General features: G+C 72.4%; 70 protein-coding genes and 3 pseudogenes (1 of these 73 only partly in view). 44 read left to right on the plus strand and 29 right to left on the minus strand.

The window, feature by feature from the left end; all coding sequences use genetic code 11:
• From ugpC to AB0G35_RS15735, 11 genes and pseudogenes are all read left to right on the plus strand, one after another.
• Nucleotides 1-798 carry the 3' portion of a sn-glycerol-3-phosphate ABC transporter ATP-binding protein UgpC gene (gene ugpC, locus AB0G35_RS15685; protein ID WP_360948807.1) on the plus strand. 339 nt of this gene lie to the left of the window's left edge, so 798 of the gene's 1,137 nt are visible here — the last part of the coding sequence; its start codon lies off the left edge, out of view; its stop codon occupies nt 796-798.
• Between the two features lie 37 nt (nt 799-835).
• Nucleotides 836-2,140 (plus strand): ABC transporter substrate-binding protein, encoded by a 1,305-nt coding sequence (locus tag AB0G35_RS15690; RefSeq protein WP_360948809.1) that lies wholly within the window; start codon nt 836-838, stop codon nt 2,138-2,140.
• A 10-nt stretch (nt 2,141-2,150) separates the two neighbouring features.
• Entirely contained in the window at nt 2,151-3,161 is a 1,011-nt protein-coding gene (locus AB0G35_RS15695) for a sugar ABC transporter permease (protein WP_360948811.1), read from the plus strand.
• Nucleotides 3,158-3,994 (plus strand): carbohydrate ABC transporter permease, encoded by an 837-nt coding sequence (locus AB0G35_RS15700; RefSeq protein ID WP_360948813.1) that lies wholly within the window; start codon nt 3,158-3,160, stop codon nt 3,992-3,994. Before AB0G35_RS15695 ends, AB0G35_RS15700 begins: the two co-directional genes overlap by 4 nt.
• Nucleotides 3,995-4,046: 52 nt before the next feature.
• Nucleotides 4,047-5,690: a glycoside hydrolase family 13 protein gene (locus AB0G35_RS15705; protein WP_360948815.1), complete on the plus strand. Its 1,644-nt coding sequence runs from the start codon at nt 4,047-4,049 to the stop codon at nt 5,688-5,690.
• A 190-nt stretch (nt 5,691-5,880) separates the two neighbouring features.
• The gene (locus AB0G35_RS15710) at nt 5,881-7,731 is read left to right on the plus strand and encodes a beta-galactosidase (protein WP_360948817.1); all 1,851 of its coding nucleotides are present in this window, start codon (nt 5,881-5,883) and stop codon (nt 7,729-7,731) included.
• Nucleotides 7,732-7,838: 107 nt separating this feature from the next.
• Nucleotides 7,839-9,173 (plus strand): erythromycin esterase family protein, encoded by a 1,335-nt coding sequence (locus AB0G35_RS15715; protein WP_360948819.1) that lies wholly within the window; start codon nt 7,839-7,841, stop codon nt 9,171-9,173.
• Between the two features lie 425 nt (nt 9,174-9,598).
• On the plus strand, nt 9,599-11,209 hold the full coding sequence (locus AB0G35_RS15720) for a PKD domain-containing protein (RefSeq protein ID WP_360948951.1): 1,611 nt from the start codon (nt 9,599-9,601) through the stop codon (nt 11,207-11,209).
• 97 nt (nt 11,210-11,306) lie between these two features.
• Nucleotides 11,307-11,546: pseudogene (locus tag AB0G35_RS15725) on the plus strand (hypothetical protein); the annotation flags it as partial.
• A 190-nt stretch (nt 11,547-11,736) separates the two neighbouring features.
• Entirely contained in the window at nt 11,737-13,266 is a 1,530-nt protein-coding gene (locus AB0G35_RS15730; RefSeq protein ID WP_360948821.1) for an alpha/beta hydrolase, read from the plus strand.
• Nucleotides 13,267-13,489: 223 nt separating this feature from the next.
• Nucleotides 13,490-13,990, plus strand: coding sequence for a hypothetical protein (locus AB0G35_RS15735; protein WP_360948823.1), 501 nt, complete (start codon nt 13,490-13,492; stop codon nt 13,988-13,990).
• A 146-nt stretch (nt 13,991-14,136) separates the two neighbouring features.
• Here the strand turns inward: AB0G35_RS15735 and AB0G35_RS15740 are convergent, their stop codons facing one another.
• A complete protein-coding gene (locus tag AB0G35_RS15740) occupies nt 14,137-14,580 on the minus strand; it encodes a hypothetical protein (RefSeq protein WP_360948825.1) in 444 nt (147 codons plus the stop codon).
• A gap of 310 nt (nt 14,581-14,890) precedes the next feature.
• Between AB0G35_RS15740 and AB0G35_RS15745 the strand changes: the two genes are divergently transcribed.
• Nucleotides 14,891-15,337 (plus strand): hypothetical protein, encoded by a 447-nt coding sequence (locus AB0G35_RS15745; protein ID WP_360948827.1) that lies wholly within the window; start codon nt 14,891-14,893, stop codon nt 15,335-15,337.
• Here the strand turns inward: AB0G35_RS15745 and AB0G35_RS15750 are convergent.
• The 4 genes from AB0G35_RS15750 to AB0G35_RS15765 all read right to left on the minus strand — a co-directional run bounded on the left by AB0G35_RS15750 (nt 15,309) and on the right by AB0G35_RS15765 (nt 19,679).
• Nucleotides 15,309-16,847, minus strand: coding sequence for a HAMP domain-containing sensor histidine kinase (locus AB0G35_RS15750; RefSeq protein ID WP_360948829.1), 1,539 nt, complete (start codon nt 16,845-16,847; stop codon nt 15,309-15,311). The two genes, AB0G35_RS15745 and AB0G35_RS15750, sit on opposite strands and share 29 nt — an antisense overlap.
• Entirely contained in the window at nt 16,844-17,554 is a 711-nt protein-coding gene (locus AB0G35_RS15755; RefSeq protein WP_360948831.1) for a response regulator transcription factor, read from the minus strand. Before AB0G35_RS15755 ends, AB0G35_RS15750 begins: the two co-directional genes overlap by 4 nt.
• Nucleotides 17,555-17,800: 246 nt before the next feature.
• On the minus strand, nt 17,801-18,607 hold the full coding sequence (locus tag AB0G35_RS15760) for a methyltransferase domain-containing protein (protein WP_360948833.1): 807 nt from the start codon (nt 18,605-18,607) through the stop codon (nt 17,801-17,803).
• A 73-nt stretch (nt 18,608-18,680) separates the two neighbouring features.
• Nucleotides 18,681-19,679 (minus strand): ornithine cyclodeaminase family protein, encoded by a 999-nt coding sequence (locus AB0G35_RS15765; protein ID WP_360948835.1) that lies wholly within the window; start codon nt 19,677-19,679, stop codon nt 18,681-18,683.
• A gap of 289 nt (nt 19,680-19,968) precedes the next feature.
• On the opposite strand from AB0G35_RS15765, the gene polX reads away from it, so the two are divergent.
• Nucleotides 19,969-21,702 carry a DNA polymerase/3'-5' exonuclease PolX gene (gene polX / locus AB0G35_RS15770; protein ID WP_360948837.1) on the plus strand — a complete coding sequence of 578 codons (1,734 nt, stop codon included), beginning with the start codon at nt 19,969-19,971 and terminating at the stop codon, nt 21,700-21,702.
• Here the strand turns inward: polX and leuA are convergent.
• The 3 genes from leuA to AB0G35_RS15785 form a co-directional block, all read right to left on the minus strand.
• Complete coding sequence (gene leuA, locus AB0G35_RS15775) at nt 21,641-23,380, minus strand: 2-isopropylmalate synthase (RefSeq protein ID WP_360948839.1); 1,740 nt, start codon at nt 23,378-23,380, stop codon at nt 21,641-21,643. The genes polX and leuA overlap by 62 nt on opposite strands.
• Before the next feature lie 61 nt (nt 23,381-23,441).
• Complete coding sequence (locus AB0G35_RS15780; RefSeq protein ID WP_360948841.1) at nt 23,442-25,379, minus strand: radical SAM protein; 1,938 nt, start codon at nt 25,377-25,379, stop codon at nt 23,442-23,444.
• Nucleotides 25,380-25,657: 278 nt separating this feature from the next.
• Nucleotides 25,658-26,854, minus strand: a complete 1,197-nt coding sequence (locus AB0G35_RS15785; RefSeq protein WP_360948843.1) for an aminotransferase class I/II-fold pyridoxal phosphate-dependent enzyme — start codon at nt 26,852-26,854, stop codon at nt 25,658-25,660.
• 355 nt (nt 26,855-27,209) lie between these two features.
• On the opposite strand from AB0G35_RS15785, the gene AB0G35_RS15790 reads away from it, so the two are divergent.
• Nucleotides 27,210-29,684 carry an amino acid adenylation domain-containing protein gene (locus tag AB0G35_RS15790; protein ID WP_360948845.1) on the plus strand — a complete coding sequence of 825 codons (2,475 nt, stop codon included), beginning with the start codon at nt 27,210-27,212 and terminating at the stop codon, nt 29,682-29,684.
• 17 nt (nt 29,685-29,701) lie between these two features.
• Here AB0G35_RS15790 and AB0G35_RS15795 read toward each other — a convergent pair whose 3' ends face one another.
• The 3 genes from AB0G35_RS15795 to AB0G35_RS15805 form a co-directional block, all read right to left on the minus strand.
• On the minus strand, nt 29,702-30,916 hold the full coding sequence (locus tag AB0G35_RS15795; protein WP_360948847.1) for a cytochrome P450: 1,215 nt from the start codon (nt 30,914-30,916) through the stop codon (nt 29,702-29,704).
• A gap of 64 nt (nt 30,917-30,980) precedes the next feature.
• A complete protein-coding gene (locus AB0G35_RS15800) occupies nt 30,981-38,105 on the minus strand; it encodes an amino acid adenylation domain-containing protein (protein WP_360948849.1) in 7,125 nt (2,374 codons plus the stop codon).
• Nucleotides 38,106-38,135: 30 nt separating this feature from the next.
• A complete protein-coding gene (locus AB0G35_RS15805) occupies nt 38,136-41,297 on the minus strand; it encodes an amino acid adenylation domain-containing protein (protein ID WP_360948851.1) in 3,162 nt (1,053 codons plus the stop codon).
• 374 nt (nt 41,298-41,671) lie between these two features.
• Here AB0G35_RS15805 and AB0G35_RS15810 point away from each other — a divergent pair, with 374 nt between their 5' ends.
• The 9 genes from AB0G35_RS15810 (at nt 41,672) to AB0G35_RS15850 (ending at nt 55,966) form a co-directional block, all read left to right on the plus strand.
• The gene (locus tag AB0G35_RS15810) at nt 41,672-41,884 is read left to right on the plus strand and encodes a phosphopantetheine-binding protein (protein WP_360948853.1); all 213 of its coding nucleotides are present in this window, start codon (nt 41,672-41,674) and stop codon (nt 41,882-41,884) included.
• 1 nt (nt 41,885) lies between these two features.
• Complete coding sequence (locus AB0G35_RS15815) at nt 41,886-44,978, plus strand: amino acid adenylation domain-containing protein (RefSeq protein WP_360948855.1); 3,093 nt, start codon at nt 41,886-41,888, stop codon at nt 44,976-44,978.
• Between the two features lie 70 nt (nt 44,979-45,048).
• Nucleotides 45,049-48,042 (plus strand): beta-ketoacyl synthase N-terminal-like domain-containing protein, encoded by a 2,994-nt coding sequence (locus tag AB0G35_RS15820; RefSeq protein WP_360948857.1) that lies wholly within the window; start codon nt 45,049-45,051, stop codon nt 48,040-48,042.
• A complete protein-coding gene (locus AB0G35_RS15825; RefSeq protein ID WP_360948859.1) occupies nt 48,039-49,169 on the plus strand; it encodes a MupA/Atu3671 family FMN-dependent luciferase-like monooxygenase in 1,131 nt (376 codons plus the stop codon). Before AB0G35_RS15820 ends, AB0G35_RS15825 begins: the two co-directional genes overlap by 4 nt.
• Nucleotides 49,166-50,941 carry a condensation domain-containing protein gene (locus AB0G35_RS15830; RefSeq protein WP_360948861.1) on the plus strand — a complete coding sequence of 592 codons (1,776 nt, stop codon included), beginning with the start codon at nt 49,166-49,168 and terminating at the stop codon, nt 50,939-50,941. Before AB0G35_RS15825 ends, AB0G35_RS15830 begins: the two co-directional genes overlap by 4 nt.
• On the plus strand, nt 50,938-52,242 hold the full coding sequence (locus AB0G35_RS15835; protein WP_360948863.1) for an MFS transporter: 1,305 nt from the start codon (nt 50,938-50,940) through the stop codon (nt 52,240-52,242). The genes AB0G35_RS15830 and AB0G35_RS15835 overlap by 4 nt, the downstream gene beginning before the upstream one ends.
• The gene (locus AB0G35_RS15840; protein ID WP_360948865.1) at nt 52,235-53,530 is read left to right on the plus strand and encodes a condensation domain-containing protein; all 1,296 of its coding nucleotides are present in this window, start codon (nt 52,235-52,237) and stop codon (nt 53,528-53,530) included. Before AB0G35_RS15835 ends, AB0G35_RS15840 begins: the two co-directional genes overlap by 8 nt.
• Nucleotides 53,527-54,213: an alpha/beta fold hydrolase gene (locus AB0G35_RS15845; RefSeq protein ID WP_360948867.1), complete on the plus strand. Its 687-nt coding sequence runs from the start codon at nt 53,527-53,529 to the stop codon at nt 54,211-54,213. Before AB0G35_RS15840 ends, AB0G35_RS15845 begins: the two co-directional genes overlap by 4 nt.
• 67 nt (nt 54,214-54,280) lie before the next feature.
• Nucleotides 54,281-55,966, plus strand: coding sequence for an amino acid adenylation domain-containing protein (locus AB0G35_RS15850; protein WP_360948869.1), 1,686 nt, complete (start codon nt 54,281-54,283; stop codon nt 55,964-55,966).
• On the opposite strand, the gene AB0G35_RS15855 is transcribed toward AB0G35_RS15850, so the two are convergent.
• The 3 genes from AB0G35_RS15855 to AB0G35_RS15865 are packed head-to-tail and all read right to left on the minus strand — an operon-like array spanning nt 55,917 to nt 57,254.
• A complete protein-coding gene (locus AB0G35_RS15855; protein ID WP_360948871.1) occupies nt 55,917-56,453 on the minus strand; it encodes a hypothetical protein in 537 nt (178 codons plus the stop codon). The two genes, AB0G35_RS15850 and AB0G35_RS15855, sit on opposite strands and share 50 nt — an antisense overlap.
• Nucleotides 56,450-56,578 (minus strand): hypothetical protein, encoded by a 129-nt coding sequence (locus AB0G35_RS15860; RefSeq protein WP_360948873.1) that lies wholly within the window; start codon nt 56,576-56,578, stop codon nt 56,450-56,452. The genes AB0G35_RS15855 and AB0G35_RS15860 overlap by 4 nt, the downstream gene beginning before the upstream one ends.
• Before the next feature lie 49 nt (nt 56,579-56,627).
• Nucleotides 56,628-57,254 carry a PadR family transcriptional regulator gene (locus tag AB0G35_RS15865; protein ID WP_360948875.1) on the minus strand — a complete coding sequence of 209 codons (627 nt, stop codon included), beginning with the start codon at nt 57,252-57,254 and terminating at the stop codon, nt 56,628-56,630.
• A gap of 106 nt (nt 57,255-57,360) precedes the next feature.
• On the opposite strand from AB0G35_RS15865, the gene AB0G35_RS15870 reads away from it, so the two are divergent.
• Nucleotides 57,361-58,572 (plus strand): FAD-dependent monooxygenase, encoded by a 1,212-nt coding sequence (locus AB0G35_RS15870; protein WP_360948877.1) that lies wholly within the window; start codon nt 57,361-57,363, stop codon nt 58,570-58,572.
• An 18-nt stretch (nt 58,573-58,590) separates the two neighbouring features.
• Here AB0G35_RS15870 and AB0G35_RS15875 read toward each other — a convergent pair whose 3' ends face one another.
• Entirely contained in the window at nt 58,591-59,130 is a 540-nt protein-coding gene (locus AB0G35_RS15875) for a hypothetical protein (RefSeq protein WP_360948879.1), read from the minus strand.
• A 155-nt stretch (nt 59,131-59,285) separates the two neighbouring features.
• Between AB0G35_RS15875 and AB0G35_RS15880 the strand changes: the two genes are divergently transcribed.
• Both AB0G35_RS15880 and AB0G35_RS15885 read left to right on the plus strand, forming a co-directional pair.
• Nucleotides 59,286-59,459 carry a CsbD family protein gene (locus AB0G35_RS15880; protein ID WP_360948881.1) on the plus strand — a complete coding sequence of 58 codons (174 nt, stop codon included), beginning with the start codon at nt 59,286-59,288 and terminating at the stop codon, nt 59,457-59,459.
• Nucleotides 59,460-59,631: 172 nt separating this feature from the next.
• Entirely contained in the window at nt 59,632-60,597 is a 966-nt protein-coding gene (locus AB0G35_RS15885) for an alpha/beta hydrolase (RefSeq protein WP_360948883.1), read from the plus strand.
• Here the strand turns inward: AB0G35_RS15885 and AB0G35_RS15890 are convergent.
• Nucleotides 60,594-61,382: a class I SAM-dependent methyltransferase gene (locus tag AB0G35_RS15890; RefSeq protein ID WP_360948953.1), complete on the minus strand. Its 789-nt coding sequence runs from the start codon at nt 61,380-61,382 to the stop codon at nt 60,594-60,596. The two genes, AB0G35_RS15885 and AB0G35_RS15890, sit on opposite strands and share 4 nt — an antisense overlap.
• Before the next feature lie 487 nt (nt 61,383-61,869).
• Here AB0G35_RS15890 and AB0G35_RS15895 point away from each other — a divergent pair, with 487 nt between their 5' ends.
• The 3 genes from AB0G35_RS15895 (at nt 61,870) to AB0G35_RS15905 (ending at nt 63,027) form a co-directional block, all read left to right on the plus strand.
• On the plus strand, nt 61,870-62,052 hold the full coding sequence (locus AB0G35_RS15895) for a hypothetical protein (RefSeq protein WP_360948885.1): 183 nt from the start codon (nt 61,870-61,872) through the stop codon (nt 62,050-62,052).
• Entirely contained in the window at nt 62,049-62,315 is a 267-nt protein-coding gene (locus tag AB0G35_RS15900; RefSeq protein ID WP_360948887.1) for a DUF4190 domain-containing protein, read from the plus strand. Before AB0G35_RS15895 ends, AB0G35_RS15900 begins: the two co-directional genes overlap by 4 nt.
• A gap of 166 nt (nt 62,316-62,481) precedes the next feature.
• On the plus strand, nt 62,482-63,027 hold the full coding sequence (locus AB0G35_RS15905; protein ID WP_360948889.1) for a ferritin-like domain-containing protein: 546 nt from the start codon (nt 62,482-62,484) through the stop codon (nt 63,025-63,027).
• A 194-nt stretch (nt 63,028-63,221) separates the two neighbouring features.
• On the opposite strand, the gene AB0G35_RS15910 is transcribed toward AB0G35_RS15905, so the two are convergent.
• Nucleotides 63,222-63,596 carry an ATP-binding protein gene (locus AB0G35_RS15910; RefSeq protein WP_360948891.1) on the minus strand — a complete coding sequence of 125 codons (375 nt, stop codon included), beginning with the start codon at nt 63,594-63,596 and terminating at the stop codon, nt 63,222-63,224.
• Between the two features lie 229 nt (nt 63,597-63,825).
• Here AB0G35_RS15910 and AB0G35_RS15915 point away from each other — a divergent pair, with 229 nt between their 5' ends.
• The 3 genes from AB0G35_RS15915 (at nt 63,826) to AB0G35_RS15925 (ending at nt 66,341) form a co-directional block, all read left to right on the plus strand.
• Nucleotides 63,826-64,128, plus strand: coding sequence for a hypothetical protein (locus tag AB0G35_RS15915; RefSeq protein ID WP_360948893.1), 303 nt, complete (start codon nt 63,826-63,828; stop codon nt 64,126-64,128).
• A gap of 175 nt (nt 64,129-64,303) precedes the next feature.
• Nucleotides 64,304-64,582 (plus strand): hypothetical protein, encoded by a 279-nt coding sequence (locus AB0G35_RS15920; protein ID WP_360948895.1) that lies wholly within the window; start codon nt 64,304-64,306, stop codon nt 64,580-64,582.
• 382 nt (nt 64,583-64,964) lie between these two features.
• Nucleotides 64,965-66,341, plus strand: coding sequence for a sugar transferase (locus AB0G35_RS15925; RefSeq protein ID WP_360948897.1), 1,377 nt, complete (start codon nt 64,965-64,967; stop codon nt 66,339-66,341).
• 82 nt (nt 66,342-66,423) lie between these two features.
• Here AB0G35_RS15925 and AB0G35_RS15930 read toward each other — a convergent pair whose 3' ends face one another.
• Nucleotides 66,424-67,368: a GDP-L-fucose synthase gene (locus AB0G35_RS15930; RefSeq protein WP_360948899.1), complete on the minus strand. Its 945-nt coding sequence runs from the start codon at nt 67,366-67,368 to the stop codon at nt 66,424-66,426.
• Between the two features lie 81 nt (nt 67,369-67,449).
• On the opposite strand from AB0G35_RS15930, the gene gmd reads away from it, so the two are divergent.
• The 3 genes from gmd to AB0G35_RS15945 are packed head-to-tail and all read left to right on the plus strand — an operon-like array spanning nt 67,450 to nt 70,114.
• Nucleotides 67,450-68,463, plus strand: a complete 1,014-nt coding sequence (gene gmd / locus AB0G35_RS15935; protein ID WP_360948901.1) for a GDP-mannose 4,6-dehydratase — start codon at nt 67,450-67,452, stop codon at nt 68,461-68,463.
• Complete coding sequence (locus tag AB0G35_RS15940) at nt 68,460-68,996, plus strand: DapH/DapD/GlmU-related protein (RefSeq protein WP_360948903.1); 537 nt, start codon at nt 68,460-68,462, stop codon at nt 68,994-68,996. Before gmd ends, AB0G35_RS15940 begins: the two co-directional genes overlap by 4 nt.
• A 14-nt stretch (nt 68,997-69,010) precedes the next feature.
• Complete coding sequence (locus AB0G35_RS15945; protein ID WP_360948905.1) at nt 69,011-70,114, plus strand: glycosyltransferase; 1,104 nt, start codon at nt 69,011-69,013, stop codon at nt 70,112-70,114.
• A gap of 53 nt (nt 70,115-70,167) precedes the next feature.
• Here the strand turns inward: AB0G35_RS15945 and AB0G35_RS15950 are convergent, their stop codons facing one another.
• Nucleotides 70,168-71,409 carry a glycosyltransferase gene (locus AB0G35_RS15950; RefSeq protein WP_360948907.1) on the minus strand — a complete coding sequence of 414 codons (1,242 nt, stop codon included), beginning with the start codon at nt 71,407-71,409 and terminating at the stop codon, nt 70,168-70,170.
• A 152-nt stretch (nt 71,410-71,561) separates the two neighbouring features.
• Between AB0G35_RS15950 and AB0G35_RS15955 the strand changes: the two genes are divergently transcribed.
• The 5 genes from AB0G35_RS15955 to AB0G35_RS15975 all read left to right on the plus strand — a co-directional run bounded on the left by AB0G35_RS15955 (nt 71,562) and on the right by AB0G35_RS15975 (nt 78,375).
• Nucleotides 71,562-73,052 (plus strand): hypothetical protein, encoded by a 1,491-nt coding sequence (locus AB0G35_RS15955; protein ID WP_360948909.1) that lies wholly within the window; start codon nt 71,562-71,564, stop codon nt 73,050-73,052.
• Nucleotides 73,049-74,725 (plus strand): lipopolysaccharide biosynthesis protein, encoded by a 1,677-nt coding sequence (locus AB0G35_RS15960; RefSeq protein ID WP_360948911.1) that lies wholly within the window; start codon nt 73,049-73,051, stop codon nt 74,723-74,725. The genes AB0G35_RS15955 and AB0G35_RS15960 overlap by 4 nt, the downstream gene beginning before the upstream one ends.
• 77 nt (nt 74,726-74,802) lie before the next feature.
• On the plus strand, nt 74,803-76,293 hold the full coding sequence (locus tag AB0G35_RS15965) for an oligosaccharide flippase family protein (RefSeq protein ID WP_360948913.1): 1,491 nt from the start codon (nt 74,803-74,805) through the stop codon (nt 76,291-76,293).
• A 92-nt stretch (nt 76,294-76,385) separates the two neighbouring features.
• Nucleotides 76,386-77,924, plus strand: coding sequence for a fibronectin type III domain-containing protein (locus AB0G35_RS15970; protein ID WP_360948915.1), 1,539 nt, complete (start codon nt 76,386-76,388; stop codon nt 77,922-77,924).
• 22 nt (nt 77,925-77,946) lie between these two features.
• Nucleotides 77,947-78,375: an adenylyltransferase/cytidyltransferase family protein gene (locus AB0G35_RS15975; RefSeq protein WP_360948917.1), complete on the plus strand. Its 429-nt coding sequence runs from the start codon at nt 77,947-77,949 to the stop codon at nt 78,373-78,375.
• A 75-nt stretch (nt 78,376-78,450) separates the two neighbouring features.
• On the opposite strand, the gene AB0G35_RS15980 is transcribed toward AB0G35_RS15975, so the two are convergent.
• Nucleotides 78,451-79,179: a CDP-alcohol phosphatidyltransferase family protein gene (locus AB0G35_RS15980; RefSeq protein ID WP_360948919.1), complete on the minus strand. Its 729-nt coding sequence runs from the start codon at nt 79,177-79,179 to the stop codon at nt 78,451-78,453.
• 42 nt (nt 79,180-79,221) lie between these two features.
• Between AB0G35_RS15980 and AB0G35_RS15985 the strand changes: the two genes are divergently transcribed.
• The 3 genes from AB0G35_RS15985 to AB0G35_RS15995 all read left to right on the plus strand — a co-directional run bounded on the left by AB0G35_RS15985 (nt 79,222) and on the right by AB0G35_RS15995 (nt 81,917).
• Nucleotides 79,222-80,514, plus strand: coding sequence for a glycosyl hydrolase family 28-related protein (locus tag AB0G35_RS15985; protein ID WP_360948921.1), 1,293 nt, complete (start codon nt 79,222-79,224; stop codon nt 80,512-80,514).
• A gap of 59 nt (nt 80,515-80,573) precedes the next feature.
• A complete protein-coding gene (locus AB0G35_RS15990) occupies nt 80,574-81,158 on the plus strand; it encodes a GNAT family N-acetyltransferase (protein ID WP_360948923.1) in 585 nt (194 codons plus the stop codon).
• Nucleotides 81,159-81,467: 309 nt separating this feature from the next.
• Entirely contained in the window at nt 81,468-81,917 is a 450-nt protein-coding gene (locus AB0G35_RS15995; RefSeq protein WP_360948925.1) for an ATP-binding protein, read from the plus strand.
• Between the two features lie 47 nt (nt 81,918-81,964).
• Here the strand turns inward: AB0G35_RS15995 and AB0G35_RS16000 are convergent, their stop codons facing one another.
• From AB0G35_RS16000 to AB0G35_RS16035, 8 genes and pseudogenes are all read right to left on the minus strand, one after another.
• On the minus strand, nt 81,965-83,218 hold the full coding sequence (locus AB0G35_RS16000) for a SpoIIE family protein phosphatase (RefSeq protein ID WP_360948927.1): 1,254 nt from the start codon (nt 83,216-83,218) through the stop codon (nt 81,965-81,967).
• Complete coding sequence (locus AB0G35_RS16005) at nt 83,215-84,222, minus strand: SpoIIE family protein phosphatase (protein ID WP_360948929.1); 1,008 nt, start codon at nt 84,220-84,222, stop codon at nt 83,215-83,217. The genes AB0G35_RS16000 and AB0G35_RS16005 overlap by 4 nt, the downstream gene beginning before the upstream one ends.
• Nucleotides 84,219-84,650, minus strand: a complete 432-nt coding sequence (locus AB0G35_RS16010) for an ATP-binding protein (protein ID WP_360948955.1) — start codon at nt 84,648-84,650, stop codon at nt 84,219-84,221. Before AB0G35_RS16010 ends, AB0G35_RS16005 begins: the two co-directional genes overlap by 4 nt.
• Nucleotides 84,651-84,681: 31 nt before the next feature.
• Nucleotides 84,682-85,092, minus strand: a complete 411-nt coding sequence (locus tag AB0G35_RS16015) for an STAS domain-containing protein (protein ID WP_360948931.1) — start codon at nt 85,090-85,092, stop codon at nt 84,682-84,684.
• Nucleotides 85,089-85,967: an STAS domain-containing protein gene (locus tag AB0G35_RS16020; RefSeq protein ID WP_360948933.1), complete on the minus strand. Its 879-nt coding sequence runs from the start codon at nt 85,965-85,967 to the stop codon at nt 85,089-85,091. The genes AB0G35_RS16015 and AB0G35_RS16020 overlap by 4 nt, the downstream gene beginning before the upstream one ends.
• Before the next feature lie 149 nt (nt 85,968-86,116).
• Nucleotides 86,117-86,344: a hypothetical protein gene (locus tag AB0G35_RS16025; protein ID WP_360948957.1), complete on the minus strand. Its 228-nt coding sequence runs from the start codon at nt 86,342-86,344 to the stop codon at nt 86,117-86,119.
• The gene (locus AB0G35_RS16030) at nt 86,341-87,192 is read right to left on the minus strand and encodes a PLP-dependent aminotransferase family protein (RefSeq protein ID WP_360948935.1); all 852 of its coding nucleotides are present in this window, start codon (nt 87,190-87,192) and stop codon (nt 86,341-86,343) included. The genes AB0G35_RS16025 and AB0G35_RS16030 overlap by 4 nt, the downstream gene beginning before the upstream one ends.
• Nucleotides 87,193-87,307: 115 nt before the next feature.
• Nucleotides 87,308-87,556, minus strand: a pseudogene (locus tag AB0G35_RS16035) (GntR family transcriptional regulator); the annotation flags it as partial.
• A 46-nt stretch (nt 87,557-87,602) separates the two neighbouring features.
• Between AB0G35_RS16035 and AB0G35_RS16040 the strand changes: the two are divergent.
• Entirely contained in the window at nt 87,603-88,253 is a 651-nt protein-coding gene (locus AB0G35_RS16040) for an MFS transporter (protein ID WP_360948937.1), read from the plus strand.
• 56 nt (nt 88,254-88,309) lie between these two features.
• Here AB0G35_RS16040 and AB0G35_RS16045 read toward each other — a convergent pair.
• Nucleotides 88,310-88,685, minus strand: a pseudogene (locus AB0G35_RS16045) (hypothetical protein); the annotation flags it as partial.

The following is an 88,685-nucleotide window of genomic DNA, read 5'->3' on the forward strand; positions in this document are numbered from 1 at the left end:
CGCCGGGTCCAGGAAGCGGCCAGGATCCTCGACCTGGAGGCGTACCTGCAGCGCAGGCCCAAGGCGCTGTCCGGCGGGCAGCGGCAGCGGGTCGCCATGGGGCGCGCGATCGTCCGGGAACCCCAGGTGTTCCTGATGGACGAGCCGCTGTCCAACCTGGACGCCAAGCTGCGCACCCAGACCCGTACCCAGATCGCCGCGCTCCAGCGCCGGCTGGGCGTCACCACCGTCTACGTCACGCACGACCAGATCGAGGCGATGACGATGGGCGACCGCGTCGCCGTGCTGAAGGACGGAGTGCTCCAGCAGTGCGCCGCCCCGCGCGTCCTCTACGACGAGCCGGCCAATGTGTTCGTGGCCTCCTTCATCGGGTCGCCGGCCATGAACCTGCGGGAGGCGCGGATAGCCGGCGACGGCGTCCTCCTCGGCGGCGGCCGGGTGCCGTTGCCCCGCAGCGTGCTCGCCGCGGTCGCCGCCGAGGGGGGCGACCGCGTCGTCGTGGGCTTCCGGCCCGAGGCGCTGGAAGCCTCCGCGCCGGGCGAGCCGGGCCTCGGCATGGCGGTGTCGATGGTGGAGGAGCTCGGCTCCGAGGCGTACGCCTACGGAACCCTCCAGGGGGACGGCGACGGCGGCAGGGGCAGCGGGAGCGTCACCGCCGGTACCGGAACCGGAGCCGTCGTCGCCCGGGCCGACCCGCGGACCCCGCCCCGGAAGGGCGAACGGATCACCCTGCGGCTCCGGGCCGACGGCACGTACTTCTTCTCGGCCACGACCGGCGAGCGGCTTCCCAGCGAGTGACCGGCCACCGCCCCGGTTCGCACCTCCAGGAGAGACAGTGAAGATCAGAACGACCAGAGCGCTGCAGGGCGCGGGCGCGGCCTTCGTGGGGCTCGCGGCCCTCGCCGCCTGCGGCGCGAACGGGACCGCCAAGGCAGGCGAGCGGCCCACGTTCGAGGGGCGCGGCCCCATCACCTACGTCGGCGGCAAGGACGCCTCCGGGTCCGTCCAGGCGGTGATCGACCGCTGGAACAAGCGGCACCCGCAGGAGAAGGTCACCTTCATCCAGCTGCCCACGGACCCCGACGCCCAGCGCCAGCAGATGATCCAGAACGCCCAGACGAAGTCCGATGCCTATACGGTACTGGCGCTCGACGCCGTGTGGACCTCGGAGTTCGCCGCGCACCGCTGGGTCGACCGGCTGCCCGAGGAGCGGTTTCCGCTGCGGCAGATGCTCAAGCCGATCGTCGAGACCGGAAAGTACCGCGGCGGTCTGTACGCGCTGCCGATGAGCTCGGACGGCGGCATGCTCTACTACCGCACCGACCTGCTCAAGAAGGCCGGGATCGCCCGACCGCCGGCCACCTGGGCGGAGATGAAGGCGGACTGCGCCAAGGTGAAGCGACTGCCCGAGGCGCGGGGGATGTCCTGTTACGCGGGCCAGTTCCAGAAGTACGAGGGCCTGACGGTCAACTTCGCCGAGGCCGTGAACTCCGCCGGCGGTGTCGTCACCGACGCCAAGGGCACCCCGCACGTGGACACCCCGCAGGCGAAGCGGGGCCTGGACTTCCTGGTCGACTCCTTCAAGGACGGCACGATCCCGAAGGACGCCGCCACCTACCAGGAGGAGGACGGCCGCCGCGACTTCCAGTCCGGGAAGCTGGTCTTCCTGCGCAACTGGCCCTACGCCTATCCCCTGATGGCGCAGAAGGACGGCTCCAGCAAGGTCGCCGGCCACTTCCGTGCCGCACCACTGCCCGGCCTCAACGGCCCCGGCGCCTCCAGTCTGGGCGGCCACAACCTGGCCCTGTCGGCCTCGGCGGAGAACAAGGCGACGGCGATCGACTTCATGAAGTTCTTCGCCAGCCAGGACGTCCAGCGGTTCACCCTGTCCCGCGCACCGGGCGCGCCGACCTACGACGCGCTGTACAAGGACCCGAAGCTGGTCAAGCAGTATCCGTACCTCCCCGTCCTCAAGCAGTCGATCCTGCACGCCGTACCGCGGCCCCGGGTCTTCCGGTACGGCGACGTCACGGCGGCGATCCAGCAGCAGGCGTACGCGGCCCTGACCGGCAGCACGAGCAGCGCACAGGCGCTGAAGGACCTTCAGCAGACCCTTCGGCAGCAGTCTGCGGGGGAGTGAGGAGCACACCATGGTGACAACGCAGAACCCGGCAGCGCCACCGGCGCTGTCCCTGCCGGCCAGAACCACGCGTCGCCGGCCCCGTGCCACCTCCGGTTCCGGCCGGCTCGCGGCCCTGCTGGTCTCCCCCACGCTGCTGGTGCTGGCGGTCGTGGTGCTCTACCCGACGATCGTGGCGCTCAAGGACTCGCTGTACGGCACTCCCGGCCTCAACCCGAAAACCGGCTTCGTCAACGAGACCGACCCGTTCGTCGGGCTGCAGAACTACGGCGCGATCTTCGGCGCGGCCGGCGCACGCTTCTGGAACGCCTTCTGGAACACCACGTTCCTGACCGTCACCACGGTCGCGCTGGAGACGGTCATCGGCATCGCCATGGCGCTGATCATGCACCGTGCGTTCCAGGGACGGGCCCTGGTGCGGGCCAGCATCCTGGTGCCGTGGGCCATCCCCACCGCGGTGAGCGGTCTGCTCTGGCGCTGGATCTTCAACAGCAACGGGGTGGCCAACGCCCTCACCGGGCAGCACATCCTGTGGACCACCGAGGGGTTCCACGCCAAGCTCGCGGTCATCATCGCCGACGTGTGGAAGACCGCGCCGTTCATCGGCCTGCTCGTCCTGGCGGGACTGCAGGTGATCGACAAAGAGGTCTACGAGGCCGCCAGGATCGACGGGGCGGGCGCGCTGCGCCAGTTCTGGAACATCACGCTGCCGCTGGTGAAGCCCGCGCTGCTGGTGGCCGTCCTGTTCCGGACGCTGGACGCGCTGCGGATGTTCGACCTGCCGTACATCCTCATCGGCGCGCAGAAGACGTCGGTGGAGACGCTGTCCATGCTCGCCCAGGACCAGGCGGCGAACGTGAGCTTCGGTCCCGCCGCGGCCTATGCCGTGATCCTCTTCGTCTATGTCTTCCTGATCGCGCTGGCCTTCGTCCGGCTGCTGGGCGCCGATGTCGTCGGTGACGACGGCCCGAGCCCCCTGCGTCGCCGGCGCCTGCGCCGACGCACGGAGGTGGCGGCATGAACACCCTCTCCCCCAAACTGCGCAAGGGACTGCTGTACGCGGGGGTCGCCGCGGTCGTCGCCTACTGCCTGGCGCCGTTCTACTGGATGCTGGTCTCCAGCCTGCGGCGGACCTCCGACATCTTCGCCAACTCGCCCTTCCCGAGCCGTCTTTCGTTCGAGAACTACCTCGCGGTCCTCGACCCGTCCGAGTCCTTCACCCGGGCGCTGCTCAACAGCGTCGTGGTGGCCGGCATCACCACCGCCGTGGCGCTGGTCCTGGCCACCTTCACCGCCTACGCGATGGCGCGGCTGGAGTTCCGGCTCAAGCGGCTGGTGCTGACCCTGATCATCGCCACCTCCATGTTCCCGGTGGTGTCGATCGTGGTCCCGCTGCTGAAGATGTTCGTCGACTTCGGCTGGATCAACAGCTACCAGGCGATGATCGTGCCCAGCATGTCCTTCACCCTGCCGCTCGCGGTGTGGAACCTGACCGCCTTCTTCCGGCAGATGCCGCAGGAGCTGGAGCACGCCGCCATGGTCGACGGCTGCACCCGCGGCCAGGCGTTCCGCAAGGTCATCATTCCGCTCGCCGCGCCGGGCATGTTCACCACCGCGATCATCACCTTCATCGCCGCCTGGAACGAATTCCTGATCGCGCTGTCGATGACGAACAAGCCGGAGATGCAGACGGCACCCGTGGCCATCTCCAAATTCTCCGGAGCGAGCCAGTTCGAGACCCCGTTCGGCAGCCAGATGGCCGCGGGCGTCCTGGTCACCATCCCGCTCGTGATCATGGTGCTGGTCTTCCAGCGCCGGATCGTCGCCGGCCTCACCGCCGGTGCGGCGAAGTAGTCCCACCCACCGCACACCGATGCCCCCAGCACCCCGAGGAGCACGCAGCAGCATGCCCAGCAACCCCGCACCGTGGTGGCGCAGCGCCGTCATCTACCAGGTCTACGTCCGCAGCTTCGCCGACGGCAACGGTGACGGAGTCGGTGACCTCGCCGGCATCCGCTCGCGGTTGCCGTACCTGAAGTCGCTCGGGATCGATGCCATCTGGATCAACCCCTGGTACAAGTCGCCGATGGCCGACCACGGTTACGACGTGGCCGACTACCGCGCGATCGATCCGCTCTTCGGCACCCTGGCCGACGCCGAGGCGCTGATCGAGGAAGCCCACCGGCACGGCATCCGCGTCATCCCCGACATCGTGCCCAACCACACCTCCGACCAGCACGTCTGGTTCCAGGCAGCGCTGGCCGCCGGGCCCGGCAGCCCGGAGCGGGAGCGCTACCACTTCCGCGACGGCCGCGGCCCGGACGGGGCCGAGCCGCCCAACAACTGGCGGTCCGTCTTCGGCGGCCCGGCCTGGACCCGGCTTCCCGACGGCCAGTGGTACCTGCACCTGTTCGCTCCCGAGCAGCCGGACCTCAACTGGCAACACCCCGACGTGCGCGCCGAGTTCGAGGACATCCTGCGGTTCTGGTTCCGCCGCGGCGTCGACGGCTTCCGCATCGACGTGGCACACGGCCTGGTCAAGGACCCGGAACTCCCCGACCTGCCGGCCCGGGATGCCGCGGACGCGCCGGCGCCCGGGGAGGAGACGGACCACCCGTACTGGAACCGCGACCAGGTCCACGCGATCTACCAGGCATGGCGCCGGGTCGCCGACGAGTTCCCCGGCGACCGGTCGTTCGTCGCCGAGGCCTGGGCCGACACACCCGAGCGGCTCGCCGCGTACGTGCGGCCGGACGCGCTGCACACCGCCTTCAACTTCGACTTCCTGATGACCAGTTGGGACGCCACCGCGCTGCGCGAGGTCATCGACCGCTCGCTGGGCACGCTCGGCGCCGTGGGCGCCCCCGCCACCTGGGTGCTCTCCAACCACGACGTGGTCCGCCACCCCAGCCGCTTCGGCCGCACGGTGGCGAAGAAGTGGGTCGCCAACGCCCCCTACCGGCCCGAAGGCCCGCTCGATCTGGAACTCGGCGTCCGGCGCGCCCGCGCGGCCGCGCTGCTGATGCTGTCCCTCCCGGGCGGCGCCTACGTCTACCAGGGTGAGGAGCTGGGCCTCGCGGAGGTCGAAGACCTGCCCGAGGACGTACTGCAGGACCCCATCTGGGAACGCTCCGGCCACACCGACCCCGGCCGCGACGGCTGCCGCGTCCCGATCCCGTGGTCCGGGCAGAGCGCCCCGTACGGCTTCAGCCCCGAGGGCACCACCGCCCGGCCGTGGCTGCCGCAGCCGGCGCACTGGAAGGACCTCAGCGTCGCGGCCCAGACCGACGACCCGGCGTCCATGCTGGAGCTGTACCGGCGCGCCCTGCACCTGCGGCGCGACCACCCCGCGCTCGGCGAGGGCGACCTGACCTGGCTCGACGCCCCGGCCGGGGTGCTCGCCTACCGCCGCGAGCCGGGCTTCTGCTGCCTCGTCAACCTCTCGTCGGAGCCGTACGAGCTGCCGGCGCACGAGGCGGTGCTGCTGGCCAGCGGTCTGGTCGAGGACGGCCGGCTCGCCCCGGACCAGGCGGTGTGGCTGGCGGTGTAGCGGCCTGACGCCGGCCCTCCGGCGGCACCCGCCCCTGCGGCGGGTGCCGCCTTCCTCGTCGTGCGCAGCGCCCAGCCTCGAACCCTTGTGCTTGTTTCTGTTCTATACAACACTCTCGACACACAGAACCGCGCACTACTGAACATGTTCGAGCCCTGGTCGACGATCGGTCGAGTCGAGGAGAACAGACATGACGCAGTTCAGCCGACGGAGTTTTCTGAGCACGGCCATGGCGGGCACCGCGGCCATGGGGATCGCCCTGAGCGGTAGCCGTACCACCCTCGCGCAGGCCGAGAGCCCGCGGGGACTGACCATCCGCGGGAAGGAGTTCCTGCTCGACGGCAAGCCGTTCCGGATCCTCTCGGGCGCCTTCCACTACTTCAGGACGCACCCCAAGGACTGGCGCGACCGGTTGCTCCGGATGCGGGCCATGGGCCTGAACACGGTGGAGACCTACGTCGCCTGGAACTTCCACCAACCGTACGAGCGGAAGGCCGACTTCACCGGATGGCGCGATGTCGCCGCCTTCGTGCGCACCGCGGACGACGTGGGGCTGAAGGTGATCGTGCGACCGGGTCCCTACATCTGCGCGGAATGGGACTTCGGCGGCCTGCCCGCCTGGCTCCTCAAGAAGAAGGACGCGCCCTTGCGCCGTTCCGACCCCGCCTACGAGCGAGCGGTGGACACCTGGTTCGCGGAACTGCTGCCCCGGTTCGTCGGCCTGCAGGCCACGCGCGGCGGTCCCGTCATCGCCATGCAGGTCGAGAACGAGTACGGCAGCTACGGCGACGACCACGCGCACCTGGCACATCTGCGGGACACCATGCGGGCGCAGGGCATCGACAGCCTGCTGTTCTGTTCCAACGGCGCCACCCAGGACGCGCTGAAGGCCGGCAGCCTTCCCGATCTCCTCTCCACCGTCAACTTCGCCGGGGACCCCACCGGCCCCTTCGCGGAACTGCGCGCGTTCCAGCCCGACAAGCCCCTTTTCTGCACGGAGTTCTGGGACGGCTGGTTCGACCACTGGGGAGAGCGGCACCACACCTCCGACCCCGCCCGGACCGCCGCCGACGTGGAGAAGATCCTGGAAGCCGGAGCGTCGATCAATTTCTACATGGCGGTGGGCGGGTCCAACTTCGGCTGGTACGCGGGTGCCAATCTGAGCGGCAGCGCCTACAAACCCACGGTCACCAGCTACGACTACGACGCACCGATCAGCGAATCCGGCGAACTCACCGAGAAGTTCCACAAGGTGCGCGATGTGCTCGCCAAATACACCACGCTGCCGAACACACCCCTACCGGCCACACCACGCCGGATGCCGGCCCAGACGGTCGCCGTCCGTGAGTCGGTGCCGCTGCTGGACGTCCTCGACGCGCTGAGCACTCGGGTGCGGCGCGCCACCCCCGTCCATATGGAGGCCCTCGGACAGCCGCACGGACTGATCCACTACCGCACTCGACTGCACGGGCCGCAGGGCACCAAAAGCCTGCGGATCACGGGGCTGGGCGACCGTGCGCTGGTGTTCTGCGACGGCAAGCGGATCGGCACCCTCGACCGCAACCAGCCGCTCCACACCGTCGACGTCACGGTGACCGGCGCATCCTCCACCCTCGACCTGCTGGTGGACCCCACCGGGCGGGTCAACTTCGGCCAGGGCCTCAACGACCCCAAGGGAATCAGCGGCGAGGTACTCCTCGGCGGGCAAGAACTGCGCGACTGGGAGATCCGCCGACTGCCCCTGGACAGCCTCTCGGCCCTGAAATTCGGCAGCGAAGACGCCCCGACCGGCCCCGCGTTCCACCGGGCCCGGATCCCTGTCGACTCCCCCGCGGACGGCTTCCTGGCTTTTCCGGGCTGGGACAAGGGCATGGTCTGGCTCAACGGGTTCCCGCTCGGCCGGTACTGGTCCCTCGGACCGCAGGTCACCCTGTACGCGCCCGGTCACCTGTGGCGGAAGGGTCGCAACGAGCTCGTCGTGCTGGAGATGGAGCGGAGGGGAGACCGGATCGACCTGCGGTCCGAGCCCGACATCGGTTAGGCATCGGTAGCGCGGATCTCGTGGTACGGGTCGGCCCGGGGAGCCGGCCGCGCACCGGCACGGCAGCAACGAGGCAGCCTGCACAGCCGGTTGTTAGGGTCGCGCGCATGAGCCTGTCGCCACCACTCCCCCTCGCCGAGTGGACCGTCCGCAACGCCGCCCGCCTCGCCGCCGACCCCAACGCCCCGCTCGATGACGTGGAGCCGCTGGGTCGCCTCGTCGGCGAGGCCCGGGTGGTCGCACTGGGCGAAAACTCCCACCAGGTACGCGAGTTCGGGACGCTGCGCGACCGGATGGTGCGCTTCCTCGTCGGGGAATGCGGCTTCACCGTGTACGCCGCGGAGTTCGGGGCCGCCTCCGGCCGTGCCGTCGACGCCTGGATACGGGGCGGCGAAGGCGACCTCGACGCGCTGCTGACGCCCCGCGCCGACGGGTATCCGGGGCAGTCCGCCGAGGGCCGCGACACTCTCCGGTGGCTGCGCGCCCGCAACGCCACCGCGCCGCATCCGGTCCGCTTCGCCGGGCTCGACGTCCCCGCGGCCGGCGGCTCCCTGGCCCCCGCGCTGGAGCCGGTCGCCGGATATCTGGCCGATGTCGACCCCGGCGCGGTGCGCTACGTCCGTACCGCCCTGGAGCTGGCGGAACCGCTTGCCGGCGGCTCGGGCCTGGTCCCTGCGCACGCCCGCCTCAGCCTCGACCCCGCGGTCCAGGACCGGCTCTCCGCCGCACTCGGCCGACTCCTCAACCGCGTCACGGTCATGCGCGAGATCTACACCGAGCACCGCGGCCGCCAGGCGTACGAGGACGCCCTCGCGGACGTCTGGGCGGCCTGGCGCCTCGACCAGATGCAACGCGCGATGTCCGAACTGCTCGGCGGCGCACCGGACGCTGCCGACCTCGCCGCCCGCGACCGCTACCTGGCCGACAGCCTGCTGGGACTCCTCGACCGGTCCGCACCGGGCACCCGCATCGTGATCGCCGCGCACAACGCCCACATCCAGCGCACCGCCAACCCCGCAGGCAGCCCGCTCGCCCGCACGCCCATGGGCCACGCCCTGGCCCGGGAACTCGGGGCCGACTACGTGTCCATGGCGCTCACCAGCGGCGGCGGCCGGACCGTGGCGAACGTACCCGACCCGGCGCACCCGGCCGGGATGCGCCAGTCCGCAACCGACGCGCCCCCGGCGACGCCCGACAGCGTGGAGGCGCTGTTCGCCGGCGTGCCGGAAGCGCCGGCTCTGGTGGACACCCGCGCGCTGCGCGCCCACGCCCGGCAGCATGACCTGCCCGAGCCGTCGTCCATCCGGATGGACGACGGCTTCCTCCCCGTGCCGGCCCTGGACGCCTACGACGCGGTGCTCAGCGTGCCGCGCACCACGCTCACCGCAGACCTCGCCGCGCCGGACGTCGCACCGGATCCGGCCGAGGGGCACCTGCCGTAACGGCGTCACTCCATCACCGCCGCGACGGCCGTAACTGCAGGTAAGTGATCAGTCTCACTCGGTACAGGGCGTCGCACGCGGTCCAGGCCGATCCCGCAACTGCCATGATCCCTACCGATGCGGATGTCAGTTGACTCCGCATGCGCCCAAATGACGGCACGGACAGGGGTGTTGACGTGAGATTGGCGTGGTCATGGTCGCCGTCGCGGTGGGCTGCGGGGAGGCGATCGGGGACAGGCAGCACCGGCGCAGGCTCCGTGCCGAGCGGACCAGGAGCGGCCCGTCGCTCGTCGGCGGCGAGGCGTTGGGCGGCCTTCGGCTCGGCCGCCGTACTCCTGAGCCAGCTCGTCGGCGGGTTTCCCGCTGCCGCACAGACCAGAGCCGCCTTGCCGGGATCGGCGTTCCCTCTCGTCCTCGACGTGGACATGACGCCGAATCCGGTGTGCCACGGCCCCGTCCGCGGCCGGGTGCAGATCTACGACCCCGCCGCGGCGAAGGCCAAAACCACCGTGGAGTGGCGGGTACGCGCCGGTGAGCGGCGACTGGCCGGCGGGCGCCTCGACATGTCCGCCGGCAACGTCGGCACCGCCACGTTCACCCTCCCGTTCGACCGGGTGCCCTCGACCGAGACCCCGGTGCAGGTCGACGCCCGCATCGCCGCCTCGTCCGACGGCGAGGCGCCCGGCCGCTTCGGCAAGGTCTGGCGGGACACGCTGCGCCGCGGGTGCCATCCGGTGCGGGTGGCGTCCGTCGGTGACTCGGTGGTGTGGGGCCAGGGACTGGACCACGACCAGAAGTTCTCCTACCTGACGGGCCGGGCGCTCGGTCGTGAGACCGGCCGAGGCTTCCAGCTCAAGGACTATGCGATCTCCGGTGCGGTGCTCGACGCCGCCGATCTGCCCGCGGGCAACAACGACGCGGCCTGCCTGCGCACGACGGAGAAGCAGGATCCGGACGGCGACGGGGAGATGGAGTTCGGTGAGGTCACCCAGCAAATGCCGGATGTGTTCTGCCAGTTGGAGAAGGCGGGCGCGCAGGCACGGTCGGGCGGCTACGGCCTCGATCTGGTCGTGATCAACGGGTGCATCAACGACCTCGATCCCTTCTTCGGCATCGGCGTCGGCATCACTCCCGGCTCGGAGAACGTGCCCGAGGCGGTGAAGCGCGAATGCTCCGGCGTCGGTGCGGCAGCGGAGAACCCGGCCAAGGACGTGCCCTACTTCAGCGGCGCGAAGGTCGGCTACGGCGGACGCGGGATGCAGGCGGCCATCGAGAAGGCCCACTCCCTGCCGGGCCGGCCCAAGGTGCTGGTGGCCGACTTCTACTACGCGCTCAGCCGCAGCAGCTCTCCGGTCCCGGTGAGGACCTGTTCTGCCCCCGGAGTGGCCGGTGCGCGGCTGACCTCCTGCAAGGCGGCCCTCGGCAGGGTTGCCGAGCGCTACGAGCAGTACACACAACTCGCCAATGCCGCCTACCACCAGGCAGCGGCCGCCGCCAACAAGACGTCCACGGACGGTCCGTACGCGGTCGCAGCCGACGGACTGTTCACCGTGGACAACGCCCTCCTCACGCCGGACTCCAAGGTCTGGAACACTCCGGTGACCGACCCGGCGTTCCCGCTGCGCACACGGGCCTGCCCCGAGCTGAGCGCGACTCCCCTGCAATGCCTGAGCGCGGCCGTCGGCCACCCCGACATCGAGGGCGCCCGCCAGTACGCCGATGCCTTCCTCCTCAACCCGCGCCTCCGCCAGTGGTTCCGCCTCCCCCAGCAGGGCCCCCAGGCACGACTGAACGTCCCGCAGCACGCGCATGTCGGCAGCGAGGTGCGCATGTCGGTGGCACTGCCCGGAAAGCCACCCGCCGCCGGCTACCGCTACCACTGGTACTTCGGCGACGGCACCCAGCAGGAAACCAACGAGCCGGCCGTCACCCACGCCTACGACCACACGGGCCCCTGGCTGCCGCGACTCGTGATGACGGGTCCGGGCGGAGGGAAGGTCCTGGTCGAGGCCACCCGAGGGGTCACGGCGTACTGAGCCGTCATGGAGACCGGGAGGTGCCGGCCGCGATCGCGTTCGTGGCCACGTCGGGCCGACGGGGGTCGCTGGTCGCGCAGGACGTCCCCATCGGACGCTGGACCTGTCCCGGGCGGTCATCGAGCATCCGGTCGTCGACATCGAGCTGCAACTCGGCACCGGCGGGGCCAGGATCACGGTACCTCGCGACGCGATGGTTGACGTCGAGGGTCTGCGCACCGGGTGGAAGGACCTGTGCCACAAGCCCCCGCGGCGTTCCCGCCCTGGCGGGCCGAGGATCCGCATCTCTGGGGACGTGGCACTCGGACGGTTGAAGATCCGCCACGCGCGGCGTTGAAGCTCGGCCCGGCACGTTAGGCCCTGGTGCGGGTGGTGCTGGTACCACCCCCAGGACGGATGCTGGGGGGATCGAGCGGTTGGGGTGCCCGGCGGAAGGATTGCTCCCGCAGAGGTAAGGACACGTCCGGGAGGGTTCGATGGCGGGGTTGTGGGTTTCGGGGAGGGCGTCGCGGAGGCGGCGGTGGGGCGTGTGCGCAGTGGCGGGGGTGGGCGCGGCGGTCGTTGCCGCGACGGTGCTCCCGGCGGCAGGGGCGCAGGCCGGCCCGGCGGGGACGCGGGTGCCCGCACGGTACGCGCAGCAGCGGTTGGACTGGCAGCCCTGCGAGCGCGGTTCGTCGCTGGAGTGCGCGAACATGACGGTGCCACGTGACTGGCACCGCCCGGATGCCGGTGCGGACCTCACCGTGGCGGTCTCCCGGCACCGTGCGAGCAGCCCCGCCGGGCGGCGCGGGGTGCTGATGATGGCCGCGGGCGGACCGGGTGCCTCGGGGCTGAACCGGCCGGCGGGCTTCGTCCAGGACGAACCCGCGGTGGGCGCCGCGTATGACGTGGTCAGCTTCGACCAGCGTGGCGTCGGCCGCAGCACGCGCCCGGTGTGCCAGACGGACGAGGAGTTCCGGGAGTTCTTCGCACACGACTTCCGGGACCGCTCCCCCGCCGCCGTTCAGGGTGTGCTGGCGCGGTCGCGCAAGCTGGTGCGGGACTGCCAGGCGCGCAGCGGCGGGCTGCTGCCGTATCTGACCACCGAACAGACCGTTCGTGACATGGACCTGTTCCGGTCGCTGCTCGGCGCGCGGAAGATCTCCTACTACGGGCCCTCCTACGCCACGATGCTCGGCGCCTACTACGCGACGTTGTTTCCGCGGCGCGTCGAACGGGCCGTGCTGGACAGCAATGTGGGCTGGGCGGGCTCGTGGGAGGAGTTCGAGACGGGACAGCCGAAGAGCTTCCAGCGCCGCTTCGAGCAGGACTTCCTGCCCTGGCTGGCGAAGAACGACGCCGTCTACCACTACGGCCGGACGGCCCGGCAGGCCGAGGCCAGGTGGGAGGCGCGCCGGCGGGCACTGGCGGAGCACCCGGTGACCGTCGGCCCGGTCGTCATCGGCCCGAACCAGCTGGACAACGGCACGATCCAGGCGGTCTACAACGCCAAGGAAGGCTTCCCGGCGCTGGCGGCGGCGCTCGTCGCGCTCGACCGCGGGGACGGCGCGGGGGCACCGGAGCGGCAGCTCATGGGAAAGGTCTTCGGCTCGTATCTCAGCCCGGCCTTCCTGGCCGAGTACTTCTCGGTCACCTGCAACGACACCGCCTGGAACCGCGATGTCGGCTACTGGATCAAGCGGAGCGCGAAGGATGCAGCGGCCCAACCGCTCGTCGGTGCCCGCGAGTTGGCCTTCTCGTCGGTGTGCGCGTACTGGCCCACCACGACCGCGCCGAAGGTGAAGGTCACCGGGGCCGGGCTGCCGACGACACTGATGCTCAACTCGGTGCACGACCCCGCGACCTACTACGAGGCCGCCCTCCGGGACCACCGGGCCCTGCGCGGCTCCCGCCTGGTCACCGTCACCGGCGGCGGTGACCACGGGCAGTACCGCAACGGCAACGCGTGCGTGGACGGCATCGTCACCAGGTACCTGCTGACCGGCGAGGCACCGAAGCACGATACGGCCTGTGCGGCCGGGCCGCTGCCCGTGCCCGCCGGGGCGAGCGCGAAGTAGCCCGGGGCCCCGTCCGGCCCCGCAGCCACGGAGCTCCCGGCCGGATTCCGCCCGCGAGGCCGCCGCGACGTTCCCGGCGCGGTCTGCGTTTACCATGTTCCGGTCAAAAGATCAGAGCGGGGGAACGGGGGAGTGCAGATGGCTTGCTTCGCCTTGTCGGCGGCCGATGCACCGTCACAGCCGTTCGGTGCTCGTCTCGAAGCCACCACTGCAAAAGGACGTCATGCGTTTCCATCGAATGCTTGCCACGGTCGGCACCGTCGTCGCCCTGGCATCGGTTTCCGCTTGTAGCAGCCTGCCCTCGGGAGGGTCGCCCCAGGGGACCGCGGAACTCCTCAGGACAACGCTGCACTGCGAGAAGGTCGACATCGCCACCCCTCCGGAGGTGGCGCGGGTCGAGGCCATGGGCATGAAGGGCATCAACGGCGGCGGCGAGTGCGACGACCCGGCGGTCGGCGGCGGTGACGCCGACTTCCTCACCATCGAGGACATGGAGGCGTTCCAGACCGCCGTCAAGGGGGACAAGGACGAACAGGACGACCTGATGATCGGGGACGACTTCGCCGTCGACCCCGGCAGCGACGACCAACGGCGGAAGCTGCTCGAAGCCGGGCTGCTGTTCCTCAACTGCACCCCCGGCTTCCAGGCGCCCGAGGGCAAGAACTCCGACGACGGTGAGGTGGACGGCTGCACCACCACCGACTACTCGGACGACCTCGACTGACCCGGCCGATCGGCGGCCGATCAGCGACTGATCGGCGACTGATCGGCGACTGATCAGCTGACGGATCCACGCGGCTCCCGACCGCGTGGATCCGTTGCCTTACTGCGGGTCCTCGACCGCGTCGGTGCCGGCCTCGGAACGTCGCCTTACGAGGCGGTGCCCGCCTTGTCACCGTCCTTCTTCGCGCACCAGGCCGCGACGGCCTTGAGGTCGGTGCGCTCGCGGGTGAGGGTGGGCTTGAGATCCTTGCGGTGGGTCAGCCGGTCCTGGAGGAAGGTGGCGACCTCGTCGTGGTGCTTGGCGCGGGCGTTCTTCACCCGCTGCTCCAGGCGCGCGATCGAACCGCGGGTGTGCGCATCGCCGTTGAGTCGGTCGAGCGCCTTGTCGAGGTGCCGCTCCATCTTGGGCACTCGGTGGCAGATGCCCTTGCCGTGGTGCGGGGCGGTTGCCGAGGGCTCGGAGGACGACGGGCTGTCGGAGTCCGCCGCGTTCGCCGACACTGCCCCGCTCAGCAGATAACCGGTGAGCGCGAGTGCGGACAGGCCTCCTGCCAGGGCGGTCCTGCGACGGGCGAACTTGGGACGCTGCATGGTGATGCTCCCTCCAGGAACAAACGGGTTTCTTGGATGCCGTCGCTGAACGTAGGGGCGTTTTTTGTGGGGACCTTGTGATCCGCTGCCTGCTGCCTGGTGCCTGCTGCCCGCTGCCTCGTGCCTGGTGCCTGGTGCGTTCTCCGTGCCCCCACAGGGACGGGGACGCCGCGGGCACAGGGAATCCACAAGGATCGTCCTTACGCTGCGGGCCAGTTGAGCATCAGCGACGGTGGACCTGGGCGTCACGGACGGTCATGTGCACCCCGCCTCGAACCCGGGAGAGACAGTGGACTGCAATGGTTTCCGCATGCCGGACGAGCCCTCCCCCACGGGCTCGACCGCCCTCCTCACCGCCCTCGGCCCCCGTGACGTGCGGCTGCCCCTGAGCGGCTGGCTGTTCCGCGTCGCCCGGGGTTCAGAGGGGCGTCCGGCGTTGGAGGTGCACAGTGGGGCCGGACTGATCGATGTGTCCGTCGTCAGCACGCTCTCCGTCTCCCCGCTCCGGGGCGGCCGGTACGGCGGCCGGGCGGGGACCAACTGGACGCTGGCATGGGGGCAGTTGCCACCCGGCGCCGATGTCGTCGAGGCCTGGTTCCGGGGCTGGCGGCGCGGTCGGTGCGTCCAGGCGCTTACGGTGGCCGATGCCTTCTGGGTTGCCGAGGTGGGGGGCCGGTTCCGGTCGGTGGGGTGCTCCGCGGGGACGTTCCGGGCGACCGGCCGGGTGGTCAAGGAGTCCCGGCCACGTGCGGGGTGAGCGGATCAGTCCCGGCCGGTACTTCGCTCAACCAGGCGCGCCCCATGGGAAGTGGGAGGGTGGGGAGGTCGGTCGCCGGGTCGCCGGTGCGGGGCAGGCAGACCTCGAAGCGGACGCCGGTCGCCGTGGGGTCGCCGGTCCCCGTCGGTCGGTCCAGGACGCGTACGGTGCCGCGGTGCAGGGCGATCTGTTGGGCCACGAGGGTCAGCCCGAGCCCGGAACCGGGGCTGTCGGCGCGCCGGTGGAAGCGCTGGAAGACCTGGTGACGCTCCTCGGGCGCGATACCCGGTCCGGCGTCGTCCACGGTGAGCACGGCCACCGGGTCCGCCGTCCGGCCTCCCGGCCGTAGCTCCACCTCGATGCCCGCCGGCCGGCCTGCCCGGCTTCCGTGCACCACCGCGTTGCGGAGCAGGTTGTCGACCGCCATCCGCAGGCCCGGCTCCCAGGCGCTCAGGACCAGTCCGGGCGTGAGCCGGAGGGTCAGCCGGACGCCGGGGTGGTGCCGTTCCACCTCGGCCACCGCCGCGGCAACCAGCTCGGAGAGGTCCACCACCCCGAAGGCATCGGCCTCCACCAAATCACCCTGCGCCAGCGCCCGCAGTGCGAACAGGGTGTCCATCAGCCGCTGCTGTCCGGAGCGCAGATCGTCCAGGACTTCGGCGCGGTCGGCCGGATCGAGGTCGGGGTGGTCGGTGAGCACGTCCAGGTTGGTCTGCATGCCCGTCAACGGCGTCCGCAGTTCATGGGACGCGGTCGCGGCGAAGGCCCGCGCGGTCGCCAGTGCCTCCTGGGTCCGCGCCGCCTGCTCGTCGTACCGGGACAGCACGGTCTGCAGGGTGCGCGCCAGGTCGTCCACCTCGGTGATCCGCGACGGGGTGTGGTCCAGGCGGGCCGCGCTGGTGCCGGGGTCCAGGCCGCCGGCCCGGCGCTGCAGCCGGTGCAGCGGGCGGGTGGCGCGCTCGGCGATGGCCCAGGAGAGCAGTCCGGCCAGCGGGGCGGCGATCAGCGCCACCACCAGGACGCGGCGCTGTACGGCGGCGACCTCGGCGGTCCCGGACGCTCCGCGGGAGAACACCCAGAGCGTTCCGTGCGGGCCCTTCCGGGGGTTCGGGCCGCCCACCTCCACCGACAGCGCCCGCCAGGCGTGGCCGCGGGCCCGGACGGTCACCGGATCGGGTGCGGCGGCCGGCAATGACACGGTGACGGCCGGCCGGGGCCCGGCCTCCGCCGACGACCCGCCTCCGGGCGTGACGAGACGTACCCCGACATCGAGGGCCGCATCGAGCAACTGCCGCTCCCTGTTTGCCGCCTTCCGCGGCTGTCCGCTGTCCTCGGTCCGCAGCAGCCCCCTGGCCATCGGCAGCAGCACCGCGGCCCGCTCCCGCAGATGGGCGTCCTGCTCGGCGTGCACATCGCGGGCGACCAGGCGCAGCAGCAGCGCCCCCGAGCCCAGCACCAACAGGGGCATGGCGAGGCCCATGACCAGGGCGATCCGGGTGGTGAGCCTCATCGTGCGGTGTCCGTTCCGGATGCCCGCAGGACGAAGCCGACTCCGCGGACCGTGTGGACGAGGCGTGGTCGGCCCCCGGCCTCCGTCTTGCGCCGGAGGTAGCTGACGAACGTGTCGACGGCGTCGGTGCGCACGTCGAAGTCGTAGCCCCAGACCCGGTCCAGGAGCTGGTCGCGGGTGAGGACGACGCCCGCGTTGCGGGCGAGGACCTCCAGCAGCTCGAACTCCCGCCGGGTGAGCCCGACCGCCACTCCCCCGTACGTCACCTCGCGCGCGGCCGTGTCGAGGACCAGGTCACCGACGCGTACGACGTCCCTGCCCGCGGACGGGCGGCGGCGGAGCAGGGCCTGCAGCCGCAGGACCAGTTCCTTCAGTGCGAAGGGTTTGACCAGGTAGTCATCGGCCCCGGCCTGGAGTCCCGCGACCCGGTCCGCCAACTCGTCCAGTGCGGACAGCATCAGCACCGGCACCTCGTCCCCGTTGGCCCGCAGCGTCCTGCACACCTCGATGCCGCTGATGCCCGGCAGGGACACATCGAGGACGACCACGTCCGGCGGTGTCTCCGCCAGCTCCGCGAGAGCGGTCGGACCGTCCTCGGCGAGCGCGACGGCGAAGCCGTTCAGCCGGAGGCCGCGCGCCAGGGACCTCAGGATCATCGCGTCGTCGTCGACGACCAGGACTCGGTCGAGGCGCTTGGCCGCGCACATGCAAGGCTCCACTCTCGTCTCGTCGGGCGGCTCGGCTCATCCGCTCGCCCCGCAATTGCCGCAGCACCATCGGCCGTCCGGCCCCTGGACCACCGCGCCACCGCATCGTGTGCAGTTCACTGTCCACGCCGTTCCGGTTCCCCGCCCCACCCGTCGGCGGCATCCGTGCACGGTAGCCGCACTGCGAAGGGAGAAGGTAAGCGGAAAATTTGTGGGTTTCCTGTGGACCGGCCGCCCGGGGCGGATTCAGGCGCCGTCCTGGAAGGGCCGGCGACCCCAGGCCGAGATCATCGGGGAGGTGGCGAGATCGAGCCGGCCCGCGGCGATGTTGGCGAGGTGCCGCTCGATCTCCTCGTCCGTGGCGAGGCCCGCGGCGGTGAGCTTGTCGCGCACCTGGTGGACGGTGGCCGCCTCAAGGACGTCGCACGCGGGCGAGGTGAGGGGGAAGTAGGCGTCGGCCTCGACATCGATCAGGCCGGCCTCGCGGAGCAGTCGCGGCAGCTTGCGTCCGTAGGCGAGGTCGGCACCGCGCTGCTGCAGGAGTTGTCGGAAGCCGCGGCGCAGCCGGTTGGCGAGCTCCTGTGCGGGGCCGTACTCGTCAGGGCAGATCAGGGGCTGCAGCGCGGGATCGGCGTCCTCGATCAGCAGCCACCCGCCGGGGCGCAGTGCCTGGATCATGGAGCGCAGCGCGGCAGCACGGTCGGGGACGTGGACGAGCACGAGACGAGCGTGGATCAGGTCGAAGGGTCCGGCCGGGGGTTCGTCGCGGGCGACGTCGTGGCGGAGCACCTCGACGCGTTCGGCGGCGGTTCCGGTCCAGGAGACGTCGATGTCGGTGGCCAGTACGCGGCCGCGGGGCCCGACGCGCTCGGCGAGCCACGCGGAGACGGTCGGCCCACCGGCGCCGACCTCCCAGCACCGCCAGCCCTCGTCGATCCCGACCGTCTCGAAGTGCCGGAACGTCGAGGCGTCGAAAAGGGCCGACAGCGCGTCGAAGCGTGCGCCCGCCTCGACCTGGCGGTTGTCGAGAAGGTAGCCCTTGTCCTGGTCCATGCGCCGAGCATGGCACAAACGAACTGTTGCGCGGTTGTGGGGCGGGGCAGCGCGCGTGCATCTCGGGCCGCGGCTACTGCCCCCGGTCCAGGTCGATATGCGTGCCGACGGACCGTTCCCGGGCGGCCGCGACGACCAGGGCCGCCGCCGCGGCGTCCTGGACGGCCACGCCGACGGACTTGTAGAGCGTGATCTGGTCGGGCGCGGTGCGGCCGGGCCGGCTTCCGCCGAGGAGTTCGCCGAGTTCGGCGTGCACGTGGTCTGCGGTGATGACGCCGTCGCGGATCGGGTGGAGCAGGTCGTTGCTGCCGGCGGGGAACGGTGCCAGGGCCGCCTGCCGGGATTCGACGCAGATCAGGGCCTCGGCGATGGTGGCGTCATCGACCTCGCGGCCGGCGGGGTTGAAGCCCACCGAGGTCACATGCACGCCCGGGGTCAGCCAGGGGCGGCGGACGACGGGGTCGACGGCGTGGGTGGTGGCCGCGGCGATGTCCGCACCGTGGAGGGCCTGGGCGTAGGTGGCCACCGCCTCGGCGGGGATGCCGAGTTCGGCGGACAGTTCGGCGGCGAGGGCGGTGGCGTTGACCGGGTTGCGGCCGGCCACCCGGATGCGGCGGATCGGGCGGACCCGGCACATCGCCCGGGCGTGGGAGCGGGCCTGGGCGCCGGTGCCCAATACGGCGAGCACCGATGCGTCCTCGCGAGCGAGCAGCCGCGCCGACAGCGCCGAGCAGGCGGCGGTCCGCGCGGCGGTGATCGCCGTGCCGTCCAGCAGGGCCGTGGGCTCACCGGTGCCGGGGTCGAAGACGACGACGAGTGCCTGGTGGGTCGGCAACGGCGTACCGGCGTTCTGCGGGAAGACGGAGACGAGTTTGCTGGTCAGCGCCCCGGCGGAGGGCACGTAGCCGGGCATGGCGGCGACGAAGCCCGCCCGCTCGGGCACCCTCGCCGCCACCCGGTCCGGCGCGGCGGCCCGCCCGGCACTGAGGTCGACCATCGCCGAGGCCAGCGCATCGATCAGCGCCTCCATGTCGAGCAGCCTCTCCACCTCCGAGCGCCCCACCACCAGCATCCGGTTCGACCTCCGCTCACGACGTATGACCGTGTATCACCAGGTACGGCCGGCACGGGACCGGGCCGAGGAGTCCGACCGTAGCGCCGGCCGTGGGAAGGGTGCCGCACGCCCGGCGCTTTCGGGTGCCGACTCGCGCGTCGCGGTGCGGGCCGGCCAGGGGTGCCCGCCCGGCATGCCGGCGTGCGACGGTCGCTGTGCGGCGACGCGGGGGACGGTCGGTGACGGCCGTGCGCGGACGGTGACGGCCGGGCGTGCCGAGGCGCGGAGACGGGCGCACCCTGGAGGTATGGTCCGCGCCAATGAGGAGGTCGAGGCGCTGCTGCAGGAGTACGCCGACCTCATCGCGATCAGTGGTGGCGACGCCTTCAAGGCCCGTGCCTACGAGAAGGCCGCCCGCGCCGTCGGCGGTTACCCCGTCGACGTCACCCGGCTCGATGCACCGGGACTGCGGGAGATCCCGCACGTCGGTGCCTCGATCGCCGAGAAGATCGTCGAGTATCTGCGGTCCGGGCGGGTGGCCACCATCGAGGAGACCCGGGCGTCGGTCCCCGCCGGTGTCCGGGAGCTGATCAGCATCCCCACCCTGGGCCCGCGGAAGGCGATGGTCCTCTACGAGGTGCTGGGCATCACCTCCGTGGACCAGCTGCTCGACGCCGTCCATGAGGAGCGGCTGCGGGAGCTGAAGGGGTTCGGGGAGAAGACCGAGGAGAACATCCTGCACGGCATCTCGCTGATGCAGAAGGCCGGGGAGGGCCGGATCCTGCTGGGTGCCGCCATGGAGCTGGCGGAGCAGATCGTCGCCGAGCTGTCGGGGATCCGTGGATGCAAACGGTGCACGTACGCGGGGTCGTTGCGGCGGATGAGGGAGACGATCGGGGACATCGACATCCTGGTGGCGGCGGAGCGGTCCGCGCCGTTCATGGCGGCGCTCGCCGAGCTCCCGTACACCGCCGAGGTCATCGCGCACGGGGAGAAGAAGACGTCCATCCGCACCACCAAGGGGCTGCAGGTGGACCTGCGGGTGCTGCCGCCGGTCTCCTGGGGCGCGGGGCTGCAGTACTTCACCGGGTCGAAGGCGCACAACATCCGCACCCGGGCGATCGCGGTGCGCCACAAGCTCAAGCTGTCCGAGTACGGGCTGTTCCACGCCAAGAGCGGCGAGATGATCACCTCGGAGACGGAGGAGGGGATCTACGAACGACTGGGGCTGCCGTGGATTCCGCCGACGCTGCGGGAGGACCGCGGCGAGGTCGCGGCCGGGCTGCGGGGAGAACTGCCCGACCTCGTCACCGAGCACGACATCCGGGGCGATCTGCACACCCATACCGACCTCACCGACGGGCTCTCCTCCCTGGACGACATGGTCGCCGCGGCCGCCGAGCGCGGTTACGCCTATTACGCCGTCACCGACCACGCCCCGAACCTCTACATGCAGCGCATGACCGACGAGAAGATGCTCGCGCAGCGGGAGGAGGTGCGCGCGCTGGACCGCCGGTACCGCGGCATGCGGCTGCTGCACGGCACCGAGCTCAACATCGGCCCGGAGGGCGAGGTCGACTGGCCGGACGCATTCCTGGCGGGCTTCGACCTCTGTGTGGCCTCCATCCACTCGCACTTCAACCAGAGCCGGCAGGCCCTCACCCGGCGCCTGATCCGCGCCTGTGAGAATCCGTACGTGGCTGTCATCGGTCACCCCACGACGCGCCGGATCGGTAAACGCCCGGGAATCGACGCCGATTTCGACGCGGTTTTCGCGGCCTGCGCCAGGACGGGCACCGCACTGGAGATCAATGCCCATCCCGAGCGCCTCGACCTCTGCGACGAGGACATCCTGCGCGCCAAGCGCCACGGTGTGAAATTCGCGGTGAATTCGGATGCGCACTCCACCACGCATCTGCCCTATCTGCGGTACGGCGTGGGCACGGCGCAGCGCGGCTGGCTCACCAAGGACGACGTCATCAACACCTGGCCGTTGACGAAGCTCCGGCGCTTTCTGCGGAAAGGCGGTTCACCGCGCTGAGGACGGCTTGCAGGACGGCGGTGGTGGTATCGGGGGCGATCGCGGCGCCCCAGGCGGAGCGCTGGTGGTGGTCGAGGCGGGCGTAGGCGGCGCACCGCGGGGCTTGGTCGCCGTCCGGGGGAAGGGGGTGCCGGGTGAGCTCTCCGAGAGAGAGCGCGGTGGGGTCGAGGGCTTCGGAGGGCGGGAGGGTGGTGAGGCCGTGCAGGAGTGCGTCGGCGAGTTCCGTACCGGAGCCGTGCAGCGTCAGTGGGTCGTCGGTGCCGGTCAGCAGGGTGCAGGTGAGCGACCGGGTGGCGCCGTCGTCGGAGCTCCGCGCGGTGTGGTCGAGGAGCCTGAGTGGTCGGGTGGCGTCCAGGTAGGTGCGGCGGAATGCCGACCAGACTTCGTCGGCGGACAGCTCCCCCTCGGTTCCGTCGGTGTGCTCCTGGATGATCCGGGCGAATTCCGCCTGCAGCGGGCGCGGCAGGTCCAGGTGGAATGCGGTTTTCAGCAGGTACGCCGAACCCGCCTTTCCGGACTGGGAATTGACCCGGATCACCGCTTCGTAGTCCCGGCCGATGTCCTTGGGGTCGATCGGGAGGTACGGCACGGCCCAGGGCAGTCGGGCGAGGGGGGTGCCGGTGGTGCGGGCCCGGTGTTCCAGGGCCTCGAAACCCTTTTTGATGGCGTCCTGGTGGGAGCCCGAGAAAGCGGTGTGGACGAGTTCGCCGCCGTACGGGTGGCGGGGGTGGACCGGCAGCCGGTTGCAGTATTCGACGGTGGCGGCGACCTCGGCGAGGTCCGAGTAGTCGATCATCGGGTCGACGCCCTGGGTGAAGAGGTTGAGCCCGAGGGTGACCAGATCGACGTTGCCGGTGCGCTCGCCGTTGCCGAAGAGGCAGCCCTCGATGCGTTCCGCTCCGGCCATACAGGCGAGTTCGGCGGCGGCGACGGCGGTGCCGCGGTCGTTGTGCGGGTGGATGGAGAGGACGAGGGAGTCCCGCCGGTCGAGGTGCCGGTGCATCCATTCGATCTGGTCGGCGTAGACGTTCGGGGTCGACATCTCGACGGTGGCGGGGAGGTTGAGGATCATGGTGTGATCCGGGCTCGGGTCCCATACGTCGGTGACCGCGTTGCTGATCTCCAGTGCGAAGTCCAGTTCGGTGCCGGTGAAGGACTCCGGTGTGTATTCGTAACGGATGCCCGGGATTCCGAGGTCCTCGGTGAGCTTCTTGCACAGCCGGGTGCTGCGCACCGCCAGGTCCTTGATCTGGGCGCGGTCCATCCCGAAGACCACCTCCCGCTGCAAACAGGAGGTGGAGTTGTACAGGTGGGCTATCGCGTGGCGGGCGCCGGCCAGGGAGGCGAAGGTGCGGTGGATGAGTTCCTCGCGGGCCGGCATGATGACCTGGATCGCGACGTCGTCGGGTATCAGGTCCTCTTCGATGAGCAGCCGGATGAAGTCGAAGTCGGTCTTGCTGGCCGCCGGGAAGCCGACCTCGATCTCCTTGAATCCCATCCGGACCTGGAGTTCGAAGAGTTTCCGCTTGCGGGCGAGGTCCATGGGGACGGCGAGCGCCTGGTTTCCGTCCCGCAGGTCCACCGCGCACCATTGCGGGGCCCGGGTGAGGGACGCGGCCGGCCAGGTCCGGTCCGGGAGGTCGACCCGGGGGTAGGCGGTGTATCTCTCGGTGCGCATGCCGGAGGGCTGTTGCCGGGGCTGACCGGGGGCAGGGAGGGAAGCGGGCATCAGGTTCTCCTCATTCCGAGCCGGCCTCGACGGGGACCGGTGCCGCGTCGTTGCGGGCCCCGCCCCAGCGGTGCCGGGTCTCGTGGTGGATGTGCCAGATGTCGTCCTCGGTCAGCAGGACGGAGACGACGTCGGGGAAGGCTTCCTCGAAATAGATGTAGGGCTTTCGGTTGTCGATGCGCGGGGAGTGGTAGTCGAGCCGGTCCTGCATGCCGTGGGCCCGGGTGACGGGTGTCGCGGGGTGGTAGGTGAGGATGTTCGGGCTGGCGAGGTCGATCAGCTTGTCGTCGATGAGCCGGCCGACCTCGTGGATGGTCTCGTCGATGCTCGACCGGGTTTCCCCGTCCAGGCCGAAGAGGACGGAGGTGCCCAGTTGCAGACCGTGCGCCTTGACCAGTGCGGCGGCCTCTCTGACCTTTTCCCGCCAGGGTTTGCGCTCGTCCCGGCGGAGGTTCTTGTGGATATGGGTCATGACCTGCGTCGACATGCTTTCGATGCCGATGTAGACGTAAGTGCAGCCGGCTTCCTTCATCTTCCGCAGGATGGCGTCGGATTCCTCTGCGGAATGGAGGGCGACGAGGGTGTCGACGGTCAGCTGTGCGCCCCATTGGAGTCCGTGCAGCCGCTCGATGTCGTCCTCGTGGGTGAGGAATCGTCGATACCGTGCGTCGAGTTCCATGGGCGGGGTGTGACGTATCCGGCTGAGTTCCTCGCAGAAATCGCCGATGTCGCGGTAGCGGCCGCTCCAGAAGACCGAGTCGTCGAAGAAGAGCGATTCGGCGCCGTAGCCGACGTATTCGCAGACCCGCTGGGCCGCCGTGCCGACCGCATCCTCCTTGAAGCGTTTCAGGCCGTTGCTCAACTGTGCTGATTCGGAGCAGAAATTGCACCGGTAGGGACAGGCGTTGGAGACCATGAAGTGGGCGGTGCGCAGCACTTCGCCGCTTTCCGGACGGGTGAAGATGGGGAAGCGGGAGCGGATGGCGAAGGCCTCGTACGGCGACGGGAGGGTGGCGAGGTCGAGCGGCCCGCCGCGCAGGGGCACCGCGTCGAGGGCATCCGCCGCGGCAAGGACGACGAGGGAGCTGCCGGCCCCGGGCCCCTCCTCGGCGAGCAGCCCCTGCAGACACGGCAGCACCTGCTCGCGGTCGGCCCAGCGCCGGTCGAGGTCGGTGGCCAGCGCGACGGCCCGCATCAGCAGGTCCACGGCGTGGTAGGCCTCGCCGCTGATCACCGCGTCGACCACCCGGGGCACCTTCCCCTCCTGCATGACGGCCAGCGGGCTGCTGGGTTTGAGCAGCAGCGCCTGGCCGTCGGGGGTGGCCGTGGTGGTCTCGTCGACGTGCCGGCCACCGAGGATCACGAAGGTCTCCGGGACCTCGCGCTTGGCCAGTTCCGCGATCTGCAGCGCGTAGCGGTGGGCGGGTGACACGGCGCTGATGAGGACGACCCGGGGACGGACCTCGCGCAGCAGCCGCACCCAGAGGGCGCGGGCCGTGTCGTCCCACACCCTGGGGTCGAACACGGTCCGGTCGGTGTTCGGGGCCGTCCCGTAGGCCCGGAATCCGTCGTCGCCGGCGGAGAGCCGGTACTTCTTGGACGGGAAGCGGGTCCACTCCGGTGCGAGATCGGTGTAGTGCCCGGCGTCCGCCAGCGGGCCGGCGTCGGCCACCGCCCGGTGCACCGCGAGGCTCAGCGCCGTGTAGAGGCACATCGGGTCGCCCGGGTAGGTGATTTCGCCCTCGGACTGGGTCATGACCGGTGCCAGTACGGACAGCACCGGGAAATAGCGGGTTTCCGCCCGGCCTTCGGCCATATCCTCGGCCAGGCGTTTCCTGCGGGTTCGCCGTCGTTCCCGGAAGGTGTCGGGGTCGGTCATCTCCCCCGCCCGGTGCAGTCGTACGGTGCCGTTCCCGGAATACACCTTTTCCATGGCGTGCGTGGCCATCAGCCCTCCGGATTTCCGAATTCTTCCGGGGTCTCGGCCCGGAGCGCGGACATCGGTGACGCAAGGGATCCGGTGGGACGCCACAAAACGATCGGGTGGCATTCTTGTGATGGTGGCCGGGACGTTCTCCGCATGCGCGCTTGAACTCCCGGGAAAGTCCCCCGACTTTGTCCCCCGTGATCTTTCCGAACTCTACTAGCCCTGGCCCGGCGCGCGTCAACGACAAAGAAAAACTGTCCACATTGTCGTTTTCGGCCTGGGCGCCCCGGCCCGGTGTTTCATTCCCTCCGGTGCCGGCGCAGCGCGGCGTCCATGCGTTCCAGGGTCTCTTCGAGGATCTGTGGTGAGGTGCCGAAATTCAGTCGGACGAAGCCCTCACCGTCGGTTCCGAAGGCCGGCCCGGAGAAGAGCAGGACCTTGGCCCGGTCGCGGAAGAACGGCATCGGGTCGGCGCCGAGCCCGAGTTGCCGGCAGTCGAGCCAGGCCAGGAAGGTGGCCTCCGGGGTGCGGCAGCGGATCCCATGGGGCAGTCGTTCGGCCAGCCGCCGGCGGTTGCGGTCCAGGACGGCCATGACGTCGTCCAGCCAGTCGTCGCCCGCCGTCCAGGCTGCCTTCAGCGCCTCGACCGCGAGCACCCCCACCTGGCCGAAGAGCAGCCCGCGCCGGGCGTCGACGGCTTCGCGGACGGCCCGCGGCCCGATGTGGGCCAGGGCGCAGCGGATCCCGGCGAGGTTGAACGCCTTGCTGCCCGAGGTCAGGGTGACGGTGCGGGCGGCGATCTCCGGGCCGAGCGAGGCGAAGGGGATGTGCCGGTGCGGGGCGTGGGTCAGGTCCGCGTGCACCTCGTCGGAGATCACCAGCAGATCGCGCCGGAGCACGAGCTCGGCCAGCGCCTCCAGTTCGTCCCGGCGGAAGACCCGGCCGGTGGGGTTGTGCGGGTTCACCAGGAAGAGCACCCGGCAGCGCCCCGATTCCCCGTCCGCGGCGGCATGTTCCATGCGTGCCTGGTCGAACTCCCAGCCGTTCGGGCCCTCTTCGACGGGCACGGTCAGCGGCCGGCGGCCGATCTTCTCGATGACGTCGACGAACGGCGGACAGGCCGGGGTGTGCAGCAGAACGGCGTCGCCCGGGTCGGTGGCGACCTGCAGCGTTGCCAGCATCGCCTGGTTGATGTCGGTGAACATCCGGGCGTGGGCGGGTTCGGGCCGGTGGCCGTACCTGCGGTGCATCCGCGCGGCGAACACCTCCCCGAGCGGGCCGCCGTGGCTCTCGTCGAACCACGTCGGGTAGCCCAGATCGCCGTCCGCGCGGCGGATCAGTGCCTCCCGGACGGCGGGTGCTACAGGGAAGTCCATGTCGGCGACCCAGGAGGACAGCATGCCCTCGCCGGCGGTGGCCCATTTCTCGCCGTCCCGTTGCGCGAGGTGGCGCAGCTCGACGGCGTCGAGCGCGGCCGGCGAAATCTCGGTGCTCATACGGCTCTTCCCCCTGCGGTCGGATGACACGGCGCCGTGCGGCCGGTCGGTTGCCGCGCGGCAGGGAGACGGCGACGGATTTCCCCGAGTACGTATCGTCGAGGCCCCCTTGGGGAGTACATGATTATGCAGCAGGCGCGGGGCGGGGAGTGTGACGCCCGCCACATTGTGGCGGTCAGCATGGCCGGTTAATGTCGCCAACAGCCGGGCGCGCAGCCCGGATTGGCCACTGAGCGGGACATTTCCCGGACTCGGAGGTTCCCGACCCGGCATCGGTGCGCAGCTGCGCCCCACCGATTGCCCGCCGCCGAAATTCCCCTGCGAAGTCGAGAAACTCCGAGACAGGAGACGGTCATTGTCCTCCCATGCCGCCCAACTCCCCGCGGACCGGCCCCGTGGCGTCATTGCACCGGCGTGTACGGCAGTGGTGCGCCAGGAGATTCCCGGGCTGTACGACGACGCGGTCGGCGCGCTGGCCGCCTCGTGTGCCACCACTCCGGAGAACGTGCTCCTCGCCGGATTCGCCGCCTTGGTGTACCGCTATTCCGGGCAGAACCAGGTCGAGTTCCGGGTCGGCCGGGAGGGCGGCAAGGAGGCGTTGCTGCGCTTCTCCGTCACCGGCGCGAGCACGCTGCGCGGGCTGGCGGGTGAGGCCGGTGCGGTGGCGCACCCCGGAACGGACCCGGCCGGCATCGGCGTACGCATCGGCCCGGCCCCGGCCGAGGGCGATCCCCGGCCGTACGAGGCCGAACTCGCCCTGCCGGCCGCGGATGCCGGGTCACGGTGGGCCGCCCTGCACTTCGACGACCGGCTCTTCGCCCCGGCGACGGCGCAGCGGATGCTCAGCCACTACGGGCGTCTGCTGAGCGACGGCGTGCGGCACCCGGACCGGCCGCTGGAACGGCTCACCCTGCTCACCGAGGCCGAGCAGCGCCGCGTCCTGCTGGAGTGGAACGACACCGCCGTGGCGCTGCCCCACGCGGGCGCCTGTCTGCACGAGGTGTTCGAGGAGCGGACCCGGCAGGCGCCCGAGGCCGTCGCCGTGGTCCAGGGGACGACCCGGCGGACGTTCCGGGAGATCAATGCCGCGGCCAACCGGCTGGCCCGCCACCTGCGGGACCTGGGCGTCGGCCCGGACGACCGCGTCGGGCTCTATCTCGACCACTCCCCCGATCTGCTCGTGGCCATGCTCGGGGTGCTCAAGGCCGGCGGGGCCTATGTGCCGCTGGACCCCGGGTACCCCCGGGCCAGGGTGACCACCATGGTCTCCGGCGCGTCGTGCGTGGCCCTGGTCAGCCGGACCGCGCTCGCCGACGCCCTGGGCGACGGCGAACGCCCCGTGGTGCGGGGTCACCTGGTCCTGCTGGACCGGGACGGGGCGGCGCTGGCCGACCTGCCGGCGGACGACCTTGCGCCCGCGGCCGGCCCGGACAACCTCTGCTACGTGATCCACACCTCGGGCTCCACGGGACGGCCCAAGCCGATCGCGCTGCGCCACCGGGGCGTGCTCAACAACATCGCGGACCTCAACACCCGCTTCGGCGTGGGACCGGGTGACAGTGTGCTGGGGCTGTCCTCGCCGAGCTTCGACATGTCGGTCTACGAGTTCCTCGGCATGACCGCGGCCGGCGGCACCCTCGTGCTCCCGGACCCGGGCCGCGGCCGGGAGCCCGCGCACTGGGCCGAACTCGCCGCGGACCACGGCGTCACGGTCTGGAACACCGCCCCGGCCCTGCTGGAGCTGGTCCTCGACCACCTCGACGCGACCGCCGCCGACGGCCCCCCGCCGCTGGGCTCACTGCGGCTGATCATGCTCGCCGGGGACTGGATCCCCGTGAAGATGCCGGACCGCGCACGAAAGTCCGCGCCGGACACCCGGTTCGTCTCCCTCGGCGGGGCCACCGAGGCCTCGATCTATTCGACGCTCTACGAGGTCGAGGCCACCGACCCCGGCTGGACCAGCATTCCGTACGGCCGGCCGATGGCGAATCAGCGGACCTACGTCCTGGACGAGGCGCTGCAGCCCGTTCCGCCGGGCGTGACCGGTGAGTTGTACCTGGCGGGCGACGGCCTGGCAGTGGGCTATCTGGACCTGCCCGATCTCACCGCGGAGCGGTTCCTGGACTGGTCGTACGGCCCGGTGTCCGGCGAGCGGCTGTACCGCACCGGTGACCTGGCGCGGTGCGACGCCGACGGGCTGATCGAGCTGCTCGGCCGGACCGACCTCCAGGTCAAGATCCACGGGCTGCGGGTGGAGCTGACCGAGATCGAGTCCGTGCTGCGGGACCATCCCCGGGTCAAGGAAGCGGCGGTGGCGGCGCAGCCCGACGCCACCGGCGCCCCGGTCCTGGTCGGCTACGTCGTCCCGCGTGAGGGCGAGGTCCTCGCCCCGGACGAGGTCCGCGACCGGCTGGCGGCCCGGCTGCCGGCCCATATGGTGCCCGGAACGGTCCTGGTGCTGCCCGCCATGCCGCTGAGCCCGAACGGCAAGCTGGACCGCAAGGCACTGCCGGCGGCCCCGTCACCGCACGACGGGCGCCCGGGCGGCACCGTGCCGGAAGGCGCCGCCCCGCGCGGCCCGTGGGAGGAGCGGATCGCCGCGGCCTGGTGCGAGGTACTGGGGATCGAGGCGGTCGGGCGGGACGACGACTTCTTCGGGCTGGGCGGCGACTCGATGAAGGCCCTGCGCAGCATGACGCAGGTCCCCGAACTCACCCTGGTGGACCTCTACCGGCATCCGACGCTGCGGCTCCTGGCCGCGCACCTTGAGGCCACGGCCGGTGCGCCCGGGGCCGCTGAGCGGTCACCCGGGCCGGACGCCGCGGAGTAGCGAGGAGCCCCTCGGGGTCAGCCGGCGGCGGTGCAGCGCACCGGCAGCCGGCTGACCCCGGTCAGGAAGCTGGACCGGACCCGTTCGACCGGGCCGGACAGCTCCAGTTCGCCCACCTGGTTGCGCAACTCCTCCAGCATGACCCGGAGTTCGACCCTGGCCAGCGGGCCGCCGAGGCAGAAGTGCGGGCCGTGGCCGAGGGTGAGGTGCCGGTTGGGGGTGCGGGCGAGGTCGAAGCGGTAGGGGTCGGGGAAGACGTCCTCGTCGCGGTTGGCGGAGGTGTTCCAGAGGGTGACGATGTCGCCCGCCCTGATGTCGCAGCCGCGCAGCGTGAGGTCCGTAATGGCGGTCCGTCCGAGGTGCGTGACCGGTGTGGTCCAGCGCAGTACCTCCTCGACGGCGGAGTCGAGCAGGCCCTCGTCCCGGCGCAGGCGCTGCCACTGTTCGGGGTGCTCGGCCAGGGCCAGGACGGCGCCGGCGGAGGACAGCCGGGTGGTCTCGTCGCCGCCGATGATGATGTTGTAGCAGTTCAGCAGTACTTCGGCGTCGCTCAGCGGTGTGCCGCCGGCCTCGCCGTTCGCCAGCAGGCTGACCACGTCCTCCCCCGGGAACTCCCGCCGGCCGGGCAGCAGTCCGGCGTAGTACAGGAGGATGTCCTCCTGCGCGTCGGCCGCGGCCTCGGCGGCCTCCGGGGTGCCGTCGTCGCCCATCGCCGCCATCGTCAGGTCGAGCATCAGGGTGCGGTCGGCGGGCGGTACGTCGAGCAGTTCGCAGATGGCCATCAGCGGGATCTGCGCGGCGACATCGGCCACGAAATCGCCGCCGCCGGCATCGACGACGGCCGCCACCAGGCCCTTCGTGGCCGCCTGGACGCCGTCGGCGATCTGCGCCATGGCCCGGGCGGAGAACGCGCCCTGCAGCACCTTGCGCACCGCGGAGTGCCGCGGCGGGTCGGTGACCACCAGCATCCGGCCGCCGGCCGAGTCGCCGCCGGTGAGCAGGGTGCCGAGCATATTGCCCTGTTCGGAGCTGAGCCGGGCGGTGTCGCGGTAGACCGCGGCGATGTCCTGGTAGCGGGTGATCACCCAGAAGCCGGGGCGGTCGCCGTCGGCCTCGCACCAGGCGACCGGGTGGGCGTCGCGCAGGGTGCGCCAGACGTCGCAGGCGTCGGGGTCCGGGTGGACCGCCGGGTCGATGAGGTCGAACGGGATGGTGTGGCGCGGTGCGGTCATGCGGGTTCCCCGTCCGGGTCGCTGGTCACATGGGCTCCTGTTGGGCTGGTGGGCGGCTCGGCCGTCACTCGGGGCGGGGCAGTGTCCGCAGGCGTGCGGCGAGGACGGCACCGATCTCGGCCAGCGGCCCGGGTGCGAGCATGTCGCCGTGCCGGCAGGCGACCTGGTGGTTCTCGATCCGCCCGCTGACGTACGGCGCCCAGTTGGCCGGCCGTTCGGGGTCCGGGCCCTTGTCCTCGGTCGCCTCGAAGAACAGCAGGTCCGCGTCGAGCGGCCGGGAGTGGTGGCGGCGCTGGGCGTTGACGTTGTGGGTGAAGACGGTGGCGACCGCGGACAGCTGACGGGGTCCGAGGGTCGCCAGTGCGCTGCCGTGTTCCTTGAGGAGCCGCAGCGCCGACTCCGGGCTGAGGGACGCCCCTTCGGGCTGCGGCAGGCCGAGCGAGTGCAGGACCTCGGCCAGCGCCTGCGGTTCGTCGTAGTCGACCGGGCGGGCGTCCGGGAGCCGGGGGTAGGCGTCGAGCAGGGCCAGCAGTGCGACCCGTTCGCCGTCCGCCCGCAGCAGCCGGGCCATCTCGTGGGCGACGATCCCGCCCATGGACCAGCCCAGGAGGTGGTAGGGGCCGTGCGGCTGGACGGTGCGCAGCCGGGCCACGTAGTCGCGGGCCATGCCGGCCAGGTCGGCGGCGGGTGGCCGGGTGCCGTCGATCCCGCGGGACTGCAGGGCGTACACCGGGCGGTCGGGGTCCAGGTGCCGCAGCAGCCCGGAGTAGACCCAGCCGATGCCGACGCCGGGGTGGACGCAGAACAGCGGCTCACGGGTGCCCTGCGGGCGCAGCGGTACGAGCGCGTCCAGCGCGTCGTTCGGGTCGGTGGGCCGGTCCGGGTCAGCGAGCAGGGCGGCGACGCCGGCGACGGTGGGCGTGCGGAAGAGCGTGGCGATGCCGAGGTCGGCGCCGAGGGTGGCGCGCACCCGGGCGGCCAGGCGGAAGGCGAGCAGGGAGTGCCCGCCGCGTTCGAAGAAGCTGTCGTCGATGCCCAGCCCGCCGGCGTCGGGGCCGCGCGGGTCGAGACCGAGGACCTCGGCGAACAGGGCGAGCAGTTGGGCTTCCAGGGGCGTGCGCGGTGCCCGGCTGGTGCGGCCGGGGGCGGCGGCCTCGGGTTCCGGGGCGGGCAGGGCCCGCCGGTCGAGTTTGCCGTTGGGGGTGAGCGGGAGGGCGTCCAGCACGACCACGAGCGGCACCATGTGGCGGGGCAGCCGGCGTTCGACGTGGCGGCGCAGGTCGAGGGCGTCGGCGGTGGCGCCGGGGGTGCGGACGGCGTAGCCGACCAGCCGCTGGTCGCCGGGGCGGTCCTCGCGTACGACGACGGCGGCCCGGTCGACCTGCGGGTGGTCGCGGAGCGCGGCCTCCACCTCGCCCGGCTCGATCCGGAAGCCGCGGAGTTTGACCTGGTCGTCGAGGCGGCCGAGGAACTCCAGGTCGCCGTCGGGGCGCCGGCGCACCAGGTCTCCGGTGCGGTACATCCGCGCGCCGGGCTCGCCGTACGGGTCGGCGACGAAGCGTGCGGCGGTCAGGGCCGGGCGGCCGAGGTAGCCGGTGGCCAGGCCGGGGCCGCCGAGGTAGAGCTCGCCGGGAACGCCGGGCGGCACCGGGCGCAGGGCGTGGTCGAGGACGTAGGCGCGGGTGTTCCACGAGGGCCGGCCGATCGGCGGGGCGGTGTCGAAGGGGCCGGTGCCGAGCCAGGCGGTGGCGTACACCGGGGCCTCGCTGGGGCCGTAGATGTTGGCGATCCGGGCGCCGGGGAAGGCCGCCGCGATCGCGTGGGCCACCGGGGCGCTGAGCGCTTCGCCGGCGAGTACGACGGTGCCGGCGGTCAGCTGCGGGTCGAGCCGCGGCAGGAGCCCGGCGAAGACCGAGGGAACCCCGCTGACCAGGGCGGGTGCGGTGATCGGGCCGGCTTCCAGGGCCTCCGGTTCGCCCAGTGCCAGCAGATCGCGGTGGAGGCGTACGGTGCCGCCGGCGGCGAGCGGCCCGAAGAGTTCGAAGACCGAGACGTCGAAGCTGACCGAGGTGGTGGCCTGCACCTGCGTCAGCCCGTCCGGGCCGAGGAATCCGGCGATCCAGGCCATCAGGTCGGCCAGGTTGGCGTGCGAGACGATCACGCCCTTGGGCCGGCCGGTGGAGCCCGAGGTGTAGATGAGGTAGGCCGGGTCCTCGGGGTACAGCGGGCGGGTGCGGTCGTCGTCGGTGAGGTCGGCGGCGGACCGGCCGGCGAGCCGCCGCACGGTCGCCGGGTCGTCGAGGACCAGTCGTGGGGTGTCCCCGGCGGGCAGGACGCCGGCCGTGTCACGGGTGGTCACCAGCAGGGCGGGCGCGGCGTCGCCGAGCAGCAGCGCGATCCGCTCCGCGGGGTAGTTCGGGTCGATGGGCAGATAGGCGGCACCGGCCTTGAGGACGGCGACCATGGCCACCAGCAGATCGGCGGAGCGGGGCGCGGAGAGGGCGACGATCCGGCCGGTCTGCACGCCGTGTGCGAGGAGCTCCCGGGCCAGGCGGTTGGCCCGGGCGTTGAGTTCGGCGTAGTCGAGGACGGTGCGGCCGCTGATGACGGCGGGGGCGTCCGGTCGTGCCGCGGCCCCTTCCTCCAGCTGGAGCGGGAAGGGCCGGTCGGTGCTGCGCGGACGGGACTCGCCGTGCCAGCGGTCGAGTTGGCGCAGTTCCTCGGCGGAGAGCAGGACGGTCCGGTCGTGGCGCTGGTGCGGGGTGGTGGCCAGGGCGGTGAGTGCGCGGCGGTAGTAGCCGCCGATCAGCCGCACCTGCTCGTCGGTGAACTGGGCGGCGTCGTACCGCAGATGGAGGTTGACCTCGGACGAGGTGAGGTCCTGGGCGAACTCGGCGCCGAACGGGATGCTGGTGTTGGTGATCCGCCGCTCGTCGAGCACTTCCAGCTCGTCGGAGCGTTCCAGCACGGACTGGTAGACGCGGAAGCGGGTGAAGTTGAAGAAGGTCTCGAACAGTTCCCGGCCGCCGAGGAGGCGACGGATCTCGGGCATCGGGTAGCGGCGGTGGCGCTGGACGTCGATGTCGGTGCGGCCCACCGCCGCGACCAGGTCGTCCCAGCTCCCGCCGGTCAGCCGGGCCCGGACCGGCAGGGTGTTGAGGAACATGCCCAGGACCCGGTCGCCGTCCCGGTCCTCGGTACGGCCGTTGTACACGACGCCGGTGACGACGTCGGCGGTGCCGGTCAGCATGCCGACGACGTGGACGTGGGCGGCGAGCAGCACGGTGCGCACCGGAACGCCGACCCGGCGGGCGCAGCCGGCCACGCCCTCGGCGACCTCCGCCGGCAGCGGTACGGGGGTGATGCGCATGTCGGGCCGCTCGGCGGCCGGGACCAGGCGGGGCAGGGTGCCGAGGTCGCTGCCGGCCAGTTCGCCGGTCCAGAAGTCTCGGTGATCCGCGGCGGCGATGGCCGCCTGTTCCTCGGCGATGAAGGCGCCGAAGTGGGCGCGGGGCGGTTCCCGGAACGGGGTGCCGGTGCCGCCGAGCAGGCTGAGGTAGCGCTCGAACAGCTCGGTGATCAGGGAGCGTTCGCTCCAGCCGTCCAGGATGACGTGGTGTTCGGTGACCCACAGCTCGAAGGTCTCGTCGGTGAGCCGTTGGAGGTGGAAACGGATCAGCGGGGCGCGGTCCCAGGCGAACTCGCGGGCCTTCTCGTCCTCGAACCGCCGGTCCATGGCGGTCTGCCGGTCGGCGGCGGACAGCTGCCGCAGATCCTCGAAGGTGATCGGTGCGGCGACCCGGCGGTGCACCAGCTGGAGTGGTTCGCCGTAGGTCTCCAGGTCGAAGGAGGTGCGCAGGACCGGGTGGTCGGCGATCAGCGACTCCAGCGCCAACCGCCAGGCGGCCTCGGACCAGCCCGCCCGGAGGTGGTAGCCGGCGACGTTGTGGTAGATCCGCTCGGCCGCGTTGAGGCCGCTGTGGTACAGCATCCCGGCCTGGAGGCGGGAGAGCGGATAGGCGTCCTCGACGTCGGCCGGCAGCAGGGCCCGGTCCGCGTCGCCGAGCAGGGACAGCGGCCGGTAGTGCGGTCGGGCGGCCCCCGGGGTGACGGGTGTGGTGTGCGGGGCCAGTTCCTGGATGGTCTGGTGCCGCAGCAGGTCCTGGAGCTGGAATTCCAGGCCGAGTTCGCGGGCACGGCCGAGGATGGCGAGGGTACGGATCGAGTCGCCGCCGAGCAGGAAGTAGTTCTCGTCGGTGCCCACCCGGTCGTGGCCGAGCACCTCGCTCCAGACCTGGACGAGGATCTCCTCGGCGCGGTTGGCGGAGGCGGTGGCCGGGGCCTCGGACCGGCGTTCCGGGGCGGGCAGCCGCCGCCGGTCGACCTTGCCGTTGACGGTGAGCGGGAAGCGCTCCAGCACCACGAAGGCGGCCGGGATCATATGGGCGGGCAGCAGTCCGGCCAGGTGGGCGCGGAGTTCGGCGGCGCCCAGATCGGTGCGGCCGGAGACCGCGTAGCCCACCAGGCGCCGCTCCCCCGTCCGGTCGGGTTCGGCGGTCACCAGGGCCTCGGCGACGTCCGGGTGCCCGGCCAGCGCGGCCTCGATCTCGCCGGGCTCGATCCGGAAGCCGCGGATCTTCACCTGGTCGTCGATCCGGCCGCGGTACTCCAACTCGCCGCCCGGCAGCCGGCGGGCCAGGTCGCCGGTGCGGTAGGCGCGTCCGCCGGGGAGGGTGACGAAACGGGCCGCGTCGAGTTCCGGCCGCCCCAGGTAGCCGCGGGCGAGCCCGGCGCCCCGTACGTACAGTTCGCCGGTGACGCCCTGCGGGACCGGCCGGCCCCGGCGGTCGAGCAGGTCCAGGCTCAGGTCCGGGATCGGCACGCCGATCACGCTGCCGTCGCCGTCGGTGTCCTCCTTGCGGATCGGCCGGTAGGTGACGTGCACGGTGGTCTCGGTGATGCCGTACATGTTCACCAGCTGCGGCCCGTCGGGGTATCGCGCGAACCAGGGGCGGAGCGAGCGCGGGTCCAGCGCCTCGCCGCCGAAGATCACCTGGCGCAGTGCGAGCCCCGCACCGGCACCGGGCGGTTCGTCCGCGGTCCGCAGGGCCTCCCGCTGGAGGAGCGCGAAGGCGGACGGGGTCTGGTTGAGGACGGTGACGCCTTCAGTGCGGAGCAGTGTCAGGAAGTCCTCGGGGGCCCGGCTGACCTCGTGCGGAACGATGACGAGGCGCCCGCCGTGGGCCAGGGCACCCCACAGCTCCCATACGGAGAAGTCGAAGGCGTACGAGTGGAACAGCGTCCAGACGTCGTCCGCGCCGAAGCCGAACCAGGGCTCGGTGGCGGTGAAAAGCCGGGCGACGTTGCGGTGCGGGACGAGAGTGCCCTTGGGTTCGCCGGTGGAGCCCGAGGTGTAGATGACGTAGGCGAGGTCGTCGGGGGCGACGCGGGAGGCGAGCGGGCCGTCCGGGTGGGCGGCGATCGCCCCGGCGTCGTCGTCGAGCGAGACCAGGGCGCCGGTGAAGCCGTCCAGCCAGCCACCGGGCCGGCCCTGGACGACGACGTGGGCCAGCGCGGCGTCCCGCAGGATGTAGGCGAGCCGCGCATCGGGGTACGCCGGGTCCAGCGGTACGTAGGCGCCGCCGGCCTTCTGGATGGCGAGGAGGGCGACGACGAGGTCCGGTGAGCGTTCGGCGGCGAGACCGACCAGGGTCTCCGGGCCGACGCCCTGGGCCTGGAGATGGCGGGCGAGCCGGTTGGCGCGGCGGTCGAGTTCGCCGTAGGTGAGGTGCTCGCCGCGGTGGCTGACGGCGACGGCGTCGGGCCGCTGCGCGGCGTGGCGGGCGAAGCGCTCCAGGACGGTGGTGGCCTCGGGCGGGGCGCTCGGGGTGTCGAGCGGTGTGGTGCGGCCGTCCGGGTCCGCGGCGAGGTCCGGTGCCAGCTCGTGCACCGGGCGGTCCGGGTGGCGGACGATCTCGGTGAGCAACTGCCCGAAGTGGGCGGTGAATTGCTCGGTCAGCCAGTCGGGCCAGGCGGCTTCGGTGCGGACGGTGCCGTCGGTGGTCACGACCAGGTGCAGGGCGTGGCCGGGTGCCTCGGGGGCCGGGTGCCGGTCGACGGTGGTGCTGCCGGGGAGGTCCCAGTGGGTGGGGTGCGGGGCGCGCAGGGTGAGGCGCACGGGGAGCGGGGGCTGTTCCTGCGCCGTCCAGTCGGTCAGCGGGTCCTGCCCGGGCAGCCGCCGCATCTGCCCGGCCAGCGCGCGGAATCCGGGGTTGGCGGAGAGATCGGCGTGGACGGTCGTCCGGACGGTGAACGGGCCGACGGTACGGGCGTCTTCGGGCCCGCGCGGGTCGGGGCCGTCGGCGGCGATCAGGACGTCGTCGGCGTCGGTGTAGCGGTGCAGCAGGACGGCGAGCGCCGCGAGCAGCCCGTCGGCGAGGGTGGCGCCGGCGGCGGTGCAGAGGGACTGCAGGGTGGAGAGGGTGCCGTCGGGCAGCGCCGTCCGGTGGGTCCGGCCGGTGGTGCGGCCGGTGGTCAGGGGCAGTTCCCCGGTGGAGAGCTCCCGGTCCGGGGACGGGTCCTGGGCCTGGTCCTGGGCCTGGTCCTTGGCCGGGGACGGCTCGGTGGCCGGGTCCGGCAGTACGGTCAGGTCGGCGAACTGCCGGACAGGCGGCGTGAGGTGCGGGGCGTCCGGGGCCAGCCGGGCGCGGTAGGCGGCGATGAGGTCGTCCACCAGGACGGTGGCGGACCGGTCGTCGGCGATGATGCGGTGGAGGGTGAGGCGCAGCCGGAGTCCGGTGTCGTCGGTGCGCCGGGCCCGGGCCCGCAGCAGCGGGCCTGCCTCCAGGTCGAACGGCCGCTCCGGCCCGGGGGCTTCGGCATCCGCACCCAGCGTCTCCCACTGCGGCGGAAGGTGATCGGCGACCGACTGCATCAGGGTCGTGCCCTCGAAGACGAAGCGGGTGCGCAGTGCTTCGTGGTGGCGGACCACGTCCTCCAGTGCGGCGCGGAGTGCCGCGGTGTCGGGCACGCCGTCGAAGCCGAGGTCGATCACCAAGTGGTGCCGGGCGTGGTCCTCGGTCAGGGCATAGGCGAGGTAGAGCCGTTGCTGTGGTGGCGTCGCCGCGACCGTACGGGCCGGACGCGCGTGTTCCGGTGCGGCCGCCCGGTCCGCCTGATGAGTGCTCACTGATCGTCGGCCCTTCTGTGACCGGTATGGCTATCGGGATCGTTCGGTGCGCCGGCGCCAGCCGTTCAGGGCCTGCGTCCGGGCGGCAGCGCGTACCGCGGGCCGGGACCGTTCCGGGGCTCCCCCGCCGTTGTCGCCGGCCGCGTCGACATGGCGGGCGATGGCACGGACGGTGGTGTAGCGGAAGAGGTCGGCCGTGGTCAGGTTCGGGTACGGGCGCTGCAGGAGGGCGAGCACGCGCACGATCTGTCCGGAGGTGCCGCCGAGGTCGAAGAAGTGGGTGTCCAGCCCGCGGACGGGGGTGCCGAGTACGTGCTCCCAGGCGCGCCGGACCACCTCGGTGGCCTGCCCGGAAACGGGACCCGCCGACGGCTCGGCCACCTCGGGTGCGGGCGCCGTCGTGGGCGCTGCGGCGGCCCAGTCGGCCACCGCGGCGCGGTCCAGTTTGCCGTTGGGCAGCTGGGGCAGCCCCTCGACGAGCAGCCAGGCGGCCGGGACCATCGCGGGTACCAGCGAGACGGCTGCGTGCCGGCGGAGCTCGTCGGCGAGTCCGGCGGGCGCGGGACGCGGGCGTCCGTCGCCGGACGGATTCGCCGGGCCGGTGGGGACAAGGCAGGCGGTGACCGCGGTGCCGTCGCCGCTGACGGTGGCGACGGCCTCCTGGACGGCGGGGTGGGCGCGCAACACGGCCTCGATCTCGGCGAGTTCGATCCGCTGCCCGAGGACCTTGACCTGGGTGTCGGCCCGGCCGAGGAAGCGCAGCCCGTGCTCGGGGTCGAGGACGGCCAGGTCGCCGGTGTCGTAGCCGCGGTGCCCGTCGTGCTCGGCGAAGCGCTCGGCGGTCAGCTCCGTTCGCTGCCAGTAGCCCGATCCCACACCCGCCCCGAGGATCAGCAGCCGTCCCGGGACTCCGGGCGGCAGCGGGCGGCCGTGGGCGTCGACGACCCGGCACTCCTCCCCCGCCAGCGGACGGCCGATGTGCACGGGTACCCGTGGCTCGACCCGCCACACCGTCGACCAGACGGTGGTCTCGGTCGGGCCGTAGCAGTTGAACACCGGGCCCGGCACCAGGTCGGTCAGCCGGTCGGCCAGGTCGCGGGCGAGCGGTTCGCCGCCGACGAGCAGGACCGCGAGGCCGCCGAGCAGCCGCCGGCCGGCCGGGTCGTCGGCGAGGATCCGGGCCATGGTGGGTGTGCACTGGTAGAGCGCGCCGGGCGGCACCTCGGCGTCGGCCACCTGCTGGTGGCTGGTCAGCAGCACCGTGCGGCCGGTGGCGAGCGGCCAGAACAGCTCCAGCACGCTGATGTCGAAGGAGACGCTCGCGCCGGCGACGGACACCCGGGGCGGGTCGGGAAGGACCTGCGCGAAGGCCGAGAACAGTGCGGCCAGGTTGTCGTGGCGGACGATCACACCCTTGGGCCGTCCGGTCGAACCGGAGGTGTGGATGACGTAGGCGGGGTCCTGCGGCGCGAGGAAGGGCCACTGCTCGGGCGGGCGGGCGGCCACCGCGTCGGGGCCGATCAGCCGGACGCCGGTGGACGCCAGGGCCTGCGCGGCCGCTGCGTCGCCGACGACCACGGCCGGCCGGGCGTCCTCGACCATCATCCGGAGCCGGCCCGCCGGGTACGTGGGGTCGAGCGGCAGGTAGGCGGCGCCCGCCCGCCATGCGGCGACCAGGGCGACGAGCAGGTCCGCCGTCCTCGGCAGGCACACCCCGACCCGGTCGCCGGGCCGTACCCCGGCCTCGATCAGCGCGGCCGCCAATTCCCGTATGCGGCGGTCGAGTTCGGCGTAGCAGACACGCTCGGAGCCGGCGATCACGGCGGTGGCCTCGGGCGTGCGCCGGGCGTGCCCGGTGATCAGCTCGGGCACCGCCGGGCCGGCCGGGGTGGCCGGGTCGGCGGGTGGCGTCGGCGGGTCGGGGGTGAACAGGCGGAGCGCGCTGAGCGGGGCCGCCGGTGCGGTGCCGAACGCGGTGAGCGCGCCGGCCAGGTGCTCGGCGAAGAGGCGCGCCGACGCGGCGGGCAGTGCGGCGCGGTCGTAACCGACCGTCAGGCTGAGGCCGCCCGCGGGGTCTTGGTGGAGGGTGACGGCCAGGCCGTACTCGCTCTGCACGTCCTCGGCCGGGACGAGCTGCCACCGCAGGTCGCCGGTGGTCAGCGGGGCCGGCGCGGTGGCCTGGGTGCAGATGATCTGCGTCAGCGGGGTCCGGCCGGGACGGCGGGTGGCCCGCAACACGGTGAGGATGTCCTCGATCGGCAGGTCGCAGTGGTCGAGGGCGTCGAACAGCGCGTCGGTGGTCCGGTCGAGCACGGAGGCGGTGTCGGCGCCGTGCAGCGGCAGGCGCACCGGCAGAGTGTTCTGCAGACAGCCGATCACCTCGGCGTCCGCCGCGGTGCGGGTGGTGGCGACGGTGGCGAGCACGACGTCCTCGGCGTCGCCGTACCAGCCGACGACCACCGCGACGGCGGCCAGGACCTGCACGAAGGGCGTGGCCCCGCTCTCGCGGGTCCGTCTCCGCAGTGCGGCGGCGAGTTCGGCGTCCAGCGGCAGGGACACCACGCCGTGCCCGGTCCCGGCCCCCGCGGCGGACGCGAGATGCGGCAGGGCGGTGTCCGCGGGCGCGCCGGCGAGGTGGTCGGTCCAGAAGGCGTGGAGGGCCGCGAGGCGTGCGGGCTGCGGCGGGGGCCGGTGGGGGTCGGCGGCGGTGAGCACCTCGGGGCCGTCGGTGTACGCGCGGGCGAGCTGCCGCAGCAGGACGGCCGCGGAGTCCTCGTCGAACACCGCGTGGTGGACGCCCACGAGGCAGTGCGTGCGCCCGGGCGTGCCGACGATGCGGATACGGCACAACGGGCCCGCGCCGTGCGGGAACGGTGCACCGGCCTCGGCGAACCATCCGTCGAGGGCGCTGTCGTCGTCCGCCCGTCCGCTCCTGATGTCGACCTCGGAGACGGGGTGGGTGCGCTGGACGAGTCCCTCCGCCGTGGGGTGCAGGGACGTCCGCAACGCGGGCTGGGTCCGGCAGACCGCCCGCGCGGCCGCAGTCATCCGCTCCGGGTCGACCGGGCCGTCGACCCGGATGTGCGTCAGGAGGGTCGTCGCCCTGCCGCCCTGCTGGTCGAGCAGGAAGAACCGGGTCTGCGCCGCGTCGGCCGGCCTGACCGCATTCCCGGCATCGTCATCGCTGGTCACCGAACAGCCCCCCGACTGAAATCCGCACCGGAATTAGTCGGGCCAGGTTAAGGAGGGGGTTTGACCTTGTCAAGAAGAATTCCCGGAGCCACCGCACACACCGCCCGGGAATTCAACAAGAATGCCCGAGAAGGCGTTGTGAGCTACCTCACATTGATCAACTTCGCGATGGAGCTGTAGCGTCAACCAAACCGTTGAGGCGGGTAATTGAGCCCTACGGCCGTGGAAACTGGTGGGAGCCGACCACCCCCAGTGGCACGCCTCGTGACGCAACGTGGCGCAGAAGCGGGGAATTCGGACTCATAGAATTCGGGGGCTGTCCGATGGAATTCAATGCTGACCCCTCCCTGCCATCCGCCGAGAATTCGGCTGATGTGGCGGAGAATCTTTGGAAAGAAATCCTCGGGGACGGCGCGGATCTCGGTAAAGGATTCCTGGAGAACGGCGGGGACTCCTTCCGCGCGGTCCTGCTGACCAGTCGCCTCTACGAGCTGACCGGCCGGGAGGTCGAGTACCTCGACGTCCTGGAGGCCGACGGCGCCGGTGCGATCGCCCGCCTGCTCGCGACCGACGGCGCCGGGAGCTGACATGCGCTGGGAACTGGCCCCGAATCAGGTCGACCTCTACACCGCCGACCAGGCCGCCGACGACCCCTCGACGTATCTCGTCAACTGCGTGTACCGGATCACCGGGCCGGCCGACGGGCCGCTGTTCGCCGAGCGCTTCGCGCGCCTGGCCGAGGCCTACCCGGTGCTCGCCTCCCGTGTGGTGGAGGACGAGGGAGCGTGGTTCCTGGAGACCGTGCCGAACCCGCCGCGGCTGCAATCCGTGCACGTCGCGGACGGGCCGGACGGCGCCGCGGCCCGCCTGCGGGTGCGCGAGGAGCTGACCCGGCCCCTGGACCTCCTCAAGGGGCCGCTGTGTCGCGCCGTGCTGCTCCGGTACGCGCCGGACACCGCCGACCTCGTCATCGTCGCCCACCACCTCGTGGTCGACGGCCGCTCCATGGAACTGCTCGCCCGCGGCCTCCTGACGGACCGGTCCGCCGAGCCCGCCACCACCACCTATGCCGACTGGGCCGCCGCGGCCCGCGCCCGGCTGCCCCGGCGTGCCGGCCGCGCGGCGGAGATCCGGGCCGAGCTGGCCGCGGCCGATGTCGTCCCGTCCCTGGAGTGGGCGGGAGCCGCCGGCGACCCGCCCGGCTCCGGCGACGCGCACCCCACCGGCGGCGGCGTCGCCGAAGCCCTCCTCCCCGCCGAGCTGCACCGGAGCCTGCGCGACCTCGGCACCGAACTGGGGGTCACCCCCTACTCGGCCGTCCTCGCCGCGGCCGCCCTGGTCCTCGGCCGCAACTCCGGGGCCGCCCGCCCGGTCATCGGCACCACCGTCTCTCGGCGTTCACCGGCACACGCCGACACCGTCGGGTACTTCAACAACACCGCTCCCGTCCCGGTCCGCCTCGACGGACAGGCGACGGTGGCGGACTTCCTGCGGGAGGTGCACCAGCGCGGGGTGCAGGCGTACCGCGACGCCGACCTGCCGCTGTCCTCCGTACTCCCGGGGGCCGGCCTCACCGCGCCCCAGCTGGTGGTGTCGGCCATCGACACCCTGCCCGAACTGCACGAGGGCGACCGGCGCGCCGTCCCGCACGAGGACCAGGGCCTGGGCACCGCCCACTTCCCGCTGACCGTCGGCCTGTACCAGGAGCACGGCCGCACGGACGGGATCCGGATGCTGCTGCGCCACCAGCGGGCGCTGGTCACGGATGCGGCCGCGGCGCTCTTCTTCCGCCAACTGACCGCCGTACTCACCCACTTCACCGAACGTCCCGGCGGGCGCCTGGACGACGTCGACACCCTTCCCACCGAGGAACTCACCGCCCTGCTCGGCACCGGACAAGGCACACGCCTCGCGGAACCACCGGCGGCACTGACCGAACTCTTCGCCCGCCAGGTGCGCGAGGCCGCCGGGCGCACCGCCGTGGTCTGCCGCGGGGAACGCGCCAGTTACCGCGAACTCGACGACCGCTCACGGCGGTTGGCAAGCGCGCTGGTGGAGTCGGGGGTCCGCCCCGGTGACCGGGTCGGGGTCTGCCTGGACCGGGGCATCGGGCAGGTCGCCGCCGTACTCGCGGTACTCCGCGCGGGCGCCGCCTACGTCCCCCTCGACCCCGACTACCCGCCGCAGCGGCTCGCCTTCGTCATCGAGGACACCGGGCTGCGGACCGTCGTCACCGAGGGCGAACTGCTCGCGGATACCCCCGGCCTGCACCGGATCGCACCGGACGCCGCACCCGCGCACCCCGCAACGGCCCTGCCGGTCGTGGACCCCGACGCCACCGCGTACGTCATCCACACCTCCGGCTCGACCGGCCGCCCCAAGGGGGTGCTGGTCAGCCACCGCAACGTGGCCGCCCTGCTCGCCGCGACCCGCGAGGAGTACGCACCCGGCCCCGACGACGTCTGGTCGTACTTCCACTCGCTCGCCTTCGACTTCTCCGTCTGGGAGATCTGGGGGTGTCTGCTCACCGGCGGACGGCTGGTCGTCGTCCCCTACGACGTCTCCCGCGACGCGGAGGCGTTCCACGCGCTGCTGCGGGCCGAGGGAGTCACGGTCCTCAACCAAACCCCGTCGGCGTTCGCCCAGTTGGTGAACGCCGAGGCGTTCCGCGCCGGCGGTCTCGCGGTGCGCCTGGTCATCTTCGGCGGCGAGGCGCTCGACCGGGCCGTCCTGCTGCCCTGGTTCGCGCGCTACCCCGAGGACGTCTGCCGGCCCGTCAACATGTACGGGATCACCGAGACCACGGTCTTCTGCACCTGGCACCCCGTCGACCACGCCGAGGCGCTGCGCGGCAGCCGCTCGATCGGGCGGCCGATACCCGGCTGGGACCTGTACGTCCTCGACGACCGGGGGCGCCCGGCTCCTCCCGGTGTGCCCGGCGAGATCTGGGTGGGCGGCGCCGGGGTCACCCAGGGCTACCTCGACCGTCCGGAACTGAACGCCGAGCGCTTCACCGAGGACCGTCTGACCGGAACGCCCGGCGCCCGCCTCTACCGCAGCGGCGACCTCGGCCGGTTCCTGCCCGACGGGCAGATCGAGTACCTCGGCCGGCGCGACGACCAGGTCAAGATCCGCGGGCACCGCATCGAGCTCGGCGAGATCCGGCACGCCCTCCTGGAGGACGACCGGGTCCGGGCGGCCGCCTCCCTGGTCCGGGCGCCCGACGGCCCGGCGACCGCGCGGATCGACGCCTACGTCGTCACCGACACCGACGCACCCGAGGACCTGGCCGACATCCGGCAGCGGCTCGCCGAGCGGCTGCCCGGCCACCTGCTGCCCGCCACCCTGACCGCGGTGCCCGAACTGCCCCTCACCGCCAACGGAAAGCTCGACACCGCACGGCTGCCCGACCCGCGGCCCGCGCAGCGCCCCGCGGCACCCGAGCCCGCCGAGCCCTCGGGAGCCGAGGCCGCCATGGCCGCCCTCTGGCAGCGGGTCCTGGAGGTGCCGGTCACCCCCGACGACAACTTCTTCGACCTCGGCGGCACGTCCGTACAAGCGGTGCTGCTGGCCACCGCCCTGCGCGAGGAGAACTACCCCGCGATCCGGTTGCGGGACATCTTCCGCAACTCCACCCCCCGCCGGCTGGCGGCCGCGCTCGCCCCGCGGACGGACGCATGAGGCCGCCGCTGCCGGCCCGGCCCGGCGGACCGCAACCGAGCAGCTCGTACGCAATGGAAGGAGAACCGGCATGACGGAGCTGGACAACGCCGTGGCCGTGGTGGGCCTGTCCCTGCGGGCCCCCGGCGCATCGGACCCGGAGACCTTCCTCTCCCGACTCGCACAGGGCGAGGTCGCGCTGCCGGCGGCCAGGGGGGAACGGGCCGGCAACGGCAGACTGCTCAGCGGGCAGATCGACCGGTTCGCCGAGTTCGACGCCGAGCTGTTCGGCATGGCCCCCGCCCACGCGGCGCTGACGGACCCCCAGCACCGGGTGATCGCCGAACTGGTCTGGGAGGCCATGGAGGACGCCTGCCTGGACACCCAGCGCGCCGGCAACCGGGTCGGCGTCTTCCTCGGCGGCGGCCCCGACATCTACCTGCACCGCAACGTCCTGCCGGACGAGCGGACCGTCCGGGCCCACGGCACCGAGCAGATCATGCTTGGCAACTCCCGCGACTTCCTCGCCACCGCGCTTTCCTACCGGCTCGGCTTCACCGGCCCGAGCATGACCGTGCAGACGGCCTGCTCCACCTCCCTGGTCGCCGTCCACCAGGCGGTGCGCAGCCTGCTCACCTACGAATGCGATACGGCGGTCGCCGGCGGGATCACCGTCTTCCCGGTCGAGCGGCCCGAGCACGACGGGCCCGAGGGCGGCATCTACGCGCCCGACGGCCGCTGCCGCAGCTTCACCGTGGGCAGCCGGGGCACGGTCCCGTCGAGCGGCGCGGGGATCGTGGTGCTGCGCCGGTCGGCCGACCTCGCCGACGGCCCCGGCCGGGCCCGTGCGCACATCATCGGCAGCGCGGTCAACAACGACGGCGCCGACCGGATGGGCATGACCGCGCCCAGTCCGCGCGGCCAGGCCGAGGTGCTCCGCGAGGCCCTGGAGGTCTCCGGGCTCTCCCCCGCTGACATCGGCTACATCGAGGCGCACGGCACCGGGACCGTCCTCGGCGACCAGGTCGAACTGGCGGCGCTGGCCGAGGTCTACGGCACCGGCACCGCCGCCCCGCGCTGCGCCATCGGCACGGTGAAGCCGAACATCGGCCACACCGACAGCGCGGCCGGGGTACTCGGCCTGATCAAGACGGTGCTGGCGCTCCAGCACGACATGCTCCTGCCGGTCGCCTCCCAGCCGGGCGACGGCCCGGACGCCGACCTCGGCGCGGCCCGGTTCTTCCTGCCGCGAACGGCCGCGACCTGGAGCGCCGAGGTCCCGCGCCGGGCCGCGGTCAGCTCCTTCGGCTTCGGCGGCACCAACGCGCATGTGATCGTCGCCCCGGCCGACCCGGTACCGGAACCCGCCGCCGCCCAGGACGTCCGGCCGCCGGTCGCCGTGCTCTCGGCCGCGACCCCGCAGGCCCTGCGCGACAAGGCCGCGGACCTGGCCGACTGGCTCGACGGCCCCGGCGCGCGGGCCGCCCTCCCCGGCGTGCTCGGCACCCTGTGGCACGGCCGGCGCCAACTCGCCCACCGGGCGGCCGTCGCCCTGCCCACCGACCCGGCCGCCGCCCGCGAACGGCTGCGGCAGTGGCTGCTGGAGACCGCGAAGCGGGCCGACACGCCACCGGCCGTGGCGGACGCCCCGGTGGCCGTGATGCTCCCCGGGCAGGGCACCCGCCTGACGGGTACCGGTGCGTCGGCCGCCGACGACCCCCGCTTCGGCGAGGACCTCGACCGGCTGTACGCCGCGGTGCTGCGGGCCGGCGGCCCCGAGCTGCGCGGCTTCGAGACGTGGGCGGGCGACGACCCGCGGCTGCTGGACACCGCGGTGGTGCAGCCGCTGCTCTTCGTGGTCGGTCTGGCGCACCTGTGGCGGCTGGAACGCCGCGGCGTCCGGCCGGGCACGCTGCTCGGCCACAGCGTCGGCGAGCTGACGGCGGCCGCCTACGCCGGGGTGTTCGGCGTCGAGGACGCGGCGGCGGCGGTCGTCCGGCGCGGGGAGCTGATGGGCCGGGCCCCGGCCGGGGCGATGCTCGCCGTTCCGCTGGACGAGGAGGCCGCCCGCGAACTCGCCGCCGGGCTGCCCGCCGACGTCTGCGGCGTCAACGGCCCCGAGACGACGGTGCTCGGCGGCGACCCGGACACGGTCACCGAACTGGAGCGGCGCTGCGCCGGGCGCGGGCTCACCGCGCGACGGCTGGAGACCGCACACGCCTTCCACTCCCGCGCGATGGAGGAGGCCGCCGCCCGGTTCGGGGAGTTCCTGCAAAACGTGCCGCTGTCGGCGCCCCGGCTGACCGTCCTCTCCAACCGCACCGGCGCGGAGCTGACCGCCGAGCAGGCCACCGACCCCGCCTACTGGGCGGGGCAGTTGCGGGGGACCGTGCGGCTGGCCGACGGTGTCCGGACGCTGCTGGCGGGCCGCCCCGCCGCGGTCGTCGGCATCCACGGCGGCCGGGCACTGACCAACCCCGTACGGCAGACCGCCCGCCTGCTGGGCATGGTGCACCCGCCGCACATCATCGAGCTGCTCGGGCACTCCGGTGCGGACGAGGCGCAGGCCCACGAGGACGCGCTGGCGCGGCTGTGGGCGGCCGGCTGCCCGGTGGACTTCGGCCTGCCCCACGTCACCTCCCCCGTTCCGCTGCCGCGTTACCCGTTCGCGGACACCCGGCACTGGATCGAGGCGACACCGGGGGCCCTGCCGCACGAACGGCCCGCCGCCGCTGCCGCGGTCCGCAGCGAGCCGGCACCGCCACCGGAACCTTCGGCTCCGGTGGACGACACCGAAGGGACCGGCAGCGACCTCGCCTCCACGATCACCGCCATCTGGCAGGAGGCGTTCGGCGGCGAACCGCTCGGCCCGTCGGACAACTTCTTCACCCTCGGCGGCACATCGCTCCAGGCCGCGCAGCTGCTCACGGTGGTCAACGACACGCTGCTGCTCGGCGTCGCGCTCGGCGACCTCTACGAGCACTCCGATCTCGGCTCCTTCATCCGCCGGGCCGAGGAGCTCGCCGCCGGGCGGGACGACGCCGAACTCCTGCGGCTGCTCGACGAGATCGAGGGTGTCCAGTGAGCGACCTCTCCCAGCGGCTGGCGGCCCTGACGCCGGAACAGCGCCGCGCCCTCGGCCAGGAGATGCGGCGCCGGGCCGCCCGCACCGGCACCCCGCCCGCGGACGTGGCGGACGGCGGCGCGCCCGCCCGGCAGAGCCTGTATTTCTTCGCCACCGCGGACACGGTCTCCGCCCGCGAGTACTACCGCTTCGTCCTCGCCGCGGCCGAGCAGGCGGACGCGGCCGGGCTGCACGCCGTCTGGCTGCCGGAGCGGCACTTCGTGGACTTCGGCGGGCACTCGCCGAACCCGTCGGTGCTGGCCGCCGCGGTCGCCGTGCGCACCGAGCGGCTGCGGATCCGGGCCGGCAGCGTGGCCGCGCCGCTGCACCACCCGGCCCGGATCGCCGAGGACTGGGCGGTGGTCGACAACCTGTCGGACGGCCGGGCCGGTATCTCGTTCGCCAGCGGCTGGCATCCGGACGACTTCGTGCTGGCCCGCACGGACTACGCCGAGCGGCGCGCGGACACCCTGCGGATCATCGAGCAGGTGCGGGCGCACTGGCGGGGGGAGGCGCTGAGCCACCCGACCACGGCAGGGGGCACCGCCGAGGTCCGCACCGGCCCGCGCCCGGTGCAGCCGGAGCTTCCGGTCTGGCTCACCTCGGCCGGCCACGGCGAGACCTTCGAAGCGGCCGGGCGGGCCGGCTGCGGCGTGATGACCGCGCTGCTCGGCCAGACGCTGCCGGTGCTGCGGGAGAACATCGCCCGCTACCGCGCGGCCTGGCGGCAGGCCGGGCACCCCGGGGACGGTGATGTGGTGGTCATGGTGCACGCCTATGTCAGCGACCGGCCCGATCTGGAGGACCATCTGCGTCCCGCGATGCACGGCTATCTGCGCGCCTACCGCAGTCAGACGACCGCGCCGGACGAGGACGAGACGGTGCTGCTGGAGAGCGCCTACCTCAACTTCCTGCAGGGTCCTTCGCTGCTGGGCCCGCCCGGCAAGGCCGCGGAGGTGCTCGGTCTGCTGCGTACGGCGGGCGTGGACGAGGTCGGGTTCCTGGTGGACTTCGGGCTGCCCACGGACGACGTACTGGCCGCGCTGCCGGCACTGTTCGGCTGCCTCCCCGCGGAGCGTGCCCGATGAGCGGGACCGAGTCGGCGCTCGCGGCCCGGCTCGCCGCACTGGACCCCGAGAAGCGGGCCGCCCTCCTGGCCAAGCTGTCGCAGCAGCGCTCCGGCAAGCGTCCGCTCCGGCCCCGGCCCGGGCCGCGGGACACCTTCCCCGTGGGCATGGACCAGGAACGGCTGTGGATCCTCGACCAGCTCTATCCCGGCACCACGACCTACACCCTGGGGTTCGGGCTGCGCTTCCTCGGGGAGTTCGACCGGGAGGCCTTCACCGAGGCGGTGGCCGTCGTGGTGGGCCGGCACGAGCTGCTGCGCTCGGCCATCGAGACGGACGGCAGCCGGCCGGTGCTGCGGCTGCACCCGGACCGGGGCGGCGATCTGACCTTCACCGACCTGTCGGCCGGCCCGGACGGCGAACGGGAGCGGCGCCGCGCGGAGTTCATCCGGCAGCAGGTCCGGCGCCCGTTCGACCTGTCCCGTGACCCGGTGCTGCGGATCGGGGTGGCCGACCTCGGCGGCGGTGACCACCAGATCGTGCAGACCATGCCGCACTCCTTCACCGACCAGTGGTCCTACGTGCGGCTCAACAGCGAGCTGCTGGAGGTCTACCGGGCGGTCCGGGAGGGGCGCGAGCCCCGACTGCCCGCCCTTCCGGTGCAGTTCGGTGACTATGCGCAGTGGCAGCGGGAGTACTTCGACAGCGAGCACGGCGAGCGCCACCGGGCGTTCTGGCGCAGCTACCTGGCGGACCTGCCGGACCGGCCGCTGCTGCCGTACGACCACTCCGACGACACCGAGGACCGCACCGGGCGCCAGTACAACTTCGTCCTGGACGAGGGGACCGCAGCCGCCTTCATCGCCCGCGCCAAACAGGCCCGCAGCACGGTCGCCAACGCGATGGCCGCGGTCTACGCGGCGCTGCTGTACGAGGAGAGCGGTGAGCGGGACATCCTCCTGGGGGTGCCCAGCGTGACCCGCAGCGACCCGGCGGTCCAGGACCTGGTCGGCTTTCTGCTCACCAACGTGCCGCTGCGGATCCGACTGCCCGAGCAGCCCACCCCGTACGACTTCATGGCCGCCACCCAGGCCGCCGGGGCCGCCGTCGCCGAGCACCACGAGACGCCGTTCGGCGAGATCGTCCGGGCCGTCGCCCCCGAGCGGACCGTGCACAGTTATCCGCTGCTGCGGACCATGCTGGTCCATCTCGACCTCGCCGAGACGGTGTCGTACTCGGTGCCCGGCGCCACCGTCTACGCCAACGCGGTGCCCGAGGGCATCTCGTCGATGGACGCGACGGTCGCCTGGTGGCATCTGGGCGACCTGGTCTACGGGCGGTTCGAGTACCGGACCGCGCTCTTCGAGCCGGAGACCATCGACCGGCTGGCCCGGCGGCTGCTGCAGCTGGTCGAGGTCTTCGCCACCGCCCCCGACACCCCGCTGGGCAGCCCGGCCGGCCGCGCCGCCGAGCTGGTGACCGCGGCGTGGTGCGAGGCGCTGGACGTGCCCTCCGCAAAGCCGCAGGACGCGTTCGCCGGCCGGGGCGGCACGCCTCTGCTGGCCGTGCGGCTCGCCCGGCTGCTGACGGCGCGGGGCTTCACCGCCGGGCCCCGGGACATCACCGAGCACACCACCCTCTCCGCCCTCACCGAACTGCTGCTGCACCGCGGCAATCCACTGGCGCCGCCCCCCCTCGCGGACTCCGAGGTCCCGGGGCGGGCCGGGGTGTCGGAGGAGTACCTGGAGCAGCTCTTCGCCAGCACCCGCCGCGCGGAACAGGAGAACGTATGACCTCGCCCCCTGGGCCCGGCGCCGCGGCGCCGGCACGTCGGCCACTGGTGGTCCTGCTGCTGGCCCATTACCTGTCGTCGTTCGGCAACGCGGTGACGGTGGTGACCATCCCGCTGTACGTGCTCGGGGTCACCGGCAGTTCCGTCTCGACCGGTCTGGCGGGTTTCGCCAACACGCTGCCGTTGATCTTCGCGGGCGCGGTCGGCGGGGTCTGGATCGACCGCATCGGCGGCAAGCGGATGAGCGTGCTCTGCGATCTGCTCGCGGGTACCGTCATCGGGCTGATCCCGCTGCTCAACGACACGGTGGGGCTCGCCCTGCCGGTGCTGATGGGTCTGCTGTTCGTGCGCAGCCTGGGCTCGACCCCGACCGGTGCCGCCCGGCAGAGCCTGCTCAAGGGGCTTTCCGACCGGGCCGGAGTGCGGCTGGAGAGCGCCAACTCCTGGATGCAGGGCGCCCCGCGGCTCGGTCTGCTGGTCGGGGCACCGCTCGGCGGTCTGCTCGCGGCCGTGTCCGGTCCCGTGATCGGCATGTACGTGGACTCCGCGACCTTCCTGTTCTCCGCGCTGCTGGTCGGGGTGGCCGTGCCGGGCGGGCCGGTGGCGCCGGCCGCCGAGCGGCAGGGCTTCGTCCGGCAGCTCACCGAGGGCCTCCGGCTGGTCCGGCAGCTGCCGGTGATCGGCGCGATGACCTCGTTCGTCTTCGTCACCAACTTCCTCGACGACGCCTTCACACCGGTGATCCTGCCGGTCTACTCGGACCAGGTGCTGGGCGGCGGCCAGTACCTCGGCTGGCTGGTGGCCGCCTCCGGCTGCGGCGCGGTGGCCGGCACGTTCCTCTACGGCCCCGCCAGCAAGCGGCTGCTGACCAGCCGCCGTTGGACGCTGCTGGGCGCTTTCCTGGTCATCGGGGCGCTGCGGCTGGCCCTGGGCGGGCAGCCGGGCGCGGTGCTGTCCATCGCGATCTCGTTCCTGCTGGGGCTGGCCGCCGGACCGCTCAACCCGGTGCTGTCGACCGTGATGCTCAACAAGGTGCCGCAGGCCCTGTTCGGGCGGGTGTTCGCGCTCACCTCCGCCGTCGCGATGAGCGCCGCGCCGGTCGGCATCCTGGTGGCCGGCTGGGCGATCCACGGCATCGGGCTGCGCTGGACCCTGCTGGCCTTCGGGGCGACCTACGTCGTGCTGGTCCTGGTGTCGCTGCGGAACCGTGCGCTGCGGGAGATGGACAACCTGACGGAGCCGGCCGGGGACACCGACGGTGACGGCGCGGCAGGCTCGGACAAGGAGCTGGCCCGTGACTGAGCGCACGGCCCGGCGGGTGCAGCCCGCCTCCGCACCGGAGCGGCAGTTCTGGCTCGGTGAGCAGATCGCCCCGGCGAGCCCCGCCAACTGGGTGCTGGCGGAGGTCCGCGCCGACGGCCCGGTGGATCCGGCCGCGCTCGCCGCGGCGCTGGCCGCGGTGGCCCGCCGTCATGAGGCGCTGCGCACCGCCTTCGTCATCGAGCGGGGCCAGCTGGTGCGCACGGTCCTCGCCGAGCCGGTCGCCGAACCGCCGCTGCGGCTGGCCGCCGGCACCGGGTTCGCGGACGCGGCCGCCGCGCTGCTCGGTGCGGACACCTTCGACATCGCCGCGGGCCGGGTGCACCGCGCCGCGATCGCCCCGGACGACGCGGGCGCCACGGTCTTCCTCGCCGTGCACCACATCGCCTTCGACGGCCTCTCCCAGGAGGTGTTCGCCACCGATCTGGCCCGGGCGTACGGCCGGGCCGTCGAGGGCGGGGCGCCGGACCTGTCGGTGCGGGAGCGGCCGGCGCCCGTGGAGCCCGCTCCCGCCCAGCGTGCCGAACTCGCCGCGCACTGGCGGACCGTGCTGGCGGGCGCGGCCGACCTGCCCGTGCCCGACGACGGACCGGCACCGGGCCAGCGCGCCCTGGCCCGGGCCGGCCTCGCCGAGCGGCGGACCGCCTGCCCGCCCGCCGTCTGGCAGGCGGTGTGCGCCGAGGCCCGGCGCTGCGCCTGCTCCCCGTTCGTGGTGCTGCTGGCCGCGTTCGGGCGGGCGCTGGCCGGGATCACCGGGGGTGCGGACTTCTGCGTGGGCACTCCGGTGGTCGCCCGTTCCGGTGGGCAGGAGGACGAACTCGGCTGTCTGATCAACACCGTGCCGGTCCGGATGCCGGAGCTGTCCGCGCCTGGCGTGGTCGAACGGGTCTGGGCCTCGGTCCGCGAGACCATCCTGGGGTCCGCGCTCCCCTGTGACGAGATCGTGCGGGCCGCCCGGACCGTCGCGGGCCGCCGGATGCCGGTGTTCCAGGCGGTGTTCGCCTTCGAGAGCTGGCGCCGGGTCGAGCACCCGGCGGGCCCGGTGCGGATGCACACCGTCCCCGTCCCGCCGGTCGGCGCGGTCGCCGAGGTCCAGCTGCAGGTGTGCGAGCTGCCCGACGGGACCCTGAAGTGCGTGGTCCAGGCGCCGACGACCGGCGCCTGGGCGCCCCGCCTCGCCGATCTGACGGACGCCTTCCGCACCCAACTCGGCCTGCTGGCCCCCGAATCCGCCGCACCGCACCCCCTCGTTCCGGAAGGTCCCCGATGACGACCACGCTGATGTGCCTGCCCTACGCCGGAGCGGGAGCCGGTGTCTACCGTCCCTGGCGGCGCCGGGAGTCCGACGTGCTGCGCGCGGTACCCGTGCAGGTGCCGGGCCGCGAGGAGGAGTTCAACAAGCCGTTCTACCGGACGATGGCCGAGGCCGCGGCGGGCACCGCCGAGCGCTTCCGGGCGGCGGCCGGCAAGGAGCCGTTCGTCGTCTTCGGGCACAGCTTCGGCGCGATCCTGGCCTACGAGGCCGTCCAGCACCTGGTGTTGACCGGGGGTCCGCTCCCCTCCCACCTCGTGGTGAGCGGTTCGACCAGCCCGCGGCATCGCCAGGCCGAGCGGCTCGACCCCGACGACGAGGTGGCGGCCGCCCAGGCCGCCGCCATCGCGGGCCGCGAGATCGAGATCTTCGCCGATCCCCTGGCCCGGTCGCTGCTGCTCCCGGCGATGCGCGCCGACGTGGACCTGCTGGCCGACTACTCCCCCGCGACGCTCGCCCCGCTGCCGTTGCCGCTCACCGCCCTCCGCGGTGACGCCGACCATCTGGCGCCGGTCGACGAGTGGCGGGACTGGTCGGCGTTCACCTCGGCCGCCTTCCGCACCAAGGAGTTCCCCGGCGGCCACATGTATCTGACGGACCACTGGTCGGAGGTGTGGCGGACCATCGAGGAGCTGGTATGACGACCGCCGTGCTCCTCCCGTCCCCGCCCCGCCCCTCGGAACCCCGGCCGACGAACAGGAACCTCCCATGACCTCCGCCGCCCCCTCCCCCACGACGCCCCACCGGCCGCCCCGCACCCTCTTCGAGCTCTTCACCGCGAGCGCCGCACGGTATCCGGAGCGGATCGCGCTGGAGGTGCGGGACGAGGTCCTCACCTACGCCGAACTGGACCGGCTGGCGGCCGGCCTGGCGCAGCGGATGACCTCCGCGGCCACGGCACGCGACACGGGGCGTCCCGCCAAGATCGGCCTGCTGGCCGCACGGACCCTGACGGCCTACGCCGGATATCTGGCGGCGCTGCGCGCCGGCGCCGCCGTCGTCCCGCTGAACCCGTCCTTCCCGGCCTCCCGCATCCTGGCCATCGCGGCCACCACGGACCTGGACCTCATCGTCACCGATGAGGACTCCGCACGGGCGGCCCACCTCCTCACCGCCCAGGCGGCGGAGGACACCACCGCCCTTCCGCCCCTCCTCACCCTCACCGCCGCCGAGCTGACCCGGCTGCGCACGCACGGCCCCGAGGGCGGGCTCCCCTCCCCCGTCGCCCCCCTCTCCGCCCAGGACATCGCCTACGTCCTCTACACCTCCGGGTCGACCGGCCGGCCGCGCGGCGTTCCCATCCGGCACGCCAACGTCCTGCCGACCCTCCGGTGGCTGGTCGAGGAGCACGGCTTCGGCCCCGAGGACCGGCTCTCGCAGAACGTCGAGCTCTCCTTCGACGTGGCGGTGCTGGAGCTGTTCACGACCTGGTCGGTGGGCGCGGCGCTGGTGGTCCCGCGGCCGAACGACGTGGTGCGCCCGTCGGCCTTCGTCAGCGCCAAGCGGATCACCCGGTGGTTCTGCGTACCGTCCGTGGGCAGCATCGCGGCCCGGACGAACGCGCTGGTCCCGGACTCGATGCCGACGATGGCCGGGGTGATGTTCGGGGGTGAACGGCTGCTCAGTGAGCAGGCCGAGCAGTGGGCGGCGGCCGCGCCCGGCGCACGGCTGTGGAATCTGTACGGTCCGACCGAGGTCGCGATCGTCTCCACCGCGCACGAACTGGGCAGCGGCAGCTCACTGCGGCCGGCCGGTTCCAACGGGACGCTGCCGATCGGCCGGGTGCCGGACCACCTGGAGCACATCGTCCTCGACGAGACCGGCGAGCCCGCGGAGACCGGTGAGCTGTGCCTTCGCGGCAGTCAGCGCTTCGACGGCTATCTGGACCCGGCCGACGACATCGGCCGGTTCCTGGAATGGCGCCCGGGCGAACGCGCCGTGATCCATGACGGGTCCGCGCCGCTGACCCGGGACCACTGGTACCGGACCGGCGACCGGGTGCGGGTCGAGGACGGCGCCCTGGTGTTCCTGAGCCGTCTCGACCATCAGGTCAAGGTCCGCGGCCAGCGCATCGAACTCGGCGACGTGGACGCGGCGTTGGCCCGCCACCCCGCCGTACGCGATGCGGTCGCCCTGGTCCGCGAGACCGGTGAGGACTCCGTCCTGGTCGCCTACTACTCGGGCGAGCCCACCACGGCCGCCGAACTGACCGCCTTCCTGCGCCGTCTGGTGCCCGTCTACATGATCCCGGGCTCCTTCACCCACCTCGCCGAACTCCCGCTCAACACCAACGGCAAGGTCGACCGCGCCGCGGTCGCGGCCTACGACCGCGAGACCGCCGGCACTACCGCGCGGCCCGCCACGCCACCTCTTCCGGAGTCATCGGCGCGGTGATGCGGTAGACGTCCCCGACCCGCAGGTCGTCCGGCGTCCGGTACTCCTCCTTGGCCCCGATCACGGTGACGCACGTCCAGGAATCGGGGTTCCAGAAGAGGCGGTAGCAGGGATCCTCCGGTGGAAGCTCCCGCAGCACCGTTCCGCGGTTCTCCAGCAGCCGCTGCAGTTTCCCGAACCGCAGTCGGCGGGCGAACCGCCCGTACCTGGACCGGAGCTCCCCGTTGACGACCTTCCCTCCGCGGGCGAGCCGGTGGACCTGCAGGGTGAAGTGGTGCCCCTCCCACGGGCCGCTGACGGGCTCTTGCTGCCAGAAGAACTCCGCCAGGCCGTAGTCCCGCCACAGGTGGTGACGCCCGGACCGGTTCTCCGCGAAATCCGTTCCCAGGATCTCGGTCACCCGGTCGGGCTGATCCGTCGGCTTCGCGCCGAGCACCGTTCCCGACGTCACGACGTCCAGATAGAACGCCAGGGAATGAGGGGTCACCTGTTCTCCGTCCGGCGGGCCGGCTCTTCGGGGGTGGCGCGGGTGCGCGGGTGGTCGGGGCCTTGAGGGGCGTCGACGACGTCGAACCGGTTGGGAGACACCGTCAGCATCGCCTCCGGCAGCACGCGATGCCCGCTCCACCTCCACGGCCGACGATCCCGTCGGTCTTACGGCTCAACCGCCCGACGGTACCCCCGAGTTCTGCTGCTCGTCGAAAGCGGCGAGCATCTCCGGGGACCAGGTCAGTCCGCCGCCCCGCAGGTCGTCGGTCACCGCGCGGACCCAGCGTTCCTCGGCATCGACCATGGCCAGCAGGTATTCGTGCTCGATGAGGGTGACGCGCGGGACGCCCTCCCCGGTGTGGACGGCCAGTTGGGACTCCAGGTCGGCGCGCTGGGCCGCGAGGCGTTCGGCGCGCCGCTCCAGCACGTCCAGCGCCTCGGCCGGGGTGAGCATGGGCAGGTTGGACAGGGCGGCCGGGAAGACGGGGAACTCGCCCTTGGGGACCGCCAGCATCTGGTCCAGCCACTCGCGGGCGACCACCCGGCCCTCGTCCGTGACCTCGTAGACGGTGCGCTCGGGGTACTGCTGGTCGCGCTCGGTCTGCCGGACGGCGATCAGCCCGCCCGCGTGCAACCGCTCGATGGTCCGGTACAGACCGGCCCGCTGGCCGACGTTGACCACCTGTTCCTTGCCCCACTGCTTGATGAGTTGCTGGATGCCGTACGGGTGCAGCGGGCGGTAGTGCAGCAGCGCCAGGACGGTGAGGGCGAGCGGCGAGCTCTTCACGGGAGCGGTCATGCCGGTAGCCTAGTGGAGCCGGAACTAGTTGCATTGAGACTAGGTGCAGTGCAACTATGAAGCCCGGAAGCCCGCTGTCCGGCGGGCGCAATCTCGGGAGGGGAACATGAGCTTCCACAGCACTCAGGACGGGCGCGGTGGCGCCGCCGTACGGACGGCGCTGGTCATCGGGGGCGGGGTGGCGGGGCCGGTCACCGCCCTCGCACTGCGCAAGGCGGGCATCACCGCCACGGTGTACGAGGCGTACCCCACGGCCGCGGACGGCGTGGGCGCCTGGCTGGCCCTGGCCCCCAACGGCCTCGCCGCGCTGCGGACGGTCGGCGCGGAGCAGGCGGTGGAGGCCCTCGGACAGCCGGTGCCCGGGATGGTCATGGCGGACGGCGACGGACACCGCTTCGCCGCCTTCGACGGCTTCGCCGAGCTGCCCCCCACCCTGGCCATGCCCCGCGCCGCGCTCTACCGGGCGTTGACCGATCACGCCGCCGACGAAGGCATCTCGTTCGCGTACGGCAAGCGGCTGGTGAGCGCCGAGGAAACCCCCGACGGTGTCACCGCCCGGTTCTCCGACGGAACATCGGCGACCGCCGACCTCCTCGTCGGCGCCGACGGCATCCGCTCCACCGTCCGCACCCTGATCGACCCGCACGCACCCGGGCCGGAGTACGGCGGTGTGCTGAGCTTCGGCGGGTACGCCACGGACAGCGGGGTCGAGGCCGAGCCCGGCACGATGTACTTCGCCTTCGGCCGTACCTTCATCGGCCACTGGCGCGGCCCTGACGGACAGCTGATCTGGTTCGCCGGACTGCCGACCGACACGCCGCCCGACCCGGCCGGCCTGGCGCGGGTCCCGGCCGCCGAGTGGCTGGCCCGGCTGCGCGCGGCCTTCGCGGGCCACGTCCCGGGCGAGCGGCTGCTGCACCACACCGACCCCGACCGGCTGATGGCCGTCGGCCGGATGGAACGCATGCCGTCGGTGCCGCACTGGCACCGCGGCCGCATGGTCCTGGTGGGCGATGCGGCCCACGCGCCGTCCTCCAGCTCGGGCCAGGGCGCCTCGCTGGCCATCGAGAGCGCGGTGGAACTGGCCCGCTGCCTGCGCGATCTGCCCACGCCCGCCGAGGCGTTCACCGCGTACGCCGGGTTGCGCCGCGAGCGGGTGGAGGCCATCGGGCGGAACGCGGCCGCCGCCAACGAGATCAAGGCCGGCAAGGCCGGCCTCGGGGCCGCGGCCGCCTTCCCCACCCCCGAGCAGATGCTCCGCCCGCTCCACTTCCACCGCATCGACTGGGAAGAGGCGGTGACGGGAAGCGGACGATGACGGTCACCGGGTGATCGCCTACGCCACGGAGGCGGTGGCGGGGGCGGGTTCGTCGTCACCCAGGTCGGTGAGTGCCATGGCGGCCCGGTGCTGCTCGGGGTTCATGCCGAGCAGCCCGGCTCCCCCGCTGTGCTCGCTCTCGTACAGCCGCAGCTGGCCGTTTGCATGGCTGCGCAGGATGCCGCGCGCCTCGTCGGTGCCGACATCGAGGGCGGCGGCGATCTGGCTCCAGGTGGCGCCCAGTTGGAGGGCCTCGTGCAGGGTCTCGGCGCGGTACTGCTCGACGGCGCGGGCGATCCGGACGCCGAGCGCGAGCTGCGCCAGCGCGTCCCCGGCGTCCCCCCGCTCCTCGGGACCCCGGTAGGCGGCGGGCAGCCGGCGGTCGGCCAGCCGCTCCCCGTGGGCGAAGTGCTTCTCCGCCATCCAGGACAGCGGTGTGGTCACGGGCACGTCACCGGGGCACCGGACGGTGCGGGTCCGCCACTGCTCGTACTCGCGGCGGCGCTCCTGGTCGTGGTGACGCTCGTGGTCGTGCTCGAACTCGCGGTCCGCGCTCATCGGTGGTGTCGTCTCCCTCCGTAGGGCGTCTTCCGTCGTGGAACGACCACGGACATGTGCCCCGTACGGGCAAAACGATGTCTGTGTTTGCGCGGGGGCGTCCCGGGCAAACGGCTCTTCGTCAAGGAACGGCTCAACAGCAAGGGAGCACGACCATGACTGGCGACAAGAAGACCTCCGCGAAGGCCGAGCAGGTCAAGGGCGCGGTGAAGGAAACCGTCGGCCGCGCCGTGGGCAACGAGCGCATGACGGCGGAGGGCCGCGCCGAACGGGCCAAGGGCGATCTGCGTCAGGCCGGCGAGAAGGCCCGGGACGCCATGGAGCGATGACCGCGCCGCACGGCCGCTTCGGCGGCGACAGCGGCGGCGAGGTGGGCAGAGCCCGCAGAGTGTGAGGCGGTGGCCCGGCGGATTCCCCCTCCGCCGGGCCACCGCCGTGCCCGCGCGTGTCGATGACGGGTTGGAGCCGTGCCGCTTGGCACAGTCGCAGGGGGCGCGCCCCATGACGCGACGAATCGACCCTGCGGAAGGCCCATCGGTGACGGAACGCGAGACCGGGACGGCAGCGGCGGGCGGAGCCGGGGCCGAGCTCGACATCAGGACCGTACGCACGCCCACCCTGGACACCGCCTACGCCGTCAGCGGTCCCGAGACCGGGCGCCCCGTGGTGGCGGTGCACGGCTGGCCGGACGACATCCACTGCTGGGACGGCGTGCTTCCCGCCCTCCACACCGCCGGATGCCGCGTCTACCGCCCGTATCTGCGGGGATTCGGACCGACCCGGTTCCGCGACCCGGCCCGGCCGCGCAGCGGACAGATCGCGGCGCTCGGCAGCGACCTCGGCGCCTTCCTCGATGCACTGGACCTCGGCGACGCCGTCCTGGCCGGGCACGACTGGGGCGCCCGCGCCGCGTATGTGGTCGGTGCGCTCTGGCCGGAGCGGGTCCGGGCCATCGCGGCGATGTCGGCCGGGTACGCGACCCACCGCCCGGACGCACCGCTCCCCTACGAGCTGGCGCAGGCGTACTGGTACGAGTGGTTCGTCGCCACCGGCCGCGGCCGGAAGGCCATGGTGCAGGACCGGCGTGCCTTCTGCCACTACCTGTGGACGGCCTGGTCCCCGGGCTGGGACTTCTCCCAGGAGGAGTTCGACGAGACGGCCGCGTCATGGGACAACGACGACTGGGCGGATGTGACCGTGCACGCCTACCTCCACCGCTGGGGCGAGGCGCCCGGGGACCCGGCGTACGACACCGTCGAGGAACGCCTCGCCGCCCCGGCCCCGGTCCGGGTGCCGACGATCGTGCTGCACGGCGCGGACGATGCCGACAACCTCCTGGGCACCACCGCCGGCAAACAGCAGCTGTTCGCCGACGGCTACACCCGTCAAGTCCTTGACGGAATCGGCCACTTCCCGCCCCGTGAAGCACCGGGGTTCATCGCCGAGGCGATCCTGAGCCTCTGTTAGCGGGCCTGCGTGCCCAGGGGGGCGGCTGTTACGGCCCGGGTGCCGCGCCGCAGCAGTGCCGTCCAGAGGAAGGGCTCGCCGAAGTGCGGGGACTCCGGCGGCTCCGCGCGCATGCGGCGGAGTTCCACCTCCGTCAGATCGGCGAAGATCCGGCGCAGGGACTCCGCGGTGTAGGCGAGTCCGCCGTGCAAGCCGGCGGCCCGGCGGTAGAAATCGGCGTCGCCGAGCCGGGATCCGCCCCGCTCTCCGTCCGGCGCGAAACAGGTGAGCGCGAGATGGCCTCCAGGAGCCAGGGCGCGGTCGAGCAGGGCGAGATAGCTGATGCGGCGGTGCGGCGGCAGATGGTGGAAGCACCCGGAGTCGTAGACCAGGTCGTACGGGCCGCGGAGTGCACCGTCGTCGGTTCCGACGACGGTGAAGGCGTCGCCGCAGCGGAAGGTGATGTCGGCCCCGGCCTCCCGCGCACGGTCCTCGGCCCAGGCGATGGCCGCCGGGGACAGGTCCACCGCATCCACCTCGAAGCCCCGGGCGGCGAGGTGGAGTGCGTTACGGCCCGGCCCGCACCCCAGGTCGAGCGCGCGTCCCGGAGCGATCAGGCCGCGGTCGAGATAGGAGACCAGGTTCTCGTCGGGCTTCGCCACGAAGAACGGCACCGGCTTGGAGCGGTCGGCGTAGAAGCCGTCCCACCAGGAGGCCGCACCGGCCGTCCAACGGTCGGCCTCGGGCGCGAACAGCCCGTCCAGCAGCAGGAGTACGTCGTCCACGGTACGAATGTGCCGGTCCAGCAAGCCGTCCCCGCTTTCCCGTTCCCCGCCTTCCCGCTCCCCGCCTTCCGGGCCCCCGCTTCCGGTCGTCATGCCCTTCCCCATGCGCCCGCCCTCCCCTTCCCCTCGGCCATTCCGGTCCGTCATTTCGGTCCGTGCTTCCGGTTCGTCTTTCGGCCAGTTTTCCGGTGCTCGTTCCGCTCCAGTGAGCGTAGGTCCGGCGGCGTCCGGGACCCGGTTCCGGCGGTACGGGCGGACGCCGTGAAAGACCGCTTAGGCGTCTCGGACGAGGGCGGGAAGGGCGTCGGCAGGGGGTGGGGGTGAAAGGCCGGCCAGGACCCCGGGGGCGGCCGGGAAGAGGGCGGTTTCGGCCGCGCCGAGCTGATTTTCTCGGCGGTCTCCGGGTACCAGCGTTCGTGCAAACCGCCGCAATGGAGCGGCCGGTGCCCATCCGCGCCGGCAGCGCCCCGTGCGTCTGCCGGCCCCTAGGGAAAGGCACAGGCACACCATGCTCTTCCTGGTCGTAGCACTCTTCCTGTTCGGCGTACTGCTGGGGACCGCGGGTCATGTCCCCGCGGCCGTCACGGTCGTCGCCGGAATCGCGATCACGGCGTGGCTGGCGGTGTTCTTCGTCCGCGAGCGCCGTAAGGCGACAACGGCGACGACCACGTCGAAGGGGGCGCACCGATGACGTCGACCTGGATTCCGTTGAAGACCGGTCCGCACCCGCAGGCCGACCGCATGGCCGTGGCCTCGTTCGTCTGCGGCCTGCTGGGGACGCTGATCTTCAACGTCTTCTTCGGCCCGTGCGCGCTGCTGTTCGGCGTCCTGGCGCTCCGGCGCGGGACGATCCGCCGGCTGCGGGCCTGGCTGGGACTGGCCTTCGGCGTGCTCGACCTCGTGCTGCTCGTCGCCCTGTCGACGGCCACCGGGACGGTGAGCTGGCACGTCTAGGCCGGGACAGCGCAGGCCGGGACAGCGCAGGCCGGGCCCTTCGGGCCGACCGCGTCCCCGCACCCGAAATGCGTCCCCATCCCCGAAATGCGCGCCTCCTCGCCCGAAATGGGCACTCAGCGGAATACGATCTGCGGAAGTAGACCAGCAGAAAGGGAGAAAAGTCATGGGTGATTTCCTTATCGACATCAAAACCATCCGCGAGCGGGCCCGCCAGGAAATCGAAAAGGGCCCGGTGACCGATGCGTACGGCGCCGATCTGGAGCGCGTACTTCAGGTGCTGAACGAGGCACTGGCCACCGAAATCGTGTGCACGCTGCGGTACAAGCGGCATTACTACACGGCTTCCGGGATCTATTCGGATCCGGTCGCCGCGGAGTTCCTGGAACATGCCACGCAGGAACAGGAGCACGCCGACAAGATTGCCCGGCGCATCGTGCAGCTCGGCGGGAAGCCCGATTTTCACCCGGACACGCTGACGAAGCGGGCGCACGCGGGTTATGACGCGAGCGCCGATCTGGTGGAGATGATCAAGGAGGACCTGGTGGCCGAACGGGTGGCCATCGCCGCGTACACCGAGATCGCCCAGTGGCTGGGCGACGGTGATCCGACCACCCGGCGCGTCTTCGAGGACCTGCTGGCACAGGAGGAGGAGCACGCGGACGATCTGCGCGGGCTGCTCGAACGGATCCCGCAGTCCGGGCGGGCCTGAGCCTGAGCCTGAGGGAGGTCCTGCGCCTGGGGGAGATCCTCCCCCTTCTCCGCATCCGCCCAACTCAGGCCAACTCAGCCCGACTCATGCCACTTCAGACTCATGCCACTTCAAGCGGAGCCGGCTTGAGTCGGATGAGATCAGGCCGGGTCTCACAAGGCCTCATAAGGCCCCACAAGCCAGGGCATGTCCCCTCATGTCAGGTCAAGTGTGACGCTGATGGCCTTGCCGCGGGCCGTGGGAACGATGGAGACGGTGGTCGCGAGTTGGCACACCATGGGCCAGCCGTAGCCGCCGATGTCCCCCGGCCCGTGGCGGGAGGCCGTCACGGGGTGGTGCGGGCTGGCGTCCTCGACGAGGAGCGCGAGGCGGTTGCCGGCGAGGTGCGCGGTGAAGGCGAGCAGCCCCGCTGTGTGGCGCTGGGCGTTGGTGACCAGCTCGGACGTGATCAGCAGGGCATCGGTGAACTTCATCGCCTCCACGGGGCCGGGATGGGCCTTCAAGAGGTCGCTGACGCGATCACGCGCCTGCGCAGCTGTGGCCGGTAGGTGGGACGCTGCCTGGGTCACCTTTCTCCCCTCCCTACGAACCGGGCCGATCTTCGGACACTCTTGCGTCTACCCGCGTCGTGCAGAATATGGCCGGCTTTCTGGCGACCCACCCACGCTACGGCGCCCGGGCCCCGGAGGACACCGGTTGTGATGCACCTCGCCGGACGGTGTCGGGGACCCGACCGGGACGGCTACGCTCCTTGCGCACACCTGTCGTCACCACCGCCGCACAAGGACGATCCCACCCGTGAAGAAGAGCGCGATAGCCGGCCTCTGCACGCTCGGCCTCCTCGTGGCCGCCGGAGCCTACGAAGGCATGGCCATCGCCAGCGACCCGCTGACCCTCGCCGAATTCAACGAGATCAAGGCAGGCAGCAAAGTGCAGACGCTGCTGCGCTACGCGAGTACCTGCCAGCAGGAGAACAAGACCGGCCGGGCCGACAACTACCCCGTGACATGGACGTGTTACGGCGCCGACGGCAGCAGCAACGCGGTGTTCTTCTATTCCGAGGGCGTGCTCTTCAGTAAGTCACAGACGGGGCTGCAGTAACACCTCACCCCCTCGGCACTCCGGTCGGATTATCCGCCTCTTTTGCCTTATGTCTGCATTCGGTAAAGCCCTCGGTGTTGACCCGGCACATGCCGTCCCGCGGGTGCATTCTCCTTGCTGCCCGGTCAGAGCCGGGCAGCTCGCAGCATGGCAATGCAGAAAGGCATGATCCTCAATGATTGACGGATTCAAGCGCGCCTTCGCACTGGGCGCCGCCACCGTTGCCCTCACCGGGGGCATGGCCCTCTCCTCGGTGGGTTCCGCCTCGGCCACGACGCCGCACCACGGCGACCACACGGCGTCCAGGCACGTCGACCGCGGCCACTGCCGCGTCGTCCACGGCCGCTGGGTCCGGGTCTGGCACCCGGCCCACCGGGACCGGTTCGGCCGCTTCTACCACGGCTACTGGACCCGGACCTGGCACCGGACGCACCTGGTGTGTCACCGGCACTGAGCATCTGACGCGATAGACACGTGAGCCCCGGGGCTGGATCACACCCCCGGGGCCTCTGCGTCTCTTGCTTCCGCAAGGGCCGGAAGTGGAGCATGCCTGCACGCGCTTGTAAACAACGAGGCACAAGAACACTCAAAATAGGTAAACCTCAGCAGTCGGGCGCACCGTGCTCTAGCGTTCACCTCCGACACGGAGGCGGTCGAGTACCGGGGGGTCCGACCGCACGGGACGTGAGGGGACGACCAAGTGGGGGGCCATGGGGTTGTTCGAAGCTGCCGGATCACGGGTGATCGCGTCATCCGCCGGGACAGCCAAGCTGGAGCGCACGCCGGAAGGGCGCGAGGAAGGCAGGCACCGATCCACCGAACAGCGGCTCTTACAGATGGCGTTGGCCACCGATCTTCTCGGCGCGCTGGTGCCGGTGGGGGCCGTCTGTGCCGCGACCCGGCAACCGCATCCGCTGTTCCTCGCGGTGCTCGCCGGCGCCGCCTGGCTGGCCGTAGGAGCGGCAAAGAATCGTTACTCCAGGGATGAGTTGGGCGGCAGCGGTGCGGTGCTGCCGCTGGTCCGGGACTGGCTGACGGTCCTGGGCGTGCTGGCCGTCACCTGTGTCGCGGCGCGGCTCGACGTCTCCACCGAGATCTGTGTGCTCGCCCTGGTGCCAGGGCTGGCGCTGGCCGTGCTGCGCCGCAAGCTCGTGCACCGCTATCTGCAGCGGGTGCGCCGCCGCGCCCAGGCGCTGCGCCGGGTGCTCCTCGTCGGGGAACCGGGCGCCGTCGATCTGGTGCTGGAGGAGCTGGCGCACCGCACGGACCACGAGTACGTGGTCGTCGGTGGCTGCCTGGTCGGCGAGGAGGACACGGACTCGGCGCTGCCGGTGCCGGCCCGGCTCACCTTCGACGGGGACGGGCCGGACGGCGCGCAGGACGGCGAGACCGTACTGCGCTGTGCCGCCGAACTCAACGCCGATCTGGTCTTCGTGGCGCCCGGCCGCCGGATGTCCGCCGCGCGGGTGCGTCGGCTGGCCTGGGCGTTGCACGACGAGGGACGGGATCTGGCCATACTTCCGGGGCTGATCGATGTTTCCCGGCACCGGGTCCGGCTGACGAAGGCCGGGGGCCTGACGGTGATGCACATAGACCCGGCGGCGCGGCGGGGGCTGCCGGTACTGCTGAAGCAGACCACGGACCGGTTGGGCGCGCTGCTGTTGCTGGTGCTGCTCGCGCCGCTGTTCGCCGTGGTGGCGGCGGCGATCCGGCTCACCTCGGCCGGCCCGGTCTTCTACTGGCAGATCCGGGTCGGCCGCGATCTGCGACCGTTCCGGATGTGGAAGTTCCGCACGATGGTGGCGACCGCAGACCGGATGCGTGCCGCGCTGGAGTCGGCGAACGAGCACGACGGAGCGATGTTCAAGATCCGGCGGGACCCCCGGGTGACCCGGGTCGGCCGGGTGCTGCGCCGGCTCTCGCTGGACGAACTGCCCCAGCTCTTCAACGTCCTGGCCGGCCATATGTCGCTGGTGGGTCCGCGCCCGCCGCTGCCCGAGGAGGTCGAGCGGTACGACGGGACGGAGCTGCGCCGGCTGTCCGTCAAGCCGGGGCTGACCGGCCTGTGGCAGGTCAGCGGGAGATCCGACCTCTCCTGGGACGAGACCGTCCGGCTGGACCTGAGTTACGTGGACAACTGGTCCTACGGCCGGGACATCGGCGTGCTGGCGCGTACGGTCCGCGCGGTGCTGGACGGCCGCGGTGCGTACTGAGCGCTCCGGCCGGCCCGGGTGTGCGGCCGGTGCGGGCGCTCGCAGGAGCGCCGGCCGGTCGCACACCCGGGGTCCGGCATGCTCACACCGCGGCCGGCTGCGCCCGCCAGGCCGCGTAGGTCTGGGCGATGCCGTCGGCGAGCGGGATGGACGGCGACCATCCCAGGGCGCGCATCGTGCTGATGTCGAGGAGCTTGCGCGGGGTGCCGTCGGGGCGGGAGGGGTCGAAGGAGATCTCTCCCTGGTAGCCCACGACGGAGGCGACGCAGGAGGCGAGTTCGGCGATGGTGAGGTCCTCGCCGCAGCCGACGTTGACCGGGTCCTCGCCGTCGTGGCGGCGCAACAGCAGCTCGCAGGCCGCGGCCAGGTCGTCGACGTGCAGGAACTCGCGCCGGGGAGTGCCGGTGCCCCAGAGGGTGACCTCGGGCAGGGCCTGCTCCTTCGCCTCGTGGAAGCGGCGGATCAGTGCGGGCAGGACGTGCGAGGTCTCCAGGTCGAAGTTGTCGCCGGGACCGTAGAGGTTGGTCGGCATGGCGGAGATGAAGGAGGCGCCGTACTGCCGGCGGTAGGAGCGGATCTGGACCAGGCCGGCGATCTTGGCTATCGCGTACGCCTCGTTGGTGGGCTCCAGCGGCCCGCTGAGCAGGGCGTCCTCGGTGATGGGCTGGGGTGCGTGCTTGGGGTAGATACAGCTCGACCCGAGGAACAGCAGCCGGCCCACGCCGGCCTGGTGGGCGCCTGCGATGACGCTGAGCTGGATGCTCAGGTTGTCCTCCAGGAACTGCACCGGCCGGGTGCTGTTGGCCATGATTCCACCGACCTTGGCGGCCGCCAGAACGACGGCGTCGGGCCGGGAGGTGCGCAGCCAGTCCGCGGTGGCGGCGGCGTCGCGCAGATCGAGTTCGGTGCGGGGGCGGGTCAGTACGTCGTAGCCCCGGGCGGACAGTCGCCGGACCACGGCGGAGCCGACCAGGCCCCGGTGGCCGGCGACGAAGACCCGGGCGGGCGGGGGCAGCAAGTCATCCATGGCCCGGATTGTGGCAGTGGATCCCATACGCCCACCGGCCATTTCAGGAAATAACCACAACGTTTCTCGTGGGGGGAAGCCATGCCCAAGACTGCCGTGATCACCGGTATCACCGGCCAGGACGGGTCGTATCTCGCGGAATTGCTGTTGAGCAAGGGCTATGAGGTGCACGGCCTGATGAGACGCTCGTCGAGCTTCAACACCGAGCGCATAGACCACATCTACCAGGACCCGCACACCCCGGGGCGCCGGCTGCTGCTGCACCACGTCGACCTGTCCGACGGAGTGTCGCTGGTGAACCTGCTGCGCGACGTCCAGCCGGACGAGGTCTACAACCTCGGCGCGCAGTCCCATGTCCGGGTCTCCTTCGACGCCCCGCTGTACACCGGCGACGTCACCGGCCTGGGCGCGCTGCGGCTGCTGGAGGCCATCCGCGCCAGCGGCGTCCGGACCCGGCTGTACCAGGCGTCGTCGTCGGAGATGTTCGGCGCCACCCCGCCGCCGCAGAACGAGTCGACGCCCTTCCACCCCCGCAGCCCCTATGGCTGCGCCAAGGTCATGGCCTACTGGTCGACGGTCAACTACCGTGAGGCGTACGGACTGTTCGGGGTCAACGGCATCCTTTTCAACCACGAGAGCCCCCGGCGCGGCGAGACCTTCGTCACCCGGAAGATCACCCGCGCGGTGGCCCGGATCCGGGCGGGTCTGCAACAGCACCTCTATCTCGGCAATCTCGACGCGGTCCGCGACTGGGGCTACGCACCCGAGTACGTGGAGGCCATGTGGCTGATGCTCCAGCGGGACGAGCCCGACGACTACGTGGTGGCGACCGGGGTGCCCGCGACCGTACGGGACTTCCTGCACGCCGCGTTCGACTGCGTGGGGCTGGACTGGGAGCGCAGCGTCCGCTTCGACCCGAAATACGAGCGCCCCAGCGAGGTGGACGCGCTGATCGGTGATGCGTCCAAGGCGAAGCGGCTGCTGGACTGGGCGCCGAAGGTGCAGTACGACGAACTGGCGCGGATCATGGTCGAGTCCGACATACGCCAGCTGGAGGACGAACTCTCCGGCCACCGGGTGCGGGTGGACCGATGACCGCTCCCGCCACCGCCCGCCGGCTGCGCGGCTTCACCGGCGCCGGCTACGACAAGGGCCGCGGACTGCTGACCCAGGCCGCCTGGTTCGCCGTGCTCAACCTGTTCTTCGTCAAGTGGTGGTTCCCGCCGCGGCTGCGCCCCGCGGTGCTGCGGGCGTTCGGCGCGCGGATCGGTGACCGGGTGCTGATCCGGCACCGGGTGCGGGTGCAGTGGCCGTGGAAGCTCACCATCGGCGACGACGTCTGGGTGGGCGAGGACGCCTGGCTGATCACTCTGGAGCCGATCACGATCGGCCATGACGTCTGTGTGTCCCAGGGCGCCGTGCTCTGTACCGGAAGCCATCAACGGCGCTCCCCCACCTTCGAGTTCGACAACGGGCCGATCCGTCTGGAGCCCGGCGCGTGGGTGGCCGCCCGGGCCATGGTGCTGCGCGGGGTGACCGTCGGTGCGGGCGCGGTGGTCGGTGCCGGCGCGGTCGCCCACCGGGACGTGCCCGCGGGGTCCGTGCACACCACCGGGGGTGCCCGGTGAGGATCAGTCATGTCGTGACCCTGGTGAGCGACGACGGGGCGTACGGCGGGCCGGTGAGCGTGGCCACCGGGCAGCTCGCCGAACTGGCCGCGCGCGGCCACGAGGTCGAGCTGATCGCGCTGTGGCGCGGCCGGGGCGGCCCGCCGCGCACCGTGGACGGGGTGCCGCTGCGGGCCCGCACCGCGCGCACGCTCGTCCCGGGGCAGGGGTTCCTCGGGCTGTTCCACCCCGGGCTGCTGCCGCTGCTGTGGCGCGCCGCGGGCCGGTCCGCCGCCCTGCATCTGCACGCCGGCCGCGATCTGGTGTCGCTGGCCGCGCTCGCCGTCGCCGTACTGCGCCGCCGGCCGTTCGTGGTGCAGACGCACGGCATGGTGCAGCCGCGGTCGTCGGCGGTCGCCCGGCTCTTCGACCGGGTCTATGTGCCGCTGCTGCGCCGGGCGGCCGCGGCGCTGGTGCTCACGGACGAGGAGGAGGCCGGGCTGCGGCGGGTGCTGGGGCCGCGCGGGCCGCGGCTGGTCAGGCTGCACAACGGGGTGCGGTCCGGGGCGACCGAGGCGACGGTGCGGGTGCCGGCCGAGGTGCTGTTCCTGGCCCGGCTGCAGGCCCGTAAACGGCCCGAGGTGTTCGTGCGGATGGCGGCGCTGGTGCACCGCAAGCATCCCGAGGTGACGTTCCCGGTGTACGGCGCGGACGAGGGACGGCTCGACGCGGTCCGGCGGCTGATCGCCGAGGAGGGGCTCGGCGAGGTGGTGACGTACGGCGGGGCGCTGGACCACGGGGCCGCGGTGCGGCGGACCGCGGCCGCCACGGTGTACGTGCTGCCGAGCGTCGAGGAACCCTTCCCGATGAGCGTGCTGGAGGCCCTGGCGGTCGGCACGCCGGTGGTCTGCACGGACCGCTGCGGCATCGCGGGCACGCTCCGGCGCCGCGGGGCGGCCCTGGTGACCGACGGTTCACCGGAGCAGCTGGCCGATGCGGTGCTCCGGCTGCTGGAGGACGAGGCGCTGCGCGAGCGGGTGGTGCGGGCCGGACTGGCGGCGCTGGACGAGGAGTTCTCGCTCGCGGCGGTGGCCGACCGGCTGGAGGAGCACTACCGGTGCCTTACGGGAGGCGGATGAGCCGGGTGGCGGCGGGGCCCCGGCCCCGCCGCCCGTACCTCATGGACCCGCGCCTAACGGCCGTCGGTGGCCAGCCGCAGCAGGGCGGTGATCCGCGCCAGTCCGGCCCGGCTGCTGAGCTGTTCCTCGACGTACCGGGGGCCGCGGGCGCCCAGCCGGGTGGCCCGTGCGGGGTCGTCGGCGAGCGCGCGGACCTCGGCCAGCAGCGCCGTGGGGTCCTCCGGTGCGATGACGGTGCCGGCGCCCGAGCGGAGGACCTCCTGGGCGGTGCCGCCCTCGGCCGCCACCGAGGCGATCACCGGCCGGCCGGTCATGAAGTACGAGGTCAGCTTGGACGGCAGGCTCATGTCGAGCACGGAGGCCTTCTGTGTCACGGCGAGCACATCGGCGGCCGCGAGCACCTCGGGGAACTCCTCGGCGTCGGCCGGCGGGAGGAAGGACAGCGCCCGGACGCCGGCGCCCAGCCGTTGCAGGGCGGCGCGCTGGTTGCCGTCGCCCATGAGCACGATCCGTACCGGGGCGCTTTCGCTGTCGGCGAGCCGGGCCGTCTCGACCAGGACCTCCAGCCCCTGTTTGAGGCCCATGTTGCCGGCGTGCAGCAGCACGGTCTCGTCGGCCGCCCAGCCCAGCCGCTCCCGGGTCCGCTCCCGGTCGCCGCGCGGGCCCGTGACGTGCGTCCAGTTGGGCACCACGTGGATCCGCTCGCGGGGCACGCCCATCGCGGTGACCCGCGCGACGAACGACTCGTGCACCACCCCGACCACGGCGGCGCCGCGCAGGATGCGGGCCTCCACGGCTCCGGCCAGGGCCGCGGCCCGGCCCCCGCCCTGGATGCCGCTCTGCTCGGCGGCGGCGCCCATCAGGTCCTGGACGACCACGACGTGCGGCACCCCGGCCCGCCGGGCCAGCCGGCCGCCCAGCACTCCCCCGGCCAGGGTGGGCATCTGGGTGAGCACCACATCGGGCCGGACGGGCGGTGGCGCCAGCACGCCGTGCGCCAGGATGCTCGCCTCGAACAGCGCCCGGCGGGCGGCGGTCTGCCGGGCCGGGACGGTGTGCCGCCGGCGGTGCACGGTCACCCCGCCGCGGTGCTCCCGCATCCGCCAGCGGCCCCGGTAGCCCTCCGCCACCCGCCAGGACGGGTAGTGCGGCAGGCCGGCGAGGACGTGGGTGTCGGCCCCGGACGCCGCGAGGTGCTCGGCCACTTGTGTCGAGTACGGCCCTATGCCGGTGTGCTCGGGTGCGTAGTTGGTCGAGACGACCAGCACGCGCCGGCCGTCGAACGAATCTTCCACGAATGCCCCCCTCAGGCTGTGCGGGTCATCGTAGAAGCGGTCATGGCGTACTGGACTGTGAATTGGGTTGCGATTGTGTCCCGAAGCCGCCCTTGTCAGCCGATGTCGCTTAGATTGTGCCCCGCTGCAGGGGAGTTGGGGGAGGTGGGCCCGTGAGGGCGGGGCGTCGGACGGCCGGCGGGCCCGGGCGTGCGGTGGCCGCGCTGGGCTGCTGGGCGTTGCTGCTGATGGTGTTGCTGCCGCTGCTGGTGCTGCGGTCGCTGGACGCCCGGTTCGGGGCCGCGCTCGCCGTCCAGTGCATCGTCGTGGTGCACACCGGTGCGGCGCTGGCGCGGGTGCTGACGGACGTCCGGGCCCGGCTGATCGCGTTCGGCTTCTGGCTGTTCTCGTACGTGTGGCTGGGGCTCGCGCCGCTGGCGATGCTCGCCACGGACGCATATCCGCGCGGGTTCGTGGTCGATGCGCACGCCGCGTTCGTCTCCACCGCGCTGGTGGAGACGGGACTTGTGGCGTACAGCGCCGGGTCGGCGGTGGCGGCGTGGCGGGCCGGCCGGAGTTCCGCGGTCCTGGAACCGGTGCTCGCGCGGCGGCTGGCGCCCGGCCGGGTGCTGCTGCTGTGCGGGGCGGCGCTGCTGCTGGCGGTGGTGCTGATCCCGCAGCAGGGCGGGCTGTCGGCGTTCTTCCTCAGCCGGCAGGCGGCCAACGAGGCGGCGGCGCTCGCCGAGCCGGCGGGGTCGGCGGACCGGGCGATGGCGGCCTGGCTGCTGTCGGTGCCGGCGTTCTGGGCGCTGGTGGCGCTGGTGCACGTGCCGCGGTTCCGGGCCGGCGACCGGATTCTGCGCGGGCTGCGCTGGCTGCTGCTGCCGCTGCTGGCCGCGGTCAACGTGATCGTCAACAATCCCATCAGCCAGCCGCGGTTCTGGGCCGGGACGGTGCTGCTTGCGCTGGTCTTCGGCGCGTCGTGGCTGCGCGGGCCGCGGGCGTTCCGGGTCGGTGCGGCGGCGGTGGCGGCCGTGGTGCTGGTGGTGTTCCCGTACAGCGACTACTTCCGTTACGACAAGCGGGAGCCGGTCCGGATCGTCTCGCTCGCCGAGCAGTTCACGTCCAACGGGGACTACGACGCGTTCCAGCAGATCGAGACGGGTGTGGACTACGTCCGTACCCATGGCTTCACGCCGACGGCCGCGCTCGGGCCGCCGCTGTTCTTCGTGCCGCGCGCCGTCTGGCCCGGCAAGCCGGACGACGCGGGCATCCTGCTCGCCCGGCACGCGGGGTACTCCTTCGAGAACCTCTCCGCGCCGCTGTGGATCGAGTCGTACATGTGGGCCGGATTCCCCTCGGTCGTCGCGGTCTTCGGGCTGATCGGCGCGGTGGGGCGGCGGATCGACGAGCTGCGGCACCGGCTGCGGCGCCACCGGGGCACGCTCGCGGCGCTGCTGGTCCCGGCGTTCGGCTTCTACCAGCTGGTGCTGCTGCGCGGCAGCCTCATGGCGATCGTCGGACCGCTCGCGCTGCTGGTGTGCATCCCGCTGCTGATCACCCGCAAACCGGGGCGCCCGTCCCCGCCCGCGGCCGCGCCGGAGCCGGTGGCTCCGGCGGGCCGCACCGCACCGTCGCTATGCACAGGAGGAACACGTACGTGAGCGTCTTCGACGAGCCCGCGGAGGAGCCGGACCAGATCCGTGACCAGTTGCGCCAGCTCTTCCGGTACCGGGCGTTCATCCTGCTCGGCCTGATACTGGGCCTGCTCGGCGGCGGTGCGGTGTTCGTGCTCGCCGGGCCGACCTATACGGCGACGGGCGAGGTGGTGGTGCATGCGATCAGCACCGCGCCCTTCGAGGCCGGCGGGATCTCGGCGGACAAGCAGATCAGCATGGGCACCGAGCGGCAGATCGCGCAGAGCGCCTCCGTGGCGGCCGGTGCGGCCAAGGCCCTGGGGGAACGCACGGACCCGGCCGTTCTGCAGCGCGATCTGCGGGTGAGCAATCCGCCCGAGACCCAGACCCTGCTGTTCGAGTACAGCGCGGATTCGGCGGACCGGGCGTCCTCGCTGGTCAATGCGTTCGTGCAGGCATACCTGACATACCGTCAGGATGCGGCGGCGCAGCGGATCAAGACCACGGTCGGCAAGCTCGGGGACGAACTGAAGCCGCTCATGGCGCAGCGCAAGGTGCTGGACCGGCGGATCGCGGACGCGAGCGGCGGTGCGGGGCGGGCCGCCGACGAGTCCGAGCGCAGGGACCTGGTGTCGCAGATCGCGGATCTGCAGGGGCGGATCTCCAGTCTGAAGTCGCTGGACACAACTCCCGGCGACATCGTGCGCAAGGGCGATCCGCCGGCCTTCCCGTCCAGCCCCGGGCTTGCGGTGCTGCTGCTCGCCGGTGCGGTGGCCGGGCTGGTGCTGGGGATCCTGGCGGCGTGGGTCCGTTCGGTGCTGGAACCGCGGGTCCGGTCGGTGGCGGACGTGCAGGACAATCTGCGGGCTCCGGTACTGGGCATCCTGCCGCGGCGGCGGGGCGGTGAGCAGGTGCTGGAGGTGGGCCGGTCCGGCCACGGCAACCGGGCGGAGGCCTATCGCACCATCGCCTTCCGTCTCATGCACGACCTGCGGTTCTCCGGTACGGGCAGTCTGCTGATCGTTTCCCCGCGGGAGAACGCGGAGGCGGTGTCGGTCGCGGTGAACCTGGCCGGCGCGTTCGCCGAGATCGGCAACGACATCCTGCTGGTGGAGGCGGATCTGCGGACGCCGCGACTCGCCCAGCGGCTGCCGCTGCGGCCCGGCCACGGCCGGCCGGTGCCGGGGAGCTGGGCGGAGGGCGAACGGCTCGCGGTGGAGGCGGGGGTGGACGGCCGGTTCGAGCTGCTGCCCGGACGTGAAGTACCCAACCCCGCCCGGGTGTTGTCCTCGCCCCAGTTCGCGCGGTTGCTCAACGCGCCGTCGGGCCCCGACGAGCGGGTCGTGGTGGTGACCGGACCGCTGCTCTCGCACGCGGACGGGCTGGCCGTCGCGAAGCAGGGCGCCGGAGTGGTGGTGGTCTGTGACCTCAACGAGGTGCGCCGGGACGATCTGGACCGGGTGTGGGAGCTCATCACGGGCGCGGGTGGGCACATACTGGGCGCCGTGCTGGACAAGGGACGCCGCGGCCCGTCGCTGCGCCGGCTGACGGACGGCGGCCCGACCCGCGGCAAGCGGGGCCGGAACCACCCGCGGACGACCGTGGTGGCACCGTCCGTCCGGACCGGCCCGCCGGCGCCGCGCACCGGCCCGGTGGGGTCGGACGGTGCGTCCGCCGATGCCCGTCCGCTGCACGGGTGACCGACGTCCGCCCGGCGGGCCCGGGCCGGGGGTCGAGGACGAACGCTGTACCAGGAGCGGCAGTTCCGGGGGCGGGTGTGCGGACGACGGCGCGCGGGAGTCTGTTCGCGCTGGCCGGTTCGGCGGCGAACGCGGTGTTCGGGTTCCTGCTCGTGGCCGTCGTCACGCAGGGGCTCGGGGCCCGCGGGGCCGGGGCGGTCTTCACCGCGGTCGCGGCCTTCACGATCCTGAGCAACGCCCTGAAGCTGGGGGCCGACACCGCCCTGGTCCGCTTCGTCTCCCGGGACCTGGAGCTGACCGGTGGGGCCGGGGTGCCGGGGCTGCTGCGGACCGCGGTACTGCCGGCGGTGGTGGTGAGCGGGGCCGGGGCGGCGGCGCTGCTGTGCTCCCCCGGGCTCGCCGGGCGGTTGCTGCCCGAACTGGACCCGGGGCAGGCCGACTCCCTGTTACAGCTGTGTGCGGTGTTCCTGCCGGTGACGACGGTGGCGCTGGTGCTGCTCGGTGCGACCCGGGGGTACGGGTCGGTGGTGCCGTTCGTGGGCGTGGAGCAGATCGGCAAACCGGTGCTGCGGGTGGTCCTGGCGGTACCGCTGGTGCTGTGGGCGCCGAGCGTGACCGGGGTCTGGGCGGCCTGGCTGCTGCCCGGGGTGCTGGGCGCGGTGGCGGCCGGGATCTCGCTGCGGCGGTCCCTGCGTACGCATCCGGGTACCGGCGGGCCGCCGCCGCGGGCCCGGGAGTTCTGGGCGTTCGCGGGGCCGCGTGCGGTGTCGTCGCTGTTCGACATCGCCGCGGTGTGGATCGGGGTGATCCTGCTGTCGGTGCTGGGCACGAGCGCGCAGGCCGGCATCTACACGGCGATCGGGCGGCTGATCACCGCCGGGACGCTGTTGCAGCTGGCGGTCCGGCTGGCGGTGGCGCCGCAGATCAGCCGGCTGCTGGCGGGCGGTGACCCGGGCGGGGCGCAGCGGCTGCACCGGCTGTCGACGCGGTGGATCGCGCTGTTCTCCTGGCCGGTGTTCGTGCTGCTCGCGGCCTTTCCGCGCACCGTGCTGTCGGTGTTCGGGGCCGGCTTCGCGGACGGCGCGCCGGGGCTGGTGGCGCTGGCGGTGGCCGCCATGGTCAACGTCGGGGTCGGCAATGCCCAGACCGCGCTGCTGATGGCCGGGCGGAGCGTCGGGAACCTGGCGGTGGCGGGATCCGCGTTCGTGGTGCAGGTGGGCAGCGGGGTGTGGTTGGTGCCGCGGTACGGGGTGCTGGGCGCTGCGGTGTCCTGGGGGCTGGCGATCGTCGTGGACAACGTGGCCTCGGCGCTGCTGGTCCGCCGTCGGCTGGGGTTCCGCACCGTGGACCGGGGCTATCTCCTGGCGGCACTGACCGGCCTCGGGGCGGTGTCGTGCGGGGCGTTCGGCATGCGGGCGCTCTGGGGTGACGGCGTGATCGGTGCGCTTTTCGCAATGGTTTTGGCAATCGGGGCGTTCGGCGCGCTGGTCTGGCGCTATCGTTTGCCGCTGGGGGTAGGGGAGTTCTTCGGCGCGCTGCGCAAGCGCGGTTCGGAAAACTCACGGTGAACGCTTGTCGCAATTCCACACGGAAATCAACTCGTTCGCGCGTCCTGTCCCGACAACATTTCTTGCTCGCGCCATGCTTCCAGGGGGGACCTGTGCGCCAACGAAGCAGACCCGTCCATCTTTTCCTCGCGGCCGCGGTGCTCGGCACCGCCTCGACGGCGCTCGCCGCCGGCCCCGCCCAGGCCAACGGAGAGGCCACGCTGACCGCCGATCCGCTGAGCACCTGGCAGACCGACGGCATCGTGTGGTCCCTGGCGTACGCCAAGGGCATCGTCTACGTGGGCGGCCGGTTCGATCACATCCGGCCGCCCGGTGCGGCCCCGGGCAGCGGTGAGCTGGCCCGGAAGAACTTCGCGGCCTTCGACGCCAAAACCGGCCAACCGCTCGCGTGCGCCCCGGCGTTCAGCGGCGGGGAGAACACGATTCGGGCCATGAAGGCCTCGCCCGACGGTTCGCTGATCTACATCGGCGGCTCGTTCGGCAAGGCCGGCCCGGTCGGACGCTCCAACACGGCCGCGCTCAACACCGCCGACTGCACGATCGGCGCGGACTGGAAGCCCACGGTCAGCTCGACCGTACGCGCCATCGACGTCACCGACGACGCGGTGTACATCGGCGGCCAGTTCAGCACCGTCCAGGGGCAGACCCGTGAGCGGGTCGCCGCACTGCGTCCGACGGGTGCGCTGCTGCCGTTCAAGGCGACCATCCGGGGCTCCTCGATCCCGAACGACCCGACACCCGGGGTGAACGCGATCACGGTCGCCCCGAAGCTCAACAAGGTCATCATCGGCGGCCGGTTCACCTCGGTGAACGGCAGTCTGCTGAGCGTGCACGCGCTGGCCGGGCTCGATGCGACCACCGGCAAGGTCGTCAACACCTTCACCGGCTGGATCCCCAACAGGTCGGCGGTCAAGACGCTCGTCAACGACGGCACCAACTTCTACCTGGGCGCCGAGGGCACCGGCGGCGGTGTCTTCGACGGGCGGATCGCCGGCCGGCTGTCGGACGGCGGCCAGATCTGGAAGGACACCTGTCTGGGCGCCACCCAGGCCGTGCTGCCGTACAACGGTGTCCTCTACAGCGGCTCGCACGCGCACAACTGCTCCGACACCCCGGGCGGGTTCCCGGACATCGGCAACCGTCAGCACTTCCTCGCCCAGTCGATCGCGGACAAGACGATCCTGCCGTGGTTCCCGGACACCAACGACGGGATCGGCGAGCAGATCGGCCCGCGGGCGCTGACCATGGCGGACGGGATCCTGTGGGCCGGCGGCGAGTTCACCACCGTCAACGACGCACCGCAGCAGGGCCTGACCCGGTTCGCGGCGGCGCCGGACACCGGTGCGCCCCAGGTGCCGCTGATGAGCGGGTCGAGCCCGGCGCGCGGGAAGATCACGCTGACCTGGAAGGCCTCCTGGGACCGGGACAACGGCGTGCTGACGTACAAGCTCTACCGGGACGGGGTCCATCTGACCTCGCTCACCAAGGACTCGCGCTACTGGAACCGGCCGGACATGAGCTTCACGGACACCGTGGAGCCCGGTTCGGCGCACCGTTACTCGCTGGAGGTCACCGACGGCACCAACGTCTCGGGCCGCAACGGCCCGGTCAACGTCACCGCCAAGAACTGACCGTTCGCCGAGTGGGGAGCACATGACACACCGCGTGGGGTACGCACCCGGGGTCTACGACTTGTTCCACATAGGGCATCTGAACATTCTCCGGCATGCGAAGAGCCAGTGCGACTATCTCGTGGCCGGGGTCGTCTCGGACGAAATGGCCGAACAGGCCAAGGGTACGGCCCCGGTCATTCCGCTCACCGAGCGGCTGGAGATCGTGCGCAGTGTCCGGTTCGTGGACGCGGCATTCGTGGAAACGGTGCCGGACAAATTGGTGACCTGGCAGCAGGTCCGCTTCGACGTCCTCTTCAAGGGCGACGACTGGCGCGGAACGAGCAAGGGCGACAAGCTCGAACGGGATTTCGCGGCGGTCGGTGTCGAGGTGGTCTATTTCCCCTACACCGTGCACACGTCGAGCACGCTGCTGCGCAAGGCGCTCGACGGGCTGGCGAATTCGGCGTGAGGGAGACCGACCGAAGTGCGGTGGGGCATTCCCCGGAGTCCTTCCGGGAATGCCCCACCGCGTCGTCCCGGCCCGTCAGCGGACGGGCCCGGACAGTTCCCGGTACCACTTCACCAGGAAGGCCACCATGAAGAGGAGATGAGCGACGAGCAGCGCGCAGTAGACCGCGACGAACAGGTCACGGCTGCCGAAGAGCAGGAACGCCGCGCAGAAGACGCCGTAGTCGACGGGAAGCAGGGCCACCGCGCGCAGGGTGGACACCGGTGCCGCGGCCGGCCGGTCCGCGCCGTTCCGCAACCGCTCTGCGCGCTTGAGCTGGTCGGTGAGGATTCCGCCGAAAAAGACCATCACCGCGGCGAATTGGAAGGCCACCGGCAGCAGCAGCAACACCGGGTCGGAGAATCCGAAGTGACGGTAGAAGGCGATGAGTACGGCCATGTGGACGGCGAGCATTTTCGCGCAGTCGACCACATGGTCCAGCCACTCCCCCGCGGCGCTGCCGGTCCCGGTCAGCCGCGCGAGCTGGCCGTCGGCAGAATCCAGCGCAAAACCCAGCACCAGTGCCGCGACGATGCCGAGCGCCGCGGCGGGCGAGGGCGGGAGCGCCGCGATCATCGCCACTCCGGCAAAGGTCACGGCGGCGCTGATGAGCGTGACCTGATTGGGCGTGAGTTTCAGGTGATAGCCCGCCGCGGCCAGTATCCGGCCGGCCGGCCGGTTCACATGGCGCGAATACAGGGACACCCCCTTCGCGGACTTCTGGGCCGCCGACAGTTCCCTGAGCGCATATCCGAACTGACTCATGTCCCCCCACTTGAAGAAATGGACCCCCCGGAGGAGCACATCATGGCAGGCAGGACCTCTCCGTCAAACGGTGGCGTCGGCCGCCGGACGGTTCTGGCGGGTACGGCCGCCGCGCTGGCGGCCGCCCTGGCCGGCTGCGACTCCGCGCCCTCGGGGGAACCGTCCGACGACGCACCGCAGGGGCCGCTGGTCTCGGGCAGCAAGCCGAAGGGAAAGGACGTCATCGACGTGGTGGCGGACTGCGGCGCCAAGGGGGACGGCCGGACCGACGACAGCCGGGCGTTCGCCCGTGCCTACGCGTATGCGGCCGGCCGGGTCTGGGACCACATCGGCCGTACCGTGATCGACATTCCGGCCGGGACGTACCTCATCAGGGCGCCGCACGCGCTGCTCAACGCCCCGCCCGGCAAGCTCAAGGCGAACGGCCTGCGGTTCCGCGGGGCCGGGAAGCGGATGACGCAGCTGGTCTTCGCGCCGTCCCGGTCCGAGGACGCCTATCTGTGCCGCAACGAGGACAGCTGGGCGAACGTGAAGTTCGAGGACATCGCCTTCCGCTCCGGCACGCCCGGTGCCTCGTTCTTCTATTCGTTCTCGACCGGCCAGGCCCAGGACTACCGCTTCTCCGACTGCGAGTGGACCGGGGAGTGGACCTACGGGCTCGCCCTCGACGGCACCAACACCAACTCCGAGATGCGCTGGGAGGCATGCCGGGTGGGCGGCGCCTACCGCAAGGCGTTCCTCTACTCGGGACTGTCGCAGAAGTCGCCGGACCGGTCGCAGCAGGACCAGTTCCTCAACTACTGGTTCACCGACATGAAGGTCGAGTACTCCTGGGGGAACTTCCTGGAGTTCCCCTACGGGGGCTCGGTCACCTGCCGCGGCGGCTCGTACATCATCACCGGCCGTCGCCCCGGCAACTCCCCCGACTACGGGCGGACCAGCACCTTCTTCCGCTTCCCGCGCGGCCCGCACCACGACTCCGTCCAGCGCTTCCACGCCGAGGACATCCGCTTCGAGGTGCGCAGCCCGGACACCGTCGTGATCGACTGCGCCTGGGACAGCGGCACGGTGCACTTCAACGACTGCGACGACACCGCACACGCCTTCAAGCCGTTCGCGGAGACCACCCGCCCGCACCGCTACCGCATCGGCCCCCGGGGCCCGTTGGTGCGCTACGACTCGTGCCAGCTGTCCGGGCAGCATTTCTACGTGGAGGACGGCGACGGCGGCCCCAAGGCCCGCTACGACATGTGCCTGCTGCGCAACCACAGCACCCAGGACTTCATCAAGGGCGCGGGCGGGCGGGTGTCGTTCGTCGACTGCCTGGGGGCCTGAGCGGCCCGCCGCGCCGAAACGCGCTTCCGGTGCGGAGTGCGGACCGGCACGATCACCGCATGCAGATCCTCTCCTTCCCGGAAGCGGACACCCCCGCCTCGCTGCGTGCGCAGGTCCTGTACCTCCAGCACCAGGCATGGCCGCCGGCCGAACCCTCCCCCGGCCCGGGCACCGCGCTGACCCATGATCCGGCGCTGCACCCCCGCTCGATGCTGCTCGTCGACGACGGCGGCACCGTGGTGGCGGCGCTGGACGTGCTGTCCAAGCCGCTGGTGCACGCGGGCCGGCGCTACCGCGCGGCCGGGCTGAGCACCGTCGTGACCCGGCCCACCGCGCGCGGCAGGGGACACGGCCGACGGCTGGTGGCCGCCGCCCGTACCGCCATGGCCGAGTCCGGCCTGGATCTGGGCGTGTTCACCTGCGACCGGCCGCTGGAGCCCTTCTACCGGAGCGCGGGCTGGCAGCTGCTGCCCGGCACCCACCTCATCGGCGGCACTCCGCAGTGCCCCCTGCCCAGCGACAGCCCGCCCTTCGACAAGGTCACCATGGCCGACTTCTTCTCCGCCGGGGCGCGGCAGCATCGTGCCGCGTTCCGGCAGGCCCGTCTCGCGCTGTATCCCGGCACGATCGACAAACTCTGGTGAGGTGGCAGCCCGCAAGGTGCGCAAGGCGGTTGGTTCCGGTGTCCGTGGAATCCGACGATCCGTCACCAACGGGCGGATTAACGCAGGGTGACCAGGGTAGGAAGGATCTGCACTCGAAGAGGCTGACGGAAGAGCAGGTCAGGGCCGTCGCCTTGGCCTTCGCTGCGACGGACGCAGGAGAGGAGTGACTCTCCGTGTACGGCACACGGGATGGCGGCGGTCGATGGCCGGCGGACCGGAGGCGTGCGCGGAGGACGATGTGGCGGCCCGGGGGCCCGTCTCAAGGACGACACGAACGAGGTGATCCTGTTGAGCAGCACCACGGCCCGGCACCACGGCATGACGCCGTCGGCTCCCCTGCCGTCGGCGCAGGTGACGACGATGGCCAGGCGCCCCAGGGCGGCCGCCACCGCGCGCGACATCACCCGCAGGTTCCTGGCGGGCCTGCGGCCGCCGGTGGACGACGGCGCCGCCGACGCGGTGGTGCTCGTGGTCTGCGAGCTCGTCACCAACTCCCTACGGCACGCGACCGGTTCCTCGTTCTCGCTGCGGCTGGCCGTCTGCGGCGATGCGCTCGCGGTGGGCGTGACCGATGCGTCCTGCGAGCCGCCTGTGGGGCGGGTGCCCGATGTCGACGGTGACACCGGGGGTTTCGGCTGGCCGATGGTCCAGCGACTCGCGATCGCCACGTCGGTGTGCCTGACGGACCAGGGCAAGACGGTGCACGCGCTGATGCCGTGCCGCCGCCGGGACCGGTGAGCGCCGGGGCGTCTCCCCTACCCCGGCTGCGCGGTCGGGCGTTTGCCCTACCCCGGCTGCGGGGTCCGGCGGAGGGTCAGGGCGAGGGTGTCGTCGGAGTGCAGGATGACCGCGTGCATGTCCTCCGCGAGGGCACCGGGGATCTCCCTTATCGGGCGGTTCCGGTGCCGTAAGACGCTCTCGATCAGCCGTTGTTCGCCCTCCAGCGGGTTCCGGCGGCTCTCGGTGAGGCCGTCGGTGTAGAGCACGAGCAGGTCCTGCTCGTCCAGCCGGGTGTGCAGCAGCCGTTCGCTGCCGGGCAGCGGGAAGCCCACGCCGCGGCCTCGTACCTCCAGGAATTCCGCGGTCCCGTCGGCGCGGACCACCAGCGCCGGCGGGTGGCTGCCGTTGGCCAGGTGCAGTTCGCCGGTGGCGGGGTGGAGCCGGGCGAGCAGGACCGTGGCCATCAGGTCGGGGTCGAAGGGGGTGAAGATCTCGTGGGTCCGCGCCACGATCGATTCCAGCGGGTGGCCTTCGAGTGCCAGGGTGCGGACCGCGTGGGTGACGTTGAGCGCGCTGCGGGTGCTGCGCACGCCGTGGCCGAGGGCGTCGACGATGGTGATGTGCACGGTGCCGTCCGGCAGCAGGAACCAGTCGTAGAGGTCGCCGCCGGTGGGGGCGTCGGTGCCGGCCGGTGCGTAGTGGACGGCGAGTTCCAGGCCGTCGAGGGTGAGCGGTGGCGGCCGCAGGGCGTCCTCAAGTTCGCGCAGGGTCTGGCCGTGGGCCTTGCGGAGCCGCTCGTCGCGCTCTTCGAGCTGGACGTAGAGGGCCAGCACCCCCGTGTTGGTCTCCTCCAGTTCCTCGGTCAGCCGGCGTTTCTCGGCCACCAGGGCGTCCACCCGGGCCAGGGCGGCCCGCAGTTCCTCCTCCAGCGCGGCGGTCTCGGTCGTTCCGGTGTCCGCGGCGCCGGGCGGGCGGTGCGGTTCCTGGCCGCCGCCGGGCTCGGTGAGCGGGACGCGCCAGGTCAGTGACCCGTCGGGGCCGGTGCGGGCCGGCAGCGGGGAGTGCCCGGTGCGCGGCGGGCGGGTGGTGCCCGGGGTGCGGAGGGTGAGGACGAGCGCGGGTGCGGCGCGCCGGCCGCGGCCGTTCTCGCGGGTGACCTCCAGGGTCACCGCCTGGCCGGCGTCGAGCGCGGCACCGGCCGACTCGCTCACGGCGAGCACCAGACGGGCCCGGGTCTCGACGGGCAGCGCGCTGGATTCCGCCAGCCCGCGGACGGCCTGCTGGAGCGCCGGGAGGGTGTGCAGTACGCGTGGGGTCACAAGGGTCTCTGGTAGCGGTCGGCGGCAAGGACGGTCGCGTCGTCCCTGGTGCGGCGGTGGCCGTGGGCCAGGGCGGTGACGAGCAGGGGCGGCGGCAGGCGCAGCAGGAACGGCGGCGGGGTGCGGGTCCAGCGGTGGTCGAGGCCGTCGGTGTGGAGCACGGCCGTGGCACCGTCCTCCATGGGCAGCTCGCGCGGGTGGGCGCGGGGGAGGTTCAGGCCGGCCACGCCGGGCTGCCCGGTGAGCTGGTGGTGGATGCCGTCCGGGGTGACCACCAGGGCGCGGACGTTGCCGACCCCGCAGTACTCGGCGCGGTCCGGGTGCAGCCGCAGCAGTCCGGCGGCGGCGCCGCGGGTGTGGCGCAGGGCGCGGTGGAGGGTGTGCAGGATGTCGGGCAGCGGGGCGTGCGGGTCGCGTCGGAAGGTGCGCACCGCGAGCTGTGCGGCCTCGGCGGCCTGCGGGCCGTGGCCCAGGCCGTCGACGACGAGTGCGGTGCGGGCGTCCGGTCCGTCGGCGACGGCGCAGGCGTCACCGCTGAGCTGTTCGCCGGCGGCCGGGAGGCAGACCGCCCCGAGTCCGTGCAGGTCGGTGGCGAGGCGTGCGGACGGGGTGAGCCGGGCGCAGGCGAACGTCCCGTCGGAGGCGGCGCTGCGGATCGTGAAGGTGGTGGCGATCCGGCCGACCGCGCCCAGGCCCGCGCCGAGGCTGTCGGTGGTGGTGTAGCCGTCGGTCAGGCACCGCCCGAGCTCGGGCATGCCCGGTCCGCGGTCGGCGGCGAGGATCTCCACGCCGTCGCCGAGCGGGGTCCGCTGCACGTACAGGGCACCGTTCACCGCGTGTTTGGCGAGGTTGCTGCCCAGCTCGGAGGCGAGGACGGCGGCCTGGTCGGGCAGGGGTGCGGGCAGCCCGCCGTTCCGGGCCAGCGCGCGGGCGGTCTCCGCGGCGAGGTGGACGGCGCTGTAGTGGTCGATGGGGACGCACGCCGTGGGCGGCGGGGCGGTCATCGTACGGCCCACCGCGTGGCCGTCACGGTCGTCCCGCCGCCCACTTCGGTGCGGATGTCGAACTCGTCCATCAACCGCCGGGCGCCGCCGAGGCCGTGACCGAGGCCGGAGCCGGTGGTGTAGCCGTCGGCGAGCGCGGTGGGGACGTCGTCGATGCCGGGGCCGTCGTCGGTGACGGTGAGCCGCAGGCCGACCGCGTCCCGGCGGGTCGGGTAGTCGATGGTGAGGGTTCCTCCGCCGCCGTGGACGTAGGCGTTGCGGGCGAGTTCGCTGGCGGCGGTGACGACCCTGGTCTGGTCGACGATGCTGAAGCCGGCCCGGCGGGTGGCCGCCCGCACGGCATGACGGACCGTCAGCAGGTCCTGCTCGCTGCGCACGGCGTACGTGGCGGACCGGGCGACGGCCTCGCCGTTGGCCGCGCGGCGCACCTCGTCACCGAGCACGGTCGCGCCCCTGGGCTCACCGGTGCCGGTCACGGCGTGCCTCCCCTGGTGGCTCCGGGCTCTGGTGCCAGCCGAGGGCCGCCATGCCCTGTTCCGCGTTGAGCGCGGTTTCCACCCCGGTCAGTTGCAGGCCCAGTTCGGCGAGCGTGATGGCCACCGGCGGGCGCATGCCGGCCACGATCACCCGGGCGCCCAACAGGCGTGCGGTGGTGGTGAGTTCCATCAGGGTGCGGGCGACGAAGGAGTCGATGATCTCCAGCCGGGAGATGTCGATCAGCGCTCCGCGGGCCCCTTCGGCGGCGATCCGCTCGGTGAGCTCGCTGGTGAAGCGTACGGCGGCCTCGTCGTCGAGCTCGTTGAGGAGCCCGGTGACCAGGACGTCCCCCAGGCGCAGGATCGGCACTCCGGCGACGGGCGGGCTGCTCATCGTTCCGTCCCGGGTGCGGTCAGGGCCGGCGCGGCGTCGGTGAGCTGGATCGCGGCGGCCAGTGCGTCGGCGAGGGTGGCGCGGGTGAGGATGGTGGACAGGTCGATGCCGAGCTGGGCGATGGTCTGGGCGATCGGCGGCCGGATGCCGCTGATCACGCAGTCGGAGCCCATCAGCCGTACCGCGTTGACGGTCTGCATCAGGTGCTGGGCCACGGCCGTGTCCACCGTGGGCACGCCGGTGATGTCGATGATCGCGACCAGCGCCTCGTGCTCCTGGATGGCTTCCAGGAGGTTCTCCATCACGACCTGGGTGCGGGCGGTGTCCAGGGTGCCGATCAGGGGGACGGCGAGCACCTGGCGCCACAACCGCACCACGGGCGTGGAGACTTCGAGCAGTTGCCGGCTCTGTCTGCGGATGATCTCCTCGCGGCCGTCGACGTAGGTCTCGAAGGACATCGCGCCGGCGGTGTCCAGCAAGCGGTTCACGAGCAGGGACGCGGCGAACAGCTCGTCGCCGTCCCGGTTCTGTCGCTGTACGGCCTCCAGCAGCGCCTCCTTCAGCGCCATCACCGCCAGTGCGGTGATGGTGGGGCTCACGCCGTTGCGGGCCCGGCGCAGCGAGAGGTCGTAGACCGCCTGCCGCAGCGCCTGGTGACCGGTGAAGACCCGCTCCACCGGGAGGTCGCCCTCCAGTCCGTCGAGCAGGGCGCCGAGCAGGGCGTCGGCCTCCTCGCGCAGTGCGCTCTCTCCGACCCCGTCCGCCGAGGCCGCCCGAGCCAGCTGCAACTGTACCCAGCGGTCGGCGATGTCGTCGGCCTCCGTGCGCAGCGCCGCCGCGATGCGCTCCCGTGCTGCTGCCTCGGTGGTACGCAATCCTCAGTCCCTTCTCACGACTTACCGGGACGACACCGCCCCGGTCCGGTCCGCGCGAGCCGGCCCCCGAACCCCGCTCGCGATCTTCGCCGCCCGGCAATGCTACCGATGCGGTCACGTATCAGACTGCCCCGTTCCAGGCGGTCTGATCAGGAAGAGTGCGGGTCGGCCGTCGGCGGGGCAGGAAGTCCTCCTGCTCGAAGCCCTCGGTCCTGGCCGCTCAGCAGCTCCCCGATCGCGGCGATCCCGGCCGTGATCGCCCGCTCGCCGAGGTCGCCGAAGCCCAGGACGAGTTGGGCGGGCGCGGTGGCGCCGGTCGAGCGGCAGGCGCTCATGCCGTGCAGGCCGACGGACCTGGTGCGGGCGGCGGCTGTCACGGCCCTTTCATCGGTGCCGGGTGGTGGGCGACCGCGTGGAAGCCGGCCGCCAGGCCGGTCACCTTGACACCGGGGGCATGGGCGGCCAGTGCCGCCACCAGCACGTCCCGGCGGGCCGCGTAGACCGTTCGCATCCGGCGCAGTTGCCGGTCGTACCGGCCGGACTCGATCAGCTTCGCCAGGGCCAGCTGGTCGAGAGTGGGGGAGCCGCGGTCGGCCAGGCGCTTGAACTCGGTGACGGGTGCGGCCAGGGCGGGCGGGCAGAGCAGCCAGCCGAGGCGCAGCGCCGGGGCGAGGGACTTGCTGACGCTGCCGATGGCCAGCACGCGGTCGGCGGCGAGTCCCTGCAACGACCCGACCGGCTCCCGGTCGTAGCGGAATTCCGCGTCGTAGTCGTCCTCGATGACGAAGCCGTTCCGGCGCTCCGCCCAGTCGAGCAGGGCCAGTCGCCGCTCGGGGGCGAGGACCACTCCGGTCGGCCACTGGTGGGCGGGCGTGACGACGACGGCCCGGGCGTCGGTGGCGGCCAGTGCCGCGACGTCGATGCCCCGCTCGTCCACCGGTACGGGCACCGCCGACAGTCCGGCCGACGCCGCGGCGGCGGTGAAGGTGGCCGGCGAGCCGGGGTCCTCGTGGGCGACGGTACGGATCCCGGCCCGGGCCAGGGCGCGCAGGGCCAGGTCGAGGCCCTGGGCGTAGCCGGAGCAGACCACGAGGCGTTCGGGGGTGGCCGCGCCGGCCCGTACCCGGCGCAGGTAGGCCGCGAGGACCTCGCGGAGGACGGTGCTGCCGCGCGGGTCCCCGTAGTCGAGGTCGGCGGTGGGCAGGGTGCGGCCGGCCTCGCGCATCGCCCACAGCCACTCGCCGAGGGGGAAGGACCGGAGGTCGGGGACCCCCCAACGGAAGTCGGCCAGCAGGCACGGGGGTTCGGGGAGGGGCGGTGGGGGCGGCGACGGTGGTGGCGGAGCCGACCCGGGTCACGAGGTAGCCCTCGGCCTGGAGCTGGGCGTAGCAGTCCTGCACCAGACCGCGGGACAGCCCGGCCTCGCGGGCGAGTTGACGGGAGGAGGGCAGCCGTTCCCCGACCTGGAGCCGGCCGGTGCGGATGGCGTCCCGTAGTTGGCGTTCCACCTGGGAGCACAGCGGTTCGCCGCTGTTCCGGTCGACGGCTATCAGGAGATCGGGCGAGAGACCGGACCACTGTGGCGACACGGAATTGGAGCTTACCCGCGGTCCACCGGAAATTTAGCGTCGCCTCATGACCACCTCGATGGACCCCCGTTGCCCCAAGCCCCCGGCCGGTGCGCGGCCGCGGCTGGTGACCCGCGCGCTGCTGCTGCGCTTCGTGAGCATGATCGGTGCCTCCACGAGCTTCTTCCTGCTGTTGCCGGTCGTCCCGCGGTACGCCGAGGCGTCCGGTGGGGGCGGCGGGGCGCCGGGCGTGGCCACCGGGGCGCTGATGCTGGCCACCGTCGTGGGCGAGGTGGCCACTCCCCGCCTCGTGGGCCGCTTCGGGTACCGGGTGGTGCTGGGCGGCGGACTGTTCCTCCTCGGGGCGCCCGCGCTGGTGCTGCCGGTGTCGGGGGGAATGGCGGGGATCGTCGTCATCTGCTTCCTCCGCGGGCTGGGGTTCGCGGCGGCCGTCGTCGCGGGCGGTGCGCTGACCGCCTCGCTCATACCGGCCGCGCGCCGCGGGGAGGGGCTGGAGCTGGTCGGCGTCGTCTCGGCGGTGCCGTCGCTGTGCGGTCTGCCGCTGGGCGTGTGGCTCGTGGCGCAGGTGGGGTACGGCCCGGTCGCGGTGGCCGCCGGGCTGGTCGCGCTGGTGTCGGTCGCCGCGGTTCCCGGGCTGCCCGACCGGGAGACCACTTCATCGCCGCGGACCACGGCCCGCGCAGCCGTGCGGAGGTGATGGGGATGACCGGGAAGTGGCTGCTGCGGTAGCCGGCGCCCGGACGGCGGCCGGTTTCAGACCCGTGCGGGAAGCCGCCGGCTCCGCGCCGCCCGGTATTCGCGGGCGAGGACGCCGAGCGCGGCGACGAGCGGCGGCCGGGTGCCACCGCCGAGCAGGGCCGCGCCCTTCCGTTCCACCGTGCCCGCCCGGAGTTCCTGCAGGGTGAGCAGCGCGCGGACGAGCGGCCGGCCGGCCGCCGCCACCCGCTCGACCAGGTCGTACGAGGCCGTCAACGCCGCGCGTACCAGCGCCAGTTGCTCCGGCAGCAGGGCAGCGAAGGCACTAGATGAATGAGTCCAAGGGATGGCCTGCGGATATAGGACGAGGGCGTCCAATGTCAGTGTGTGAAGACAGACCTGGACACCCTCGCGACAGCACTCTATGCCCGGA

The organism is Streptomyces sp. NPDC021749 (assembly GCF_040640655.1).
Classification (GTDB): domain Bacteria; phylum Actinomycetota; class Actinomycetes; order Streptomycetales; family Streptomycetaceae; genus Streptomyces.

Excerpts from the sequence above, each read along its gene's own strand:
- AB0G35_RS15695 (WP_360948811.1), top strand. The coding sequence starts at position 2,151 with ATGGTGACAACGCAGAACCCGGCAGCGCCACCGGCGCTGTCCCTGCCG.
- AB0G35_RS15700 (WP_360948813.1), top strand. The coding sequence starts at position 3,158 with ATGAACACCCTCTCCCCCAAACTGCGCAAGGGACTGCTGTACGCGGGG.
- AB0G35_RS15705 (WP_360948815.1), top strand. The coding sequence starts at position 4,047 with ATGCCCAGCAACCCCGCACCGTGGTGGCGCAGCGCCGTCATCTACCAG.
- AB0G35_RS15710 (WP_360948817.1), top strand. The coding sequence starts at position 5,881 with ATGACGCAGTTCAGCCGACGGAGTTTTCTGAGCACGGCCATGGCGGGC.
- AB0G35_RS15715 (WP_360948819.1), top strand. The coding sequence starts at position 7,839 with ATGAGCCTGTCGCCACCACTCCCCCTCGCCGAGTGGACCGTCCGCAAC.
- AB0G35_RS15720 (WP_360948951.1), top strand. The coding sequence starts at position 9,599 with ATGACGCCGAATCCGGTGTGCCACGGCCCCGTCCGCGGCCGGGTGCAG.
- AB0G35_RS15735 (WP_360948823.1), top strand. The coding sequence starts at position 13,490 with ATGCGTTTCCATCGAATGCTTGCCACGGTCGGCACCGTCGTCGCCCTG.
- AB0G35_RS15740 (WP_360948825.1), bottom strand. The coding sequence starts at position 14,580 with ATGCAGCGTCCCAAGTTCGCCCGTCGCAGGACCGCCCTGGCAGGAGGC.
- AB0G35_RS15745 (WP_360948827.1), top strand. The coding sequence starts at position 14,891 with ATGCCGGACGAGCCCTCCCCCACGGGCTCGACCGCCCTCCTCACCGCC.
- AB0G35_RS15750 (WP_360948829.1), bottom strand. The coding sequence starts at position 16,847 with ATGAGGCTCACCACCCGGATCGCCCTGGTCATGGGCCTCGCCATGCCC.
- AB0G35_RS15755 (WP_360948831.1), bottom strand. The coding sequence starts at position 17,554 with ATGTGCGCGGCCAAGCGCCTCGACCGAGTCCTGGTCGTCGACGACGAC.
- AB0G35_RS15760 (WP_360948833.1), bottom strand. The coding sequence starts at position 18,607 with ATGGACCAGGACAAGGGCTACCTTCTCGACAACCGCCAGGTCGAGGCG.
- AB0G35_RS15765 (WP_360948835.1), bottom strand. The coding sequence starts at position 19,679 with ATGCTGGTGGTGGGGCGCTCGGAGGTGGAGAGGCTGCTCGACATGGAG.
- polX (WP_360948837.1), top strand. The coding sequence starts at position 19,969 with ATGGTCCGCGCCAATGAGGAGGTCGAGGCGCTGCTGCAGGAGTACGCC.
- leuA (WP_360948839.1), bottom strand. The coding sequence starts at position 23,380 with ATGCGCACCGAGAGATACACCGCCTACCCCCGGGTCGACCTCCCGGAC.
- AB0G35_RS15780 (WP_360948841.1), bottom strand. The coding sequence starts at position 25,379 with ATGGCCACGCACGCCATGGAAAAGGTGTATTCCGGGAACGGCACCGTA.
- AB0G35_RS15785 (WP_360948843.1), bottom strand. The coding sequence starts at position 26,854 with ATGAGCACCGAGATTTCGCCGGCCGCGCTCGACGCCGTCGAGCTGCGC.
- AB0G35_RS15795 (WP_360948847.1), bottom strand. The coding sequence starts at position 30,916 with ATGACCGCACCGCGCCACACCATCCCGTTCGACCTCATCGACCCGGCG.
- AB0G35_RS15815 (WP_360948855.1), top strand. The coding sequence starts at position 41,886 with ATGCGCTGGGAACTGGCCCCGAATCAGGTCGACCTCTACACCGCCGAC.
- AB0G35_RS15820 (WP_360948857.1), top strand. The coding sequence starts at position 45,049 with ATGACGGAGCTGGACAACGCCGTGGCCGTGGTGGGCCTGTCCCTGCGG.
- AB0G35_RS15830 (WP_360948861.1), top strand. The coding sequence starts at position 49,166 with ATGAGCGGGACCGAGTCGGCGCTCGCGGCCCGGCTCGCCGCACTGGAC.
- AB0G35_RS15835 (WP_360948863.1), top strand. The coding sequence starts at position 50,938 with ATGACCTCGCCCCCTGGGCCCGGCGCCGCGGCGCCGGCACGTCGGCCA.
- AB0G35_RS15845 (WP_360948867.1), top strand. The coding sequence starts at position 53,527 with ATGACGACCACGCTGATGTGCCTGCCCTACGCCGGAGCGGGAGCCGGT.
- AB0G35_RS15850 (WP_360948869.1), top strand. The coding sequence starts at position 54,281 with ATGACCTCCGCCGCCCCCTCCCCCACGACGCCCCACCGGCCGCCCCGC.
- AB0G35_RS15865 (WP_360948875.1), bottom strand. The coding sequence starts at position 57,254 with ATGACCGCTCCCGTGAAGAGCTCGCCGCTCGCCCTCACCGTCCTGGCG.
- AB0G35_RS15870 (WP_360948877.1), top strand. The coding sequence starts at position 57,361 with ATGAGCTTCCACAGCACTCAGGACGGGCGCGGTGGCGCCGCCGTACGG.
- AB0G35_RS15875 (WP_360948879.1), bottom strand. The coding sequence starts at position 59,130 with ATGAGCGCGGACCGCGAGTTCGAGCACGACCACGAGCGTCACCACGAC.
- AB0G35_RS15880 (WP_360948881.1), top strand. The coding sequence starts at position 59,286 with ATGACTGGCGACAAGAAGACCTCCGCGAAGGCCGAGCAGGTCAAGGGC.
- AB0G35_RS15885 (WP_360948883.1), top strand. The coding sequence starts at position 59,632 with ATGACGCGACGAATCGACCCTGCGGAAGGCCCATCGGTGACGGAACGC.
- AB0G35_RS15895 (WP_360948885.1), top strand. The coding sequence starts at position 61,870 with ATGCTCTTCCTGGTCGTAGCACTCTTCCTGTTCGGCGTACTGCTGGGG.
- AB0G35_RS15900 (WP_360948887.1), top strand. The coding sequence starts at position 62,049 with ATGACGTCGACCTGGATTCCGTTGAAGACCGGTCCGCACCCGCAGGCC.
- AB0G35_RS15905 (WP_360948889.1), top strand. The coding sequence starts at position 62,482 with ATGGGTGATTTCCTTATCGACATCAAAACCATCCGCGAGCGGGCCCGC.
- AB0G35_RS15920 (WP_360948895.1), top strand. The coding sequence starts at position 64,304 with ATGATTGACGGATTCAAGCGCGCCTTCGCACTGGGCGCCGCCACCGTT.
- AB0G35_RS15925 (WP_360948897.1), top strand. The coding sequence starts at position 64,965 with ATGGCGTTGGCCACCGATCTTCTCGGCGCGCTGGTGCCGGTGGGGGCC.
- AB0G35_RS15930 (WP_360948899.1), bottom strand. The coding sequence starts at position 67,368 with ATGGATGACTTGCTGCCCCCGCCCGCCCGGGTCTTCGTCGCCGGCCAC.
- gmd (WP_360948901.1), top strand. The coding sequence starts at position 67,450 with ATGCCCAAGACTGCCGTGATCACCGGTATCACCGGCCAGGACGGGTCG.
- AB0G35_RS15940 (WP_360948903.1), top strand. The coding sequence starts at position 68,460 with ATGACCGCTCCCGCCACCGCCCGCCGGCTGCGCGGCTTCACCGGCGCC.
- AB0G35_RS15975 (WP_360948917.1), top strand. The coding sequence starts at position 77,947 with ATGACACACCGCGTGGGGTACGCACCCGGGGTCTACGACTTGTTCCAC.
- AB0G35_RS15980 (WP_360948919.1), bottom strand. The coding sequence starts at position 79,179 with ATGAGTCAGTTCGGATATGCGCTCAGGGAACTGTCGGCGGCCCAGAAG.
- AB0G35_RS15985 (WP_360948921.1), top strand. The coding sequence starts at position 79,222 with ATGGCAGGCAGGACCTCTCCGTCAAACGGTGGCGTCGGCCGCCGGACG.
- AB0G35_RS15990 (WP_360948923.1), top strand. The coding sequence starts at position 80,574 with ATGCAGATCCTCTCCTTCCCGGAAGCGGACACCCCCGCCTCGCTGCGT.
- AB0G35_RS16005 (WP_360948929.1), bottom strand. The coding sequence starts at position 84,222 with ATGACCGCCCCGCCGCCCACGGCGTGCGTCCCCATCGACCACTACAGC.
- AB0G35_RS16015 (WP_360948931.1), bottom strand. The coding sequence starts at position 85,092 with ATGAGCAGCCCGCCCGTCGCCGGAGTGCCGATCCTGCGCCTGGGGGAC.
- AB0G35_RS16030 (WP_360948935.1), bottom strand. The coding sequence starts at position 87,192 with ATGCGCGAGGCCGGCCGCACCCTGCCCACCGCCGACCTCGACTACGGG.
- AB0G35_RS16040 (WP_360948937.1), top strand. The coding sequence starts at position 87,603 with ATGACCACCTCGATGGACCCCCGTTGCCCCAAGCCCCCGGCCGGTGCG.